This is a genomic window from Paenibacillus sp. FSL R7-0302 (assembly GCF_038006885.1).
Taxonomy (GTDB): domain Bacteria; phylum Bacillota; class Bacilli; order Paenibacillales; family Paenibacillaceae; genus Paenibacillus_AQ.
Genome location: NZ_JBBOWB010000001.1, coordinates 1,210,338 through 1,325,680, shown reverse-complemented (window position 1 = coordinate 1,325,680; position 115,343 = coordinate 1,210,338). Strand labels below are relative to the sequence as shown.

Below are 115,343 nucleotides of genomic sequence, written 5' to 3'. Positions count from 1 at the left end.
CCTCCTGGCGGTATCCGATATGAATCCGCTGGGTCAGCTCCGCAGGTACGGTAATTACATCCTGGATCGGATAGGGCCATTTGAAATGAAGTCCGGCTGAGCTCTCATTCGTATACTTGCCGAAGGTCAGAATTGCTGCACGTTCCTGCTCCTGCACGGTATAGAACGAAGTCGCGCCGATATACAGCAATACAGCCGCTGCGGCTACCCCCACTCCTATCCTCTTGTACATGCCCGGCTTCAACTTCGGCAGCTTAAACCCTGGGATATTATCGCCATTCTGGTTCATGAAATTCAAGATGCATCGCTCCTTTTGGCGTATTTTAGTCGTATTAAAGGTTTATATACGTGAATAAATCAAAAAAGTCGCAACTATTTCAGCTTTGTTCAAGCTTTCTGCATTTTGCTGCGATTCTCGCAGGTTTGACTGGTTATTTTACAGTACATTTGAAATGCAACATATTCGACCGTTACAATTTATTTATAGAGAGGAGGGCAAGATGTCAAAATTAATACTCGCATCTTTAGAAGCTTTGAAAAAGGCAATTTACAATAACAAAAATTTTAAAATTCAAAGAAATTTAGGATTTCAACTTACGTGTACATTCTCATTTTCTAAACCTGCCTTATTAAATAATATCGAAGAATTTGAGGCTGAGACGGATTTAAAGTTGCCAGATGATTATAAGTTCTTTTTGTCTTTGCACAATGGGATGGAACTATATAAGGATATTGAAGAATCAGCACCTCATTGGCATATTTTTGGTGTAGATGAAATTCAAGATGCACTGGATAAGTTCCCAACTCCTGATCATCTCTACGTTATTGCAAAATTCAGTGAGACTTTAATATGTGTAAATAGCGATTATGTAAAACAAGGAAGAAAGGATTATCTGTTTGAGCAATCAATCTATACCTCTGCTCGTGATCATGGTGAGCCGCTGAATCTGAGCTTTGAACTATGGCTTGATCGTTTACTTGTATCGCAGGGGGACCAGTTCTGGTTATGGAATGGGATCGCGCCAGATAATCTTAACAAGTACTTTTCATAAAATAACCATCTCAAGAAGGCTACTATATGGGAGTATACGATCCCTATTGACGAACAAATTCACCCTAACGAGTGAACCATGCTGGTAATCCTTGATGCGGCACCTGGGAAATCGGATTGTGATCGGTTTTTCGACTATAATGGGCCTGTCAGCCTTCGCACCGCTAAATGTGATCGGTTTTTCGACTATAATGGGCCTGTCAGCCTTCGCCTCGTCTAATGTGGTCGGTTTTTCGACTATAATGGGCCCGTCAGTCATCGCCTCGTCTAATGTGGTCGGTTTTTCGATTTTATCCCGCCTGTAAGCCTCTCAGTTTCATGCTGGAGTTATGCCTTGAAAGACATGTTTTTTTGCATACGTTTGACCCGTTGCACACCAAAAACCCCCGGAAAAGCGCAAACCTGCGTCTTCTCCGGGGGTTTTTCTGTAATGCTTTTAATTACCCGATTTGTTACGGAAATAATTCTGCAGGAATTCCTTGGCCCGCTCGGACTTCGGATGATTGAACACCTCGTCCGGCGTTCCCTCCTCGACGATTTTCCCTTTGTCCAGGAAAAGCACCTTATTGGCCACTTCATAGACGAAGCTCATCTCATGGGAGACCAGGATCATCGTCTGACCGGTAGCGGCGGTCTTCTTGATCGTCTGCAGCACCTCGCCCACCAACTCAGGGTCCAGCGCTGAGGTAGGCTCGTCCAGGAGCAGCAGCTTCGGATTCATTGCCAGGGCGCGGGCAATGCCTACCCGCTGCTGCTGGCCGCCGGATAGATGCTTCGGATAATAATGCGCCCGGTCCGCAAGACCTACTTGCTCCAGCTGCTCCTGTGCAATCTGTGCGGCCTCGCGGTCGTTCATCCGCTTCACGATCTTCAGGCCTTCCTTGACATTATCCAGCGCGGTCCGGTGCTGGAATAGATTAAATTGCTGGAAGACCATCGCCGTCTGCTTCCGCAGCTCCAGCCGCTGCTTGTTCGTGATCGTGCTGAAATCGACCTTGAAGCCTTCGAGATCAAGCACGCCCTGATCCGCCTGCTCCAGACAGTTGAGCGAACGCAGGAAGGTGGACTTGCCCGCACCGGACGAACCGATGATGGCCACAACATCTCCCTTGTTAATCTCGACAGAGAGATCGTCCAGAATCAGATTGCCGTGAAAAGACTTGGATAAATGGCTTACCTTAATCATCAGATCTCTCTCCTTCCCCAAGAGAACCAGCCGCGGTTCATAGCCCCGGCAGCGGAGTCCGGAATGGAGAACCGCTTCTCCAGGAATCGGAGAAGCTGCTCAATCAGAATCGTCATCACCCAGTAGATGATCGCCAGGGCGAGATACACCTCGAAGAAGCGGAAGTTGCTGCCGGAGATAATTTTCCCCTTAGCCGTCATTTCGATTACACCCGCAACGAAGGCCAGTGAGGTCCCCTTCAGCAGTCCGATCAGTGCGTTGCCCAGCGGCGGAATCGCCACCACCAGCGCCTGTGGAACGATGACTCTTCTCAGCACCTGAAGATAGGTCATCCCCAGAGATTCAGCGGCCTCGATCTGGCCCTTGTTCACCGATTGCAGCGCAGCGCGGATCGTCTCCGAGTTGTACGCCGCTTCATTGAACGCGAAGGTGACCAGCACGAAGATCATCGCCGGAATGGCATTGATATTATAGTCCGTCCCGTACTGCTGATTAATGAATTTGAGTAACAACGGAATTCCGTTATAAGTCAGATACAACTGCACAATGATCGGCGTTCCACGAATGAACGAGATGAAGACTGTGACTAACTGGCTTAACACGGGAATCCGGCGCATACGGATAATGGCGAACAACAGAGCAAACACAAGGCCGACGATCATCGAGATGACCGTAATCTGCAGACTCACAGGAAGGACCTCTAACAGACGAGGTATCGCTGTGAACACCGCGTTAATATCAAAAATCTCTCCCATGCCGTCTTACTTCCTTCCACGTTCAATTTACAGGGCGACGCTCTAACACGGTCTGACCGTCAACCGTCTGCCCTCATAGATAATTTCAGTATGATACCGTTCGTTGCTTACCTTATTAAGCCGCTCCACCAGGGAAGCCGCCGCTTCGTCCGAAGCCAGTACCGGAAGCCCGCGCTTCGTCACTGTATCATGGGTAAGTCTAAGATCAATCGGAATCAGCTCATAGCTGAACCGCTTGTCCTCCACACTCAGATCGAACATGACCAGGAAGTTCTCCGAGAACTTGCGGTCGCTGTAGAAGCCCTGCCAATTCCCTTCGCTGTCCTTGGTCCGGTTCTTGTGCAGGGTGGATGGAGCTTCATTCTCGGCATACCCGTAGGCGGTGAACATCTCCGGAGATACAATCGACTCTCCCGCTTCGAACTCCATGAACAGACTGCCTATGTTATAAAAAATAGGCTGGCCCTTGTACAGCTCCACCCCTCTGGTGAAATGGGCACCATGTCCGAAGACACAGCTCGCCCCGGCATCCACCGCACCCCGCGCGAAGGTCTCAATAAACTCTGCCGGATAATCGGAGTACCAGTTCTCATTCTCCCCTTCATGCGTATGCAGGCTGACAAAAACATAATCACTGCGCTCCGCCGCATCCTGAATGCTGCGGTAGATTTCCTGCTGATCCTGCTCATGCGCTGCCGTCTTGACGCGGGACTGTTCACCCTTCTCGAAGGTTAAATAGCCTTCAAAAAACGAGCCGAATTCATAGTAATTCTCCGATCTGCTCTTAAAGGTCTCAATCCGCTTGCCTTCCTCCATGCTGGAGGCGATGCCGATGCGCTCACTGATCTCCTTCAATGTGCTGAAGTCCTGATCGTTCACGACGTACGTACGCGACCAGCGGAGCGGGTTGACCCCCGGACGGGCCGGAACGCCGTTCCCCGGATTCGAGGCAGCGAACACTTCGCTTCTCGTTACATCTATGGTGATGATCGCAATCCGCCCGTCTGGCGTATCCACAAACACCGGCTTACGCGCTTCATGCAGGCTCATGCCCACTCCAAGCGGAGTGAGACCACGGGCTTCCGCTTCTTCGATCGTATCCACAAGACCCTGGGTCCCGTAATCCCCCGTATGATTATTCGCAAAGCTCACATAACGGATATTGAGCTTTCCGAACTCGTCCAGCGCCTTGGGGCGCACACTGGTCTGGTAGCCGCGGCCTGCCGCCGGAGCGGTATTCAGGCGCGGAGTCACGAACTCTGCATTGGTAAAAGCTTCATCGGCCCCTTGCAAGAGAGCCAATAGCTCCGGGTCCATCGTCTTATCTAAATTGCTGCTGGAGAATAATGCATCTCCCGAGACTAGAAATTTCATGTGCTCACCTTCCTCCGGTTACTCCATCAGCTCTTTTTTAGGCAAATAGTCGCCGCCAAGCTGCTCTTGGCTAATCTTCAGCAGGGTGCCGTCTGCATACATTTCCTTGATTCTCTTGTTGACGGTATCCAGCAGGGTGCTGTCCGCAGACTTGGAGAGCAGGATATAAGATCCTGGATCACTATTCTCTGTAGAGAACGCAACCACCTTCAGGTTGGTGAAACCATGCTCCTTGATGGCCTTCTCGGCAGAGACACGGGAAATGATGCGCACATCGTACTTGCCGGCTTCAATACCTTCGAACTGCTTTACGAAATTCTCGTCGGTGTAGATAATCTCTGCTTTGGCATCCGGGTTCGCTTCATTATAATTCTCCAGCAAAGTGGCACCGGAGTTGCCTACTTCTGTTACGGCCTTATAGCCTTTCAGATCTTCTACCGCCTTAAGGGTATTGTCGTCCTTGCGGACTACGAATACATTCGCATTCTCAATAATCGGGAGTGAGAAATTGTATTTGCCGCGTCTCTCCGGGTTGGAGCTGAAATTGTTCGCCCCCAGCTGGAAACGTCCATTATCCAGGCCGGTCAGAATCCCTTCGAATTCAATCGCCTGCACCTCTAGCTTATATTCCGGAAGGTCCTTGAAGATCGCCTTCATTACTTCCACATCGTAACCTGTCAACTGCCCGTCCTTCTCGTAGCTGAAAGGGTTACTTACCCCGCTCGTTGCAGCAATGATGGTCTTCGTACCGGTCCCCTCGCCGTTTGTCTCAGCGGAGCCTGCGTTATTCTTACTTCCATTACCGCAGCCTGCAATGACCAACCCGAGCAACAGAATCAGAATGCCTGGCACAAATTTCTTCTTCATTATAACTTCCCCCTCGTCTAGTAAAAGCTCTCTCTTGTTGTGCTATGATGTCCAACTTATCATAGTCATTTAGTCTGGAATTATTATGTCACGGGGTATACACGGTGTCAAGGTGAACGGGTAAAGGAATTGACGAATGCTGGCGAACGAAGTCGATTGAGGGCTGGGGCGTGCTTTAATCTAATTCATTAAAAGTCGCAGTCTTCCGGCTAACTCCTCTGCCTCTGCCTCCGTACACGAGTTCTGCTGCGCAATCAGTGCAACCCCTTTGGCGCTGTGGCTCAATCGCGGAATGAAATGGGCATGGAAATGGGGAACCCCATCGACCATGATTACGGAATAGACCCGTTCCGCCCCGGTTGACTGCTTAAGCGCCGAACTTAATTTTTTCACCAGAATTCCGTAAGAGCCTGCTTCTTCCTCAGTCATCTCAGAGAAATCGAGCAGATGCCGCTTCGATTCCAGCACCAGTTGCCCCGGAACGGATTGCTCCGCAGGAAAGTGACACACCTTCCAATGTTCATCCTCATATATGTATCCCCCCGGCGGCTGTTGAGTATTCCCCAAATGCTTCTCACAAATGAAACAAGTCGTCATGCGGATCGCCTCCTTCTGTTAGGATAGTCAACCGTGTGACTGTGACTGCTACGAAGACCGTACCACTCTCTTCCGGCGCGCCGGAACCTTGACGCCCTCCTTCTGTAGCTTACTCCAGTTGCCGGGATTGGTCAGGTCCGGGATGCGCTGCTCCAGAATGTCCTGATATTGAAGGGCCTTCTCTTCCAGATGGGCAACGCGCTGCTTGGCCTCCTCCAGCTGAAGAAGCGCCGCTTCCCTGTATTCCATCATCATGGCAAAGCGCTGCGCAACGGTCGAATCGCCTTCCAGGCAGAGGTCGACATAGGTTTTGATGCTTTCTATCGGCAATCCTGTCTGCTTGAGACATTTGATCCCGTACAGCCAGTTCATCGATTCATCGTCGAACAGCCGGATGTTGTTTTTGTTGCGCTGAATAGTTGGCACCAGACCTTTATCCGTATAGAAGCGTATAGCATGTTCAGTAAGTCCAGTTATAGCGGCAGCCTCTTTGACAGTATACATGATATTCCTCCTCGAAATGATTAGCCTTCCAGAATATCCAGAATGTCCAGCAAATCTGGTATTTTTCAATACACTCATCATACTGTAGGCATCATTCCCATATGAATAAAAAGAAAGGTCTGGCGTTTGGAAAGGGAATCTGAATCTGCAGGAGGAATATCATATGCATGACCAAGATGCATCTCAGGAAAATAATCAGCTAGATACACAAGAACCTAAACAGTCAAATGATTATCTAAATGTATTGAATCAAGCCAACTTATTAATTAACCAAAGGAATCTTGAGCAGGCCGCTGTGCTTTATGAGGAACTCCTTTTAGAAACAAAGATGACGAGAGAAGAAACATATGAGGTATACGCAAAACTTTCGGATTGCTACTTATCCTCTGGCGATGTAAATAAAGCTTTGTTATCATCGTTCCAATCCTTTACTTATGGAATTCCCCACCCTGTAATATGTTACAAAATCGGAGTTTCATTCATGGAGAACAACCAAGTAAATTTGGCAATTTTCTGGTTTGATATGGCTACAAAAGAAACAATAGCACGTGAGCATGTAAACTATGACGCCGCCTTTTCAAATTGGCTTCCCCATCTACAGTTAAGTGTATGTTATTACAAACTAGGTAAGCAAGAGAATGCTTTTCATCATCATAAACTAGCAAGAAACTTTAATCCCAATCACCCAAGCATATTATCCAACGAAAACTATTTTAATTCTATATTCCAACAAAAAGGAAGTGACTCCTTAGTGGAATCGAAAAAAAACGACTCTGGACCAATGGATGGCGATTGGAGAGTATTGGATATTAACCAAAATGATGTTCATTTCACCGGAGAGCGGATTTTAATTAATGATTTTGTTAAATTAAATTACGGAGTTGCGCTTGAAGAACATTTGTGCAGATACAGATTTTCCCAAAAGTTCGTCAAGAATAAGCGAGTGTTAGATGCCGCCTGTGGGGCGGGGTTTGGGAGTAAAATGCTGCAGGCTGCCGGAGCGAGTCATGTACTTGGCATAGATATTGATGAAGCCTGCTTGGAAAATGCGCGAAAGACTTATGGCCATGATCAGATTTCTTATACCTACGGCAATGTTAACAAGCTTGAACTTGAAGATAAGAGCTTTGATATCATTGTTTCCTTTGAGACCATTGAGCATATCGATGACGGCAGTGTATGGATCAAAGAATCCGCCAGGCTTCTCAAGGATGACGGATTCTTCATTGTCTCCACGCCTAACCGCAACCTATCGAATGCTGGTGCCTATTTTGTGGAGAAGCCATTAAATCATTATCACAAATATGAGTATACGATTGTCGAGTTTGTGGGGGAACTGCTGAAAGAATATGATATCTTGGAGCTATACGGGCAGACATTCATTCCAGATTATACTTTCCCCCAATTCCAGCTTCTCAGAAATGCGGCAAATATGAGCCCTGTAACCACACCCTATGATAATCCTGTAATTAGCGGACATGAGTTAGTAGCCCTCGGAGATGTAAAAGATCTTAATGCTGCATATGTTGTAGCTGTGTGCTCAAAAAAGCGTGCCCTCTTCATAGACAAATAAAAACGGCAATGAGACAGGACCGGCCATTGGGCCGGTCCTGTCTTTGTTTGATGATGTCATTATCTCTTGAAAAAAAATAATAATCTCTACTTGACTTCGTGTAACACGAAGGCGTTAGGCTCATAATACACTATATCATCCATAGGAGGACAAGATCATGCAGACTGTAACCTTGAACAATGGAGTGACCATGCCGATTCTCGGCTTCGGGGTTTACCAGATTTCGGATAGCGAGGAATGCGAGAACGCGGTGTATGAAGCAATTACAGCCGGTTACCGCTTAATTGATACCGCTGCCGGTTACCTGAATGAAGAGGCAGTGGGCCGCGCAATCAAACGCAGCGGCGTCCCGCGCGAAGAGCTGTTCATCACGACCAAGCTGTGGATTCAGGATGCCGGGTACGAGAGTGCCAAGCTGGCTTTTGCCAAATCGTTGAAGAAGCTGCAGCTAGATTACCTTGATCTATACTTGATTCACCAGCCGTTCGGTGATTATTACGGAGCATGGCGTGCGATGGAAGAGTTATACCGCGAAGGCTCAATCAGAGCCATCGGCGTCAGCAACTTCATGCCCGACCGTCTCATGGACTTGATCGTCCACAATAAGGTCGTGCCCGCCGTCAATCAGGTGGAGACGCATCCATTCCACCAGCAGTTCGACAACGCTGCTTTTATGAAGGAACAGGGTGTGCAGATTCAGTCATGGGGACCGTTCGCTGAAGGACGCAACAACCTGTTCAGCAATGAGGTGCTGTCCGCAATTGCCGGCAAGCATAACAAATCGGTCGCCCAGGTTGTGCTACGCTGGCTTGTTAAGCGTGATATTGTTGTGATTCCGAAGTCCGTGCGCAAAGAGCGGATCGTGGAGAACTTCGATATTTTTGATTTTGCGCTGAGTGCAGAAGATATGGCTCAGATTGCTACGCTCGACACGGGCGAGAGCCTGTTCTTCTCCCACCAGGACCCGGAAATCGCCAAACGTCTGGGCAACTGGAAGGTTGATCTGTAGGTTCGATAGCAAAGGCCCATGCACTGGCTGCATGGGCCTTTTACAATTTCATACAGACAGGTCAGCACATACGGCTCTTTACCCTTTCCTAAGCCGGAACACGGACAGCCTCCCTTATTTTACGGATTCCGCACAAATCTGACAGCATCGGCGGCTACATACCCGCTGGTTCCGTTGTTACGGATGGTCACGCTGCCCGAGGTACCGGCTGTAAAGGTATAGGTGCCGATGAAATTCCATACCCCGCCGTTTGCGGTCTGGTCTATACTCTGCGTAGCCGTCCCCCCGGCATGAACGATGTCTAAGGGAATCGCAGTGGCGCGGTTGATATGCTGCGGCCACATCATATAGACGCTATAGGTAGCTGTGACGGGTAAGTCTGGGGTGAAGGTCACACTTTTGCTGCCTTTGCCGCTGTTGTCATCATGCAGATAGTTGACGCCGTACCGGTCAGTCTGCACCGCAGCGGTCTTCCAGCTTCCGCTCTTCAGCACTCCGGTGGTGTCATTATTGTCCACAATCACCTCTTCACCAGGCAGGGTCGGCGGCGTGCCGCTGCCCAGGTCAAAGGATGCTTTGAACGTCTTGCCCTTGGCCGCGCTGACATTCACCGTTAATTGGATGGTCGGGCTGAGCTGTGTCACCGTTATCCCGGCATCCGCCGTATATCCGCTTGCCGAACGGTCCAGTTCCACCTCAATTACGCCGGTGCCCGCTTGGGTCGGATCGCTGACAGACAGCTCCAATGTATCCCCGGCTTCCCGGGTCATCACTGCCGCTTTCTTGTTAACAGCGATCAGATCGGCGGAGCTTAGCCCATCCTCCCAGAAATTCGCTCCGATGATGCCGAGTTTCGTTTCTTTTACCGCCTGAACACTGGATGAATTCGCCAGCACTTCAATATCTGGAGCAGCAGCATAAGCGCCCACTTGAGCAGCGGACTTGCCCGGAAGCAGCACATATTCATATTCGCCGTTACTCGGATTGACACCATGATCCAGCCATAAGGTCATATAATTGCGGGTGACCGGCGTGGAAGGTGTGACCGGACGGGGGTTGATCTGCTTCCAGTTGCCTGTTCTGGCCTCTCTCTTAGCGGCAAGCGATACCTTCTGCGGAAAATAATACCCCGTATCCGCACCGGCGGTGCTTCCCGACAAATGAGCCCACTCCACCTGATCCATGGTATCTGACCATGCCAGCGTGGATGGCTTCACTTCACCATTTACAGTAAGCGTATTGCTGCCCGCCGTGTTCAGCTTCCGGTTCTCAAACGTAGTCTCCACAGCAATATTATCCGTGCTGCTAATGCCCGCGCCGAGCGCAACCACTTCGTCATCGAACATAAACCAGGATTTCTTGGCTTCAAGCGTATGACCCGCATACTGCAAATCCATACCCGAGCTTCCATATAGATTCTGGATATCGGTGCCGCCGGTCCACGGCTTGGTGCTGGTGTGGCTGCTTGAAGAGGTCTGGGACAGCACCGTTGTTCCCGGCAGGCGGTAACTATCAACAGTTGGCCAGTAATCATCACTGTATTGTCCAAGATCACTGTTATATAAGCTGGTCATACCGGCCGAGGTATACCAGGCTTTGGCGTTCTCGCTGTTAATCGCTTCATAACTGCTGATCCGGCTGGAATACATCGCAAGCCCGAAGCTATAGCCCGGCCGGTGCTGAACAGCCCGGTCCATCGCCGAGAACTGCTTATAACCAATAAGTTCTGCCGCCGGTTCAATCAACGGGTCCCCGGTTATAGTCTTGGCCTGAGCGATAGCGGGCACGGGGGCATCTGCATAGAAGGACTTGAACGTATCCGCTAGAATCCAGCCCTTAAGCATCCTTTTAACATCGGCTGATGGAGCAGGCGGCGCGATTGCGGACAGCAGCAGAATCCCTTGCATCACCCGGTGTCCCGCTTCATGGTCCTGACTGTAATGTCTGGAGATTTCCCGGCCCCGGACCATGTCCATTATCGCACCCTTGTACATCACCGGCTGATAAGAGTTATACACCCAATCCCACACATTGGACTGCTTTGGATCAGCGACCTGCCAGGAAGAGCCGTGAAGCATCACCATCAGATCACTGACCGCCAGCAGCAGATCAATTCCATAACCTCCGGTGTAGGGGATATTGTTATGCTGAATGAATGAACCATCCCGGTAGAAGCCGTCTCCGCTAAGCGTATAACTGAAAATAGAGGACAGGCCATCACGGGCAGCGGCGATCTTGGCTCCGTCTTTGACGAGGATTCCCCGCTCGCCTACAACTATCGCTTTCCAGGCACGGTTAGCTCCTGTCAAGGTAACTGCGGGCGAGAAGCGTTCCACCGCTGTCATATAATTAGCAATTTGAGCCGGGCTTAAGATGTCATACATCAGCACCGCCGTATCGTTAAGCTGCATGGGAATGCCAATTTGCCAATCCCACCAGTTGCTCGTTCCGCTGGCAGTCGGCGTTACCGCCTCGTGATATCGGGTAGTGTACATATAGTCGAGTGCAGCCACGATATCGCTTCCGAGCTGACTATTCTCATGCAGCGCCGTACCGGCAGTAGCATACGCGAGCGACATCGTCTTCAGCCGTTCATAGGTTACCCGGATATGAATCGAATTCCCGATGCCCGGGTTATCGCTCCACAGATAAGTACGGCTCGGCGAGGTATTCATCGTCTGCCAGTAACCGTCCGCTTCGTTCGCCAGCCTGGTCAGAGCTGCGGCAACATCAGCATCCGTCGTATTCAGGGTGGCCCCTCCTGTAAGCATCACCTTCCGATTCTCCCGCATCCCGTCGAATTCATCCGCAGCACGGGCGCGTTCTGCTACTCCTCCCAAGCCGCTGACCAGCAGCAGTAGCACTAACGCCACCAAGCCGCTTTTCATGAGTAACCTTCTCGTTAACGTTCCTCTCATTAGCAACCTTCTCATCCATAATCCCCCTTTGCATCATATTCAACATGTTCACGAAACAGATAGTCTGGCTTTCTGGCATAGACAAGCTTGCTGTTCCTGCGCTCATGTTGCGGCTTTCCTTCATACGTTAGCTTGCTTTTCCTGCACCAATGTTCCAGCATTCCATATCACGCAAACTTGCTGTTTATGCGCTCATAGTTCAGCTTTCTTTCACACACAAACTTGCTTTGCCTACTCATAGTTCAGATTTCCCACACATAACCTCGCTTTGCCTGCTCATAGTTCAGCTTTCCCACATACGAACTAGCTTGTTGTAAAGCGCTTTCATTTAATAGTATAGATAGAGTCCGGTAGTGAAAGAAACTACGTGCATTCGAGAAAAGGTATGATATTTCGAGCGTTCCGGCAAAGATGCCCCTCATTCCCGCCTGCTGCCCACCTTTGACGGATTGAGGTGCACTTGTGCCCCTCATTCACGCCTACCGCACACTTTCGGTCTACTCAAAGGGATTTATACACCTCATTTCCTCATTTAGCTAACTTTCGGCTCAACCAAAGGGATTTATACCCTTATTTTCATCATTAATCCAACTTTCAGCTAATTCAGAGGGATTTATCCCTCTGAATCTCCCAAAAAAGCCGCAAAACCTTGCGGCTTGCGGCGTGCAGCTTGCGGCATGCGGCCAGCAGCTTGCGGTTACGGGTTAAATTTTGGTTTACGGTTTACGGTTTACGGTTTACGGTTTACGGGTTGGTTTACGGGTTGGTTTACTATTTACGGCCTACTGTTTGCGCTTTGCAGCCCGCGGTTTACGGCCCGCGACTTACCACCCACAGCTTAATAACTTAGTACATTTCATAACTAAGCTTAGAGTCCAGCTCACCCTCACGGTCAAATGCTGCATATATACAGAGCTGACCAGCCGGGGTATCCCCGGCATCGTAGCCGATACGGAAGGAGTGGTCTTCGGCGAACGTCAAGTCGGCCAGCACCAGCTCATTCACATCTTCATCAGGATGAGCGTCCGCAATTAGCTGCAATACCTGGTTAAGCAGCTCCTCCAGCTCTCCCCATACCTTTTGAATCCGGAGAGTCAAGCCGCTCATTGCGGCCTTAGTGTGAACTTCCGCTGTAACGGTAAGCTCATTCCCCCTGATTTGAAGCTGCGCCGTATAACAGGTAAAGGTAGTGTCATATTGAAAAATCCCTACTCCCTCCACACTATGCTCCGGCTGCGTAATGAGGTTATTGGCAAAATCCAGTTGTACAAGCTGCGAATGGAGACTCGTATCCAGTACCGTAAGTTTGTTCTCAGAACAATAGAGTTCGGTCAACTGCGTATTGTGGCTGAGGTCCAGACTCGTAATATGATTATTGAAGCATCGCAGACTCGTAAGAGACGGATTGCCACTGGTGTCCAGACCCGTTAAGTGATTATGATTGCAGCGGATTTCCGTCAGCTCTGTACAGCTTGTCATATCCAGCTCAATGATATAGTTGCTGCTGCAATCGACCCGCTCCAGCGCCGTATTGTCACTAAGCTTCAATTGATGCAGCGAGTTATAACTGCAATTCAGTACCTTGAGCCGGGGATTGCTGCTTAACTCCAAGTTGGACAATATATTCTCATGACACTCCAGCGTCTCCAGCGCAGGATTCTGGCTAAGGTTCAGCGTACGGATATGATTCCTGCTACAGTCCAGTTCCTTCAACAGCCGATTAGGCTGAGTATTCAGTTCAATCAGCCGGTTGCTCCGGCAGTTCACAGTCATCAGTTCCGCATTCCGGCTAAGCTCAAGCACAGTTAACTCGTTATACGAACAATCCAGCTCCTGAAGCGCCGTAAAGTGTCCGATCCCCTGTAGACTTGAGAATTTGCAGCCCTCAAGCTTCAGTATGGTCACGCTGTCAAGATCACTCTTGAAGATTGAATCACGGCCACCGCAGAAATTGTCCCTTACGAACTGCCTGAATCGTTCATCTGCGAAATCTTCGGTTATTGAAATCTGCATGGTACTCCCCCTCTAAAATCATTGGGATTATTCTACCATACTCCGCAGTGTCATTCACTTGAAGCTCACATTCATAGATTCGCCAAGTCCCAAGCTCAAACAAGCTCCACATGGAACGAGGCGCCCCCGGCACCGTCAGGGTCGAACAGCAGCCTCACCTTTCCGGGGTCACCAAGGTCAACCATGATCCGGTCTGACTTGTGGATCACAGCCGTAACAGGCCGATCGACTTCAAGCTCCACTTCGATTGGACGGCGCTGCAGTTGTGTCGGATCGGCTATAGCCAGACTCCAGCCTGCCGGATTCTTGTGCAGAACAATAGAGGCTGGACTGCTGCAAGCAATCCCACCGCAGCTATACCAACAGGGCTGCCAGAAATGCACGGCAAATAGCCCCAATCCGGTATCTTCCACCGCGTGCACCTGGTCATTCAATTCCACAATCCGTAAGCTTGAATCCCCGGCGAAATCAGCCGTTTCTTCTTCACTCCAGCCAGGCAACAGCACATAGGCATAAGTATCCCCCTCCGGCGCTGTTCCATGATCGAACCAGAGCGTCTGATAGAATCTCTCGATTACCGCAGAGGAACCGGCGTCATTGATAGCCTTCCAGCTTCCTTGCCGGGCCTCGCATAAGGTATGGACACGGCAGCTTGCCGGAAAAATAATCCCCACATCCGCTTCCCTATCACCGCCAGCCATATGAATCCACTTGGGGTCAAGGAGTTCGGTCTCCGCATACCCCGGAGTCCGGCAAATCTCTGTTCCGTCTGCTGTAATCCTATTGTCGCCTGCCGGGTTCAATTTCCGGTTTTCTATAATCGTTTCCACTCTGGCGGAATTCCGGCTTTGAATACCCGAACCTAAGGCAACGATGCGGTTACCGAACAAAAACCAGCTTTTGAGCGCAGTCAGTCCACCAGCTTCATTAACAACATCCTGAAGCTCCATCGCAATGGCGCCGTATTGGTTATGCAGCACAGCCCCGCCAACGTAAGCTCTATGGCTTAAGCGGCCTTGCCCAGATCCATCCTCCTGCAGTGTCTTCGTTACCGTAGTTCCAGGCAAGCGGTAGGAATCAACCGTCGGCCAGTAGTCATCCGCATATTGCCCCAGGTCGCTATTGTACAGAAGACCCATGCCGTAAGAAGTATACCAGCCCTTCAGATTCTCTCTGTTGATAGATTCATAGCTATAGATCCGGCTGGAGAACATACTAATAGAGTAGGCAAAACCAGGACCCCGCAGCACCGCCCGGTCCATCTGGGCAAACAGCTTGCAGAAGGTCTCTTCCGGGGCAGGGGGCATAAGTCCATCGTCCAGCAACGTCCTCGCCTGGGCTGCGGTATCCGGCGGCGCTTCGGAGATATACGGTTTATAGCTGTCGGCAACCATCCACCCTTTCACCCTGGAGAGCAGCCGTTCCTGATCCGCCTCACCCAGTATGCGCGAGAAGCGTAAGCAGGAGGTAATCACGGCATGTCCGCTCTCATGATTCTGCGAATCCTCACGCGAAACTTCCCGGCCGCTCACCATATCCAGCATAGAACCCCTGAACATAAGCGGTATGAAGGAACGCTCTATCCACTGGGCTGTCAGATCCCGGGCCTCACCCGGCAATGCCCAGGGGGTACCGTGTAACCACACCATCAGGCGGACCACATCATGCAGCAGTGAAACCCCATATCCCCCGGTGTAGGCATACTTGTCATGCTGAATAAAGGAGCCGTCTTCATAGAAGCCATCCCCTTCACTGGCATTCCTGAACAGCGGAAGCAGCGCATTCCGGGCGGCGGACAGCTTCTGCCCGTCGCCCTGAATCACAGCAGTAAGGGCAGAAGCCGTAGATTTCCAGACCAGATTCGCTCCGGTACACGGCAGGGCCTCAGCCGCGAACCACCGCGCATGAAACGCCGGATCGCCCACATATTTGTCTACGGGGAGGAGCAGGTGCTCTAGGAACTCCTTATCCAGCAGCTCCTCCATGAGCAGCAGGGTCTCCAGCAGCGCGATCGGCACCCCAATCTCCCAATACCACCAGTTGCCATAGGGCTGACAGGTTTCGTTGTATTTATGCTCAGACAGCCATTCTAATCCATAAATGATCTTTAGCCTTAATGAATAGTCCATATCATAGGGACACTCGGGAGACTTCAGCGCGATGGCCATCTCCTTCAAACGGAGGATGATCTGAAATACATCCGCAGCATTCTCCTGAACCGGAATATCTGCCCACAGAAGTTCCTGTTGAATGAGCATCGTGTCCAGATCATTGCTGACCCGCTTCAGCGATTCAGGGCGAAGCTTATCTCCAGAGATGTATTGCAGCCATTTGTTTTTTAAGCTCTGCATGGATATTCTCTCCTTGAGCCGACTGCCCTACCTTGACGGTTGTTTATCTGGCTCCCGCTCCGCGAGCGGAGAAGGTGGAATTAGGCTTCCCCACTCCCCGGGTTCAGCACCCAGCTCCAGGAGAAGCGTGCCTCCTCCGGCGATTTCTTCATGGCGGACCCAGGCCCGGTTCAATGCCTGACCGTTAAGCGAAGCAGACCGAATATACCTTTTACCGGACCCGCTGCCTTCTCCTTGCGTATCAATCGTCAGAGGAACCAGATTCGCCTGTGCGCCCAGCATCAGCGTCACCTTATTGAATACCGGGGGAACGAGGAAATAGAGGTCTTGACCCATCAGGGGGTACAAACCCATAGCAGAACAAATGAAGAAGGCACTCTGGCAGCCCATATCCTCGTTATCCCCTAGTCCGTCACGTTCAGCCTTGAAGTAGGTCTCCAGACATTCCCGGACCCGGTCCGCCGCCTTATCCGGTCTTCCTGCATAAATATAGAGATAAGGAATATGCAGCATGGTTTCTTTGGAGTTATAGAATCCCCCGTCAAAAAAATAATCCAAATGCCGGATGAATGCCTCCTTCCCCCCATGCCGTTCAACCAGTCCATGAAAATCATGATGGGTGCTGAACGACCATTGCAGGCTGGTGCCCTCATAGAAATACGGATCATTCCATGAATCCGGCAGGCAGGATTCTGGGTCAAAAGACCGTGCCCATTCCCCTCCGGGCAGCCGTGGCGCAAAACATTTCAGATCCTCCCGCCACAGATTCCACAGCTTCTTCGAGCTGTCGTAGTACTCTGCTGCCGTCTCCGCCTGCCCAAGCTCCTCGGCTAGACGGCCGATACACCAGTCCTGATAGCCATATTCCATATGACGGGACACACAGTTCTTCTTCACATCCGTGGACAGATACCCCAGAGTATGGTAATCCTTCAGATGACGGCCATAGAGCCAGGTATCCGGCGAGGGAACCTCATTATTCTTGCGCATCTGCTTCAGGGCCTTCGCATAGTCGATGCCCTCCAGCTTCTTCAGCGCCGCTTCACAGAACAGAATATCTGCGGAGCTTCCCCCTTGGATCATGGCGCTATGCCCCAAGATCCAGGCGTCCGGCAGCCAGCCGGTATGATTCGCGATATCCAGCAGACAATTCAGGATATCCGCTTCAAGCTGCGGATCGAGCAGTGTAATCAACGAATTCGCGTTCCGCACACTATCCCAGAGCGCGTACAGGTCGGTATAATGCCGGACCCCTGATTTCCAGGCAAAGTTCTCATCGTCAACTCCGAGGTCACTCGGCATACAGAACAGACGGGTCATCAGGGTATAGAACAGCCGGGTATGCTCTCCGCTCCCCCCTTCCACGGTGGCCCTGCTGAGTTTATCCTCCCAGATGCCACTAGCCGCCTGGCGGATGTCATCGAATCCGGCGGACGCTTCCCGGTCCACACTGGCTCTGGCCTTGCCGGTACTTACATAAGAAATGCCAGTCTTCGCCACCAGGACTCCGCAGTTGCCGAAGCTAAGGGAGGCCTTGCAATTCGGGCCATCCACAGACGCCCCTTGGCGTACTCCGCCCGCATCCATCAGCATATGGCTCTGTATCGGCTGGTCGAAGCGGATATAGAAATAGACGGAATAAGGGAATTCATGCCCCCAGCCCCCGCGCAGGTCGCTGCGGCCTGCCAGCTCATATTCGGATAGAACTTCAATATATCCCCCGGTCGAAACTCCGGTGGTCTTCCCCGGCTCATCCCCGCCAACCTGAATGACTGCCCCTCCGTCAATCAGCAGGCCCGCCGATTCATCCGCCGGATAGCTGTAACGGTGGACTCCGGTCCGCATCGTGCTGGTCAGTTCAGCCTGGATAGCGGCAGGCAGCAGCTTCACGCTGTAATACCCTGCTTCGGCATGTTCATCCCCCTTCTCATAGGGGTCTAACTGAAACCGCGGCATTCCGGTATAGGGGGTGAATCCGACATTGCCATAACGCCCGCCGCCACCGGTTCCGCTGACATGGGTATGGCTGAACCGGATAATCGGCCGCGAGCTGTCGTACCCGTGGGATAGGTGCGGCGGCAGGGTATCCGGTCCAAGCCTTACAATGCTGTTCGGCAGATAAGGCCCGCACAGGCAGTTATTCTCCCCGTCCACGCCGATGAACGGATCGACATGGTCCACTCTTCTTTTACTCAAATCAGGTCCTCCTTCCTTGCCATGAATCTATTCCCTCTACCAAAAGATTTCATGCTCTCCCTTGAGCTTCAGCAAGGCTTCCAGGAAGAAATAGTCGCCGTAAATGATCGGCACCTCGACTTCCGCACCAGCCGGGAAGCTGCCGGTCCCCTTGGTAATGAGCGCTTCTTCCGCCGGGTCCTCCGGCGCGTAATGGCGGAACAGCGATTCCGTGATGGCACTGCCGAGCTTCCGGTACCGGTCGGCTTCTTCACCCTCCAGCAGATAAGCCATCTCCAGCATTCCGCTGGCCGCGCAGGCAGCAGCCGTGGAATCTTTGGCCCATAGCTGATCGGCAGGCGCGCGGAAATCCCAGGGCGGCACCAGATCCTCCGGCAGCGCAGCAGCGAAGAAATCCGCTGCCGCCTTGGCAGCATTCATGAACCGGATGTCACCCGTATACCGGTATCCGATCGCGAATCCGTAGATCGCCCAGGCCGATCCGCGCGACCAGGCGGAATCCGGACTATACCCTTGTCCGCCCAGCGCTTCGATCCGCTCTCCTGTCTCAGGATCGAAGCGGACAATATGATGCACCGAGCCGTCCTCCCGGATGAATTCCCGCAGCGCCATTTCCGAATGGGCGACGGCGATGTGACGGTACCGGGGGTCCTGCAGTTCCCCGCTGGCCCAGTACAGCAGTCCAAGATTCATCATGCAGTCGATGATTGCCAGACCTTCACTGCCTTCATGCAGCCAGGCACGGATGAAGTTCCCCTTGAGATTGAACCGGCTGGCTAAATGGCTGGCAGCGATCAGCCCTCTTCTCCTGGACAGCCGGTTACCGGTGAGCTTGTAATCGGCAACCGCCGACAGACTCCAGAGGAATCCGTTATCATGATGGAGCTGTTCATATTCCTGAAGAGGCGCGTCTAATTGCTCCTCGCAGCTCTCGGCAATGCGCCGGTATTCCTCATCGCCCGTGGTCCGGTAAGCCAGCCACAGAATGCCCGGCCAGAATCCGTTGGTCCAGCAATCCGGGTCACGCGCATCATATTGTCCGCCGTAGGTGGCATTGGGGAAGGTGGCGCCGATCCGGCTCCGTGTGCGGCTTAATTTGTGCTGGGCATAGTCCCAGGCTTCGTTGATCCAAGTCTCCATAGTCTCTAGGTCTTCCTTTCTCGTCTACAAATTAGAGGGCAGGAAGTCCGGAAACACGGACCTCCTGCCATCCTTTCCACTGTCTGTTATTGCGCTGCTTTCCAGGCATCAATCTGGGTCTGCAGTTCGGTCTTGACCTTCTCAATGCCGGCTTTCTTCAATTTCTCATTGCGTTCCGTAAGCATCTTGGCAGGGTCAGGAATCGCCCCTGTGCTGGCAGCCCGGTATTCACCAATGACCGAGGTTAGCTGGGTAATCTCGTTCTTCACCGGCGATTCATCGAAGACGAAGCCCAGCAGCGGCGAACGTTTGGCCTCATCATTGAATTGCTTCCAGCTTGTATACAGATCATCCGGCTGGCCCGGCTTCAGATAATTGATCAGCTGATTGCCGACCACCCAGAACAGGGCAGAAGTGCCATACCCGGAATCGGCAATCGGCTCGATCCGGTTCTCGCTGATCTTCTTGTAATGGGTGCCTTCGATCCCGTTAACGAACAGGTTCACGGCATACGGATCGGTATGCAGCGCATTCAAGACCATCATCGCCCGCTCCGGGTCTTTGGAGGTCCGGGAGATGGAGAACATCGATCCGGCTGCCAGATCCGTGGTCACGATAGGCTCTTCAATTACCTTGGACACGAAATCATATTTATTGTCCGAGGCGATTTTCAGCTCAATATCCGCGCCCGGCTTCCAGACCGCCTGCTGCATCCAGATCTTGCCCTGCTTGCGTAAATCCCCGATCTCTGTCGTTGTAGTCGCAGCATCGCTGTTGATATAGCCCTTCTCGTAATAGCTGCGGTTCAACTCATACTCCGCTTTGGCAATCGCGGAAATCTCGGGATCGACCACCGACTTAATCTGGATGTTATCCGTATTTGTATAGTCGTATAAGAATAACGGAATCTTGTTCGGCGTCGGTCCGATGGCGCGGAAGTTCGAGCGGGTCTCATACATCATGCCTTCGCCCGACTCCTTGATGAAGTCCAGAATCAGCTCCGGCTCCTTCTCCTTCAGCAGCTTGAACCAGGGTTCAAAGTCCGACATCGTCTTAATGTCGTCAATCGGAATATTGTACTTGTCGATGATATCCTTGCGGTACGTGTAGGCCTTGCCTTGGGTAATCTCTTTGTTGGTCGGAATGCCGTATAATTTGCCTTTGTAGCGCGGAGCCTCCAGATAGATCGGATTCAGGTTCTCCGTAATGCCCTGCCCGTATTTGGCCAGCAGGTCATCGAGATCGAGGAACGCGCCCTTGGCCACATTGCCGAAGAAATTAAGCCATGAGGCGGTAAATACCAGATCCATCGGCTCACCGGCATTCAGCATCAGCTCGGTCTTCTGCTTGTATTCGCTGGAGGCAATCGGCTGAAGATCCACGGTGGCATTGAATTTCTCTTTGAAATATTCACTGAGCTTCGCTTCCACCAGCGCATCATCCCGCTGCGGCGCCCCGAAGTAGATAATCGAGACCTCGTAAGGCTTCAGTGCTTCCGCGCCACCGGCAGGCTCTGCGCTGCTTGTGCTGTTCGTGGCAGCCGCGCCGCTGGAAGCTGCAGGTTCGGCAGAACCCCCGTTATTACCGCCTGAGCACGCTTGCAAGGATAACGCCAGAATTAGAGCCATCGCCGTGAATAGCGTTCTGCGCCCTTTTAACTTTGTCATATGAACCCTCCTGTATGATCATGCTTTTATATAGAACGGCAGGCAGCCTGTGCTGATGCCGGTTCCACCATGCTTTAACCTTTCACTGCCCCTACCGTCAGCCCTTTGACAAAATACTTCTGAAAGAACGGATACGCAATCAGAATCGGTCCCATCCCGATCACCGCCATAGCCATCTGCAGGGATTCGTTCGGAAGATTCTTCATCATATTGGGATTCTGGGCAGCCAGCTCCACATTATTGCGCAGATACTGCACATCGTTGAGGACACGCATCATCAAATACTGCAGCGGATATTTGTCCTCGCTGGTGATATACAGCAGCGCATTGAACCAGTCGTTCCAATAGCCGATCGTACTGAACAGGGCCATGGTCGCCAGGACCGGCAATGAGAGCGGCAGAACGATCCGCAGGAAGATTCTCAGCTCCCCCGCACCGTCAATTCTGGCCGATTCGATCACCGCCGGATGAATGGTCGTCTGGAAGAAGGTCCGCATAATAATAACGTTGAACGGCACAATCAGCATGGGCAGAATCAGCGCCATATACGAATCCTTGATATGCAGCGCCTGCGTATAGATCAGATATCTGCTGACCATCCCGCCATTGAACAACATCGTGAAGAACAAGAAGAAGGTAAACACATTACGGAACGGATAATCCGCACGCGAGATGGGATAAGCATACATTGCCATGAGCAGCACGCTAAGCGCTGTACCTGCAATAGTGATGGTGAAACTCACGCGATATCCCGACACAATCGTCATCCAGTCCTTGAAGATCGACTCATAGGCAATGAAGGACCACTTATTCGGAATGAAGCTGTACCCCTGAGTCAGAATGGACTGCCCGTCTGTGAAGGAGACAATGATCACAAGCAGAACAGGCAAAAAGCAAAGGAGTGAGAGGATCACAAAGGCCAGATTTAAAAGTACATTTGATAATGCGGAGTTTCCGCCGATCGAGCTGCTGGTGTCATTCGCCATGATGATTCTCCTTTGATTAGAATAATGCCTGTTCCCGGTCAATCCGTCTGACCATACTGTTGGTGGCAATGACCATAATGAAGCCCACCACCGATTGGACCAGCGCCGTCGCCGAGGACATCCCGATATCATTGAGCTGCATCAGGGCGCGGTAGACATACGTATCAACGGTATCTGTTACCGGATACAGCGCTCCTGAATTCATTGGCACCTGGAAGAACAGACCGAAGTCGGAGCTGAAGATGCTGCCCATGGACAGAATCGTCATAATAATGATGACCGGCCGTATAAAAGGGAGCGTGATATGCGTAATCTGCTTCCACTTGGAAGCTCCGTCAATCAGCGCCGCCTCGTAATATTCCGGATCAATTCCGGCAATCGCCGCGATATAGATCACTGCGCCGAAGCCCGCATGCTTCCAGGCGTTGACAAACACCAGGATGTAAGGCCAATATTCCTTCTCCGAGTACCAGAAGACCGGATCTTGCCCGAAGGCCTTAAGCACTGTTGCATTAATGAAGCCGTGATCCGGCTGCAGGAAAGCGTATACGAGATAACTCACCACTACCATGGACAGGAAGTGCGGCAGGATGATGAAGCTCTGGTACACCTTCGCCAGCAGCCGCCGCCGGATCTCATTGATGGCTACCGCAATCGATACCGACAGCACCAGGTTCATAATCATAAAGGTCAAGCTGTACAGTAGCGTGTTTCTTACAATTCTCCACATATCCCCCGAGGAGAACAGGAACTGGAAATTATCGAACCCTACCCAGGGACTGCCCCAAATCCCGTCCAGATAATTCACATTCTTGAAGGCAATAAAGATGCCGAACATCGGCAGATAGCTGTGCGCCAGCAGGACAAGCACTGCAGGCAGCAGCATCAGTGTCAGCGCCTTGTACTTCCACATGGCATGGATAAATCTTGAGAATCCGGTGGTTCTACTCATGTCCATTACTCCTTTCATGGACTAATTATAGAACCATCCCGCCACAGCTTCGATGATGGATTCCCGTAAAAATGTGATCTTTTATCACTCAGTTGCCGCCAGGCTCGGTCTTCGTCCGGCGCAGCGGCAAGGTAATGATCGCCCGTGTCCATCCCTCCCCGCTTCGCTCATAGGTTAACCCGTAGGCCTCCCCGTAATGAAGCTGGATACGCTGGTGTACATTGCGGATGCCGTAGCCTCTTGCACTATGCTCTTCCCGCAGAATGGCGGCAAGCTCCTCCAGATCTACCGGCAGATGCCCGTTATCCTCTACGATGAAGCGGAGCGTTCCTTCCGCTTGAACAGCCGAGACCCGGATCTCTCCTTCTCCGTCCATCCCGCGTACGCCGTGAAGAATAGCATTCTCGATCAGCGGCTGGATAATGACCTTGGGCGTCTCATAGTCCCTCAAGGTATCCTCAATCTGCCAACAGACCTCAAAGGTACCCGGATAACGTTTGGTTTGCAGCCGGGTATACGCCTGGGCATGCTCCAGTTCTTCCCCGGCCGTAATCATGGTCCGGCCCCGGCTAAGTCCGATGCGCAGCAGCATGGACAAGTCCCTGACCATCTCTCCTACCTCGACATTTCCGCTATCCAGCGCATACCAGTAGATCGAGTCCAGGGTATTGTACAGATAATGGGGGGTAATCTGGGATTGGAGCATCAGCAGCTCATATTCCTTCTGCTTCAGCTTCATCCCGTAGTTTTCTTCAATCGAATGGTCCAGCCTGCGGGTCATTTTCACAAATGATCCCTGCAAAATGCCGAATTCATCATGCCGGAGCGGCTCCTCGGACAACGGCAGCTTAATGCCGGGCTCATAAATTTTCATCACAGAGACGAGCTTCACGACCGGCTTGACGACAAGTCTTACCAGATAGAGAACAAACATCAGGACAAAAGCCAGAAAAACAAAGGAGATGAGCACCAGCAGCTTTTGAAACCAGACTTGCTTGCCGGTTATGGATGCCAGCGGGATTTTGTACAATAACCGGGTGTGGAATCTGGAGCTGTCCGAATACGCATAGAGCCACTCCTCCCCGCCTTCTTGTGCGAAGGTATAGCCGTAAGCGGCGTCCGGTTCTACGTTCTTGTCAATTTCGGCCGCAGAAATGCTGCCTGACCCGGTGGACATCAGCAGCTCCCCGTTATCATTGAATAAGAAAGCTCCGGCCGCAGCAGGCAGCTCCACCGAGACCATATCCCGGGTCAGCATCACCTCAACCTTATGGACGACCAGCAGCCCGATCGCTTCGTTATAATTCCGGGGATTCAGAATACTGCGCATGAAGGAGACCGTTCGCTCGCCCGTAGCTGAAGGCATGACGCGCAGCGCCCCTGCCCCGCTGACATCCATCTGCTTGACCATCACATCCGGCAATCCGCTGTTCACCTGATCCAGATATTTGAACCCTTTGGTCTTATGGGACAGATCGAACGGCGTATCTCTGCGCTCAATGTTCTTCATATATATCGCATATTCCGTACCGCCGGTAGACCAGCTCTCCAGAATGTTGTCGGCCTGCTGGATTTCATTCAGGGTATCAATTCCCGTCCAGAAGCTGTACCCCGCCGGATTACTGAAAAAATGATTATCCAGCAGCGTGATCGTCCGGTCATTGATCGCCGATATCGTTTTGTCCAGGGTCACATGATTCTGCTTCACCAGCTGCAGGGTGGTACTGCCGACCTCTTCCTTGATGGTGTGAAGCGCCACATAAGCTGAAATCCAGCCCACCACGATAAAAGGGAGAACGATGCAGAGCAGGAAGGCGAGGATGACTTTATGTTTGAGCTTGAGTTTGAGTTTAGGTTTCAGCTTCAGCCCGGTCCCCTCCTCTGGCCTTTTTGCGGAATTCTGCCGGAGTGAGGCCCAGCACCCGCTTGAACATCCGGCTGAAGTGCTCCGGCGATTCATACCCTACCGCATAGGCAACCTCATACCGCTTCTTGTCGGTAGCAATCATAAGGCGCTTGGCCTCTTCCATCCGCAGTGCGGTCACATAGTCCCAGAGGTTGGTTTTCATATCGCGTTTGAAAATATAACCCAGATGGGCCGCGCTGAAATGGACCTCCTCGGAGATATCCTGAATCTTCAGCGCCGGATTCCGGTAATGGTTCTGGATGTAGCTAGTAATCCGTGAGATGACACTCGGGTCTGCGGCCGGGTCCTGCGGCTGTTGCTGCGCCGAATCCGTCTGCTGCTGCTCTCTGTTAAGATGCTCCTGCATGACGATGTCGCCATAATAGAACACCTTTTGCCCGGGATGAACACTGCTCCGCCCGGCAGCCGCATCCGCTTCCTCCAGCAGTCCGGGAAGCGTGGAGATCCCCCCGCCAAGTGTGCTGAGTCCGATAATCGCCTCCGCATTCAAATGCTGCTTCAGGTTCATGGCGATCATCTGCCCGATCATCTGGATCTGGGAGTGCACTCTAACCTGGGGGTCCCCCATATCTTCAGCGGATAACTGGATGATGCTGATGATCGAATGGCCGAAGCCGTTAAAGGTTAGGCCGTCCCATTCGGACAACGTTTCGTTCATAATATTGAGGGCTGCATATTTCAGCAGCTTGCGGTCATGCAGCGTAATCTGCTGGCGGCTGAATCCGGCCTGGCTGTAATCTATACGGATGGTGATCACTCCGAAATAGGGTCCTTGCAGCAGGCCGCCCAATTCGCCGGTGATCTCTTCAATATCCTGCTGCGTCAGATTCCGCTCGGTAACCAGCTCCATCAGCCACTCCTCGCGTCGGGAATGCTCCCGGATGTGCTTATGCTCCGCCTGCGTGCTTTTCTCCGGAAGCTCCTTCTGGGTTAATGCTTTGCGGACTACCCGCAGCAGTTCCGTCCGCTCCACCGGCTTCACCAGATAGTCCTTGGCTCCCAGCCGGAGCGATTTTTTGGCGAAATCAAACTTCTCATGAGCCGAAATGACAATCACCGGAACATTCCACTGCTCCATATAGATATTCTCCATTAATTCAATTCCACTCATCCGGCCCATCTGGATATCGGTAAGCACCAGATCATAATGGTCCATCCGTAAGTAGTCAATCGCTTCAAAGCCATTGATGGCCGTCTCTACCTCCGTGATGTTCAACTCCGAAGTGAGCAGGAAATTCCGGATCCCCGCACTCACTCTCGGCTCATCATCCACAACGAGAATTTTATACATGATGTCCCCCTCTTTCGATTGCCAATTCATCGCCAGGCAGCTTCAGGTTCTTCTGTGTACCACAGTACACTTGCAATAAATAAGCGTAGATGATCTATTTCCGCTTTTCTGTGATCTATTTCCGCATGTTGTGCCGCCATCTTCTATTCGTCCCCCGTTTCATAGGTATAGCCCCTTTACACCCCTAGTATAGATCACATATTTCCTGTAATTCATCATGGATTAGTGATAGTAACTCTTTTATGCTACTTTTGCAAGCGTTTTCATATAAAAGAAAGGAGAGCCGGGTTAACGATATTCCATTATGAGGAGGTTCTACGATGTTCATCCGAAGTCCATTCCCCCAGAGATTTCACAAGTTCGTATCTGTAAGCCTCAGTCTGTTGTTAATTCTATGCAGTGTTGCTCTGTCCCCCCGGCCTGCCGCCGCTGCTGTCGCTCCCTTGCCGGGTCCCGCTCACCCTCTCTTATATGATAATTTCGCCGGCGGAGGAGTGTTCAAGCAGAACTGGACCAACTGGTTCAATCAGAGCGGCGGGAGCGGAACCTTCACCAAGACCACACAAGGCACCCGCACCATAGGAAAATTCACGCAAACCCCAAGCTCCTCTTCCTCCTGGGCCAAGTTTCAGCCGATGAACGAGACCTTCGACCTCTCAGGCTACCGTTATATGAATCTGTCGCTGAATAATGCAGGGTATGCCCAGTCCCTTATTCGTGTCGTCATCAGCGACGGGATTACCAATTACAATCTGACCGGAGGCTATGTTCCCGCCACGGCTGCCTGGACCGATCTGCAGTTCGATCTTGATGCCTTGTCGCCCAAGCTTCAGAAGAAGAAGGTGAAGCTGGAAATCTGGCTGCGGCAAGGCGGCGGGACTTACGGGGAGATGCTGGTCGATGATATTGTGTTCACTACAGCATCCAGCGGGGCCGCTCCCCAGCTAAGTCCGGCAGGAATGACAGCCAATACGGACGGCAGCTACAACCAGAACACCAATTTCAGCTTTGAAGCCACGTATACCGACCCGGATAATGAGGCTCCTTTTGCCGTCCAGGTCATCATTGATGATACCGCCTATGCCATGCGCGAGACGGACCCCGCCGATCAGACTTACACCGACGGCAAAAGCTACAGGTACATGACGAAGCTTCCGGCCGGGTCCCATACCTACTATTTCCGTACTACCGATACGACCTCGGATGAAGTCGCTACCAGTGTCCAGACGCTGAGTGTTGTCCAGGCCTCCTCCGTAATTGATATTGCCGTGAGTCAGGCCGGATATAGCGCAGGTGATCTCAAGAATGCCAAGCTCATCTCAGACACCACCGTTACAGACGCCACTTATGAAATACTGGACGGGACTAATGTGGTCTATTCAGGCACCATGACCTATGAGGGTCTGCATTGGAACAAGCATGTCTACTCCATCGGTTTCACACCTGTCACTGACTCAGGAAACCAGTATCGAGTGCGGAGTAATCAGGTGTATTCCTACTCTTTTGAGATCGCTCCGAACCTGTGGGACCAATATAAGGATGAAATGACGGCCTTCTACCGGCTTCAACGGGCCTCCGTAGCGACCAGTGACGCTTATCCGGCAGGCTACAGCAGCGTCGCTCCTTCGGCCAAGCTCTACCATGACGCAGGTCATCTGGATGATGCCCAGTCAGCAGACGGCCTCACCCACTATGATCTGACGGGAAGCTGGTATGATGCCGGGGATTACGGCAAATATGGCGGCAACCAATGGGTCGGCGCAGAGATTGCTTTGGCTTATACACGGTATGCTGACCAAGACAGCGTGAAGTACGATAACGACAGCAACGGTATCCCGGACCTGGTCGATGAAGCGGTCTTCGGCAGTGAATACCTCATTAAGTTCGCAGATCAGCTCGGCGGGGAGATGTATAATCTGCGGAATAATGCTTCTTTCGTTCATCCCGAGAAATCCACCGACAATGTCTCCGGCACCGCCGATGACCGGAAGCTGACGGACCTGAGTGTCGGCGGCTCCGCTAAGTCCGCAGGCACGCTTGCCGCCACAGCGAGGGCCATCCGTACTGCGATTAGCGAAGGTGATATCGCGGCATCCCAAATTGCGGAGCTGACGGATTTCGCCAATCAATGCGAGAACGCGGCGGTCACCTTTTATGAATATGTGGTTGCCAACCCTGACGGTCCCATCGGATCTTACTCCACCAGAGGAGGCATCCCTAATTCCAAGCTGCTGGCAGATGTGGAGCTGTACCTGCTGACCGGCGAAGCCAAGTACAAGAATGCTGCTACAGCTACCATCAACGCGCTGACTCTGGGCGACATCTCCTCGACTAACTATTGGGATATGAGTCCAATGTCCATGGCTGAATTCTATCCGGTTGCCGATGCGGCCACGCAATCCCATATTCACAGTCTGCTGAAGGGGCAGGCGGATTACTTCCTCTCCATGTCCGATGATACCCCGTATGGAGTCCTGAACCAGTTCAAGAACTTCGGGGTGAACGAGCCTCATGCTTCTTATCTGGGGGACCTGCTGCGGTATTACGAATTATTCGGTGACCCGGCAGCACTTCAGGCAGTGGTGAAAGGAATGTACTGGGTGTTCGGAGAGAATCCATGGAATATCAGCTGGGTATCGGGCATTGGCACCCATCATGTGATGTTCCCGCATACCCGCTACAATGAGGAATCCAATACGCCCGGAGATACCGGGATTATTCTTCCGGGGGCGATGGTCAGCGGACCTAATATGAAGGACCCTAAGAATAAAAGCAGTGTAAGCCCGTGGTATGAGGACCGTTCCCTCTATCTGGATGATACGAACCAGTGGCGGTACAACGAATTCAGTATTAGCATCCAAGCCGGACTGCTCTATACAGTCATGGGATTAAGCGCTACGCCGGGGACAGGTGCAGATTATGCAGAGGTTCCGCCTGCCTTGCCGGTCCTCTCTCCGGTGATTGGGGAATGGGTACGGGGAGAGGTGACTGTTTTTGCCCAGGCGGGGGAAGGGCTGAGCGATGTGGAATATGCGGCAACCGGATTGCCCTATCAGCCGATGACTGTCTCCGGGAATGTGTATTCCTCGGTAAGCGGCGCTGTCTACGCTGCGGTCATTGATGAGAGCCAATCCTTGCCTTATACGAACCGGAGAGTCGATGTCCGCGCCAAAGACCCTTCCGGCGGCTACACCTACAGCTCCACACATTACACCGTGGCACCGGCTCTGCCGGACCCTTCCACTCCGCTGTTATATGATGATTTCGGAGGCGGCGGGTTCTGGGGCGGTTCAGCGGCCAACACCACCTGGGTCAACTGGTATAACCAGAACGGCGGCACAGGGACGTTCACCAAGGTAACCGCAGACGGTCGTACCGCCGGACAGTTCAGCCAGACCCCGGCAAGTGTGAACTCAGCGGCCAAATTCCAGCCGTGGAACGATGTGGTCGATTTGAGCGGCTATCAATATCTGAATGTTACGCTGAAGAATCCTGCCTCCCCTGATCTCAGGACCCGGATTGAGCTCAGTGACGGCAAACGAACCTATAATCTGACCGGCGGATGGATCGAGGTACCCTCCGACTGGAGCGACCTGCAATTCAATCTGAACGCCCTAACCCCGGCCATTGATAAAAAAGCCCTGAAGATGTCCATCTGGCTGAAGCAAAATTCAGTCACTCCGGGACAAATGCTGGTTGACGAGATCAAAGCGACCAATAAAGTCAGCGGAAGCGTGCCCACGCTGACCGCAGGAGAGGTAAATCACACTACCGGCACTACGCAAACAGAGTATACCTTCACTGTCACCTATACGGATGCCGATAATCAGGCTCCGTTCGCCATGGAGCTGATTCTGGACGGCGTAGTCCGTACCATGCAGCCTGCCAATCCAAGTGACAATAATTATGCAGACGGCCGAATCTATCAATACAAGACCAAGCTGCCCCCGGGCCAGCATTCCTATTACTTCCACACCACAGACACCTTCACGGATGCGGTAAGCACCGGGGTGCAGAGTGGGCCGGAGGTTAGTGAAGGGCTATAAGATAAGTGAGGGACAAAAAGAATAGTGGAGGACAATAAGAAGAGCCATAAGAGTAGTGTAGAGGTACAAGATTAGTGTAGAGCCACACGGTTAGTGAGGAGCTATGCGATTAGTGTAGAGCCATACGGTTAGTGAGGAGCTATGCGATTAGTGTAGAGCCATGCGGTTAGTGAGGAGCCATACGATTAGTGTAGAGCCATGCGGTTAGTGTAGACCCACACGGTTAGTGAGGAGCCATACGATTAGTGTAGAGCCACACGGTTAGTGAAGAGCTATGCGATTAATGTAGAGCCATAAGGTTAGTGTAGAGCAATGCATGTTCCGCGCTTCCAAGGAAGGGAAGCTGCGAGTTTGAAGGCGAAATTTAGAAAGGGTATACTATTGTCATGTACAGCGGTGCAGTCTGACAGCACAGTTACCAGGGTGCATCGCTGTAACATCACGGCTGTCACAGCTACAAGCCGCAGACTTTTTGACAGGATGTGGAGGACTGGAGTGATAGCGAATGAACGGAGGGGTTCTACGATGAGTGATGAAGATATCATGTGGCTGACTGTTGACAATCCGCTGGCGAAGTCTGTGGTACAGGCGATTCGTAACGGCGATGTGCCGGGATTGACACAATTGCTGGCTAGTAACCCGGGGCTCGCTACAGCCCGGATTGTTGGGACTGAAGCGGGGCGTGCAAGTAATGAAGGCAGCGGGGAGACTGGCGATGCTGAAACTAGCAGCGCGGGCTCTGGCAATGCTGAGACTAGTCATGAAGTCACTGCTAACTCTGAGACTGGCGGCAGGGACATTAGCAACACTGGGGCTAGCAGCGAAGACCCTGGCAAAGCTGATAGTGGCGAGGCTGGGACTAATAATACTAGCGGAGGCACTAATCGCGGGATGTCGCGCACGCTGCTGCATTTTGCCACCGATTGGCCGGGGCATTATCCCAATAATGCAGCGGTTGTCACTGTGCTCATTGAGGCAGGCGCAGAGGTAAATGCGCAGTTCAGCGGGCCGCACAGCGAGACGCCGCTGCATTGGGCAGCAAGCTGTGACGATGTCGAGGTGCTGGACCTGCTGCTCGATGCTGGTGCCGACATCGAGGCACCCGGCGCAGTCATCGCCGGCGGAACCCCGCTGGACGATGCTGTGGCGTTCGCGCAGTGGCGGGCGGCGCAGCGGCTGGTGGAGCGCGGCGCGCAGCCTGCACTCTGGCACGCGGCGGCACTCGGTCTGCTAGATGCGATGGAGGCACACTACGCCGGACATCCGCTTCCGCGCCGCTACCCGTGGGGTGCAAGCTCCGCTTCAGCAGCACCGGACGAGATAAACGTAGCGTTCTGGTGTGCCTGCCACGGCGGACAACGCGCCGCCGCCGAATATCTGCTCGCTCGGGGAGCCGAGCTGAACTGGCCCTCCCCATGGGACGGCCTCACTCCGTTGGACGCCGCCAACCGAAGCCATGCCACTGAACTGGCATCATGGCTTGAGAGCCTGGGTGCCCAGTCCGCACATCTGTAAGTTGCGCTGGGCGCAATCAGGTGCACTAGTGCTCTTCATTTCAGCATATCGCCCGCTTTCGGCGCAATCAGGTGCACTAGTGCTCTTCATTTCAGCATATCGCCCGCTTTCGGCGCAATCAGGTGCACTAATGCTCCTCATTTCAGCATATCGCCCGCTTTCAGCGCAATCAGGTGCACTAGTGCTCTTCATTTCAGCATATCGCCCGCTTTCGGCGCAATCAGGTGCACTAGTGCTATTCATTTCAGCATATCGCCCGCTTTCAGCGCAATCAGGTGCACTAGTGCTCTTCATTTCAGCATATCGCCCGCTTTCGGCGCAATCAGGTGCACTAGTGCTCTTCATTTCCTCATTCTGCCCATCTCCACTCTCACCAATGGGATTTATCCCTCTCATTTCCTCATTCTGCCCATCTCCACTCTCACCAATGGGATTTATCCCTCTCATTTCCTCATTCTGCCCACTTTCACCCTCACCAAAGGGATTTATCCCTCTCATTTCCTCATACCGCCCACTTTCACTCTCACCAATGGGATTTATCCCTCTCATTTCCTCATTTCCTCATTTCCTCATCTACTCATCTACTCATCTACTCATCTAGCCCCATGCCCGCCGTTATACGGAATGGTAGCCCACAACGAAACAGGACCAGCTCAAGGCTGGTCCTGTGTTCATTGTCGCCGGAAGCTCCGGCACACTATTCATACCTGCTGTAAGCACAGGTTCTTACTTCCCTCCGCCCCCAGCCTGCTGCGACAGCTTGGCGACGATCTGATCGATCGGGTTCGTGAACAACGCATACAAGATGGCGGCGTTCTCCTTCTTGCTCAGCGCGGCTCTGGACTTGTAGTCCACAGCGCCCTTGGCATCCGGCTTGAAGTCCGGTCCGTACAGACCCAGGGCGACGGCCATTTTCACCGCCGGAACGGCCCACTTGTCCGTAGTGCCGGACAGCTTCACCTTCTCGAACAGCTTATCCGGGTACTGCACACTGTACAGTCTCCAGATCATGACTGCCGCCTCCTGGCGGGAGATCACCCGGTCCGGCTGAAATTCTCCGCTAGCCGTTCCTTCAATCATTCCCAGCTCAACCGCCTGCTGGATGTAAGCGGCATCGGGATGACCCTTCACATCCGGGAAGGCCAGCTTCTCAGTAGTGCTTCCTTTGAGCCCGCTGCTCTCCAGCATCAGCCGCACATACTGGGCGCGCGTAACGCCCGAGTCGGGCTGGAAGCTCACCGTGGCATCATTCGTCAGATACCCCAGCGACTGGAGCATCCGCACCGGAGTGGCATAAGCATGGCTGGCAGGAACGTCGGCATAACCAACGCCGTCCGGCCCCTTCTGGGCATAGCTGAACGGATTGAGGTAAGGCTCCTTCATATACGCGCTTTGTCCGCCATCCTTCATGGCGAAGCCCGTTAATTTGCCGGTCAGCTCATCCTTGAACAGATTATCATCTATCTGGATCAGCTTGCGGGAACCCAGCAAAGCATCATTAATGGTTAGCGCACCATTCTGCACAGACACTGTAGATACCAGACTCTTGATCCGGAGATCCGCATAGTAGCCGGTGAATGCCTTCAGTGCATCAGCACTCATCGGCTTGTAAGCATCCAGCTTCACCGGTGCGGCATATTGCGGGAAGAACGTCTGGATAAAGGCCGGGTAGAACAGCTCACGCAGTGCACTTTGCTGATTATAGCCAATGAACACCCCGGTATTCTGCTCGGGAATAAGGAACATATAAGAGCTGAAGCCAATCAAATCACCGGCCTTGGTGATAATCTTCGGGCTGCTGCCAGCGCCGGGAAGCTGGAAAGCCGATTCAAAGCCGTAAGTGGTATTCGGCAGCATCGGGTGAATGGAAGAACGGTATTCCTCCATCGATTGTACGGTATCTGCCTTAAGGATGCGGTTCGTACCCGCTGCTCCCCCGTTCAGAAAAGCTGTCATGAACCTCCCGACATCATCGCCGGTGGACAACATGCCGCCATGCGGCATCACGGTTGGCGTCACGTTGTAGAGATCAACCTTTTTGCCTGTGGCGTCATAGGCTGTAGCAAGATTGTCCTTCAGCTTGCCTTCCAGCAGGAAGCCGCTTGAATCCATCTTCAGCGGGGCGAAGACATGCTGCTGCATATAATCCTCATAAGGCATACCGCTGGCCTTCTCCACCACCAGACCGAGCAGCAGCGAAGCGAAGTTGTCATACATGTAGGAAGTGCCCGGCTCACGAACCACCGGCGGCATATGCTTCACCACATAATCCTCAATGGACACCTTGGTGGTGAAATCCTCATTGATGTCTTCCGGCAGCGGGTCTTGAATGCGGAAGCCGGTGGTGTGGGTCAGCAGATCCCCCACAGTTACCGGAACCCCGAAGGGGTTATCGAAGGCCATCGGACCGGTATAGACTTGAAAATCCGCTTTCAAATCTAGCTTGCCTTGCTCAACGAGCTGCATGGCGGCAGTCGCAGTGAAGGTTTTGGATACCGAGGCCAGACGGAAGACTGTTTTGTCAGGGTCTACCTTACTTTTGGCATCCTTATCCGCGAATCCGAAGCCTTCTTCGATAACCGTCTTGCCATCCTTCACCACCACAACAACCGCACCGGATAGCTGCGCTTTCACCGCATCCGAACTGAAGAATTGCTTGAGGAAGGCCGCAGCATTCTCTGTTGTCAACGGCTTGGCCGCTGCAGTGGCAGCTGCCGGAGGGGCCGAAGCAGGGGGAACGGCGGCGGCCTGAACAGCCGGAGCCGTAAGTGTCAGAACCAGTGCAGCCGATAGCACGGTCCTCGTCCAAAAGGCAGAGCGGCGGCGCAACAATGATAGTTTCATTCAATTCACTCCATTTCCATAGAATAACACGCATAGTGATAATACGTCTTATCCTGGAAATAGGTTCATTTAAATCTCAGCACCTCTTCCATCTTCTTCAGCTTTCTGTAGATTACCGACCGGTCAACGTTCAGGCGCTTGGCTGCCTCCGTGCCGTTCCCGTTACAATCCTGCAGTACTTTTTGGATATAATGTCCCTCCGCCACGGCAGTGAAATCCTTCAGACTTGCGAGCTGATGCTTATTCTTCTCAATGAAGTGGTCGAGGGAGAACCAGTCGCCAATCTGCTCCTCTTCCTGTACGCTCTGGCCCACATGCTCGGTCACCACCAGCCGCTCGATGTAATTCCTTAATTCTCTAACATTCCCATGCCAGGGCTGGTTCAGCATCTTATCGAATTCTTCGGCACTCAGCACATATTTCTTGCCGTACATCTCATTGAAGCTGGTGATGAAGCTGGAGATTAACCCTACCAGGTCCAGCTTCCGGTTGCGCAGCGGCGGAATATGAATCGGAATCACATTAATCCGGTAATACAGATCTTCGCGGAACAGCCCCTTTTTGACCAGACTCCACAGATCCCGGTTGGTAGCTGCAATCACGCGGCAATGGACCGGAATATTGGTAATGCCGCCCACGCGTCTCACTTCATTATTTTCAAGCACCCGCAATAATTTGGCCTGCATCTCCATCGGCAGATCTGCAATCTCATCCAGGAACAGCACTCCGCCGCTCGCAATTTCGATCATACCCGCCTTGACCTCGGTCTGACCTTCAAGGACGCCCTTCTCGTACCCGAACAATTCGTATTCGAATAGAGCCGGAGCAATCGCAGCGCAGTTAATCGGAATGAACGGCCCCTTCCACTTCTCGCTCTTCAGATGGATATACTTGGCGATCACCTCTTTGCCCGTCCCGGATTCGCCGTAGATCAGCACCTTGCTGTCGTAAGAAGCAATCTGGTTGCACACCTTGATAATCTGCTTCATCGCTAGACTCTCGGCCACAATTCCCTTCTTCTTCTCTGCGGCAGCACCGCCTAACTGCTTATGGATCTGCTGGGCCACTGGCACATTCGCTTCATAATAGTTATGCTCCTGGCTGAATTCATTGGAGGTGGTAACTACCAGCTGTACCTCCCCGTCCTTATCCAGAATGGGAATCGCCGACGAGAACACATGGAAGCCTCTGGAGGTATTGACGGTATTGGTTACCTTTTGCTTCGTCGCAATAGCCTCCATCGTGATGGAATGACTGTAATAGCCCGCCTTCACCAGATCCTGGACGTTCGCCTTGAGCAGCTCCTCCAGATGGATGCCGATGGTTAGAGCGGTGAATTCATTGGAAATCAGGATATTCCCGTTCTGATCGGTAACAAATAACGTTGACGGATATTCTTCCACGAATTCGTCGAGCGCGGGTTTCCCTGTATTTTTGTTTTTTTTGGTCACATTCATCAGTCCTATACCATAATATGAACGCTTACATTCCGGCTAGACAAAAAGCCAAACAGCATCATTATTTAAATGATACCACTTGGCTAATGCAGATCAAACTTTAATTAAGCATGAACTACGGATTCAAAGGTTACTTTCCCCATCTTCTCCATGACTTCCTGCGCCTCAGCGAACATGGTGGTAATCATCTCTTCCACGGTGGTAATCTTGTTGACCATGCCGCAAATTTGTCCTGCCATGACGGAGCCGGTATCGGTATCTCCTTCAAATACGGCTCTGCGCAGGGAACCCAGGCTTAAGCTCTCCAGCTCTTCGCGCGAAGCCTTCTCATTCTCCATTCTGAGGAACTCGGCAATCATGCTGTTCTTGATGCTTCTTACCGGACCGCCAAGGCTGCGGCCAGTTACGGTTGTGCTGGTATCATCTGCGTTGATAACCGCCAGCTTGAAATTCTCGTGTGTCGGGCATTCCACGGTCGCGAGGAACCGGGTTCCAACCTGAACCCCTTGCGCTCCGAGTGCAAAAGCAGCGGCAATCCCGCGTCCATCGGCAATCCCGCCGGCGCCAATTACCGGAATGGATACCGCACTGGCGACTTGTGGAAGCAGAGCCATGGTTGTAGTCTCACCCACATGTCCGCCCGCTTCGGTTCCCTCGGCTACAATCGCATCCACACCGAGCGCTTCCATTTTCTTGGCGATTTTGACGGAAGGGACTACCGGAATCACGATAATGCCATGTTCCTTCAGAATGGGCATATATGGAGCCGGTGTACCTGCGCCTGTAGTTACAATCTTCACGCCTTCTTCAATAATAACCTGGATCAGCTCAGGGATATTGTTCATCATCAGCATCAGGTTGACGGCAAAAGGCTTGTCAGTGCTTGCTTTGGCCTTGCGGATCTCGTCACGGAGCCGGTCGGCGGTGAATCCGCCTGAGCCGATAATACCCAGCCCGCCCGCATTGGACACAGCGCCTACCAGCGGAGACACAGCAATCTGAGCCATACCGCCCTGGAAAATCGGATATTTAATTCCTAACAGTTGTGTAATCGACATTATAATTACCTCCATATATTAATTAATGTTGTTTATTTGAACTTCCGGCCTTTCCTTAAGCCGCCTTAGCCACTTCCGGCTCGGGCTTCTGCTTCTCCATCGCTTTGTAGACGAAGGTTAGGGCGAAGCCAACCAGGGAGATGACCAGCGCGATGTAAAAGGCATTCGTGAAGTTGCCGTCATTGGCTGCCGCTACACTGCCGGCAATTCTCGGGCCGAAGAACGCGGCTCCCGAGTAGCCGATGAAGGTGACCCCGTAGTTCACGCCGTAATATTTCATGCCGAACTTCTCACCGACAATGGACGGGAAGATGCCCATTGTTCCGCCGAAGCACAGGCCGATTCCGGCAATGGCGACAGCAAATCCGGCTACAGAAGAGGATAGAGCAATCGTAAGCATCATCGCCGCAATGACGAGATAAATCATGAGCAGGCATTTCACGCGGCCGATTCTATCGGACACTGCGCCCCAGAATACACGGCCCAGGCAGTTGCTCAGCGAGTACAAGCTTACGTAGAGTGCTGCGGCGGCTGCGGTTAAACCGAACATTTTTTGACCGATTACCGATGCATTCGCGGTTACCATCATACCAGACAGGGCACCGATCAGGAACAGGCAGGCAATCACATAGAATAACGGCTTCTTGATCATTTCATGCCATGGTACATTCACTCCGGCCTTGGCTGCTCCGGTTACCGGAGGGGTCCAGCCTTCAGGAGCATAACCGGCCGGGGCGGGTTTGACGAGCAGGCCAAGTCCCAGAATAATCACCAGAAAAGCAACACCGAGCGTAATTAGAGCAGATTGTACACCATTGCTGGTGATTAAGGCATTAGCGATAGGAGCAATAGCGATGGTGCCGCCGCCATATCCGGCTGTAACAATCCCTGCTGCCAGACCTCTTTTATCCGGAAAGAGCTTCACGCTGTTGCCAATGGTCGAGGAATATACGATTCCCTGGCCAATCCCGGTAATGACACCATAGGTGATATACAGCATCCAAGGTGCAGTAGCCAGGCCGGAGAGAATGAAACCAATCCCGAACATCGCTCCGCCGATGAAGACCGCCTTCCTCGCTCCCCCTTTATCCACCAGCTTACCGCCCAGGATCATCGGAATCGGGGAAATTGCTGCATTAATGGTAAAAGCAATCATAATATCCGGCATGCTCACGCTGAAGACCTTCGTTAATGGCAGTGCGAAAATACTGAAAGCATAAATGGCGCCTACACAGATATTAATGATCGTTGATGCAATCAAGATCCTCCAGCGGTTCAACTGTACGTTCATGGTATCATCCCTTTTTTAGTTAGTTGTATAAGTTCAGCTTGCGGTGCTTACATTGACTACACTTCCTGCAGCACCCGGTTCTTGTCCGCGATCATCGACTTCAGCTTACCCCAGTTCTCCTGGAACATGGCCGCGTCCATCTCCTTCAGGTCCGGTGAAATGACCGGCTTGAAGTCCATCTGATCCAGAATCTCTGTCTGCAGGTCGATGCCTGGCGCGATTTCGGTTAAGGTCATTTTACCGTTCAGCAGTTCAAAGACGGCGCGTTCCGTAACATACACAACCGGCTGCTGTACCTTGGCGGCATAGGATCCGCTGAAGGTGATCTGCTGTACCTTTTTGATGAATTTCTTGGCTTTGCCCTCTTGAACGATGTGCAGCTTGCCGTTCTCTACCTTAATCTGCAGCCCGCCCGCTGTAAAAGTACCCGCGAACACCAGCTTCTTCGCCGCCTGAGAGATATTGATGAATCCGCCGCAGCCCGCTACCCGTGTGCCGAATTTGCTGACATTGACGTTCCCCGACTCATCCGTCTGGGCCAGGCCAAGGACGGACAGGTCAATGCCGCCGCCGTCATAGAAATCGAACTGGGCATCATGATCTACAATCGCCTCGGAGTTGTACGCATGGCCGAAGTCCTTCAGCCCTGCGGGAACCCCGCCGATCGAGCCTGCCTCTGTCGTCAGAATGAGCTGGTCGTCTACGCCCTCTTCAGCCGCAATGTTCGCTACATTCACCGGGATGCCGACTCCGAGATTCAGAATGGTATTCGGCTGAAGCTCTACGGCTGTGCGGCGGGAGATGATTTTGCGCTCATCCAGCGGCAGGATTTCAATCGAATCCACCGGCACTTTGACATGACCGGAGAAGGCCGGATTGTACTGTGTATTCTCGGTCTGGTAATGATTCTCCGGGGTGGACACGACGAGGTAATCTACCAGAATGCCCGGAACCTTCACATCCTTCGGATGGAGCGTGCCGTTCTTGGCTACGGTCTCTACCTGGGCGATCACGATGCCTCCGGAGTTGCGGACCGCTTGGGCGATCGGCAGAACCTCCATGTGCAGGCCTTCTTTTTCCAAGGTGAGATTGCCGTTCTCGTCCGCTACGGTTCCACGGATCAGGGCGATCTGAATCGGGAAGGCCTTGTAGAACAGCCACTCTTCACCTTCAAGTTCAATCACCTTCACAATGTCCTCCTTGGTGGACGGGGACATCTTGCCGCCCTCAACGCGGGGATCAACGAAGGTCTCCATACCCACCTTGGTAATCACACCCGGGCGCTTGGCGGCAATCTCCCGGTAGAGCTGGGTAATCACACCCTGAGGCAGGTTGTAGGCTTCGCATTTATCCTCTTCAATCAGCTTAGCTAGCCCGGGGGAAGCGATGGCGATACCGCCAATCCAGCGTTTGATGAGGCCTTCATGTCCCAGGTGGCTCATGCCCTTATCGCGGCGGTTGCCGACTGCGCTGGCATGCATTACGGTCAGATTCTTCGGTTCGCCGGTCTTCACGAAGCGCTCTTCAATGGCGATCCCCATCTCTTCTGCCCAGCAGGATAATCCGAATCCGCTTGCTGCTACGGTATCCCCGTCCTTGATAAGTTCCGCTGCTTTGGCTGCTGAAATTACTTTTGTCATTTCATCTGCTCCTCTTTATGTGAATTATTTCACTACAGTTGTTAAAAAAATAATGGCCCTTCTGTGTGTCTCCTAATTGCTGCTCTGTGTGTCTCAATTTCCTTGTGAAAGTTTTCTCAAGGTCATCGTAATACAGAAAAAAAGACCGGTCAATAGCTCCAAAATGCCTTGAATTCAAGGTATTTTTCTGTTGTTTTTTTGCGACTGGCTTGTTTGAACTCAAAGCTTGGTCGTCGCTGCGGTGAACATTTGGACTTCCGGCCGCTGCCCGCCACCAGATTTCTTGATTTTTACCGCTAATAGCGGTTGAAATCCGGTAACAGCTGATGCTTCCGATGCTAGCTTTCCTATGGAAAGCTTTCAGGCGGACGCTACCGCTCCTCCAGTTCCAAATTTCCCCTCCGCTTCTTTTTGCTTTTCGTTAATTTCTTTAGTGCTTCATCTGTATTCCCGCGGGGTCTGTGAGTCGCAAAAAAACCACACTTTTTTTCTCCATCCGGGTTGGCTGGGTATGAAATCAAGCGTTCCATGACATATCCTGCCCGGCGGATCAGACAAAGTGTTGGAGATGAGACTTCAAGACATTTTAGCGCGGCCAAAAAAAATAAAATATTTTTCTTGCGGAGGGCTAATTGCAGATTTGCAACAGCGGATCAGGGAATTAACGGTTCAAAAAGGACCAACAGGGTTGTACAATTTCCTTCGCATATGTTATATTCTGGACAATTTTAACTGGAGAGGGGAAGCGCTATTGTGGGGTATTCAGTTAAACAAGCGATTGTCCGGGGAGAAACGTCGCTTGGGATGGAGTTCGGGTCTACGCGAATCAAGGCTGTGCTGATGGATCACCACTTTGCACCGATTGCATCCGGTACGTATGAATGGGAGAATCGATTCCTCGGGGGGTACTGGACTTATGATCTCAGTGAAGTGATTCATGGGCTGCAAGCCGCCTATCAGCAATTACAGCAAGCGGTTCAGCAGACTTATGGCGTCACTCTGCAAACCGTCGGCTCTATAGGCTGCTCGGCCATGATGCAGGGATATATTGCGCTGGACCAGGCGGGAGAGCTGCTGGTTCCCTTCCGTACCTGGCGCAATGCTACTACTGGCGCAGCCGCAGCGGAGCTAAGCAGGTCATTCCAGTTCAAAATCCCCGAGCGCTGGAGTATCTCCCACTTGTATCAAGCTATTTTGAACGGTGAAGAGCATGTTGCCCGGATAGATTATCTTACGACTCTGTCGGGTTACATTCACTTACTGCTGACGGGCCGCAGGGCTCTCGGGATCGGGGATGCCTCCGGGATGTTCCCCATCGATGAAGCAACGAAGCAATACAATGAAGCTATGGTGCAGCAGTTCACCAGTCTAATTGCCGGCAGGGGCTACCCATGGAAGCTGCAAGATATCCTGCCTACCGTGTATACGGCCGGTAAGAATGCAGGAAATCTCAGTGAAGCAGGCGCCAGGCTGATCGACCCGTCAGGCCATTTGCAGGCCGGTATTCCGCTATGCCCTCCGGAGGGCGATGCCGGAACAGGTATGGTTGCTACGAATAGTGTGAGGAAACGTACCGGCAATATTTCCGTGGGGACATCGGTCTTTGCCATGTTTGTACTGGAGAAGAATCTAAGTGCGGTCCACCCTGAGATTGATATTGTGAATACACCGGAAGGCAGCCCGGTTGCTATGGTTCTTGCCAATAACTGCTCCAGCGATCTGAATGCCTGGGTCGGCTTGTTCCGTGAATTCCATGAGGCTATGGGGAGAACGCCCGACATGGATCAGTTATTCAGCGTTCTGCTGAATCAGGCACTGGAAGCGGATGCGGATGGCGGCGGCTTGCTGAGCTACGGCTACTATTCAGGCGAGAATATCACCGGACTTGCTGAGGGGCGTCCGCTATTCGTCCGTTCGCCGAAGAGCCGCTTCACGCTGGCTAACTTCATGAGGGTGCATCTGTATAGCGCCTTCGCTGCGTTAAGACTCGGAATGGAGATTCTGACCGGGCAGGAACGGGTAACGATTGACCGTATTTCAGCGCACGGCGGATTGTTCCGCACCCCGCAGGTCGGACAGCGGATCTGTGCCGCTGCGCTGAACGTTCCCGTATCGGTCATGTCTACGGCCAGTGAGGGTGGCGCATGGGGAATAGCAATTCTAGCCTCTTATATGATGCATAAGGAGCCGGATGAGAGCCTGGCGGATTACTTGGCCTCTAAGGTGTTCTGTCATGTGGAAGGACAGGAGGTATCGCCTGACCCTGCAGATGTGGACGGCTTTGCCCTCTATATGGAGCGTTACACCAAGGGGCTGCCCATCGAGCAGGCGGCGGTAGATCATTTACTGGAGAACCGGAAGAGAGGAGATTTCGTATGAAAATAATAAAGTACAGAGCTACGGGCAATTACGTCTTGCAGTAGTATAAAAGGCAGCCATACTCCCGTAGCGGGGGATGGCTGCCTTTGATTTATGCCACGCTTGCGGCATAACTGGCCTGGGCCAGGCCCAGCATCATTTGCATTTGACTCTGCGTGATCTGCCCGGCGGACTGAGAGGCGCTTATTCCGCGCAAAAGCCGCTTTTCACGCAAGTAACGGACTCCAGGGCTCTTATTGGTGGTAATTCCACCGATTGAAATCAATCAATGGATGAATAAGAGCATCTCAGTCCGATAGGCGGTGTAAAGTAGGCTTTTCCTCAAAATAAGGGCTCTCCAGTCCGTCCACCCAGGTGCAGACCCCAGAGGATGGAATGATGGAGGAATGTTGGCGGAACAGCGACAGGAGCAGTGAAACAGTGGCGGAACAACGGCGAAACAGCGGAACGCTCGTTGAACAATGCCCCGTTCACTCAGCATCCGCCCAATGTCTCACAAATACACAAACGGCTCCTTTGCATCCACGAAGGTAACCGGAACCCCGTCCACCAGCGGCGCCAGCCACTGCGCCATATACTTCATGCCCCATTCCTCGGAGCGTTCGTGACCGATCACGATCATCGCCTTGTTCATGCCCAGCATGGCGGCATCGTTCACATAAGCACATAAGGTCCACTCGGTAATGTCGCCGCAGACCATCACATCCAGACCCTTCTCCTGCATCAGCTCCATCGGCATCTGTTCCCGGCCCAAGCCCAGACTTCCGCCGCCGACAAGTATGCCGATACGGGAGCAGGGCGCTTCCGGGTTGCCGACGATCTGAATCACCTTCATCCCCAGCCGCTGCTTCAGGAACCCGGCCAACTCGCCCACGGTAGTCTCTTCGATCAGATACCCCCAGGCGTCCTTGTCATCCAGCTTTTTATCCGCCCAATCCAGCTCCTTCAGCAGTCCGTCATAGATCCGGTCCGTATCCGCCAGATGCATATGGTCATGGAAGCGCCAGATCGTAATGCCGTGCTCCTCAATCAGCTTTTTCTTCGCCAGATATACCGGGTCCTGCTGAAGCCAGTCCAGCGTATCCTTGCCAGTGAAGTAGGTTGGCTCATGGGTGATAATCAGGTTGGCTCCAATCGCAATGGCTTCCTTGATGACATCTACGGTAGCCATGAACGTAGTGACAATCCCCGTAACTTCCATCTCTTCCCTGCCGCTCGCCAGCACATCACAGGTCTGCTCCAGCCTCCGTCCCCCGCAGCAATCGAGCAGAATCCGGTCAATGACCTCTTGCACGTTCATACGCTCATTCTCCTCTTCATCTATTTATTGTCAGCCTGTCAGCCTTTGACCGCACCAATAATCACGCCGCGGGTCAGGTACTTCTGCATGAACGGCAGGACGAACAGCACCGGCACAATGCCCAGCACCGCCATCGCCATCCGCACCGCTGTACTTGGCAGCGATACCGTGTCAGCTCCAAGTACATTCCCGGCCTGGCCGGAATTGAGGAACTGGATGTTGCTCATCAGCTGCATCAGCAGATTCTGAATCCCGTACAATTGCGGCTTAGATACAAAATATAACGCATTAATCCAGTCATTCCAATAAGCCAGGCCCATGAACATCCCGACGGTTGCCATGACCGGCATGGACAGCGGAAGCATGATGCGGAAGAAGGTCCGCAGCTCCGAGGCACCGTCGATCTGGGCGGCTTCGATAATCTCCAGCGGCACATTATTCTTGAAGTAGTTACGGACCAGCAGGACGTTGAACCCGTTCGCCAGCAGATTGGGCAGGATCAGCGCCCACAGCGTGTTTTTGATATGGAAATACTGGGTCCACATGATGTACGAAGGCACAATCCCCCCGCTGAACAGCATGGTGAAAAATACAACAAAGGCCAGCGTATTATGATATTTGAAATCAGAACGCGACATTGGATAAGCCAGCATGCTTGTTATCAGCAGTCCTATCGCGGTTCCGAGGATCGTCACCAGAAAGGAAACCCCGTAGGCTCTGATGAAAATATACGCCGAGGACTTAATGTACCGGTACGCATCTAGACTTAGCTGCTCCGGGAAAAAGCTGTACCCGTTGCGGATCAGGGTCGTCTCATTGGTGAACGAAGCGATCACAATCAGCAGAAAGGGTAAAAAAGCAAAAACCGTCAGCAGGATCATCACGACCGCAGAAAACACCGTAAACGTTCGTTCTCCTCTTGTTTGGATCATCCGAATTTCCTCCTAGAACAATGCGTTTTCTGGATTGACCTTCTTGACGATGGCATTGACCGTAAGCACAAGCGCAAAGCCGACCAGCGACTGATACAGACCGGCGGCGGCCGACATTCCTATATCATTGAGCTGCATCAAAGCGCGGTAGACATACGTATCAATCGTCTGGGTAGTGCTGTACAGCGCACCGGAGTTCATGGGCACCTGATAGAACAAGCCGAAGTCGGAGTTGAAAATCCGGCCCATCGACATCAGCACCAGCACAATAATGGTCGGCTTCAGCAGCGGCAGGGTAATCATGCGGATCTGCTTGAGCTTCCCGGCACCGTCGATTTTGGCCGACTCATAGATGCTCTTGTCAATACCGGCAATCGAGGCAAAATAAACAATCGATCCGTAGCCTGCCGTCTTCCATATCTGAATGAGGACCAGCAGGTACGGCCAGTACTTCGCCTCCGAATACCAGTTGATCTCCGGTATACCCAGCGGCCGCAGAATCGAATGGTTCACGAACCCGCTGTCAGCATTCAGAAACGCGAAGACGAGCAGCGAAAGCACGATCATCGAGATCAGGTTCGGCAGAATCAGCCCGGTCATGAACAGCTTCGAGTACAGCTTATTCAGCAGCTCCGACATCAGAATGGCAATGATGATTGAGACTACCGTTCCCAGCGCGATGAACGCCAGGTTGTACAGCAGCGTGTTGCGGGTCATAATCCAGGCGTCACTGGTCTGGAAGAGAAAGGTGAAGTTCTTGAAGCCGATCCAGTCACTGCCGAAGATGCCTTTGGCATAATTGACATCCTTGAAGGCGATGAACACCCCGAACATGGGGAAATAGCTGTTAATGAGAAAATACAGCAGGCCTGGGCCCGCCAGTATGAGGAGCGGCAATGTTTTTTTGAGCGGCTTGGATGGGGACTTGCGTCTGGCAGTCATGCCGGTTCACCTCCATGGCCGGGGGCAGAGCCTCTGTTACCGCTCCGCCCTCAGCACATTCATATAATAGTTATTGCTGTTGTGCGGCAAGCCACGCATCCAGTTGCTGCTGCTTGCTGTCAATAATAGCCTCTGCACCCGCATCCTTCAGCGCACTGATGAATTTCGGAATGATGGTCTCCGGGTCCACCGATCCGCTGACCAGCGCCGGCAGGAACTGGCTGACCACGTTATTCACAGCACTTATCTGCGTCTTCACTTGACCCTGGTCGAAGATGAAGCCGAAATACGGCGATCTTGCGGTATCCTTATTCTCCTTCAGCTTCAGCTCCACATCCGACCAATTGATTCCCTCCAGCTGATACTGAAGCGATTCGGAGCCTACGATCCCTGAGCTAAGCATGGCTGTATAAGGTACCGTATTGGCATCCATGCCTTCCGGGAATTTCACATGATGCTCATCTACCTTGATGTAATCCTCCCCTTCGATTCCGAAGAGAATAGTGTTAATCAGCTCTTTGTCGGTGTAGAGCAGGTTCAGGAACTTCACAGCGGCCTCCGTCTCCTTCGAGGTGCTGGAGACCATCCAGGTTACGGAATTCACCGCACTGGTATCGAAATAGAACGGAGCGATGCGCTTGGTCTCAATGTTTTTGCCGACCTGCGCACTCAGCTGCTTGCCAACCTCCATGCCGCTGTAGCCGCCCAGGAAAGAGAACCCGCGTCCGGAGGATACCATCTCCATCGCTGTAATCGTCGTAGTTGCGGTATCCTTCTGCAGATATCCGGCCTCGAACCAGTCTCTCATCATCTGAATCCCGTTCTTGAAGACATCCGATTCGTAGAAGTTCACGACCTTCCCGTTGTCACCGATCACAACACCTACTCCGGTGGTATCAGTCAAGTAATCCACCTTGCTGGCACCTTTCATCCAGTTCACAAGTCCCGTATCCGTCGGATTCACGTTGATCGGGCCGAACGGAACCACATCCGGCAGCTTCTGCTTCACGGCGCCGAACACAGCAGGCAGATCCTCTACCGATTGGATGGAGTCTGCTGCTACGCCCGCCTCTGCCAGCATATCCGCGTTGTAGATGATATTGGTCGGCAGCGCCATCCCTTTATTCACAGGAATGCCGTAGATATGTCCGTCCATCGTGGTGGTTTTGAGAATATCCGGCCCGAAGTCCTTGTCCAGAATGGCTGTCAGCTCTTTGCCGTGTTCAGTAAGCAGCTCTTCAAGCGGAGCCACCTGGCTCTTGGATACATAGTTGGAGAATTGTCCGAGCGTGGTGAAGACATCCATCTTCTCCCCGCTCTGGAGCGCAAGATTGACCTTCTGGGCGTAATCGGCCGGGCCGAAGAGACGGAAGTCCACCTTCACCCCGATCTTCTCCGTTGTGATGGCGTTGATCGCATCCGTTACCTTACTGAGATCGTCGGGAATCCGGTTGAAGGAGGGCAGTGCGAATACAATCTCAGCCACCTTGGCCTTAGCTTCCGTATCCCCGGAATTCTTGGACGATGTATTGGAATTGCCGCCGCAGGCGGAGAGCAGCGAACCGCAGATTACCATGGACAGCAGCAGTGAACCTAACCCCTTTTTCTTCATTGTCATCATGCCTCCTGTTCTATATTTACATTCTCATTGTACTTGCCCTGGAGGGGGCGGGCTTTCAATAATACGGGCTGTTTTTATAAAAAACCGCACTGGGCGGGTGACGGGACGTGCGGCTCTGCATAGCTAAGTTACACCCTAGGAATGATTCCTGCCAACGAAGCAAGAAGCTCCGCCTCCGGTAGGAGAAGCGGAGCTTCCTAATGGTCATCCTTGTCATGACTATAAGGCGGATTTGTGCTTGGAACGGTAGGCCGCCGGGGTTTCGCCTGTCCATTTTTTGAACACAGTGGAGAAATAGGAAAGGGTATCGAAGCCGGTATCCATGGCAATCTCCCCGATGCTTGCCGTGCTCTCCACCAGCCTCTGCTTCGCTGCTCTGATCCGGCAGTCGTTCAGGTACTCCTTTACGGTCTGGCCGGTCCCGTTCTTGAACACCTTGGCCAAATAATCCGCGGTCAGATAAACGCTGGCTGCAACATCCTCCCGGCTCAGATCCTGGGTATAGTGCTCTTGAATGAAGCGTTTGGCCCGCTCGACTACCCCTTCGGACTGCAGCACCTCCTTAATGGAATCGAGCGTCTTGTCCGTCAGCGCCTGCGCCCATTTCATGAAGTCGAACACGCTGCTCTCGGCATCCTGGGCCAACTGCTGGCTGAGCTCACCTTCGAAGAGCCGGTGGGCTTGAATGTGGTGGCGCGCGAGCAGCGAATAGACCACCTGAAGCAGGTCCTCGCGGATCGAATGGAGCGTAGCCGCATCCAGCTTGTTCAGACTCGTCAGCAGCTCCAGTTCTTTCTTGAGCCGGTTCACAATCTGAGCCTTCTCCTTCTGGACGAACAGCAGGGTGAACAGCTCCGTATCCAGGGTGAAGCGCTCGGTCAGATCCACTTGGAAGGGCTTATTCGGCAAATGCAGCTTCCCCCGGAAAATAATGTTCGACTCGTCCGCCTGCTCCAGCTCCGTCTTAAGCTGCGCCAGGCGGGAGATCGCCGCAGGCTCACTGAAGTAACAGGTAGCCGTACATTTCAGATACTGCCTGGACAGCCGGATGATCTCTCCGGCGCTCGCCTCCAGCTCCTTCATATCCGCCGGATTCTCGGCAATGATCGCATTGTAGAATACCTTATCCATCTGATAGGCAATCATCCGGCCGCTGCCCACCAGGCTGCTGAGTATTTCAGAGACCAGGTTCGAGAGGGCGTAGTGGAAGATGCTCTCGTCCCATTCCCGTTCAATCTGGGAGCGGGGAACGCTTACCAGCAGCAGCCTGTATTCTGCCTGCACCGGGACGGACAGCTCCCGCTTCTGCACCTCACTCTGGATCAGCTCACGCCGGGGAGAGATTGTCGCCGTCAGCACATCGCTCCAGAAGCTGCGTTCTATCAGATCCTGGTTCTTCAGCCACGCATGACCCAGCTTGCTGTATTCGCCTAACATGATTTTGTTCTTCAGCGTATCCATCGACTTGCGCAGCGCCGCTTCCAGCTCCTGCTTGTCCAGCGGCTTGACCAGATACGAGTCGGCGTCATACGAGATCGCCTTGGAGGCGAAGGTGAAGCTCTCATGACAGGTCAGGAAGATGAATCCGCCTTCATATTGACGCTCTCTGACCCACTTGATCAACTCTATGCCTGACCCGCGCGGCATTTCAATATCACAAATCATCAGATCCGGCTCGTCGTTCTCGAAGAGTTGCTTCGCATCCTGTATATTATGAGCGGTGAGCACTTCCGTAATTCCGAATTCCTCCCAGTTCACAATACCGCGCAACGCTTCAATTGTAGGAATATCATCGTCAATCAGCATACAACGCATATTATCCTCCCTCTAAGCCAGGCTGGCTCCATTCGAGTGGCTTCACAGGAATCCACAGCTCAACCCTCGCACCTGTAGTCTCGATATTCGACAGCTTAAGCAGATCTTCCCGTTTGTATAGCAGTCTGAGGGTCTTGCGGATATTGGCAATGCCCACTCTGCCTCCGTCCTCCCCTGCCTCTTCGCGCTCCGGCTGATCCAGCCATTCAGAAGCGAAGCCTGCCCCGTTATCTTCAATGACAATGCTGACAAATGGACTATCGTCCCGCAGCTCCATCCGCACCCTGATGAAAATAGACAGCAGCTCCTGAACGAACATAGCATGCTTGAACGTATTCTCCACAAAGGTCTGGATCATGAATTGGGGAACCGGCACCTGCCGCGCTTCCTCCTGCATCTCGATCATAAAAAAAATCTGCTCCGGATAACGGATCTCCTGCATCCGGATATAATTCTCAGTATGCCGGATCTCCTCCTCCATCGTCACTTCCATCAGCCCCCCTCTGAACATATACCGGAGATGCTCGGAGAGGCGGTGGATCAGGCGGCGGATCTCCTCATTTTTATTCTGATAGGTTAGGCTCGTAATTGTTGAGATCGCATTCAGGAAAAAATGGGGCCGGATCTGCATCTGCAGATACTTGATCTCGGCGCGGCTGATTTCGATCTGTTCTTCATAGGACTGAATCTTAAGATCCTTGATCTCACTGACCATGGACTCCAGCGCATGGAACAGCTTCAGGAATTCCAGGGAGTACGGGGTATTCTGCGGAATCTGGTATTCCAGCTGCCCCTGCTCGACCGCCTTCGCCGCCTTCACCAGCTCCAGAATCGGCCTCAGCACATCCCTCGTCAGGAATCTCAGCACCAGCGGCACCACGATGACCGAGAGCACCGCCAGCAGGGCGATCCCCCACTGAATCAGCTTCAGGCCCGAGAACAGACTGCCCTTGGCAACCATTTGAGTCATCTGCCCGAACTCGCCGATCGGTTCAGATACAATCAGATAATCCCGCTGATACTGCCTGCTTAAGCTCTCAAGCGTCGTATCCCCCTCATTAAGAGGGATATTATTCGCTGCCAGGATCATTCCCTCCGAGTCACTCAGCACATACCGGTTCTGATCATTGCCTCCCCTGTCGACCATGGCCAGCAGCGTGTCCGCTTTCACCAGCGTTCCGAAGCTGACCCCTGAATACGAAATATATTTGAACAAGTAGGACTCGCCGCGGATCTGGAAGACCGTCCATTCCCCGCTTGGTGCTGCCGGAGCCGTACTGAATTTATGCATATTGATAAAATCCACCAGAGCCAGCTTATCCTCCGATTGAATCCGGCGGTTGAACTGCTCCAGCACCAGCTCCTCCGAGAGCCTGATGAACATGCCGTCGCTCGAATTATCACCCACTATTTTTGCCTGCAGGCTATTCTTGAGCTGCTGGACCTTGAAATACCGGCTGTTCTCATCCATCCCCGCCGAATTCACCGCAGTATCCACGTTATGGTCGAACACCTCTATGAGGTCCTTGGAGAAGTTGTTGAAGTTATTATGAATATTGGCCTGATAGAGGGCCAGTGTATTGCGCGAGCTGGTCAGTGCATTGCTCCGCACCACCTCCAGGGAGTAGATGTTACTCAGAACAAGGATGGACAGCAGGATCGCAAGAATCACTGTCATCTGCAATGCAAATTTGAACACGATACTGTTGGTACGGATCATCCCCGCCTCTTCCTTTCCCCGGAATTCAGCACGCCCCTGAGCCGATACCTTCTTAGGCCAGACCCAGGGGCGTGTAAGTATGCAATTTGCGATTGAGTACGTGAAAATTATTAGTATTGGGATAGCCGTGACTCCAGAGAAGTTTTGGACTTCCGGCCGCTGTTGTGTTTGAATTTCCTGAATTAAACCGCACTATGCGGTAGAAATTCAAACACAAAGGCGGACGCTACCGCTCCTACAGTTCCAAAATTCCCTTCCGCCACTTTTCCCAATTATTAATCAGCTCACAGGAGCAGCCGCCCAATCCAGCGCAGCTTCAATATGCTTATCCCAGTAGGCCCAGTTATGGTCGCCAGGGCCCTCTTCATAGTAATGGGCGGCCTGCTCGCCTTCCAGGAACTGATGGAACCGGCGGTTCACATCCAGCAGCATATCCTCGGTTCCGCATGCCATATATAGCTCCGGCAGGGCAAGTCCCTGCGCCTTCACGTCACGCACCAGCTGCTCAGGGTCCTTGTCGCTGCCGAGCAGCCGGCTCAGATCGCCGAAGACGCTGGCATAGTAGGAATAACTGGCAATTCCGTCTTTATAGTCTGGGGCAATATTGGCAACTCTATACGGAATTAAGGCCGAGGATAAGGCGATGATCCGGCCGAAGCGCTCCGCATATTTCAGGCCGTTGCGGATCGCCCCGTAGCCGCCCATCGATAAGCCGCCGATCCAGGTATCCTCTCTGGCTGCTGATAGCGGGAACAGCTTGCGGGTGAAGTCTACCAGCTCCCTGCCGATATACTCACCGTAGTATTCTTCTCTTAGCTCATCATTTACATAGAAGCGGTTCTCCCCGGCCGGCATGAATACTGCGACTTGATGCCTGTCTGCCAGCTCCCTGATCCTGGAGAAGTTCAGCCAGTCGTTCTGGCTGCCGGAGAAGCCATGCAGCAGATAGAGCGATCTCAAGGGCTGGCCCGACCAGGCCGGAAGTCCCCAGCCCTCCGGCAGATCCACCGGCAATATGGCCTGAATCGTGACCTCCCGCTTCAGACTTGCTGAGAACAGGCTGATTTGCATTGTAGCCATCATCATTCCCCCTTAACGAATTAGAATCAGACCCAGTATACCGCTTCTTGTCCCTGCTGATCTATATATTCGATAACAGTCTTATAGTTCTGCAGGTTAATATGCAGCCGGCAATAGGCTGCTCCCTGCTCCCACATCAGCCTGATTTCATCCGCCTCTGCCTCAAGCACCCGGAAGGTTCCCTGGAAGGCGCTATACTCATTGCGGAAACGGATCAGCTTCATCAGCCGCTGCACGACCTCCCGCTCACTCTCCGCTGCAATCTCCTCCAGCGTATAGTTATGGCGGTTAATCTCCCGACCTTCCCCCGTCAGGGCGACCTGCTCCAGATCATTGCGGCCGGCCAGCAAGCCTACATAATAGACCTGCGGAATACCCGGTGCGAAGAATTGAATCGCCCTGGCTGCCAGGTACGCATCGTCATCCTCATTCAGCGCACTGTAATACGTGCAGCGGATCTGATGGACATCGAAGCCGTCCGGCGCTTTATGCTCCTCGGACAGAATCAGGCTCAGGTTCGCTCCGCGCTCCACGCAGAGATCCACCAGCTCCCGGGCTTCCTTGGTATCGATCAGATCATCCAGGTCGGGCTTCACCGGAACACCGTCATGGCAGTCCAGCATCGTGAACTGCTTATGCGGGCGGGTCCGCAGATAGTCGTACAGCGCCGTATTGGATTTGCCGGTAAGCGCCTCAAGCACGCGGTAAGGCAGAATGAAATCATAGATCCAGCAGCCGTATTCCGATAGCTTAGTCTGGATACTGTGATGCGCGTGCACCTCCGGCAGCAGCTCGATATCCAGCGAATCGGCCATCTCTTTGATCCAGTCCAGGAATTCATAGATCTCCGGCTCCACATAGAAACAACTAGTGCCCAGCTTCTTGATCACGTACCCGACGGCATCCAGCCTGACAATCTTGACATTCTGCGCTTTGAAGTTCAGGAAGAACTGCCGCAGCAGGTCGCGGGTGAGCGGAGCATGGATATCCAGATCAATCTGCTCGGAAGGATCGGTTTTGCCAAAAGTGGTCCACACCTTCTCTTCCTCCCCTCCGGAGGTAGTGAAGGCAGAATACGGCAGCGGCCGCCGCAGGAACATCTTCTCGATATCCGCACGCACAGGCTCGCCATTCTCCCAGATCTTGTCCAGAGTGATGAACAGATCCGCATATTCCGAAGCCCGGCCATGCTCCAGGAAGTCCTGGAAATACGGCGATTGCCTGGAGATATGATTGACCATCAGATCCACCAGCACATCGAATTCTGCCCCGATGCTGCGGATGTCCTCCCAGCTGCCGAATTCCGGCTCGATCTCCAGATAAGTCAACGGCGCAAAGCCGCGGTCCCCCGAAGAAGGAAAGGGCGGAAGGATGTGAATCCCCCCGGCAAACAGCCCGGCGAAGGGACCTTGCAGCACCTGATGGAGCTGCTTCAGGTCTCCGCCCAGCGAATCGGGATAGGTAATTAACTGTACTTGATTCTTCAGTGTCATCTTAAGAAGCCTCCTACAGGTTGAATTGTTGCTTAATGACCGCAAGCGCAGGCAGATCGACTACCGCACCGGTGAATTTCAGTTTGTACGCGCTGACAGCAAATCCAAGCTCCAGCGCCTCTGTGAGCGTATACCCTTTGATAATAGCTGTATAGAATCCGGACCAGAAGGCATCTCCTGCTCCCGTCGTATCTTCAATCTGCGTCGCCTTGGTCGCAAACGACATCGTTTCGCTTCCGGTGGAGACGAGTGCCCCGTCCTTGCCCAGCGTCAGAATGACCAGCTTCGCGCCAAGCGCAAGGAATCTGGCGATCTGCTCCTCCGGCGTGCCGGGTCCGAACAGACGCTCAGCGTCATCCCCGGAAGGCTTGATGATATCCACCTTCGGAATGATGCTTTTGACATAGGCTACCCCGTCCTCCCCCTTCTGCCAGATCGAAGGATGATAGTTGGGATCGAAGCCGATCAGCACCTTATGCTTCCTTGCCGTCTTGATCACCCGCTCTACTGTCTCACGGGACGGATTCCTTGAAATCGGCCAGCAGGAGAAGTGGACAATTCTGGAATGAATCAAGGCTTGCTCCAGCGCTTCATTGTACTCCAGCCGGTAATCCGCCGCACGGTAAAAGATCGGAACCGGCGTAGCCTGACTCTTGTTAATCACCACCATACTGGTAGAATCATCGACCTGCTGGATGCCGCTTGTCGCCATTCCGGCGCTCTGCAGCCGGTTCATCAAATAGTTGCCCAGGCTATCCCTGCCCACCGCCGAAGCCACATGCGACCGGATGCCCAGCTTCCCCGCATTGATGGCAATATTCGAAGGCGATCCGCCAAAATACCGTGTATATCCATCACCTACCGTGTCCTCGCCGTACTCATTGGAGATCATATCCACGAGCAGCTCGCCTACTGTTAACACATCGTTCGCCTGATCTTCAAATTGTATTGTCTCTCCGAGTTTAAACACCCGCACTCCCCCTTGGTACTCCAGTATCCTTGTGTCCTATCCATTCTATGGTCTCTGTGTACACAATACTTTCAAAAACCCGTCCTCTTTTTACAATTTAAGAGTTCAAGGCTCTTGCCAGGGCATGGATGTATCCCTCTCTGGCTCTGCGGCTGACTTCGGCTGCAGGGACAACATGCTCGAAGCCATGATAGCCCCCCGGGTAGAGATGAAATTCCACTTCTACACCCGCCTGTGCCAGCCGGGCCACATAGTCTATCGTCTCATCACGGAACGGGTCGAGCTGTCCGACGCAGATATAGGCGGGCGGAAGTCCCGCCAGTTGATCCGCACGGCCGGGTGCCGCATAAGGGGAGGTGTCTGCACCTCCGGCAGGGCCGCCCAAGTACATCTCCCAAGCAACCAGGTTGTTCGCCCGGTTCCACACCGCCGGGTGCGTGACCTCATAACTCGAAGGTGTAATGTTGCGGTCATCCAGCATTGGATACAGCGGAAGCTGGAAGCAGAGGGCCGGACCGCCCTTATCTCTAGCCATCAGGGCCAGGGCAGCCGCCAGACCGCCGCCCGCACTCGCGCCGCCTACGGCAATCCGGGCCCCGTCAATCTGGAGATCATTCCCCGGATCTGCAAGCCACACCAATGCCGCGAAGCTGTCTTCCACCGCTGCCGGGTACGGATGCTCCGGGGCAAGGCGGTAATCGGGCGACACGACCACACAGTTGGCCGCGAGGACGAAGCTCTCGCATAACGCATCGTCACCGCTCGGCTGGCCCAGAATATAGCCGCCCCCATGAGTCCAGAGCAGGGCAGGCAGCTTATGCTTACTCCGCTTCGCCGGTTCATAGATTCTGATCCGTACCGGCCCGGAACCGGCAATCAGGACCCGCTCCGTAATGCGGACACGGTCCGAAGGTTCTGTAGGCAACGGAATCATATTCCGGGCTGCGGCCAGATCCTCCGGCAAATGCAGCGGCGGCAATCCGGCCATCCCCTCTCTTAATTCCAGGGCCACGCGGTGAATGAAATTCATCTATATTCCCTCCATATCGCTTCTATGTGAATGAATCCTGCGTGCTTCAAGTGGTCCCCTTCTCCGATAACCGGACAGGAAGAATCGTCTCCAGCGGGACCGGCTCGCCGGCAATCTGCTGAAGCAGATATTGAACGGCCAGCTCGCCCATCTTCTTGATCGGCTGGACGATAGTAGTCAGATCCTCCGCATCCAGGGCAGCAATTCCGTCATAGCCGATGACTTTGACTTGACCGGGCACGGCTCTGCCCAGCCTTCTGCACTGCTTCAGCACCTGCAATGCCAGCATATCGCTGCTCGCGAATACGCCGTCCAGCTCAGGGCGTTCCTCAAAAAGACTGCTGACCAGCTTTTCGTAATCCTTATACTTGAAGCCGTTCAGATCGGTTTGCCGGACAGTGTACTCCACATCCTGCCCTCTGATCTGCTCCAGGAAGCCGTCATGCCTTTGCTTGGCCAGCAGATTCAGGCGCAGATTCCCGCTGAGATAGGCGATGCTCCGGCATTTTTTGCTTAGCAGCAGCCGGGTGGCCAGCACTCCCCCCTGATAGTTATCCGAGGCAATGAACGGAATCGACTTAGAGATCTGGCGGTCCAGCGACACCAGCGGCAGGTTGATCGACTTGTAATCGTTCACGCTCATCGTATGGCTGCCCATGATGATGCCGTCAACCCGGCTGGCCCGCAGCAGATCGATGTACTCTTTCTCTTTTTTCTTGTGATGCAGGGAATTGCACAGCATAAGCTTATAGCCTTGTTCATAGGCATAGGCCTCAATATGCTTGGTTACCTCTCCGAAGAACGGATGGGAGATATCCGGCAGAATCAGGCCGATTATATTGGACTTCTTGCGCAGCAAGGAGCGTGCCACCTCACTCGGATGGTAATTCAGCTCCTCCATGGCATCGTTTACCTTTTGCTTCAGACTCTCACTGAGGTATCCCCGGTTATTCAGCACACGGGAGACGGTAGTGACGGAGACGCCGACCTTCTCGGCAACATCTTTGATGGTTACAGCCATCCGTACCTCCTGACCCGGGTTAGCCTTCTTCCTCTGTTCAGCGGAACAGAGCATGGCTCTGTGTTAACCGGTTAATATAATAGGGCTGCATCAGCTTTAAAACGATAATGAACATCGAGGGTTTTAAAGTCTGAGCAAGAACATTGGGCTAATATTAAGCTGATATCACCCTGTTTCCTACTCCTACTCCTACTCCTAAATTCAAGTAGGTGATTGTATTTCCTGCAATAGAAAACGCATAGCTGACTGTAAAATGAGATTCTATTGTATTTCATACATTGGAATATCGTGTTTCAGGAGAAAATTGGCCTTTTTCCAACATTCAATTGTACGGAGTACAATAGATTCTATTTTAAAGCCTTTTTTGCAGCATTCTAATGTACAAAATGCAGTTGCTATCGTTCCAGCTACCTGCAGCATCCAAAGACTGCTGCGGGAATATTCACAAATATTAAACCTGCTACTCTTCTAGAGCAGATCCTGGCAGGGAAGCTGCCCTTCCTGGGTATCAGGTCGTGCCGCGCTCCACAGCCGTTACCGGGAACGTATTCACCATCGCCACCGCCTGACCCTCGATCTGCTGGACCGCCAGCTCCATAATGGCTTCGCTCATCTCCTGAATCGGCTGCCGGACAGTGCTTAGACGCGGGGAGATCATGGAGGCGAGCTGTACATCATCATAGCCTACAATGCGCATCGCTGAAGGAATCTCCTTGCCGAGCAAGTTGCAGGCATGAATGACCTCGGCGGCAATCACATCACTGCTGGCAAATACGCCGTCGATCTCAGGATGCTCCTGGAGGTAGGCGGCAATGGCGGTGTCCCCTCCGGTATAGCTCCCCTCATTGACCTCCAGCTGCAAGTACAGCGGCGCAAGCCCGGCGCGCTTCAGCTCTTCTTCGTACCCCTGCTTTCTCAGGCCGGCCAGCATGAAGTGATGCTGGGGACCGTCGATCCCCCGCTGGATATAGACCGTGTGCCGGCAGCCCTGGCCGGTTAATAACCGGGCAGCCAGCCGCCCGCCCTCCAGATTATCCGAGGTGACCACGGGAATATCCTCCGAGATGACACGGTCGAAGGAGACGATCGGCAGGTCCAGGTGAAGATAATGCTGCACATCCAGCACGGCACTGCCCATGATGATGGCGTCAACCTGGTTTTTTTTGAGCATCTCGATATAATCCACTTCCTTGGAGACGTTACGGTTGGAATTGCAGAGCAGCAGCTTGTAGCCCTTAAGGTCTGCATAATATTCGAGATAGGCGGTCAGCTCGGCAAAAAAAGGATGGGAAATCGCCGGGATGATCAGCCCGATCATATTGGATTTTTTGCGGAACAGGGCCCGGGCCATTTCATTCGGCTGATAGTTCATTTCCTTCATCACCCGGTAGACCTTCTCCTTCGTCTTGTCACTGATATACCCTCTATTGTTAAGGACTCTGGACACTGTATTCACAGAAAGTCCTGCCTGCTTCGCAACATCCTTCAGATTCGCCATAGAAACCACCTTGCTTTTTAGTTCCAATTATAGATGAATTTCGCATGGATTTCAGCTATTGAAGCGTAATCGTCACTGCGGTGAACATTTGGACTTCCTCCCCTCCCCTTATTTCAGCGCTCCTTCTGTGATCCCCTTGATGATCTGCTTTTGCAGGAACAGGTAGATGATCAGCACGGGAATGATCGTCATAATCAGCCCGGCCATCAGCGGCGCATAGTCCACAGAATAGGAGGAGAAGAAGGTATACGTGGAGAGCGGCAGTGTCTTCTGATCCGGCGACAGCAGCACCAGGCTGGGCAGGAGATAGTCATTCCAGATCCAGAGCACATCGAGCACCAGCAGGGTGACGAATACCGGCTTCAGCAAGGGCAGCACAATACTGAAAAACGTCCGCAGCGTGGTGCTCCCTTCGATAAATGCCGATTCTTCCAGCTCATAAGGAATCCCCTTGATGAAACCGTGGAACGTGAAGACGCCAAACGGCACCCCGAAGCCGAGATACATGAACAGCAGCGTCAGCTTGGTATTCAGCAGCCCCATATTCCCGTACAGCATGACCATTGGAATCATCAGCACCTGGAAGGGCAGAGCCATGGAGGCCAGCATGAGGAAGAAGAGGATGGAATTCACCTTCCATTTGTAGCGTACGAACAAGTACCCGGTCATCGCCGAGAAAATAATAATGATCGTGACGGAAATCCCCGTAATGATCAGCGAGTTCATGAACCCCTGCATAAAGTCCATATTGTCGAAGGCGCTGGCATAGTTCTTGAAATTAATCGTTGTCGGCAGCGACAGAGGACTCTCGAAGAATTGCTGGGTGGTCTTGAAGGAGTTCATAATAATCAGCAGGAACGGTGTTAAAAAGGCCAACAGCAGCAGGTATAAGAATCCTGTCCGCAGGCCCGGGAGGATGCGCCGGTTAGCATTCATTAAGATTCCACCTCCAGCTTCTTCAGCAGATAGGATTGCGTCAAGGCGATAATTGCTACGACAGCGAACAGAACGACTGCCTCTGCCTGGCCGACACCGTATTGATTGGACAGGAAGGCTTTTTGCACGATATGGTAGGTAGCCAGCTCCGTTGAATTGAACGGTCCGCCCTTGGTTAACGCCAGGTTGATGTCATACGTTAAGAAGGACCGGGACAGGGAGATGAAAATACAGATGACGATCGCAGGAACCGTCAGCGGCAGGATAATTCTGCGGATCACTGAAGTCCGCCCCGCTCCGTCGATGCTCGCCGCCTCCAGCACATCATTCGGTACGCCAGTGAAGCCTGCGATATAAATGATCATCAGATACCCGATCAGCTGCCAGGCGGTCGCAATGATCAGCGCCCAGAATGCCGTCCCCGTATTCGTCAGCCAGGAGGTCTGAAACAGCTCCCAGCCGTATTTATTCCCAAGGTAAGGCAGCACCTGTGAGAAAAGCGTCTGCCACAGGTATCCCAGTACGATCCCTCCGACCAGATTGGGTGTGAAGAACCCGGTACGCAGCCATTGCTCCCCTCTCCCGCCTCTCGTCAGGGCAAGTGCGATGAAGAAAGCGAACACATTGGCAATCACCACGGTGAAGAAGACATACTTCAGGGTGAACCACAACTGCTGAAGGAACACCTTATCCCTGAATACTTCGAGATAATTCGAGAAGCCGATCAGGCTGCTGTCGCCTGTCCGCACATCCCAGTTCGTAAAGGTCAAATATAAGCCGACGATGAACGGTATAATCACAACGGCGGCAAAAGCGAAGATAGAGGGACCTCCGAAGACCAGAAACGTCCCCGCATTCTTCAGTGATAGCTTTTTGTTCATAGTGCTGCCCCCTTTCCACTTAACAGGCTGAACTGGAGAATGTTCCGGTTCAGCCTGTTCATATATAGATAGAACTTGAAGCAATACTGAAAGGGAAAAGTGACGGAGGAGAATTTTGGAACTGTAGGAGCGATAGCGTCCGCCTTTGTCACCGGATTTCTACCGCTAGCAGCGGTAAAAATCAAGAAATCTGGGGACAACAGCGGCCGGGGGGCCAAACATTCTCTGGAGTCACGGCAATCCCAATCAGAAAAATACAAGTTCAATGTATATAGCACAAACGAAGAAATTCTCTATTTCCCTGCATACGATTTCCAGTAATCCTGAACCTCCTGCGCCAGACCCTGGCGGTCGATATTGCCTACCAGATACTTCTGCATCGCGGCTCCGGTCTTGGCCCAGTAATCCTGCGGCAGGTAATTAATGACACCGATGTTGATGATGTTCCCTTGCTTCACGTATTCGCTGACAGCATTGGACATGATGTTCGTGCTCTGTGCCTTGAGATCCTTATACGGCATGGACAGCCCCATATCGCTAATAATAGCCTTCTGGCCGTCCTCGCTGCTGACCATCCATTCAATGAACGCTTTGGCGGCTTCCTGCTGCTCCGGCGTAGACTTCGAATCATCGATGGCGAACAGCTTAGGCTCGCTGTAAGCGACTTGCGTGTTGCCGAAATCCTCCGGGTTATTGCTAACCGGCAGCGGCAGGATACCGAAGTCAGTATCGCGGCCTTCCAGCGTTCCAATGACCGCCCAGCTCCAGTCCCCCATGAAGTAGAAGGCGGCAGCTCCCTTGGCGAAATCAGCGCTATCACGGTTATAATCGGCAACGAGCGGGTCACTCTTACGTGCGTTGTACTTCTTCAGCAGATCGAACGTATCCATCAGTCCGGTGAACTGCGGATTCTCCGTCAGCTTCACCTGCCCGTTCTTCAGCTCCTCCACGAACTTCCGGTTGTCCTCGACCTTCTGCGACTGCAGGGAATAGGTCAACCCCAGATAGTGGGCGCCGAGCGACCAGTCTGCTCCGTGAAGCATGACCGGTGCTTTGCCGGAGGCTTCAATTTTCTTGAAAATTGCTTCAAGGTCATCACGGGTCTTGACCGATGCAGGATCAAAGGCACCGCCGATCCCCTCTTCTACCGCACGCTTGTTGTACAGCAGACCGTAGCCTTGGGCAGTCCAGGGAATACCCAGGAATTGTCCGTCCAGCAATGCGCCATCGATGGCTCCCGGATTGGTCAGCGCTTCATATTTAGCCTTCTCCGGCTCTAAATCCAGAAAATCATCCTTATATTGAAGTATGGTGCCTGCATCCAGATTCACGATTGTCGCCGGATTGCCGGAGGCCAGCAGGGATTGGAACTTCTCAAGCTGCGCGCCGCCGATCGGCGTAGGAATCAGTTCAATTGTTACCTGCGGATTCTGCTCATGATACTTCTTGAACAGCTCCTCGAATACGGTATTGACTTCTGCGGAGGTATTGAAGAAGGTGAGCTTAACATCCTTGGAGGCTTGCCCTGTTTGTGTTCCCTCATTCCCCTTGTCTTCCTTGACAGCATTGGTTGCTGAATTCCCTTTAGAGCAGCCTGCGAGTAATCCGGTGACCACCGTCAGAGCGATAGCGAAGCTTGCAGCTTTTCTCAATTTCAAATGAATTCCCCCCGTACTTTTGATTGTTGTGAATGCGCATACATTTCTGAATGCAACTTTATGATAACCGGTTAACATATTTATGTCAATCGGTTATCATATTTAAATTTTAGCTAATGTAGAGGAGTGAATATGACTCTTGCAGCGGGGAAAAACGAATCCGGCCCATAGCCCTCCCGGCGCTGCTGATTGTATTCGGTTTTTCGCATACATCCGGCCCCTCAGCCCCCGCAGCCGCCGATTGTATTCGGTCTTTGGTATACATCCGGCCCGCTCACCGCTTCCGGTCCAATTGTAATCGGTTTTTCGACCACATTCCGCCCACGCGCCTCCGCCGCGCCCAATGTAATCGGTTTTTCGACCACATTCCGCCCACGCACCTCTCCCGCTCCAATTGTAATCGGTTTTTCGATTACATTTGCCCCCCCAGCCCTCCCCCGCTCCAATTGTAATCGGTTTTTCGATTACATTTCGCCCACGCACCTCTTCCAGTCCAATTGTAATCGGTTTTTCGATTACATTTGCCCCCCAGCCCTCGCAGCCGCACATTGTAATCGGTTTTTCGATTACATTCCGCCCCCCGGCGCTCGCCGCTGCCTATTGTGTTTGGTTCTAACAGGCCAGCAGCAAAAAAGGCTTCAGCCCAAATGAGCCGAAGCCTTTCCTCTACAACTTCCCCCGGTAATCCTGCGGCGTCATGCCGAACTGCTCCTTGAACACTTTGATAAAATACTGGCTGTTGGCATAGCCGAGCTGCTCCGAGATTTCATAGATTTTCAGCTCTGAATTGCGCAGACTCGCCACCGCCTGCTCCATCTTCATGTTCAGGATATACTCGCTGATGCTGATTCCGCTGACCTGCTTGAACAGTCTGGACACATATGCCGGATGAAGCGAGACCGCGTCCGCAACGAATTGCTGGCTGGCCTCCGCCAGATTAGCCGCGATACAGCTCTGCATCTCCTTGACGATGCCCATCCGGTTATTCTGTGTATCCCGTTCGAGCTTGCCCTGCAGGGTATCCACCAGCGCTTCCCCCCAGCTGACCAGTTGGGACACGGAACGGAAGAGCGTCTTATCCAGCAGCTCCCGCCCGACCAGATCGGACAGCAGGCTATGATTCTTATGGGCAATATAGTGAAAGGAGCCAAGAATCATGGTGCGGATCTCCTCAATATATTCTTCGTTATACGCCGGCAGATTGTTGCTGAATTCCTTCATCTGCTGCAGCCGTTCCTTGTACCCCTGCCACTGGCCGGTCTCCAGCAGATGCATCAGTGTCGGGGAAGCATATAAGTCCTTGAGCGGCTGGACCGGCGAGCTCTTCTGCTTGTCCGTCAAGGAGATGAAATAGCCCTGGTCATTGCCCACTTGCTGTCTTAACGCCGACTGGGAATCCTCATACATGGCGCGGAGATCCAGCGGGAATTCCCCCGGGTAGGACAGAATCACCGAGATCCCGCCATTCAGATATTCATTGACACTGCTGTGCAGCTGATGGGTATTATGGGTTAGCTGCTTCAGAATCTTGCCTGGGTCAACCGCCCCTGCTTCATTGCTCTTCACAATAAACACCAGGTTCTCGTAAGCATCCCGGCCATGCCACAGCTCGAAGCCCGGGCCCAGCAGCTCGCAGGCGATGTTCGTCACCGCGTATTCAAAGAGCAGCTGGCTATCCAGCCCGAAGTTCGTGAAATGCTCCTCCAGACGGATCAGAATCAGGAAGACCCGGTCGTTCACCTGAAAATCGATCTGATATCCGCTCAGCTTCTCCTTCAACCGTTCCTGCGGATAAGATTTGCCCTGAATCAGCTCGGCCAGCAGCTTGTCCTTCAGCGCCGGAAGATGCTCCCGGAAGGCCAGCATCGCCTGCTCATAGGAGGCCGTCCGGTCGAGCTCCTTCTTAATGGTCTTAATCGTACCCTCCAGAGCAGCTCGCAGCTTCTGATGATCCAGCGGCTTAACCAGATATTCCACTACCCCATACTGGAGGGCTTCCCGGGCATATTCGAACTCGGCATAGCCGGTTAGCAGAATACATTTGATTCTCCGGTGGGTCCGCTGTACCTGCTTCACCAGCTCCAGCCCGCTCATCCCGGGCATAGCGATGTCCGTAATGACTATATCGACCGGGTATTGCCCGATGATCTGCAACGCCTGAGCGCCTGAATAGGCTTTATATACTTTTTCAATCCCGAAGTCCTGCCATGGAAAAGCAAGCTCCAGATCATCTACGACATATTGTTCATCATCTACCAGCAGAATTTGCAGAATGAGCTTCTCCCTCCTTTTCAATACGAATCCGGTAACAGGTGCCTTCGGACAGCACGGAGTCTACGGATAACCCGGAGTCCTTGCCAAAGTACAGGCGCAGCCGCTGATTCACATTCCTTAGCCCGGTTCCGAGCTGTTCATTGCTGATGATATTGTCCTCGATATGACGGCGGACCGCGCCGAGCCGTTCCTCCGTCATGCCGATTCCGTTATCCTTCACGGTAATCAGAAGATACGAAGCCTCTTCTTCAGCGGCAACCGAGATGATGCCGGGCCTCAGGCCCGGTTCAATGCCATGCTTAATGCAGTTCTCCACGAGCGGCTGCAGAATCATCCTTGGCAGCCGGTATCTGCGCGCCTCTGCCGTGACACCGAACTCGAAGGTGATTTCTTTTTTGCGCAAATGGACCATATGCAGATAATGCTCGACGAAATCCAGTTCATCCTGAAGCGTCGAATCGAGCTGTTCAATCTTATGAATGTACCGGCAGTAGGAGGCCAGATGCAGCGTCATCGCGGTGACCGCATGATAATCCTCGATGCTTGCTTTGCTCTGAATGAAATTCAGGCAGTTATAGAGAAAATGCGGATTAATCTGCGCCTGATACTGCTTCAGCTTCGCTTCCTTCACTTCAATCTCACCCAGCAGAACCTGCTCTATCAGTGTCTGGGTATTCTCCGCCATCCGGTTAAAGGAATTGCCGAGCACCTTAAACTCATTGACCTGCAGATCGACGGCACGGCTGGAAAAGTCGCCCCGGTCGAACCGGTCGATCGCCTTGCGCAGCATAATCACGGGCTTCTGCACCTGACGGCGAAGCAGCAGCGTGTAGAACATAATACCCACCAGCACCACCAGTACCGCGTAGAGGAACAGCCGGTTATTGCGGTTAATCGGTTCGATATATTGGCGTTTGGGGTAGGCGTCTATGAAATACAAATCCAGCATGTCCGACTTCATATAGTTAATCAGATACTCTGTACGGTTCTCTGTAGCGGAGAGGGTGCCCCGGTTCCCGCTGATCCCAGGGCTGATCGACTGCAACAGCTCCTGCGGAAATGCCGCCCCTGGCTGGATAAAGGCCTGCTCGGAGGCATCGTATAACAGCGGCATACCGGAGACATACTGCTCCATCATTTTCACCAGATTATCCAGTGAAATCCTGACTTCAATTAACAGCGAGCTGATATGACTGCGCATGATGTTGGAGTAATATCCCTTGCCTTCCTTATCCATGTGCAGCACCCAGCGGTTCCGCGCCTGCTCCGGGGGGCTGAAGGTGCTGAAGGAGAAGGAGGAATCCGAGGATACCGTCTCTTTCTCATCCTCATAGTACAGAATCACTGTATTCTTCCAGGAGGTGGAGGCTGTGTTCAGGGCCAGCTTATCGATGATAGTCAGCTTCATCTCATATTTGGAATATTGATCCCCGAACTTCAGAATATAAGGATATCCACGCACAGACTGGTCCTGTGACAAAGTAATGGTATTTGTCAGCACCTGTTCAAATTGCGTGGATAGCTGGGAGGTCATGAATTCAACCTCGTACATTTTATTTTTTCTCAGCTCATTCTGAATGTCCTTCACGTTCAGCCGGTAGATAAGCCAGAACGCACCTACGATGATCAGCAGCATCAGCATCAGGACAAACGACAGCCACTGAAAGATAGACAGACGATATTTCACATGGTCTCCTCCGAATGAAAGGACGGCCTGGGGGCCGCCCTTATTCTTTATCTCTTTATTTCTGCAGGGATTGATACCATTCATTGACCTCTGAGGTCACTTTGTCGCCGCCTGTAGTTTTCCATTTCTCTACAAAGGTATCGAATTCGTCTACCGGCGCTTTGTCATAAATAATTTTGTTCAGAATTTCCTTCTCCAGCTTCTCCAGCATATCTCCACGGGCGAGCTGAGTTTCAGTAGGCGTACCTGTGAACATCTCAGGCATTACACTGTCCTTCTGGTCGACGATGATCTTAGCTGCCAGGATCTGCTCAGGAATACGCTCGGACAGATTCTTCTCATACTGGTTAGCAGGCTCAGCGCCGCCGGCCAGCTTGGCCAGTGTATTCATCATCAGGTTAGGAATAATGGCTCCATCGTAAGTCAGGGTATAACGGATCGCATCCACCCAGCCGCCAGGAATCTTATCCGTATCCTGCTCTTTCAGGACGGTTCCGTCTTCAGCGATATCATAATCGTAGCCTTTGGCGAAGCCGTTCACGAACGTTGTGCTGTCCGGGTTGGCCCAGTTATCAAACAGATAGTTCTGGTAGACGAAGAATGCGTCTTTATGCTCCATATCCTTGTTGATCAATACAGCACCGGAGGCGATCTTCGTGCCGTGTCTGCCTACCTTGCCATCCGGGCCTGCCGGAAGCGGATAAGCCTTATGCACTGCACCTGGAACGTTCTTCTGCAAGTCCGGCAGCGGCCAGCCTGTCATCCAGTAAGGGCCGACAATGATACCGGATTTGCCTGCTGTAAAAGCTTCTGTCGCTTTGTTCTCATCATACAGACCGGATTCGGAGGAGATATATCCTTCCTTCATCCATTTCTGCATCGTTGCCAGACCCTGCTTCATCTCAGGCTGAACAGAACCGTAAGCGAGCTGGTTGTCCGCTGTCTTGTTCCACTGGTTAGGCATGGCGCCGAACATCCCGAAGACCCATCCGGCTTCCGACATCCATGTGTTCAGATTATTTTTGAAGCCTACAGCCAGTCCCGTTGTATCCTTCTTGCCGTTGCCGTCAGGGTCCTGGTTCGTGAACGCATCGAGCACGGTTTCCAGCTCAGCCAGATTCGTCGGAGCCTTAAGGTTCAGCTTCTTCAGCCAATCCTCACGGATATACATGACCGGATCATTATTATAAGCGTTTTCCAGAATCGGAATACCCATACGCTTGCCGTCTCGCATGTAGGGATTCCATACGGTTGGCTCTTCGGCCATCGCTTTTTTGTAGATATCGGAAGCATATTTGTCGAACAATTCGCCCGCATCGGTGAACTGGCCGCTGTCAATCAGATCGGAGATCAGTGACGGGCTGCCGCGGAAGGAGATGATGTCCGGCATTTTCTCACCTGAGGTCAGCATCAGGCGCAGCTTGGTTTCATAGGCGTTATTCTGGTCACTTACGGTCCAGAGATACTTGATGTCAATACCCAGCGTATCCTTGGCCCATTTGGTGTGCACGTTGTTCTCGATGTTCTCGCCGTTCTTGAATTTCAGACTGCTTGCGATGGGAAATACCGTTGAAATAGTTACCGGCTCTGTATATTTACCATTCTCAAAGGGTGCCGAATACATAGCGTCTTCGCTTGCCGCCGGCTTGTTGTCCCCTTCTGCCTTCTTGTTGTCAGCATTGCCGCCGCAGCCGGCCAGCAAGCTGCCCAGCATGACTGTGGATAACACGGCCGCCGCAGAGAATTTCATTTTCTTTATCATTTAATCTTGCACCCCTTTAATTAAAATTTAATCATATTAAGTATATGAGTCAATCTTTTTCAGCTTCCAGCGCGTGCATCACCCCCTTTAATAGGAAGGACGGCTATTCCTTAACCGCCCCGAGGACAATTCCCTTCACGAAGAAACGCTGCAGGAATGGATACACGATGAGGATCGGCGCCATTCCGATGAAGATCTGCGCGGCTTTGACCGTTCTTTGCGAGATATTCTCCAGATCCTCCGGCCGTACGGTCACCTTACTGAAGTCCTGCTGGACAATGACCGACTGCAGGAAGGTCGCCAGCGGATAGTTGCGGTGATCCGTCATATACAGCAGGCCGTCGAACCAGGAGTTCCAATGCCCGACGATCGTGAACAGCGATAGTGTGGCAATGGCCGGCATGGATACCGGGAGATACACGCTGAACAGTGTTCTGAAATGACCTGCTCCGTCGATGAAGGCGGCTTCTTCCATTTCTTTGGGCACAGCCCGGAAGAAGTTAAGCAACAGAATGATGTTCCATACCGAGACGGCACCCGGCAGAATCAGTACCCATAAGGAGTTCATCAGGTGCAGCTTCTGAATCAGAATGTACATTGGCACCAGACCGCCGCTGAACAGCATGGTGAAGACCAGCAGCCAGATATACATGTTCCGGCGTCTGAACCGGGCGTTCTCTTTGGACAGCGCGTAGGCAGCCAGAATGACTACCCCCATGCTGAACAGCGTTCCCAGCACCGTGCGCTGCAGCGTCACCCAGATGGACCTGGTGAAATTCTCATTGGCTACGGTCTTGGTGTAGGCATCCACTGTGAAATCTACCGGCCACAGACCCACCAGATTGGCATTGGCTGCCGATTTCCCGCTGAACGATACAGCAAGGACGTGAATCAGCGGGACAACACACATGATTGAAACTGCGATCATCAGGATATAGTTGAACACCGTGAAGATGCGGTAAGGTTTTGTTTTATGATACATGCCAGATTGGCCTCCATTCTAGAAAATACGGTAGTTAGCAAATTTATACGAAAGGCGGTAAGCTGTTACGATCAAGACAAAGCTGACAACGGATTTGAACAATCCGACCGCTGTGGAGAAGCTGAACTTACCGTCAACAATTCCTAGTCTGTAGACAAATGTATCGATGATGTCCCCTTTATCGAAGACAAGCGCGTTATACAGGTTGAAGATCTGGTCAAAGCCGCCGTTAAGCACGTTACCAAGCGCCAGTGTTCCAACAACGATGGTAATCGGCAGCATGGCCGGCATCGTAATAGACCATGTCTGCTGCCAGCGCCCTGCTCCGTCTACCTCAGCAGCTTCATAGAGTGCCGGGTTAATTCCCGCCAGGGAGGCCAGGAAGACGATGGTGTTGAAGCCGAACTCTTTCCAGACATCACTCACTACAACGACAAACCGGAACCAGTTCCCGTCACCCAGGAAGAAGATCGGCTGGATGCCGAATACGCTGACCAGCACCTGGTTGATCAGGCCTCCGTCTCTGGCCAGCAGGTCGGAGAGGATACCGCCCAGGATCACCCATGAGAGGAAGTGGGGCATATAGACAATGGTTTGTACCATTTTTTTGAATGCCATCTTGCGGATCTCATTCAGCAGCAGTGCGAATAAGAAGGGAACGATCAGGTTGGCGATCATTTTCAGACCGGCAATAATCAGTGTGTTCCAGATGATCTGAACGTTCTCGGGAATACTGAACAGATATTCAAAATGCTCCAGCCCCACCCACTTGGAGGCGCTAAAGCCTAAGCCCGGCTTGTAATTCTTGAAAGCAATCGCAAGTCCTGTCATTGGAATATAGGCGAAGATCACGGTTAGGATCAAAGCCGGCAGAACCATCAGATCGAGGCTAAGGTTCTTGGTCCATTTCGATTTTTTCCGGGGCCTCCCCGCATTGACATCCAGTTTCTCGCCTTTTACGCTGGCTGGCGTAACCATGTTTTTCATGCTTCTGCTCCCCTTTGCTGGTCAACGTGTATCCGTTTACTTTGTTTATAAATTAATAATACCTAGCCGGACATGACAGATACATGATAAATACAAAGCATCGATAACAATTTGATAACCACAATAGTTTTGGGCATAGCATTACGTTGGCGCTTGGATGGACGCTCCGCGAACGAAACGTTGTTACAATCGCTGTTGTCCCCAGATTTTTATTTATTCTCCTTAGCGGTGAAAATCCGGGGACAAAGGCGACCGCTGCCGCTTCTCCACAATCGTTCCGTTCTCTCCGCTGTTTGAGCGGGAGGCAAGGTTACACCTAAAAGACAAACCATTACGATTAGTTGGAAAAACGTATCTTAATTTAGCCGGTTTGGAGCTTTTGAGGAAATTAGGTGGATTAATGCTATTTATTTTTGCGGAATTCGTTTATTTGTCCTGATCCCGGCCTAACAAGTGCCTTTTTTCCAACTGTTGTCCCACCAGCTCTATTCCGTGCGTGAACAAGTGCCCAAAATCCAACTATTTCCTGACGTAGAAGCCGGACTTCGTGGGCAATGCAGACAAAACAGTTGTCCAACCTGGGCATCGCAGACAAAACAGTCCCCTAAAGCAGACATCGCAAAAAGCAGCGCCCTCCCTTATCGGGAGAACAGCTGCTCAAATCAATGCTATAGACTCGCGGATACTACTCTACTGATTGAGACTGATTATCCGGTACACTACCACGGCAGCCTGCTCCTTGGTCATCTGAGCCTTGGGCAAGAAGTTGCCGTTCTGCGCGCCTAGGATGACTCCTGCAGCCCGCAGCTTCTCGATAGCGCCCGAAGCTTCCGCGCTCAGCTGGTTCAGATCCTTGAAGCTGTGAATAACAGCGGAATCGCCCTTCAGCTTGATCTGCTCCAGCTGGACGAGCCGGTTCAGCATGACCGCCATTTCCTGACGGCTGAGTGCATCGCTCGGACTGTAGAGCCCGTCTGCTCTACCTTTTACAATGCCTAAGACTCCAGCAATGTGGATAGCCACGGCATATGGGGATTCCATGCTGACATCCTTGAAGACAGGTGCGGTTGTAGCAGCCTGAAGGTCAAACGCATCGACCAGCAGCTGGGCAAATTCCGCCCGGTTCATCAATACCCCCGACTCATAGGAAGCCTCTGCTCCCAGAGGAAGGATTCCCCTTGCAGCCAGAGCTTCAACACTCTCGGCAGCCCATTTGCTGCCCTTGTGATCCGTTAGCTTCACCGTGGCAATCCCATATTGTCCAAGCTCCTTGGTCTTGAAGGAGACATAGCCTGTAGCCGGATCATATTGACGATGCTTCACAACTGCAAGCTTACCATTCTCCAGCACCTGATAGACCGCAAGCTGGTGTGCCCGCTCGCCTGACTTAAGTTCATAAGGCAGCAGCAGGGTAAGCGCGGCAGCGTCAACCGCTGTATTCTTGGCTCCATGGATAGCAAGCGAGAAGTCCAGTACAGCCGCTCCGTCCAAGCGGGTCTTCACCGCTGCCGGCCATCCGTCCTGGGCCACACGCTTTACTTGAAGCTGTAGAACATCCCCGGCCTGTGTATCCTGTAATTTCAGCAACTGGGTGTTCAGGCTCAGAACCGCCCCGAAGCCGCTCTCCATTCGAATCTCCTTAATCTTAGGCTGCTCGGCCAGACTCTGAAGCGGAAGCCCCAGCCGCAGCGCTTCGGCTCCAGAGGCAGGCTTGACGGCAATCTTCAGAATGCCGCTGTCCAGTGACTGAAGCACGGCCTGGCGGACGGCCTCCAGTGAGAGATCCACATTCAGGATGCCGGCCTGATCCGGGGAAGCTTGAACGGTAAGTTTGCCATCCGTGAAGTTCACTGCTGCCGGAGCAGATGCCTTCACGGGTGGTAACGAGCCGGACGATGGATACGAAGAAGTCCCATCTGTAGGGGTTGGCGGTGCTGCCTCAGGTGCCACAAAGGTCAAAATCCCGAAATTGGAGGTATCCCGCCACGTATCCTCTCCCCTGTCATTCCATTTACTTGTACTGCGGGTGCCGTCGCCCCGGTCATCATTGATCTGGAGGTCAAGCCCGATGGAGCTTCCCTCCGCCCCCTTGATCGTGCCGAAATTAATTTTGGCTTCCACACGATACCCAGTGTCCGTATGGACCACCGCGCTGGTCAATCTGCTGTCCGAGGCTCCTCCGCCAAAGGACGCCACATTATTAATGTTAATCCGGTATTGTCCGTCATCCCCCTCATAGTACGGGGTTCTGCTGAAATTCTCATCGATGAAGATTTCCACGGAGTCCTGATCCCATGGATTCGCGGCATCCGCCTTGAGCACGGCATCCTTCACATCAACGATCAGGTAGAGGCTGTCCTCCGTCCACATCGTTCTGGCTTCTGCGGTGGTGCTGTAAGGAGCGGCAGTCATTGTCACCTCAAAAGGCTTCGCCTTCTCCCACTGCGCATCCATCTGTCCGTCGATCTTCACCTGACCCTTCGGCGCTTCCGCCGAATTAGGCATTGCAGAGAGCCGGAGAACCCCATAATGGCTGGTATCCGTATCCTGGGAGCTGCTTCTGTCATTCCAGTAGGCAGGAACAGAACCCGGAGCACCGGCATCGCTGACACGGACATCGAGACCCAGTTCCACGCCTGCGGCACCCTTGACCGTTACGAGCGGAATTCTCGCTTCAATGATATAACCGCCCTCACGTTCTGTGCTGGTGAAGCTGCTCCCTGCTGTCCCGGAGCCCGAACGCAACAAGCTGATCTTGCGGTCATCCGGCTGATATGCCGTAGTCTTGCCATTGTTCTCATCCAGGAAAAGCTCAACCTTGTCTTCCCCGTTCACACTTGCATCGGTAACGTCTGCCTTCACATACAGGTTATCTGTATCCCAGAGCGTATGAACCTTGGCAGTTACGGTGCTGGCCTGTTCCAGCGGAATCCCTGCTGTTTTGCTCCACAGGGCTTTCCCGGCTGCGCCTGCCTGAGGCGTACCCTCAAGCGCAACAGCTACATTGTGAATGGCCGGCAGCTTGGAAGGGTCCGCCGCCCCCCAGAAAGCAGGCTTCGCCTTCAGCTGCTCATCGAACAACATGGCGTGGTTGTTGTAGCTTTTCTCATCCTGCATGCCCCAGATAGAGACCGAGGAGATCGTGTCCTTGTACTTCTTGTAGAGCTCGAACAGATCATTATAGCGTTTGCCCTGCCGCGCAGCGATATCTGCAGGCAGCGGAGCAGAAGGGCTAATGCCCGAATCAACATCCAGCTCGGTGATCTGAATGTCCAGCCCAAGCTGGGAGAACTGCTGGATCGTCTTTTCAATCTCCGGTATGGATGGGGAGAACAGCCCGTGATGAGACTGGAGGCCCACGCCGTCAATCAGATTCTTCGCCTTGAGCGTCTTCAGCAGCTTATAGATATGCTCACGCTTTTCCGGTACCTCGGTGTAATAATCATTGTAATAGAGCTTCGCTTCCGGGTCCGCCGCACGGGCGAATTCAAATGCCTTCTCGATATAGTCCGGACCAATCAGGTTATACCAGGGGGACAGTCTCATCCCGTCCGGGCCGCCGCCATTGTCAGCAATCGCTTCGTTCACTACATCCCAGGCGTAGATTTTGCCCTTATAACGGTTCATAACCGTCTCGATATAGCTCTGTAGGCGCGAAAGCAGCAGCTCTCTGCTGGCCGGCTGGCTGTCAGGACCCGTGAACATCCATTCGGCAGCATCCACATGCCACAGCAGCGCGTGTCCGCGAAGTCCCATACCGTTCGCCTGGGCAAAATCCACATATTTATCCGCCCCGTCGAACACATAAGTGCCCTCGGAAGGAGCAAGGAATTTGGGCTTCATTTCATAGGTAGCAGTGATGCTGTTGAAATGCTTCTTCAGCAGCTCCCCATAGACCCCTTCCATTTGCCAAGAGTACGCAGCAGCACCAATGGCGAAATCGTTCGCATAGATGTCTTTTAGCGCAGGGATATCCTGTTCAATGCTCATCTCAGGTGCAGGTTCAATCACCACATCATCTACATAAAAAGATAACGTATCCACAGTCTCCTCTGTAATATAAGGAGTCTCCACGAACAGGCTCACCTCAGACGGCTGGTCGCTGTACTGGAAATTCCCCTTCAGCAGATGCCATTGATCCCACTGATCGGCCTTAATGTTAACCTTATCAATCGCATTCCAGCTCTCGGAGCCGGCCTTCTTATACACCGTCATTTGCAGGCTTTTGTCGGCCTCCGGCTTCTCCTTCAGGCGGACATACAGCGAGAACTGGTAGCTCTTGCCCGGCCGCAGATGCTCCTTCACACTCAGGCTTGGCCCATGGAAGCTGCGCTCTCTTCCTTCGACCAGCATACTGTTAGTTCCGGTATTGGCAGTATCCTGGCTCACGGACAGTGACTCCGGTCCAATCCGGTTCCTCCAGCCCTGAAGCGTTCCGTCTTCAAAATCCGTACGCAGCCCTTCCTCTCCCTCCGGGACTTCAACCGCTGCGGCGGTAATCTTGATATCATCCACGTAGAATGCGGTTCCTGCTGCGGCTTCTGCATAAATCTCCGTGAAGCCTACCTTATCGCCTGTAATAAAAGTACCTTCCAGATACGTCCAGTCCCCGGACCCCTTCGCTCCGCTAAGTTCCGCTACAAGCGTCCAGTCCTCTTTTTCGCCGATTTTGGTATGTACCGTGAATTTGACCGGCGCCGGAGATTTCACCCACGCTCCCAACGTGTAGGCTGTGTTCGGAGTCATGTGGTCCGTCAGGACCTGATTGGGCCCTTCCCAATCCTTGGTTCGCCCATCCACGTACAGACTGTAGGAGCCTCCATGATAGACTTCCTTCGTTACCGTAAGCTGTTCGTCGCCTTTCTTGGTCCAGCCCTGTGCAGTGCCGTCCTCAAAGTCCGAAGCAAGAACAACTGCCGTGCCTCCCTCAGCCGCAGCATAGACCGGTGTCCGCATAGGCAGCACCGAAGCTGCCAGGACGACCAGCGCCAGCGTGAGGCTCATCATTCGTTTACGCTTGAGCATCTGTACCCTCCTAAGAATCATCATTATAAAGCGCTTACAGAATGAATTATAGCCGATTGGAAATCGTTTACAAATAACAATTTGATAGGATTGATAACAAAATGATAAGCGGAGCGGGAAAAATTAGGTGCTACACCCGGCTCCCGCCCCCTTGCGCAGCAGATGTTGCGCTGTAATCGGTTTTTCGATTACATTTGGACCGGACACCTACACCCGACGCAATGTATTCGGTTTTTCGATTACCTTTGGACCGGACACCACCTTCCGGCGCAATGTGATCGGTTTTTCGATTACATTTGGACCGGACACCACCTTCCGGCGCAATGTAATCGGTTTTTCGATTACATTTGGACCGCGCAGCACCATCCGGCGCAATGTGATCGGTTTTTCGATTACATTTGGACCGCGCATCACCATCCGGCGCAATGTAATCGGTTTTTCGATTACCTTTGGACCGGACACCAACTTCCGGCGCAATGTAATCGGTTTTTCGATTACATTTGGACCGCGCAGCACCATCCGCGATGTAATCGGTTTTTCGATTACCTTTGGACCGGACACCACCTTCCGGCGGAATGTGATCGGTTTTTCGATTACAATTGGACCGGACACCACCTTCCGGCGGAATGTGATCGGTTTTTCGATTACAATTGGACCGGACACCACCTTCCGGCGCAATGTAATCGGTTTTTCGATTACATTCGGCCCGCGCACCTACCCAAACAACGCAAAAACAGCACACTCCACAATCTGAAGCGTGCTGCAATTTGCATAACTATTATTCACTCCCGCCTTATCTGCTAAGCATACCGTACACTAACGCGTTCCCCCGACTGCATCTCAATACTCACCAGACCGTCCGAATCCGGCTCTACCCGTTGCCGTTCTTCTCCGCGCGTAATCTCCAGAGGGCGTTCTGCCAGCATCGAACAGATTCCCCCAAGATGAGCGGTCACCTCCGCTTGCCCGAGAACGCCAGCGCTCCAGGTCAGGTTCACTTCATAGCCGCCGCGTGCCCGCAGCCCCTTCACTCTTCCTTCGCTCCAGCTTGAAGGCAGGGCGGGCAGAAGCTCCAGATACCCCTGATGGGATTGCAGCAGCATCTCGGCAATTCCGGCCGTAGCCGCGAAGTTCCCGTCAATCTGGAACGGCGGATGGGCGTCGAACAGGTTCGGGTAGACACCGCCGCGTTCATTGTTGACAGCCTCCGGCTGAACCAGCGTCAGCAGGTTGGAGATTAGCTGCTTGGCGCGGTCACCCTGTCTGAATCTGGCCCATAGTCCGATTTTCCAGCCCAGGCTCCAGCCGGTTCCGCCATCCCCGCGAATCTCAAGCGAGGTTCTGGCGGCTTCATACAGCTCGGGGACCAGCTTCTCCGTTACCGATCTGCCGGGGTAGACCCCGACCAGATGGGAGACATGGCGGTGATGCACATCCTCATCCTCCATATCCGCCGACCACTCCTGAAGCCGCCCTCCGGCACCAATCTGCAGCGGCAGCAGCCGCGCGCGGGCGGCCTCCAGCTCAGCCGCAAATTCGCCGTCCAGCTCAAGCAATCCGGCAGCAAGGCTGCAGTTCGTGAACAGCTCCGCGATCAGCGACAGATCCATGGTTGCCGCTTCGCTGACGGCATACTTCTTGCCGCCGTCTACGATTTTGTGCTCAGGAGAAGTGGATGGCGAGGTAATCAGGTACCCGTCCGGGTTCTCGATCAGCCAATCCAGGCAGAACAAGGCCGCTTCCTTCATTACCGGATACGCAGTCTCCCGCAGATAGGACAGATCGCCGCTGTACGCATAATGCTCCCACAGATGCTGGGTGAGCCATACCCCGCCCATCGCCCAGGATGCCCAGACCGGATCTCCGTCACCGTAGCCGCCAACGGGAGCCGACTGCGCCCAGAGATCGGCGTTATGATGGGCTACCCAGCCGCGTGCGCCATAGTTAATCCGGGCCGTCTCACTGCCGTTGACCGCCAGCCTCCGGGTATAGTCAATCAGCGGCTGGTGCAGCTCGGACAGATTGCAGACCTCTGCCGGCCAATAATTCATCTCCGCATTGATATTCAGCGTGTAATTGCTGCTCCATGGCGCCCGGGTATCCTGATTCCAGATGCCCTGGAGGTTCGCCGGCTGTGTGCCGGGACGGGAGCTGGCAATTAGCAGATAACGGCCGTAATGGAACAGAAGCTCCACCAGACCAGGATCGTTACTGCCGTAGGCGGCAATTCTCTGATCCGTCGGCATGCCCTCAGGAGCCAGGCTCTCTCCCAGATGCAGCTCTACCCGGTCAAACAGCTCCCGGTGATCGGCAACATGACGTTCCCGCAGCCCGCCATAAGGCTCACCGATAATGCGCTGTACCGCTTCTGCAGTCTGCTGCCGCACATCATAATCCGCCTTCACTGTGCCCGATTCCGCATCGAACGAGGTTGCCGCACTGAAGTATAGAACCGCTTCCGTTGCGCCGGTAACTTGGATACCGTCAGCAGTAGCTTCCAGACGGCCTCCAGTCTGGACCGCAGCCAGACGGCCGTGGAACTCCAGACTCCGGGGGGACTCTCCACCGTAACGGACCGGCTGATCGACTTCATAATAATTCGGTGCCACATATTCAGGAGCATGTCCGGTAATCGTGTAGTGCTCCCCGTCTGCTTCCGAACGGTGGCGGAGCGGACTGTCCAGCTTCGCCCGGAAGCTGAGCCGGTTCTCCTCGCTGGCCGTTAAGCGGACAATGATCGCCTGGTCCGGGTGAGAGGCGAAGACCTCCCGGGTATACCGGACACCGCCGATCACATAGGAGACGGTACCAACACCCGTGGACAAGTCCAGCTTCCGGCTATACTCCCCGTCTATGGTCTGCCCGTGCTCCATCGTAAGCAGCAGATCCCCCAGCGGCAGGTAGGACTGGGCGTAGGGGCCCATCATTTTTTTGCAGAGCTCATCTGCTTCTTCATTCCTGCCTTCCGCAATCAGCGCCCTTACCTCAGGGAGAACCTTGCGGGCCTCCGGATTATTCCAGTCTGTCTTGTACCCGGACCACAGCGTGTCCTCATTCAGCGCCAGACGCTCCTTCTCAATGCCGCCAAAAATCATAGCCCCCAGCCGTCCGTTCCCGACTGGAAGCGCCTCCACCCAAAAAGTGGCAGGGGTATTAAATGAAATATTCATTGCGCAGCTTACCTCCATACACCGTAATTTCTAATCTGGCTGAACCCTTAATTCCTGATAAATCCTGATAACCCTTTCATTATATAGGCATCTGTCAGGAAAGACGAATCCGCAGGCTATATTCCAGAGGAGTGATGAGTGTTACGATGACTTTCTGGCAGCCTTCGGGATAGCTCATCCCCCGGATATCGGCCAGGTGATGCTCATTACAGCCCTGCTCAAGCTCCATCCAGTCCTCCCCTGTGCTATAGCGGAGTGTCCCGGCGGTCCAGAAGGAAGCCTCGCTCATCCCCGGCACCGGTGTCAGCGCGGAGCCTTCAAGTCTGCCCTCGCTGCCGAAGAGCAGGACGATCTGGGTCAGCACATCTGCCGGAGACGCCGCTGAGAAATGCAAATCCCAGCCTGCTTCCCACTCGCTTACCTTCACGTAGACACTGCTCGTCTGGTTATGGGTAAGCGGCCGCTCACCATGAGGCAGCAGATACCACGGGCTGGTAGGCAGGCCGGTCCGGGATGGCAGCTTGTCCGCAGGAATCGTGCCGTAATACCCCTTTCCGGCTACAGACTCCAGAAGATAGCCGTCTGAAATCTCCGTCAGTGTATCCATCGTAATCAGTCCCGGCTCGAAGCTAGAAGCCAGCTGAACTCCCAGCAGCCTTGCCCGCCCATGCCGCAGCGAGAACAGCGAGGAAGCCTCGGTCATCACGCTTACACTGGTATTCCCGCTGCGCACCCGGGCTACCGGAGCGCCGAATTCCGTATGCTGCTTGCTGTGGCGGACAGGCCCGCCGTAGCCGCCCTGCCCGATCAGGCCGATCAGCTCCTGACGACTCCACGTGCCATTGATTACCTTACGGTAGCTGTCCGGCAGTTCTCCCGGCGTGACTGAACCCGCATGCATCTGCGGATAGAGCAGGAATCCCAGCATAATCTGATTAGGCAGCGAACCCGGATGCATAACCGAGCGGCCTGCCAGCTCCGCGAGAGCCGCGAATTCCGGGTCGCGGTCATGCTCTGCCATCAGCTGATAGCACAGATAATAGTCAGCCAGCGAATAGACGCTGCCGAAATCCTGCCGCCCCGAATAATCAGTGACCACCTCACCGTCCGGGTGAACCAGATATTTCATCATCCGCAGATTCTGGCGGACCGGCTCCAGCAGCTCAGGACGGTTCAGATCCCGCGCGGCGTAATAGAGCATAATGTCACTGACCGTATTATAGATTCCGTTACTCCGCTCCGTCCATTCGCCGTCCGGCGTAATGTCCATCCCCTCCTGAAGCCATTCTCCGGCTCTTGCCTGCAGCTCCTCCAGGGCAAAGATCCGGTATAAAGACCCCAGCGCGGCAGTCAGCACCCAGCGGTGATTGGGGGTATGCACACCCCCGGTCAGCATTGCCGGAATCGTACGCTCCAGGAAGACTCTAATCTGATCCGTCACCGACTTCAGCGGCGGCCAGCTCTGCCGCTCCAGCAGCGTGAGGATATTGGCTAATCCGACCACCACGAACGCCGTATCCGGCGGTGAATGATAATTCGTCCAGCCCGGCGAGATCGTGCCGTCCTCATGCTGGAAGCGCAGCATGAATGCCATCCCCTCATGCAGCTGCTCCAGCAGCTCCAGATCCCGATAATACCGGGACTGCAGATTCACCAGGGCTGCCGCCCATGCCGCCAGATACTGGGCCGTGCCGGTATGATTCGGCCAGGCTACACCGCTCAGCGGATCACGCACGCCCCCGAAGTACCGGCTCTCCCGCTCAGTTATTTGCTGCTCCATGGATTCCTCTGTCCATTTGTCATTAATGTCCGTAATCTTCTTGAACATCTGTCTGCTCACCCCTTCACCGCCCCGGTCATTACCCCCGAGACGAAGTATCTTTGCAGCCATGGATAGACGAGCAGAATAGGCACTGTGGCGAACATTACAGTAGCCGCCTTCAGACTCTCCGGCACAACCGTGCTGACCGCGTTCCCCTCCATTCTCATCAGATCGGATACCTGACTGTTCTGGATCATATGATAGAGCTTAAGCTGGAGCGGATACAGCTCCGGCTTCGTGATATACATCAGCGTGTCCTGGAATCCGTTCCATCTGCCGACGGCATAGAACAGGCTTAAGGTAGCAAGCACGGGCGTGGATAACGGCAGAATGATACGGATCAGCGTCCCGAATTGGCTGCTGCCGTCGATCTCAGCGGATTCCTTGAGCGCATCAGGAATACCAGCCAGAAAAGAAATCAGGATAATCATATAGAAGGGGCTGATCAGCCCGGGCAGCACCAGCGCCCAGATCGTATTCAGCAAATGCAGCTCCCGTGTCAGAATATATTCTGGAATAATACCGCCGCTGAAGAACATGGTGACGACAATGAGGAACATGAAGATTTTACGGCCTTTCAGATCCTTCTTCGACAGGGCATAGCCCGCTGCAACCGTCATCATCATGCACAGCGCTGTGAACAGCACCGTCAGGAATATGGTGAAGACCAGTGAGCGGATCATAGCGGCATCACTGAACACTTTTTTATACGCCTCAATATTGAAATCCATAGGGAACAGAGTGACTCTGCCCGAAGCGATCGGGACCGTTCCGCTGAAGGATACCGCGAGGATATGCACGAATGGAATCAGACATGCCAGCACCGATAAGGTTAAGCAGATCACAATCCATGTATCAAACGCCTTGTTAGCTGCTCTTTCATTCATAATGTACACTCCCGATCCAAAGGTTGATTATAGGATGCTCTCGTCTGTAAGCTTCTTGGAGATATAGTTCGCCGCCAGCAGGAACAGAAGTCCGACCACCGCCTGGAACAATCCAACCACCGTAGCCAGCGTATACTGCCCCGATTCCAGACCGATCCGGTAGACAAAGGTACTCAGCACATCCGAGTATTCCATAACCGCAAGGTTACCGATCACAAACGGCCGCTCGAAGCCAATCGAGATCATGTTGCCCAGATTAATGATCAGCAGCGTAACAATCGTCGGCTTGATCCCCGGAATCGTAATATGCAGAATGCGCTTGATTCTTCCGGCCCCATCGACCTCCGCCGCTTCGAACAGCTCTTTATTGATGCCCGCGAGTGCCGCCAGATAGAGAATCGTCCCCCAGCCAGCGCTCTGCCAGACACCGGTCAGCAGGTACGTGATCAGCCAATAATTTTTGTCCGAGAGAAAAGGAATGGCATCCAGTCCCAGGCTCGTTAACAGGTTGTTAATCATCCCCGACTGCTGGCCGAAGAGCTGGTACACAATCCCGCCGATGATTACCCAGGAAATAAAATGCGGAATATACAGAATCGTCTGCGACAGCTTCTTGAACCAGACCACCTTCAGCTCAAATAGCATAATGGCAATAATCAAGGGGGCGGGAAAAGAAACGATCAGATCAAGAAAGTTCAGCATCAACGTGTTGCGTAAGGTTATATAAAAGTCCTGATTCGCAAATACCTCGCGGAATCCGTCAAGACCAATCCATTCACTGCCACCAATGCCTTTGAAGAAGTTGAAGTCCTTGAACGCAATCTGCACACCATACATTGGACCGTATTTGAAAATAATAAAGAACAGCATGGGTAAGACCAGCAATGCGTACATCTGCCAATTTCTGCGGAAATAACGGGTGTATCCCACAACGATTCCTCCTCCACTGTGCCCCTAAGGCTGTAAGGGGAAGCAGCCAAGACCGGCAGCCCTGCCGCTCCCCCTCCCTCACGGACCTCGAATTCAATTATTTCTGCTCGCTGTAGGCAGCCTTGCGTTCATCCAGAATGGCCTGTCCGCCGCTCGACATGTAGTCCTTCAGCATACTCTCATAGGTAACTTCAAATTCGCTAGGGGAGACCATTGTAGATTTCACCATCAGCTGCTTGATTTTATCGCTAAGTGTCGTGCCGTATTTGCTTTCTGCCTCAATCGGACGGCTGGTGAACACCGGCTCAATCGGGTTAGTGGTGGAAATATTCAGTGATTTCGCAATGATATCCTGATACTGGGTGCGGAAGCTCTTCACGAAGGCTTCATTATTCTTCTCCTGGCTCTCAAAAATCCGTCCGTTCGCAATAATCCCGATATCCCCGCCGCCAGACAGCTTGTTCGAGGATTCGACAGACAGATCCGGAATGGAGACCGGCACGCCGTCTTCCAGCTTATAATGCTCGCCTTCAATCCCGTTCTGGATATATTGCAGATGACCATCTGCAGACATCCAGTCCAGATACTTCATAGCTTCCACCGCATGCTTGCTGGACTTCGGAATCATGATATACATCCCGTTCGGAGCAGATACCGGCTTGGCCGTCTTCCCCTCGCTGTTCGTGAACGGATCAATGGCGCTCAGCACAGCCTTCGGGTTATTCTTCGTTAGAACGTCATAAGTACCGTCAGGGTAGAAGATCGCATCGTTATCATCGCTGAATGCGCCCACAAGCCCGTTCCCGATATTCTGTGTAAGGGTCTCTTTATTCTCATCCAGGGCAAAATCCTTGCTGATCAGCCCTTCGTTATACAGCTTGTTCATATATTGAATGGCATCCTTGAATCCGGGCAGCAGAATCGGGTAGTCCCGGGAGCTCAGGTTCTGTGTAAGCTCGAAGCGCTCCTGCTCGCTGACCGGCTTAATGAAGGACCAGACCAGCGAATCATACTGCGCCGCAGCAATCGTCATGCCCAGCGGAATCACCTTGCCGCCGGTTTCACCCGGATCTTTGGTTTTGAACGCGGTCAGTGTATTATATAGCTCCTCTGAGGTAGCCGGAACGGGAAGCCCCAGCTTATCCAGCCAATCCTGACGGATGAAGGAAGCATATTTACCTATCGTAGAGCGTTTGGCGGGAATGCTATACTGGACGCCATCGTATTGACCGTAGCGTAGAGTATCCTCGCCAAGGAACTTGGTCAGGTTCTGTCCGTGTTCTTGCAGCAGCGGAGTCAGATCCGTCAGCCCGCCCTGCTCGGCATATTTGTTGAAGGTCCCGGAATCATAGGTGAAGACGATATCAGGAACATCGGTTCCGCTGGCCATCAGGACATTAAGCTTGGTCACTTCTTCCGAGCGGGGGATAGGCACGAATTCCACATTAATATTGTTAGCCTTGCCGAAATTCTCTTTCACATAATTGGTGAGGAAATTATCGGATGCCGTAACACCGGCTGGCGCATTGCCACGGTCAAAAATTTCGATCTTCAAGCTGCCGGCTGGTGCTGCACCGTTGCCGCTTGCTCCACTGGAATCTTTAGACGAGCATGCAGACAATACTATGGATGACATAAGAACCGCTGAGAGACCGAGAGCCAACTTTCTTTTACCGTTATCATTTGTCATATTTCCTGTCACCTATCCCTTTCGATTTCTGATTTCAATCAGCCTGTTGTCTCTGTATAATGCTTACGGCCTGACCATGTGATGAATTATTACATCGTTTGCGGAATTCGACAATATACATGTTTCCTATTGAATTTTCATGAAAAAACCAATGAAATTGCAGCTTTTTTCATTCTGGATATACAATTATCGCAGGAATGCTTCACGAAAATTGTATCCATAAACCTAAACACCTAACTCATATATAACTAATTATGTTATGTATTTACTCCCCATTGCACCAAACCTCCCACAATAATCAAAAAAAGCGCAAACCCGGAATCAGCTGAAGCCGGATTTACGCAGTGCTTATTCATCTTTATGGAGCTTCAATTTGCGGTAATCCCCCGGGGTCATGCCCGTAATACGCTTGAAGACCCGTCCGAAGGTAATGGAATTAGCATATCCAATCTGCAGGGCAATATCCTGTATGCTCTCTGAAGTCGTCTCCAGCAGTTCCTTGGCCTTCATCAGCCGCAGCTCCGCGAGAAAGTCCACGAACTTCATATTGAATTCTTCCTTGAACAGGTAGCTGGCGTATTTCGCAGAGATCTGGAACCGTTCGCTCAGATGATTCAAGGACAGATCAGGATTAGCATAATGCTCTTCTATATAATGCTTAACCTCGGTAATCATCACCCGGTGGCTCTTCAGCTCATTGACAGACACATAGACATGGTAGGTTTCATTCAGCCAGCCGGTCAGCAGCTCCCGGATCTCTTCAAGATCGGTGCTGCCCCGGATGCGTTCCCGCAGACCGCCGCTCCATGCTGCCGCGAGCTGACGGTCCAGCGTCTCCGCTATGCCCTTAAGCTCCTGCTCCAGCGCCTGGAGCAGCACTTCCAGCAGCATATAGATCTCTTCGTCCTTCAGGCGGTCCTTGCGGAAGGAATCGAAGATTTCGTCCAGCCGGATTCGCCAGTTCTCGCCCGACAGGCGGAATTCACGGACAAGCTGGGTGAAGCTACCGAAGTATTTATAGCTCTGTAGCCCGGAATCGACCGGCTGATCCATTTGAACTGCCGCAATATCTGTTCCCAGGGCCAGCCTGTGACTGAGCACCTCAGCTGCTGCCGCGTAAGAATCCCGGATCTCCCGCCAGTCCCGGACGACCGTGCCCACTCCGAAGGTCAGGGATACCCGCAGATTATCCATAATCCAGCGGTGGCAGTCTCTTGCCAGCTCCAGCATCGTATCGCTGTCATCCTTCACCGGCCGGAACCGGAGGCCAATGATCATCCCTAGCCGCTCCCCGCTGATCCACTCGGCCCAGGCCTGAAGCTGCTTATCTGCCATCAGGTCCCCCAGCACATTGGTTAAGGCGAATTTCAGCAGATTCTGATCCTGAGCAGGCAGCGCATGCCAGTCCTTCTCCCGGTTCAGCCCGGCTGCGAATACAACGAACGCTTCGAACTCCCTGGTGCCCTCGAAGGGGTCCAGCGTCTCCAGCCGCTCTGCCGCATCCTCCAGCCTTTGCCCGCTGAGGAAATCCAGGAATAGCTCCCGGCGCTGAATAACTAGATTCTCATAACGTTCCCGCTCATAGTCAGTAGTGATCTGCACCAGCCGGTCCAGCGCGTTATGCATAAGAGCCAGCTCATCGGAAGCTACGGCAAGCGCGGCATTCTGGGCCGCAGGCTGGAGTCCTTGAATCCGCACCATCAGTTGATGGATGGGCCGGTAATTCCGCCTGGTGATGTAGATGATGTACACTACGCCCAGCGCAATCGTCAGCAGCCCGAGAATGAACCAGACGTAGGAAATCACCGAGATCCAGTCGAATAAGCGCCCGGCCCGGAGTCCGCTCTCGAAGGTCCAGCCCAGATTCTTCGCCTCGACCTTCGAGAGCGTTCTATTCTTCCCGCCGTCTGCGGCAGGAGCGGAATCATAGATCGCCGTCCCTGAGACATCCTTGATCCGCAGGAAGGACAGTTCTCCACTAGTCAAGCTGTCCACCAAACGTTCTATGCGGTACACACTCACATTAATAACAATATAGCCATCGGAGCCCCAAGGAATCGGCAGCCTGCTGGCCAGGCTGATCACCGGCCGTAAATCCTGAGAGTTCCTGGGTTGAACCATCCGTACAGCGCTCCACCCCTGCTGCTGCTTATTCGCGGAGAGCTGCTGCAAATATTCCGCCTCCAGCCCCTGGCCCTGTCCCGGATTCACGTATCCGCTCTGGCCCAGCATCAGCTTGTCCTTGTTACGGTAGACATAGATCGAATCAATCAGGCTGAAGCGTTCAGATAGCCGGTTCATGCTCTGCACAATTTCATACGAGCTGCCAGCCGGTGAGTCTGTGCCGGAGGGCGCATCCAGGAAGTCATTATAAGAATAGTTATTTCCGATCTCCTGCAGCACCCCCAGCTCTATATCATTCAAGGTCCGCTCCACCGTATCCGCCACATAGCTGGTAGATATGTAGTTGGCCTTCTCCGTCTCGCTGCGGGACAGCTCCGTAATGACCATGAAGGCCAGGAAGATTAGAACAGTGACTACAAGCAGGAAGACAGGGAAGTATGAGAATAGCATCCGACTATACCAACTGCGCTTCATAGAGCTTCCCCCTTCTTCTTATTCAGACTGCTGCTTTTTATGTGAAATGGACTTGACTCTGTACAGCAGCAATGCGCCGAGCGCGGCGCTGACCGTACAGGAGAAATACATCAGTCCCGGGCCTCCGCTATCCAGCAGATACCCGTTCAGCAGATTCCCGGCAATGCCTCCAAGACCCACAAACACCATATTGAACAGGCTTTGTCCTGTGGCTTGCAGCTCTTTGCCCGTAATGGAGGCCACATATTCCACAGCCGCAATGTAAAAGAAACCAAAAGACATGCCGTGCAGCGTCTGGACACCTATCATAACACCGGGAACAGGAATGAGCCATTGGATCGCCCAGCGGAGCATGTAGACGATGGAGGCCAGCATGAGTGTTTTCTCATAGCCGTACTTCTTCAGAACGCTTGCGGCCACGAGCATTGCCGGAACACTGGTAATTGAAGCAATCATCAGGGCGATGCCTGACCACGCGAAGCTCCCGCCCGCCATCTGGAAGGTCAGGACAAAGAAAGAGTTGAAGGCCGTAAGCGTCTGGTTCACCAGAAAACAACCGGCGAGAAACAACAGAAAGACCCGGTTACCCAGCAGCTGCCTGATTCCGCTGGTGAAGGTTACATGCTGCGTCCGCCGCTCCACATTCACCGGGATGGTCATCACGAGCATAAGAGCAAGCAGGTTGAAGAGCAGGAAGGGAATCCACAGCTCGGTGACCCCCAGCCAGTTCAGATACAATCCGCCGAAGTACCCTCCCAGCGCCGTGCCGATACTGCCGAACAGCCGGATGGTCCCGAACGAGGTGCCTGCGGCTGAAGCTGCATTCACTGCATAAGCGTCGGCAACCGGCGTCTGGGTACTCTGAAAAATCGTATACAAGCTGTATACCAGCACAATGACGACAAGCCATTTTACATTGTAGAGATAGACTATGGTGCCGGGAACAATCAGGGTAAGCATCAGTACCAGTCTTGTTCGTTGATAGCGGTCCACCAGAATTCCCCATAACGGCTGAAACAGAATCGCCAGCAAGGTGCCGAAGGCCATCATCACTCCAATCCTCTGGCTCGTCATGCCCTGATGAACCAGAAGGGAGGTGACATACGGGTTGAAGCTGCCCCCGGCCAGACCTGTGAACAGATACAGCCCGCGCATCTTCAGCAGGACCTCACTCTCTTTGCTGCCTACAGAGAATCTCATTATACTTGTTCCGCGTCTCATATTCATACCCTCAGTTCTGCCCGGTTCCTGCGTTCAGCCTGCTTCGGGCCGCCGCCGCAGCACCTATCGCTCCCGCCTGATTGCCAAGCACCGCCTGCCGGATCAATAAAGATTGCTCAGGAGTATACCGGCTGACCCGCGCTGCAACCTCCTGCACATAGCCCGGGTTCTTCTCCACAACGCCGCCGCCCAGAATGACCAGCTCCAGATCCAGCGTAATCGCAATATTCTTGACCGCCGCCGCCATCTGTTCATACGCATGATCCAGCAGCGCAAGTGCTGTCTCATCCTGCCGCTGCGCCGCTGCAAATACATGCTCCGCCCGGACCGCATCGCCCTGCGCCAGCTCCCGGATCAATGAACTGCTGTTATTCCCGTGCAGCCTGGCCGCCGCCTTCGCCCCGATTCCCGTGCCGGATACCTCCATCTCAAACGGGCCGAACTCACTGTACTCCGGATCGGCAGCAGCATGAACCGCTCCCGGCTCAACGATGAGATAGCCGATCTCACCCGCAGCGAAGCTGGCACCCCGGTAGAGCTGGCCGTTCAGGAACAAGGCGCTGCCCACCCCAGTCCCGACCGTGATCATAATGAAATGCTCAGACCCCGCAGCAGAGCCCGCTGCATACTCGCCCATAGCCGCCATATTCACATCGTTATCCAGCACCACCAGTCCGGGATAATAAGCCGCAATGACCGGACGGATATCCATAGTTGCAGGCCAATTGAGCGCCGGTGCGCTGGTCAGGGTGCCGGTGCGCTCATTCATGACTCCCGGGAACCCGATGCCCACTCCCTGCAAGGAGGAGAGCGCAGTGCCGTTACGCTTGCAGAGCTGCTCCAGTTCAGCGAATAACCAGCGGAAGAATACCTCCGGCTCCCGGCTCAGCTGCGTCTCCACCTTGTACTGTTCAAGCACCGTTCCTTCTTCATCTGTGAGGCATAGCAGTGTCTTGGTGCCGCCCACATCAATTCCGGCAGTTAACATATTCATCTAGGATTCCCCCGTCATTCTATAAAATATATGCTTACGCTCCTATGCCCGCATCTCACGAAAAGCCAATTGGACTGCGGTCTGGACCGCTCCAAGCACCACATCCTTGTCCCCGTGGCTGGAGGCAGCCAGCCGGGGCTTCCGGTGCAGCCCGCCCAGCCTGGCTTCCAGCCTTTCCAGCAGGATCTCTCCATGACTGCCCAGTTCGCCTCCAAGCACCACAGTCGCTGGAGCCATCACTGTACAAATGCTGCCCACCGCCTCTGCGAGCAGATTGCAGTAGGCCTCGACTATAGTCAGTGCAAGGGGCTCGCCTCTGCGCACTGCATCCCATATCTGCGCTGCCGTTCCTCCAGGTGTGGACAGCAAATGCGCTGTATCAGCTGTGCCTGTGTATTCTTTTGCCATCCGATGGGCCAGTTGCCTTAATCCGTCTGTAGACAGTACGTCCTCCAGCCTGCCTGCGCTCAGCATCAGATTGGCTAGTTCGCCCGCCCCGCCGCCAAGCCCCCGGTAGATCTCCCCGTGGATAATGAGGCCGCCCCCGGTTCCTGCACCGATGGAGAAGTATAGGAGAGAGCCGCTTGCCTCCATCCCCAAAGAGGTATACTCCGCCAGAGATGCGAGGTTGACATCATTCTCTGTCACAATGGGCACGGGGAACAGCCGGGCCAGATTAGCCCTTGCTAGCACCCCTTCACACCCGCGCAGCGGGGCAACCAGGTCAGACACGCTGCCATCTGCCGGGTCCACCACGCCTGGAATCCCGAAGGCCGCGGCCCGCAGCTTCTCCCGGGAGATCCCGGAATCCGCAAGCAGTCCCTCTATGCTCTGAACCAGGAAGTCTTGACACACCGCCTCTGTCAGCCCGCCCTCCGGCATAGACAGCTGCTTGTAATAGCAGATCTCTCCGCCCATATCCGCAAGTGCTATCCGCAGACTGCTTCCCCCGACCTCGGCCCCTAGGGTATAGAAGCATTTCGGGTTGAATTCCACTAGTGTTGCCTTGCGGCCCTGGGTGTTCTCCGCTCTGCCGGTCTCTCTGACCAGTCCGCGTTCTATAAGATGAGCAATGGCCGAGGATACCGTAGGCTTGCTTAAGCCGGTATACCGGCTAAGATCCGCTCTGGATTGGGGCCCGCCGCCAATAATCCGGTCCAGAATCAGAAATTCATTCAGATTGCGCATGACCTTGGGGGTCCCGGCCGTTTGAATTCTCACGATTCATACTCCGTTCTATATATAGTTAATTAAGTTTACTAACTTAATGTATAGTCTAATATACAGTCTTTCGGGCGATTTATCCAGCCCCTAATAAAACAGTAGTCCACAGATCAGCTCTGCGGATTCTTGGAATATTCGATTTTGCGACGAGCTTGGGGGAACTGATGTGTACGAGCCTGATGGCACGGACTTAGAATCCGCTATTTTGCCGAAATTGTTACTTATTCGCTTGTTCGCGGACAGAGATTCCGCTATCCGCCCTAGAAGTCACCCAAACAGCCTGTTTGAGCAGCAATAGCGGATTGTCAGTCCGCCAAAAGTCACTATGGCGCTGTAAATCCACAATAGCGGAATCTCAGTCCGCAGCCACTTTGAAAACTTGGCCATAGCAGTTTAGCCGATGCCCTTGACCACACACTTTCTATTACCTATGCACACTTGACCATCCGCAGCATTCGCTCGGCCCTTTTCCCGGTCAGGTCAGGTCCGCCCCTCCCTCCCCAGCAGCAAGAACCCACAGATCAGCTCTGCGGATTCTTGGAATATTCGATTTTGCGACGAGCTTGGGGGAACTGATGTGTACGAGCCTGATGGCACGGACTTAGAATCCGCTATTTTGCCGAAATTGTTACTTATTCGCTTGTTCGCGGACAGAGATTCCGCTATCCGCCCTAGAAGTCACCCAAACAGCCTGTTTGAGCAGCAATAGCGGATTGTCAGTCCGCCAAAAGTCACTATGGCGCTGTAAATCCACAATAGCGGAATCTCAGTCCGCCCCCCACCACTAACCGCAAAAGTCCGCAGATCCTCCTGCGGACCGGGAATGCGTGCCAGGCTAATTCAGCATTTTCTCCATATGCAGCACTTTGTGGAAGCCGGCCTGCGAGGAGAACAAGCGGGTATTCTGCACCTTGAAGGTCCGGAAGCCCACCCGCTCATACAGCTTCTTCGCCAGCGGGTTGGTATCGACAACCTCCAGCAGCACCTTACTGCGGTCCGCCTCCCGGGACCACGCGAAGACGGCCTCCAGCAGCCGGGTTCCGATGCCAAGTCCTCTCGCTTCCGCAGACACTACAAGCGGATCGATATGCACTGCATTTGTGGGGGTATTACCATGGAGCAGGCGGAAGATGCCATAGGCTGCATAACGCCAAGCGCCGCCGAGCAGCCCGAAGGTCTGTCTGAGCGAACGGTAACTCAGCGTCATGAAGAAGCCATCTCCTGTCTCCAGACCGGCAAAGCCTACGACCCTTCCCTCATACACCGCGTACAGGGCCTTGTCATAACGCAGACAGCGGCTCAGGACCTCCACAATATTCTGCTCTTTACGGGAGAAGATCCATATTCCACTGAATTTCAAGGTAAAAGCCTGATAGAATAGCCTGGCGACCTCAAGTTTCTGTTCTTCATCCAAGTGATCTGCGATCTCTACTTGTAGTATAGACATACAGGTTCCTCCTTATTGTTCCACTCCAGATTCTATCTGCCTTGGTGAACGAGTGCTCTTCACGGTTACCTGCCGTTCCCTTGCCCTGTTCTGCCGAAGCCTTGGAGGACTGTATGAACCAGCAGCTGCGGAGCGTCATTCTTCGCCAGATTCCCCTTCTGGATCTCCTGCCAGGCAACGAACAACAGATTATACATGACCGTGATGATCCAGTGGGCGGGCATTCCGGTATTCAGCAGACCGCGCGCCTGCCAGCCCTCCACCGCTTCCCGCAGCGGCTGCTTAATCCGTGCTTCCTCAGCTACAATATGCGGGTTCTCGTCCACTGAGGCTGCAGAGCTGAGAAAAGACACCTTGCCGCCCAAAGGAATCAGCACCTCGAACACTTCCGTCAGGAATGAGAGCATATCGTGCTCCTCTGCGGTAACGCCCCCAAGCGCTTCTTCCACCAGCCCGATCGCATTCAGCGCCAGCGCATCCAGCAGCAGCTCCCGGGTAGAGAAATAACGGTGCAGCGTCGCAATGCCGATCCCTGCGTGATTCGCGATCTCCTGCAGCGTAGCCGTCGGCTTCATCGCCAGCAGCTCCGTGGCTGCATCTAGGATAGCCTTACGTTTGTTATCTTTGACACTGGTTTTCATAAATATAGGCCTGCCTCTGCTGTAGGGTGAGTGATATTTCAGTTAACATAATGATACTTTAATTATTATAATGATATGTTTATATATCATTTAAGTTTATTTTATACCGGCAGGTGGGTGGTGTCAAATTGTTTAAGGAACATCAAAAAACCCCCTCAAGAAAGCTGAACGCTTCTGTAAGGGGGTTGCTTTTTCCTCCACGGGGGAGGTTTGTTATCTATGGATTATCTTCTTTCATTCACACCGAGCTGTTCCTTCAATGCATCCTGCAGAATCCGTGAGTAATTCACATTATTTTTCGCGGCGAGGTCATCCAGCCATTTGGGAATAGTTAGTGTTTTTTTCACGGAACGCTCTGATATGGAACTTCGGTAGGGTGGCATGAACACTTCGATTAGAGCAGCAATTTTCCCTGTTCCTGCTGTGAGTGTATTGAGTACATCAATACCAGAGGGAGCAGGAATCAAGTCTCCGTCTTCCTCCATCCCAAATAGGTGCAGCGCGAGACAATCTTTGGCCATATAGAACGCTTCGTCTATATTCTGACCGCAGGTAATTGCACCAGGAAGATCAGGGAATTCTACAGTAATTCCATCTTCGTCTTGTTCAAAGGTCGCAAAATAGCGGTAAAATTTCAATTTATCCTTCATTTGTATAGTCTCCTTTCGATGGAACTATTGAAGTCCTGCCTGCTTGAGGATACTTATGATGGTTTTCTTCGGCAGATCTTTGTTGGGATGAGGCTAGGACAATACGTATTACAGCACGTGTCAATGGATGAGTATAACCCTTAATCATACTTAAAAAACCCCTTAAAAAGCTCTATTAAGCTTCTTAAGAGGTTGGATTGTCATCACTCAGATTATCTTACCCCGCACTCCATCCGCAGCACATGGAACGACTTCGGCTCCAGTGTATAGACCATCCGGCTTGCGGTCTCAATCGGCACACGCTTAGGCGCGATATTGCACGGTGCCTCAATCGAGTTCACTTCCGCCTCCTGTCCCTGCATGACATACGCCTCCCCGCGTCCGGTCAAGCTCAGCGCAGTCTCCAGCTCCACCTGAACCTTGCGGTCTAGCGTGTTCACCAGCTTCACGTAAAGGACTTGCTGCTCCTCATCATAAGAGACAGTGTAAGGAATCTCCTCCTGATCATGTACGGTCTGCTGCACCTTCGTTCCCATCAGCGTGCTGTACATTTGCTGCACATAATAGCTTGGTGTACCGTAGCTGCTCTCCCCGTCGAACCAGATCATATCCGGCGACCACTGGGCATAACCGAGTCTGGCGAACAATGGAGCATAGGAGGCCAGCACGACGATGTCGGCATTGCGCTCAAGCCCCGTCAGGAATGCAGCCTCTGCCAGTGCAGCGCCCCAGCTGTTGAAGTGCGGCATATTCATCCCGTTGCCATAATGGCCTGCGTACTCCCCGGCGAATACCTTGATATCCCGTGGATACTCATCATAGAAATGCGCGTTCTCGCACAGCCATTCCGGCTTCACATAATAATGCTCATCGACTGCATAGACGAAATTCGGGTTACCCGCAGCCCGCTTACGGTAATATGCCCACGCCCGGGTGTAGTTGTCTGAGCTTATATCCGGCCCCGCAGAGCCAATTAGCTGCACAGAAGGATACTTGGCATGAATTGCCTCCTCGAACAGGTCGTATCTGGTGAAAAAGTCCGCGTGCTCCGTCTCCCACTGCTCATTGCCAATCCCGATCATTTCCAGACCAAATGGTTCCGGGTGACCCATCTCACTCCGCAGGCGGCCCCACGGTGAATCCACCGGTCCGTTGGCGAATTCCAGCAGGTCCAGCGCATCCTGAATATACTCCTGGAAATCTTCATCGTGTACACCCACATGCTCAGTAGACTGGAACTGGCAGGCCAGCCCCACATTCAGCACCGGAATCGGCCGCGCCCCCAGGTATTCACACAGCAGAAAATACTCATAGAACCCAATCCCCAGGCTCTGATTATAGTGGCTGTACTCACTCGTGTACTGATTCTCTTCATTATTCCCGTGCAGCGCCCAGCGGCTGCTGTTATTCTTGCGCTGCTCGGCGGCACCCACACTCCGCTTCCATTGGTAGCGGTTCTCCAGGTTATAGCCCTCAACAATGCATCCTCCCGGGAACCGCAAGAAGCCTGGCTTCATTTCCTCCAGAAGTTCAACCAGATCCCGGCGGAACAGACCCAGCACGGCATCGGAGGGAATCATGGAGATGAAGTCGAAGCAGACCGTGCCCGGCGCATCCAGCCGGATGACGAAATCTCCATACGACACAGTTTCATTACTGCTAAGCTGCGCTGTATAGCGTGTCCACTCTTTCCCTACTGCTGCCGCGATGACAGCCTGCGCTATAACCGCGCTATTTTTCTCAACGCAAACCTCAATTCCCCCTGCATACCCCTCCGCTCTGGCATAGAAGGATACCTCATACGTAAGCCCCGGCTTCAGGGACACACCATCATAGGCCTTATTGGTAAAAGCGTTCTGCGTCTCCCCGGCGGTAAACGCCAGGTAATGGGGATTGACCTCATTCTGCGGATGCTCCGTCTGAATCTGAAGCTTAGCCCCGCTGGCCTCAGCCGGATATGCTGTCCAGCCATAGAGCCCGTCGTAGCTCTCGCTGTAGCTCCCCCTGTCGCCCTGCGCCTTAACGAACTCGAAGGAACGGTTCTCAATCATCTCGGCATGAAGTCCGCCGTCCAGACCATAGTTGATATCCTCGAAGAACAGCCCGATCATCCCTTTTGAGATCGATACTCCGGGTTTATCTGTAATTTTTATTTTCATTTATTTCCCCTCCGCCACTTTTCCTTGTCTGTATATTTTCCAGTTCTCTATTTACCAGCTCATAAATAAGTAATTATCTCAGACGTAATGCTGCTGTCGTAGCGGTCAGAGATGCCGAAGTCCATCTTTTTATACGTCCAGGCGGCCCGGCCAATCTTGTATTGTTCGAACACGCCATGCACATCCTTGTACCAGTTCACCACGCTCTGCGATGGGGCTTGCTCAATGACTCCATATTCGCCGCAGTACAGATATACGTTTCGCTCTGCTGCAACATCGATGGCATTCTGGATCAGTCTGGTCATGTATGCCGGACCCATCTCGCTGATACCTTCTGCATGAAGCCCGGAGCCGAAAGCGCCAATAGCCGCCGAAGTGCTGCGGTAGTTCTCCAGGTCACCCGGATAGTCCATGTCGCTCTTAGGCATCTGCTCCACCCAAGCCGCACGCTGGTGTGTGAACAGGAACGGCTCATAGAAGTGGAAGGTATACACGATATTCTCATCATACGGATGATCCAGCAGCCTGAGGGTATGCACGCTGTTCCACTGGATGCCGCCGATAGCGATTTTGGTCTCCGGGGCGTGCTTGCGGATCTCGGCAATCGTCCGGTGAGCCAGTGCATTCCAGCGGCTGCTGTCCTGCTCCACAATCTCATTCAATAATTCAAAAGCCACAGTATCCTTATAGCCGGCATACCGGCTGGCAATCGCCTTCCACAGATTCAGGAACCGCTCCTGGAGCGCCGCATCATCGAACAGGGAATTCTCGGCCACGCTGTTGAAGGAGAACCCGGGCGTTTTATGCAGATCAATAATGAGATTCAGCCTATGGGCAGCACACCAGCGGATACAGTTGTCGATATGCTTGAACCCGGCGTAAGTCTCAGCATTCCCCGAATCCTCTATCACTTCATAATCCACCGGCAGCCGGACATGGTCCAGGCCCCACGAAGCAATCGTCTCGATATCCTTCTCCGTAATGAAGCTATCATAATGGGCATGCTGATAAGGACACTGGGACAGCCAGCCTCCTAGATTCACACCTCTGGTATAACCCGTCCATTCTTTCATCACGATCATCCTCTCCGGCCTCAGCCTTCATTGTAAGCTCTTACTTCTACCTGTCTTAAGCATAGATAAACCCTGGCCGCAGAACAATTACACATCGTGCGTAAGTACTAACTTATTGTGCAATCCTCATTTACAAAAGGCACCCTTAGCTTCTACAATAGACCTATCTGCTGCGCAGGAGGTTCATATGAACATACACAATATCGGATACAATCACAGTCATGACGCGGACTTCATCATCAACAGGCCCCAAGGGTCGGGAGACTATATGCTGCTGCTGCTGAAGACGCCGGCCATCTTCACTTTGAAGGGAGAGAGCCGGGTGACGGGGCCGGACTCCTTCATCCTGTACAGTGAGCATACGCCCCAGTTCTACCGGGCTTACGGGTCACAATTCACCAATGACTGGTTCCATTTCCGGCTGGACAACCTGGGGGATGAAGCGCTGCTGGACCGGCTGGCGATCCCCAGGGATGAAGTGATCCCGATTGGCGATCTGAACGAGCTGTCGATCATCATTAACCATTTGTGCTATGAGGTGTATTCCGAGAACCCGCATAAGGACGAGACGATTGAATTATATCTGCGGCTATTCTTCATTAAGCTCAGCAACCGGATTCATTCGTCCCAGAAGGAAGTCGGCAACACGCACTACAACAAGATGTCCGTCATCCGCACCAAAATCTACAACCAGCCCTTCCTCAACTGGACGATAGATGGACTATCCCACGAGCTGACCATGAGCCGCTCCTGCTTCCAGCATCTGTATAAAGACTACTTCGGCGTAAGCCCAATGGCCGACGTCATCGCCAGCCGGATCGAACATGCCAAATACCTGCTCACCACCACAGACATCTCCGTCAAAAAGATCGCCGAGATGAGCGGCTACGCCAGCGAGATCCACTTCATGCGCCAGTTCAAGCAGCAGTTGGGCCAGACGCCCACCCAGTACAGGGAGCACAAAATAAAGCCAGACCGCTGATAAGCAGTCTGGCTTTATTTTTAGTGATATTCCAAGAACTCAAGACGATTAGCAGCTATAGTTTAAATCTTATACAAAGTAACTTCATAGTCTGCAAAAACCTTCCCGATCATCTGCTCCACCACACTCCACTCCCCGTTCGCCAGCCCGCAGCCCATGTTGTACGGAAGCGCCACAGACAGACCCTTGGCTTGCGTTTCTATCTTCAGAGTGGTTAACGCTTGCTCCAGCGCAGCATAATCGGTATACCGGATTTTGCTTCTTCCATAGTTAAGCTGGCCGAACAGATTCGCCGTGTACTTCTCTCCTGTCTGCACCAGCTGGCAGTGTCCAAGCAATCCGTCAGACGTGTGCTGGTCACAGTATTTTTTATACTCAGGATATAAGTTCGGATAACGGTCCCGCAGGATCTTGGCAATCCCCGACCCCATTACTCCCTGACAATTAACCTGATGTCCTAAAAAATCTTCCCTGGCTTCCATCATATCTCCATTCACTAACCGGATGCTCATAATTCTCTCCTTGTTGTTGCGACTTGGGTGTTTGGTTACCTTTTAGAATCCCATAATAACCCGGAGCTTCTCCGCTGTCTCTAGTACAAAGTTATCTACTTCCGCTTCCTTCATATAAACCGGTTCATATTCTATCGGCACTTCAGTGTTGCAATAAAAGTGAATGAAATTCTGTATTTGTTTAAAGGTCTGGCCTTCAGGAAAGAACGGAAAGTATTCAGGATATTGCTGAATATGCTGCACATCAGTCCAAAACACATGATTGCCATGCAGCTTCAAATATTTGAAGTCCAGCCAATACCAGTCCCGCTTTACCAGCTGATTGTAATTGGGAGTACCTTTTACAGCTTGATGTGTCTGCTCCTCCTTCTTGCTCTTAGTTAACTTGATCCATTCGACATCCGTTATAAGATGACAGTAATACCCCCAATAGTAGGAACCTGCGCCAGAAGTAAGCTCAACATCCTTCAATGCATACTGCTCCCGGAACAGCTCAGGCTGAATCCCCTGTCCATCCTTAAAGTGGGTAACACTCTTAGGTACATGCCGAAATGGAGCAAGACTCCCCTCCTCATCAACGATCCCACAATCCGGGCCAATATTTCCTACCAGAAAATCAACCTTGGATACCGGAACTCCCGCCTTCATTAAGGCTTCAGCTATTCTAAAATGAGTAACCCACGTAGCCATGTAACATTCCTCCTGAGACTAACTATACTCCTGTAGTACACACTTTACCTACACATACCACTTCCGTTGCGCCTCATACATCGTCCGGTACTCGCCCTCCGTGCTCATTAGCTCCTCATGCGTGCCATCCTGCACGATCCGTCCGTCCTTCATCAAGATAATTCGATCCGCGAGCTTCACTGAGCCTAATCTATGGGAGACGAGGATTGCGGTTTTATCCCGGCACAAGGCGGCGAAGTCGTTGTACAGACGGGTCTCCTCCAGCGGATCGATGGCCGCCGTGGGTTCATCCAAGATCATATAATCGCTGTCGCGGAACAATCCGCGCGCAATCGCCACACGCTGCCATTGACCGCCGGACAGATCGGTGCCGCCGAACTCCCGTCCCAGCATCGTATCTAGCCCTCTCTTAACCCCTTCACCGGATAAAAGCACCCCGGCCTCCTCGCACACGGATACTACTGCGGAATCATCTGCTGGTTTAGAATATTGGCTGATCCGCACATTCTCCCGTAAGGTCTCATTATACTTGCGATAGTGTTGAAAAACAGCCGACATTCGCTCATAGCTAGTCTGCGAAGCCTCCACGTTCCCGTACCACACTTCCCCCGCCGTAGGCGGGTATAAGCCCATAATGATGCGGCACAGTGTGGTCTTCCCGCTTCCATTCTCGCCTACAATCGCCAGCGTCTGCTTGTCCGGGATGATCAGGTCGATCTCCTCCACCGCATTTCGGGTTGCCAGCGGATAGCGGAACCGGACACCTAGTAGCTCAATATCACTATCTGCCGGCCTTGGCATGTTATTAGTCGCACGAACAGGTTCGTCGATGAAATCCAGAAAATTCTCAGTAGACCCGATATTCTCCGTAGCCCAGGCGATTCTCTCGGTGATCAGTTTGTTCATGAACCGGTACAGACTGCCAATCGAAGCCAGCACCGCCGCAAAAGCTCCAATCGAAATCTCCTGCCTCATCACAGACACGAACAGCATATACACGATCAGGCCGTAGCCTATAACCGTCACTATATTCAGAATGAGCTGAACGAGCTGCTTGCGCACCTGCGTCCGAAGTACAATAGCATTCAACCGTTGCAAGGTAGAGGTATACAGATTCTCGAAAAATGTAGTAGCTCCCAGCAGCCGGGTCTCCGAGAGATACGCTTTGTCCGTCAAGCACCGTTCGTAGTAGTCACTTTCCCGCCGGATCGGGGCAGATGCCGCCTCCAGATTCTTGAACGCTGACATCAGCACCCCTTGGGAGAGCATCACCGGGACGAATACGACCACAATACTTAGCGCAAGCACCGGCTTGAGCGTGAACAGATACCAGCCGATGAACACGAAATAAGTCGTATAGTAGAACAGAATATCCAGTAAGGTAGTCCCGATCCAGATCAGCTTGCCGCTCCCGTTAACAGCCTTGTGGATATAATTCAGCCGCCCCGTGTCCTCAAATTCAGAGACCTGCAACATATCTACTCTTTTAAAAATCATCAGGTTCAGGTGCTTGCCCACGCTTAGTCCGTAAATCTCCTCATAACAGTTCCCGAGTCCGTCCATGACATGATAGAACAGATACATAAGCGCCAAGGCACCCAAGGAAAAGAGAATCGTCTTGAAGTCTATCCGGTCTGTTGCATAAGCAGCAGCCGCATCCAGAAACCTCTGCATAAATAATACCTGCAACACCCAGGAGACCGCCTGGAGTAAGGCAATACCGATGTACGTGTAAGACATCCCTGGATTCACCTGGAATAAAAGACGCAGGCATCTGGTCCCGTTCCTCAGGAATTCCTTCCCCTGTAGTCTATCCATGCTGCACCTTACTCTCTGCCTCATACCACGACTTCTGACTGGCGAACATCCTACCGTAAATCCCTTCCGGGATTGCCAGCAATTGCTCATGGGAGCCCTGCTCGGCAATCCGCCCGCTACGCACCACCAGGATCTCATCCGAGATTCTCGCAGCACCTAGCCTGTGGGTGATGTAGATAGTGAACCGGTCTGCGCGGATGCTGCTGAACATTTCATATAGCCGGCTCTCTTCGAGGGGGTCAAGGGCAGCCGTAGGCTCATCCATAATATGAATAGCTGAGCTGGAATACAACAGTCTGGCTATCGCCAGCCGTTGCCACTGTCCGCCGGAGAGGTCCAGGCTGTTCTCTTTGATTTTGCCGACGTAGGTATCGAGACCCGCTTCCAGCCCCTGGACCATTCCGTCCAGATTCATCTTGCTTATGCTGTGACGGATTCGCTCTTCATCTAGCCTAAGAATATTCCCCAGCCTTATATTATCCTGGATCGTCAGCGCGTACCTGGCGTAATTCTGGAAGACCACTGCGATGATGCTTTTCAGCTCCGCGTAGCTGTACTCCCGCAGATTCCTATTATTAATGAAGATTTCGCCCTCGTAGTTATCGTACATCCCGGTAAGCAGTTTGATCAGGGTAGACTTTCCGGCCCCGTTCTCACCGACAATGGCATAGCTCTTCCCGCTAACCATGGTGAACGAGCATTGATTCAATATGTATCTCTCCGTATCCGGGTAGCGGAAGCTCACCTGCCTGAATTCCAGCGATTGAAAGACGAAGCCGTCTATCTCCACAGGTAGTGCAGCAGCATCCATCTTCTCACTAAGTCCGGCAAAAGCTGAAAAATCCTTCAGATACGCCTTCATCCGCGCATGCTCCTGCATCGTCTCGGCTAACTGCCAGGACATCCTCTGCACAAGGCTGAAGATCGCGGTCACCAGCGAAATGTAGAGACCAATCGTTAGCTCGCCCAAGTGCAGCGCAGGCATCAGCAAGCCCACAATAATGATGCCGATCAGCAGGGCGATGATCGAGCCGCTTTTCAGATGAATGAAGCTGCGGATCTGTATCTTCTTCTCCACCAAGTATGTCTGATCATACAGCTTGTCGTACCGATCCCTGAGCGCCGGACTATACCCGAATAACGTGCGTTCCTCCGCATCCTCCCGGCTGGTCAGGATATGGGCCAGATCCGCACTCCTTCTACGTATCCGCTGCGCATCCATCCCCAGCACATAATTCGCCTTGCCCGTCTTCATGGCAATATAGAACAAAGGCACCGCAACCAGCACAATCACAATCCCCGTAATGAACGTGGACGACATCACAATCACTAGCAGCGAGACAGTACCAATCAGCAGATTCAATCCACTCATTATATTGTTGAACCCGCCCATGAAATGACCCACCGGATCTCCGCACACCCTATGGATTAACTCCGAGGTCTCCTTATTCTCAATATGCTGATACGCAAGCCGCGCCCGCTTGAGCACCATCTCCCGCTTCAGCCGCACATTCAACCGGTTGCACCCCGTCAGCTCAATCAGCTGCATCAGGCTGGGAAGCAGATGAGTGACGATCACATAACCCATAATCAGCGCAAGCGGCCTATAGATTAACGAATACTCCGCCCGGCCATTCACAATATGGGTCGCCGTATTAATGAAATAAGCCATCACCAGCGTCTGATACGCAGGCATCAGGGCATCCACCAGCATATACCCCACCGCCGCCGCCGTCTGCACCGGAATCACCCGAAGCGGAATCCTGATTAGATCGAATACTGTATATTTTCTTGAAGTAAGCATGTAGTCTCCTTGTTGGAATGAATTATGGTAGGGACGAATCACAATAGGAAAGACTCGCAAAGCGTGCCCTAATTCATAGTATCATTTCCATCCTGGAGGAATAACCTGTCAGATTATAGGGATAGCGTAGAATAATAGAGAAGATTAAGGCCGTTATACACGATATGCACCACAACTCCCGGCCAGATGGAGCCTGTCTTACGGAACAGGTACGCCACCAGAACGCCGACCATGAATGCGTCTAACAGGATCACGGTGAATCCATGAACCACGCCGAAGATGGCAGCACTGCCTACGATTCCGGCCCATGGGCCATAACGGTTCAGTGCATTGGCAATGACGCCGCGGAATACAAATTCCTCGCTGAGCGGCGTGAGGATGGCCCCGGTGATAAGCAGAATAAACATGGAGAACGGACCGCCCTGCGCTGCCGTCTGGAAGTCCGCCTGGGTGTTGATCTCAGTAATAAAGTGATAATAGATCCCTTCGATTACAAAACATCCCCCGAACGCGGCAATCCCGATGAAGACCGCCACCAGCAGCCATTTCCGCTCCGTCCTCCGAAACCCGAAAGCGCGTAAATTGCGAATCCGCAGAGCGTAAGCTGCAAACAAAGCCAGGAAGCCAATCAGACCATTGCCCGCACCTCCGATATTAATCCGCAAAATAGCTTGCTCATCAGGAATTTGAAGCATCCAGACCCCAAGGATAACAACGCCGATCATATAGAGGGACAGTGCAGTTAGGATCTCCGGCCAGCCGGGCCGGGTGTGAGGTTTTTCAGACAGAGATGGACTGCTCATTGCCATTCCCCCGATCGTGACCTTTTTTACTCATGCTATTATCCTCCTATTCTTCTCATCGAAGCTCGAATGTGTTGCTCAGACCTATCCTACCAACTCCGCTGGAACAGAACTTAAACGAACCACTGAATTTTTGCTTAATTTTGTCCCCGCTGTTTAGGTTCTGTTAAGATAACTATGCTATTTTGAACAAGGGTGACAAAATGCCAAATCTATCCGCGATTAAAATCGCTATCGTTGACGACGAACCTTCGATCATCACCATGCTGCAAATGGTGCTTCGCCGCGAAGGCTTTCAACAACTGTACGGGGCTTCCACTTGTACTGAAGCTATTAGCCTGGTACAACGCGTGGTTCCCGATATCGTCCTGCTTGACATTATGCTTCCCGACGGCAGCGGGCTGGAGCTCTGCTCCAAAATCCGCGAATACGGGAATCCTTATATCCTGTTCCTCACTGCCAAGGCGACTGATCTCGATATTCTAAAAGGCTTCGCCATGGGCGGGGATGATTATATCACCAAGCCCTTCAACCCCCTGGAGGTAGCCGCAAGAATCCAAGCACGCATACGCCGTTTGGAGCCGGAAGCTCTGGCAGCCAGTGCTGCGAAATCTCCGGATGCGGGAATTTACCGGTTCAGTCGCTTCACCCTAAACGAGGCGGAGGGCGAACTGACCGTTGAGGGACAGCCTGTTCCTTGCCCTGCACAGGTCTTCCAACTATTACTGCACTTCTGCCGGCATCCCGGAATCGTCTTCTCCAAAACCCAGCTCTACGACAAAGTCTGGGGCATCAACGGCCAGGGCGATGATTCGACCGTGATGGTGCATATCCGCCGCATTCGGGAGCGGATCGAACTCGATCCCGGCGACCCGAAGCTGCTGCTTACGGTACGCGGACTGGGCTACAAGCTGGTGAAGGAGCCGGAGGAACGATGAAAATCCAGCAACGCATGGCCTTCCACTTCACGTATCAGTTGATTTTCTATGCGCTGGCGATTGTGACCATTGCCTTGGCTGCCTGCATCATGTTCTTCCAGAACATGACCAGCAATGAGATCCGCCGGAACTTTCCGGTTGGCGTCCTGGAGCAGATCTCCCAAGAAGCCCAGTACAAAGACGGGAAGCTTCATATCTTTTCCCAGTGGAACAAGCTTATTCAGGAGAAGGGGATGTGGCTGCAGGTGGTTAGTGCGGAGGGAGACGTAGTCTACAGCATTAATACAACGCCCTACTCCGGACTGCCTGCCTCCTACTCCACCGCTCAATTGCTCGCTATCCAGGAGACACGGCGACTGGGGTCTTATGCTGTGCAGACGCAACTGAATTTCTCGTTCCAGGACCCGCTTCTATATGTGCTCGGCTATCCAACCCCTGACCTTGACCAGCTCACGACATGGTTCAACGCTTATGGACAACAGGGCATGGTAAGAAGAGAAGCCGTTCCCCGCTTGGAACTGCAGCTTCGGGAGACTGGCAGTTATCTGCAAGTGATTGATTCTGAGAGTAACACCGTACAAGGCATTGGCGATCAGACATATGTACCAAAAGCATATCGGCCCCTGGACATTCTGGCCATCCAGCAGTCTCCAGACAACTATGACGCGGGTATTTTGGCCCGCCGGGACGAGCCGAGCGGGATGACCTGGATCGTCTATACGCCCCACGCAGCGGGACTTCCTCTGAAGCATCCTGTATTGGAAAATGTAACACCAAGGCTGATCTGGATTGCCGTGCTGATCCTGATCCTCGCGCTGTCGGTCTCCATCTGGCATGGCTACCGCTTCGGGCGGCCCCTGATTCTGTTCGCAGGCTGGTTCGAACGGATGGGCCAAGGACAATACGACGAGGTACTGACGGCCAAGGACAAACGCAAGGTATTCCGCCGCAACGGCACCATGCGAACCCGCAACAGGCTCTATCAGGAAGTGATTCAAGCCTTCTATCAGATGACTCATCAATTGGCTCAAATCGAGAGGGACCGCAAGAGACTGGAGAAGGAGCAGTCGGAGTGGATGACGGGAATCTCCCATGATCTGCGCACACCGCTGGCCACGATTCAAGGCTACGGGTATATGCTGGAGAAGCTGCCTGAGCAATGGAGCCAAGAGGAAATGCGGGTCATGGGTGCGACCATCCGGGAAAAAGGGGATTATATGCTGGAGCTGATCTCCGACTTCTCCCTGATCCATCAGCTCAAGCAGAGCGACTCCATCATGGTCCGCCGGGAGACCGATCTGGCAGAATTGGTGCGCTGCGCCGTATTGAAGTACGTCAATGACGCCACCATGTCTGAGTATCTATTTCACTACACCGGGGAAGAGGATTCCCTGCTCATACAGGCAGATGTAACCTGGTTACAGCGGCTGATGGACAATTTGCTGTCTAATGCCGTCAAGCATAATCCGCCTGGAACCACCATTACTGTCACTCTTGCCCGAGTCCACGACAAAGCTTGCATACGGGTACTCGATAATGGCAAAGGAATGGACGAGGAAACACGGCATCATCTGTTCAACCGCTACTACCGCGGAACCAATACCGAAGAATCCACCGACGGCTCCGGGCTCGGCATGAGCATCGCCAAGACCATCGTCGAAGCACACGGTGGCACAATCCAGGTCCAATCGACAACCGGGCAAGGCACGGAATTTGAGATTGTTTTGCCGTGCTGAGTAAAAAAGGGTTCCAGTTCTGATGAGCTGGAGCCCTTGTTTCTGTTTAAGTATGAATACATACTCAAAGGCATCCATTGTCATCCCACATTAAATAGAATTTGTATTGCTATTCCGAAGGATTCATGTAATCTCCATCATTCTGTAGAGTAAACTACGTGGATTTAACAGTTTATATCTTTTACTGTTAAACACAAAGATGAAGGAGATGAGTAAGTGGAAAGTATCCTAGAAAGCCTGTATCATGGCAACTTGCATCCCGATGAAAACATTATACCCGATGACCTACAGTACTCTATTTTAAGAAAAAGAACATCTGACATCATAGAGGTTTGGAAGGAGCGGCTTTCAGCGGAGGAATTCGACGAATTAGAAGCACTGTTAGACTTGTATGGTCAAACTCATGGCATGGAGTTGGCAGCTAGTTTCAAGTATGGATTTCGCTTGGAGCGGGGATTATGGTAGAGGTTTTAAGCGGGGAGGATGTTGAGTAGCGTTGGTGCATCTATGGCAATTTTGCGTTATTTTATAGACTTTGTAGCCAAGCGAGAGTATGTTTATTATTTTCATCCGCAATTAGACTTTATGCAATGAAAAATCCGCCGAGAAATCAAGGCGGATTTTTCATTTGACTAATATTATTATTTCATCAGTAGCTAATCCTAGTTAGCTCTTTTTTCCAAAAAGTGCTATAGCAATTTTTATTAGTACATAGGAAATGAGAAAGCAAACTAGGCAAGCTCCAACTAATGAAATAATGTTTAGCTCATAACTCTCAGCCTGTGCAGATATACTAAAAATATCTTGATATCCAGAAGAAAAATCATCTAGTCTAAGGCTAAGAAATGGAAACAAGGCTCCAAACTTATATTCGTACGCTGTATTCGAGTATTCAATAGAGATAGGTTTCATTAACGAGAGTATCAGAATTATTAAAGTAGTGATCCAGTAGGTTTTTTTCTTCAACACAGTCATGAAACCACCTCAAATAATTAATAATTTTGGAAGCTATCAGTATAAAGGAAAGTTTGTTGAGTAGTGACTGATAACGGTGTATTCGGTATGCCATACGAATAAAAATAATGAATACTAAGATGATAAGTATCGATAACATGAACTTTACTTTTTTTGTCACTATACTCTCCTTTTATTCGTTGTCATATAACTATATATTAAAGTTTAATTAGTCCCATAGTAAATATTACCACGTTCTGCTAGAATGATTTTGGTTAATTACATATATTTAGGGGGATCTATGGAAAGTAAGAAATGGTTGGTACTACTTGTCGTGGTCTTATTAATTGGTGGCAGCATTGGCGGAAAAATTCTGTATGATGCGAAAAAGGAACGTGATCGTCAAGACCTGCTCCATATTGGAGATCGGTTAGAGAAGTCTTTGTCTGACTACGAAGATACTGTTAACCAAATAAACGAAGATAAGGAATTAGCAGAGGAATACACCAACCTAATGGAATCTATCATTGATGAGGATTTTGCAGCAAGCGAGTTAGACGAAATGGTAGCTAAGGCCTGCAAGATGGAGAGCGAATTAATGGATATCTACCCTACCGTCTATACAGAGCCTAGTTCTGTTTGTGATTGAAAGGAGTTTATGATGGCAGTGACACCAGAACTAAAGGATGTTCATGTTTTTGCTGAAGGAGATGTGACCGGAGATTTTTGCGTATCCTTAGTTTTAGATATTGGTCCTTCAGATTTAACTGGCTCTGATCAATTCTATGCTATAGTTGGAACTGCTCAAGGGATCGCGGATTTTCTTAGTACCAGACCATTTATAATTTGTCGAGGGTTTGTGGTATTTCCTGAATTCAACTTAGAAGCTATAAAGGAAGTTATTCAAGTTAGTATTTCAAAATGTGCTGAGGAAGACTGGGAACAAACTGCATTGTCGATTAACAGACTTTTTCCTTGGGAATATGATGAGATGAAGGATTACAAACTCTTTTCATAAAAGAAAAGTACCCGTGTGCACTTTGTATTTAGTGTTCATTGTAAAATACATAGTAACATCCCTATTATTCTGATAGACTATTTTTGCTAATTATTATCAGAATAAGGGGCTGTTCATAATGTTATTATTTATTTGGGGATATGATATTTAACTTTATAGATGCTCAAGGTGAGTTGTCAGCTGTAACTTTTCAAGACACTTTTGCATTTGGTATGAAGGATTTCTGCCAAGGCTTGAATCATTCTCTGCCGAACGACGAGGCCAGTGTCATAAGACTTTAACCAATAGCCCGCCGACCAGTTAAGGTTGACGGGCTTCTGCCTATGTTGTAAAAGCAAGGTTATTTGCGGGTTTATATGTTGTATTAAGCCACGCTCCAACCATTGACGAAGCAACTGCTTGCAACGGATCGGCGTAACGCCTCTCACGTTCAAGAAGCTTGCGTCGCATACAATCGTGCATAAATGCCGCCGCTATGCAGCAGTTCCTCATGCGTACCCATCTCGGCAATCTCTGTACCCTCCAGCACGACGATCTGGTCGGCATGACGGACGGTCGATAGCCGATGGGCAATCACCAGTGTTGTGCGATCCTTCGATATTTCGTCCAGCGCCTGCTGGATCTCTTGCTCGGTCTTAGTATCAAGCGCCGATGTGGCTTCATCCAGAATGAGGATTGGCGCATTACGCAGAATCGCCCGTGCGATCGAAATCCGCTGTTTCTGCCCTCCTGACAGCCGTACACCGCGTTCACCAATCACCGTATCGTAGCCTTGCTCCATCTGTGCTATGAAATCATGCGCTTTCGCCGCTTTCGCTGCGGCCATCACATCTTTCCCGGTCGCATCCGCCCATCCATAAGCGATATTGTCATACACGGAGCCGTCAAACAGGAAGGTGTCCTGCAGCACCATTGAGATATTGTCACGCAGGCTGGAGAGCGTCACATCCCGAATGTCGATGCCATCCACTTTAATCGAACCGGTCTGCGGGTCGTAGAACCGGTTAACGAGACTGGCCAATGTCGTCTTTCCTACACCGGTTGTACCTACAAGCGCGACCGTCTTTCCGGGATCAATAGTCAGGTTCAACCGTTCTAGTACAGGCGCACCCTCCGGATATACGAAGGTGACATCTTGAAAAGATATCTGTCCTTGTACACGCGGTAAGCTGACTGCATCTCGCTTCTCCTGTATATCCTCCTCTTCTTCCAGCACCTCGTATACCCGTTTAAGACCTGCGGCGGCTCGCCCGGTCATCTCCACCAGATTGGAGAAGGACTTTACCGGCTGATAGAACATACCCAGGTAGGCGATGAATCCGATGATATCAGCAATGCTGACCTCGCCTGTTGCCATTAATCTGCCGCCTAGAATCACGACAAACACAGTACCCAGCGCAGTGACAAAGGCTAACAACGGCACAGACGTTTCATAGAACAGACTGGCGCGCAAATAGGTCTTCGTATGTTTCATAGCCAGACGAGATACGTTGCCCTGCTCCTCCTCCTGCCGATTAAAAATTTGGATTTCCTTCATGCCCGCCAAGTTTTCCTGCACCTTGCCGGAGATTTCTCCCCGCGTTTTGGAATTCTCTCCCCACAGCGGCGACAAATGCTTGCTCTGCCATATCGTAATCGCAAGCAGCAACGGAATCGTGATCAGACTGATCAGTGCCAGCTTCACATTGATCGTCAAGAGAAGAATGCCTACTCCGATAAAGGTCAGTGCGTTGATGATAAAGTCAGGAATAGCATGGGCAATGAAAATTTCCGCCTCCATCGCATCATTCACAACGCGCCCGGTCAAGTCACCCGTCCGGCTTCGGTGGAAATAGCGCAGGCTCATTTGCTGATATTTGCTATACAATCTTGTTCTTAAATCTGCTACATAATGAAGTGCCGCATAATGGTTCATATAGCCGGCCAGTGATGTTCCGATGGCTTGCAGACAGGTGGCTCCAAGCAGCAACAGACCAATCTTCAGCGCTTCCGCGGCAAAGCGGCTGCTGCCTTCGGTCGCCAATTGTGTCAACGAGCGGAGCGCCCAGGGCAAATAAAACCCGGCAATCGTGGCCATCACGACACCGGCAAATCCAATGCCTAACTGCAGCCAGTATTTACGTGCGCCCATCAGGACACGCCATGCGGTTCTCATGTGGCAATCGCCTCCTTCTGTTCCTTAGCCTGTAGGAATCCTTGATCTACTTCTTGGTCCCTACGCTTATCACGCAATAGCTCGTACGTCACATAGACCGGCCGCCCTGTTCGTGGTTCCAGCATAATCTCGGCATCAATGGCAAACACCTCACGCAGCGTCTGTACCGTCATTACACGCTCTGGCGAGCCATGCTCCACCACCTGGCCCTCACGAATCGCTACCATATAGTCGGAGAAGCGTGCTGCCAGATTCAAGTCATGCAGCACCATCACAATCGTCACGTGCTGACTGCGATTCAGTTCATAGAGCAGTTCCAGTACTTCGAGCTGATGGGCCAGGTCCAGATAGGTGGTGGGTTCATCCAGCAGGATCAGATCGGTCTGCTGGGTGAGCGCCATCGCAATCCATACGCGCTGACGCTGACCGCCAGAGAGCGTATCCACCTCACGATGCTCGAACGCAGTAAGTTGGGTAACCGCTAAGGCCCAGGCTACTACTTGCTTATCCTCTTTGGAGAGCTTGCCGAAACCCCGTTGATGAGGAAAACGTCCATAGGCGACTAACTGACCGACCGTCAAACCGCTCGGTGCGGTTGGCGTCTGCGGCAGAATCGCCATCTGCTTGGCGACTTCCTTGGTGGACAGTGTGCGGATATCGGCACCATTCAGATAGACCGTACCATTATTCGTCTTGAGCAGCCGGCCGACTGCCTTGAGTACAGTTGACTTGCCGCATCCATTGGGACCAATAATCGAGGTGATCTGTCCACGCGGAATCTGCAAATCCAGTTCTTTGACGATAAGCGTGTCATTATAGGCAATATCAATTTGCTCTGCTGTAATACTTTCCATGACGTCCTCCTAATTGGCCTTCGCTAGTAAATAAAGAAAGTACGGAACACTGATGACCGTAATGACGATTCCCGTCGGCACATCTCCCCCCAGGTTAACCGTGCGCGTAATCGTGTCTGCCAGCACCACGACTAATCCGCCGGTCAGGCTTGCAGCCGGAATGAGCAATTTGTGATCGGGCCCGACCAGTTTTCTTGCCATATGCGGAGCGATCAAGCCAACGAAGAAGAAGCTTCCGCCAACAGCCACAGCGCCAGAGGATAAAGCAACAGCAGCGATCGACAACCCCACAAACTGCCGCTTCACAGAAAGACCCAGCCCTTCTGCCGTCTGATAGCCCAGATGGAGGGTGTTCAGCATCCGGGACTTGTAGAAAATATAGCCGATTAAAATCAAGACCCATGGTGCCAGTACGGAAATATAGCGCCAATCAGCGCCCCACAAGCTCCCCGCCAGCCAATTCAGCATGAAGTCCATCTGCGAATCATCCAGCTTGAGTGTCAGGAAGGTGGTCAGCGCCCCATACCCGCTTCCGAGCGCGACCCCGGTTAAGATCAGACCGATTGGCGAGAGGTTTCGCCCGCGGTGATAAGATAATAAGAAGATCAATCCCGCCGCCAGCAGGCCGCCAACAAAGGCCAGCAGCGGCAGGGCAATGAAGGAACTTTTTCCTGCTGATGCGATGAATACGACGAAAAACAGGACAAACAAACCCGATCCCGAACTGATCCCCAGTGTCCCCGGACTAGCCATGTCATTGCGCAGCAAACTCTGCATCACGACCCCAGCCGCTCCCATTCCCAGACCTACCAAGATCGACAGTACGATTCGTGGCATTCGAAAGTCGAACAGGATCAGATTGTGCTTGCCGGTACCGTTACCCAGGAGAACGTTCAGCACTTCCAGCGGTGAAAGATTCATCTTGCCGGAATTCATGCTAATGACAGCAAACATAAGGATGAGCAGCACAAGCACTACATTGATGAGGATACCCCGTTGCACCGTATAACGCTGCTTGATCATTCGAATTCCCTCCTTTGCCTGCGGGCGAGGAAGAGAAAGTACGGCACACCAATGATGGAAAAAATAATGCCAATCGGTGTTTCGAACGGCCTATTAATCAAACGGCCAGCCAGATCGGCCGATACGGTCAGCAACGCGCCATATAGCGCAGCCGCCGGAATAATGTACCGATAGTCGACACCGACCATATATCGCACAATATGCGGGGTAATCAGACCCACAAAACCGATTGGGCCAACCACGACAACAGCCAATCCAGTCAGCACGAGCACGATAATCGTCGATAGCCCCTTGACCAGTCCGCTACGGATACCGAGTCCACTTGCCACATCCTCTCCCAGACTGAGCAGTGTAACGGAAGGAGCCAGCGCCAGCGCCAGTAGTATACCACCAACAAATAAGGGGGAGATAATCAGTAGTTCCCCCCACTTGGCCCCCGCTGTACTGCCTGCCGTCCAGAATGCCAAGGCCCGGCCCAGGTTGTAATTGATCGCCAAATACTGACTGAGTGCGCCAAACAGCATGGAGATGGACAGCCCTGCCAGTACCAGCCGCTGAGGCGTCATTCCGCGCTTGCCCAGTGACGCAATGAAGTAAGTGATCCCGGTCGCGAGCGCTGCTCCCAGACATGCAAACAGCATCATTTGCCCATACGAATAACCCGGTAGAAACGCCAGGCATAGCGCAATCGCGAATGCTGCCCCGGAGCTGATCCCCATCAGCCCGGAGTCGGCCAGCGGATTGCGCGTTGTCCCCTGCATGATCGCACCACAAACCGCAAGGCTACATCCGACGATCAGATCGGCTACAGTACGCGGAAGACGTAGGGTTTGAATAATTTGATGTTCAGTGAGCGTTGGATCAAATCGGAAAATAGCCTCCCATGCAGTCGCTAACCTCATATCAGCGGCACCAAAGCTAATCGACGCCGCTGACATGAGAACCGTTAATCCAAGCCCTACCACCATGTAGATGGTGAAGTTCACCGCCCCACGGCGATTTTGTTCAGGCTTGTTTTTCATCGTATTTCCAGGTCCCCTTATTTAGCTAATGCCAGCAATTGATTGATAATATGATCAATCAATGCACTGGAAGTCATTATATCCGTGGACCAAGATAGCGATGAACCCACCGTTACGATCCGGTTATGTTGCACAGCGGGTAGTGATTTCCAAACGGCATGATCAGCAGGAACTTCCGTATCTCCTAAGGCGATCAAATAATCCCCCATGTAAGCGGGCAAGACCTCCATTGAGATCTGTCCCCAATATTTATCTGCGTCAATAATATCAGATTGAACCTTTGACGGTGCCTTCATTTGAAGTTGATTATACATAAGCTCGCCAACCGCATGCTTGGCTCCAGCGATGGAGTTCGTTTTATCACCGAATTCTCCCATCGTAATCGTCACGTCTGCAAGGCCGGCATTCTTAAGGGATAGCTTCGCTTCTTCGATTTTGTTAGCATAAGCACTCAAAACAGCCTCAGCCTCTTTCGGCTTATTCAGAACATCGCCAATGAAATGGATACGCTCCTCTGTGGTCATATCACCATAAGGGACATAAATGGTCGGGGCAATTTTGGATAAATCCTCATAATTCTCTTCGCCCCATGCTAATATGATCAGATCAGGCTCAAGCGTCATGACATCTTCCGGCTCCATTTTTATGTTAACTGAATCTTTAATCTCGTTAGAATAGACCGCCTCTGTCTCGCCCTTTGTCGCTCTCGCCACACCTAGAGGAGTTACACCCAAAGCTACCACATCACCAACCAGATAATCGACTACAACACGCTGAGGGTTGCCAGGCACCTCAACATCACCCTTTACTGTAGATATCTTTTTGGTCTGCGATACTGCTTCTGAAGCTTTCGTCTCCTGTACTTCCGGTTGTGTCGTCTGCCCGGTCTCCGCAGGCGGATTCACCGTTCCCCTATTATTCGCTGGCGTCCCCGACGTACATGCCGTCAGCAGCAGCATCAGGCTCATCGCCGCCACAAAGATCATTTCTTTACTTCGTACTTGTCCAAACATGCTTGATTCCCCATCTCTATAAGACTTGACTAGACTCGCCAGTTCCCTCTCATTGTATTGAAGATGAGAATCATTATCAATACCATCAACCTGCATAGGTAGTGCGTTTATTTTCCGGTAATCACTCGGCGTCATCTTGTAATACTTCTTAAACATCCGAAACAGGTTCTTCTCATCAGCAAATCCAGATCCTGTTGCTATCTCTTTAATGGTTGCCTCTGTATACTTCAAGTCATGACAGGCAGCTTCAATCCTTCTCTGAATGAGATACTCCTGTAAGCTCATCCCTTCCTTCTTTTTGAACAACCGCGTTAATTGCCCGCCACTGATCCCAAACATAGCGGCAATATCCTGGAACATAATCGGCTCCCTGTAATGCTTATCGAGATATACCTTCGCAGAACAGGCTGGATTGGGCTGGAGATAGCGAATCTCGCCACCCTCTAAATCTCTGAACACCCTATGAATCAATTGATATAGATAAGCTTTGGCCTGTAGCTGATCCATCGCCTTGCCGCGGTTCCAGTCATTCATCATCTGTTGAAACCAGTCGAGCAGCAAGATAGGATTACTTGGTGTATAACCAAACTGTTGAACAAATGGATTGACTTGCTCCAGTAGTTGCTGCAGGTACCTCCTGGAAAAGAGAGGGGATTCAGCTTTATACAACACCATGAAGGTCTTCACCTTCTCCCCTGTAGACGAAATACTGAGCAGGCTCCCCTTGCCGCCGTGAACCAAACCGAAGCGTTCCATCCCAAATGTGGTCTCATTCAGTTGAATTTGCGCTTCCCCTCCACATACATAGATAAGCATGCTGCTAGGCATTTTATATTGCTCCAATGGATATTGGGGCGCTACATGATGTAAGCGTACATCTATCAATGTAATGATTGAACGTGCCCAGATGCGGGCCATCATGTCGATCATCTCCGGTGTATAGGCATGGCTTGCTTCTGATTTCTCTTGCATCTATCCGCGCTCCCTCATCAATTGATATTGATTATCAATATCATATTTCATGAGGTAAGTATATCATCATTAAGTAAACTTGGGTTGTTTTGTAGGAAGGGTTAGGCTCGGTATCATCAAAATCGTAGAACCCTTAGTCCGCTATCCTCGATTTTCAAATATGGCTTCCGTCTAGGAGCAGGCATTAAGGTAGAGGTTTTAACAGGGGAAGAGGATCTTTCTAGTAGAGTGAGCAGTGTTACAACAGAAATGAAAAAATCATTATCGGAGCGCTTAACCGATCCCTTCGTATAACAACTTTCTGAATTTAAGTTCACCCTCAACCATTTCCTCCAATCATTCAGACCGTTAATATTCGTTTCCCCTATATCCATACTCATCGTTTATCCCTCGTTACAAAGGGCTTATTTCATTATGAATTTTGTGTGCTATGGGCATATGCCGTGTTGGATATGGGTTGTAGTCCATAGACTGTTGACGAGATAGTATTTGAGGAGGTTACCTATGGAAACGAGTTATCAACAAGTTGCCTGGAATTGTATGAATAAGTATGTCGGTATTACGACAACGGACGGTCAGTCTCACGACGGGTTTATTGCTCAAATCGATCAGAACAACGTTATACTTGCCATTCCCACAAATGAAATGATGGGCCAGATGAACGGAATGCCTGCTAACGCAACAGCCTACAGACAATTCGGATACTATCCGGGATTCTACCCGCGCCGCCGCTTTTATCCAAGACCGATCCCCTTTGGTGCCATTACAGCTTTGTACTTGCTTCCATTTTTCATTTAATAGTGATTAGGGAATTCGTTATTGTATGGGCATCCGCCCAGTTCTTTATGTGGGCATTAGCATAGGATGATGTATAACCAGGTAGTGCTCGAAACCACTCGCGGAGTGATTAGCGGCTGCTTAGTGGAAGTTAAGCCAGACCACGTTGTATTGGATACCAGGGGCCGGAAGTTTTTCGTACGAATCTGCGAGATTGTCTGGATCATGCCAGAATAGTTTTTGTGAGGGAGCTACGACAGTAGCTCTTTTTTTGATTTGCCAAAGAAATTCTATACAAGGTGCTGCACGGTGAACACGGTGACTCCTTACGACAAATTGTAACGGAGGGGAGTCCAAGCGTTCATATTAAAAACGCAATCGAGCACATTCTGAATCATTATCAGGATTCATTCCGCATTGAGGATTTGACACAACTTGCGAAGATGAGCGTTCCGTCGTTCCATAGGCCAGCGAAGAGAGTGTCGGCAGGGTGCTCAAGGATTACACTACACGGGAGAACGTCGTCATCGCCACCAAGCTGGGTGCTCCCATGCGTTCAGGACCTAATTCATTCGGGCTCTCCCGCAAGGCGATTATGACGGAAATTGACCACAGCTTGCGACGTCTTGGAACGGATTATATCGACCTGTACCAGATTCATCGGGCGGACCCTTTTACCCCATGGGAAGAGACGCTTGAAGCCCTCCATGATCTCGTGAAAATGGGAAAAGTACGCTATTTGGGCGCCTCCACCATGAGAACTTGGCAGTTCGCAAAGGCCCTACATCTCCAGAAAGAGCACGGTTGGGCCCGCTTCATCTCCATGCAACACAACTACAACCTGATCGCCCGCGAGGAAGAGAATGAAATGATTCCCCTCTGTGCCGACGAAGGGATTCAGACCATGGTCTTCAGTCCGCTGTCGCGGGGTGTCCTGGCTCGGCCTTGGGGTGCACAAACGGCCCGCTCCGCGACCGAAACCGGTGCTGCCCAATACTTCCAGGCAACTGCCACAGCCGACCAAAAAATAGTGGAAGCCATTGGCCAAGTGGCAGAGGAGCGCGGAGTCAGCCGTGCCGAAATCTCCCTCGCCTGGCTGTACCGCAACCCCGTCATTGCCGCCCCCATCGTGGGAGCGCTCAAAACCAGCCATATTGACGATGCGATCAAAGCCCTCTCGATCAAGCTATCTGACGAAGAAGCTGCAAGGCTGGAAGCTGCGTACACCCCTCGCATCGACGTAAATGTTAGAAATTCCGATCCGAAATCGATTGCCCGCATGGCGGCAACCGTTGGGCATGAGGTTGCTATTCCGGGTGGAGGGAAGTAAATTGAATAGAGTAATAGGCCCATGCAGGTTGCATGGGCCTATTGGACCAATGTAACAATTTCACTCTCTCAATATTTAGTGAACTATATAATTACATATCTAAAACCGCAATTCTTTTAAAACCAAAAGATTCAATTTAGGCTTGTTCTTCTGTTTTTAATTTTGGAACTGCCCAAACTAATGAATATTTAGCTCTTGTATTAGCAACGTAACCTATTCTTCCTGATTCCAGCTC

The 115,343-nt window shown here is 52.3% G+C and carries 85 protein-coding genes and 2 pseudogenes (2 of these 87 cut by a window edge); 15 read left to right on the top strand and 72 right to left on the bottom strand.

Annotated features, from left to right (window positions below; genetic code table 11):
• Positions 1 to 289, bottom strand: partial view of an FtsH protease activity modulator HflK gene (gene hflK / locus MKY96_RS05700; RefSeq protein ID WP_340944459.1) — the beginning only. Its footprint begins 755 nt before the window's first position; the window shows 289 of its 1,044 coding nt (coding positions 1-289); the start codon lies at positions 287 to 289; its stop codon lies beyond the left edge, outside the window.
• 211 nt (positions 290 to 500) lie between these two features.
• Between hflK and MKY96_RS05695 the strand changes: the two genes are divergently transcribed.
• Positions 501 to 1,052, top strand: coding sequence for an SMI1/KNR4 family protein (locus MKY96_RS05695; protein WP_340939083.1), 552 nt, complete (start codon positions 501 to 503; stop codon positions 1,050 to 1,052).
• Between the two features lie 435 nt (positions 1,053 to 1,487).
• Here the strand turns inward: MKY96_RS05695 and MKY96_RS05690 are convergent, their stop codons facing one another.
• The 6 genes from MKY96_RS05690 to MKY96_RS05665 all read right to left on the bottom strand — a co-directional run bounded on the left by MKY96_RS05690 (position 1,488) and on the right by MKY96_RS05665 (position 6,334).
• Positions 1,488 to 2,237, bottom strand: a complete 750-nt coding sequence (locus MKY96_RS05690; protein WP_340939081.1) for an amino acid ABC transporter ATP-binding protein — start codon at positions 2,235 to 2,237, stop codon at positions 1,488 to 1,490.
• Positions 2,237 to 2,992, bottom strand: a complete 756-nt coding sequence (locus MKY96_RS05685; protein ID WP_340939079.1) for an amino acid ABC transporter permease — start codon at positions 2,990 to 2,992, stop codon at positions 2,237 to 2,239. Before MKY96_RS05685 ends, MKY96_RS05690 begins: the two co-directional genes overlap by 1 nt.
• 42 nt (positions 2,993 to 3,034) lie before the next feature.
• On the bottom strand, positions 3,035 to 4,366 hold the full coding sequence (locus tag MKY96_RS05680; RefSeq protein WP_340939077.1) for a CapA family protein: 1,332 nt from the start codon (positions 4,364 to 4,366) through the stop codon (positions 3,035 to 3,037).
• An 18-nt stretch (positions 4,367 to 4,384) separates the two neighbouring features.
• A complete protein-coding gene (locus MKY96_RS05675) occupies positions 4,385 to 5,233 on the bottom strand; it encodes a transporter substrate-binding domain-containing protein (RefSeq protein ID WP_340939074.1) in 849 nt (282 codons plus the stop codon).
• Positions 5,234 to 5,413: 180 nt separating this feature from the next.
• The gene (locus MKY96_RS05670) at positions 5,414 to 5,830 is read right to left on the bottom strand and encodes an HIT family protein (RefSeq protein WP_340939073.1); all 417 of its coding nucleotides are present in this window, start codon (positions 5,828 to 5,830) and stop codon (positions 5,414 to 5,416) included.
• Positions 5,831 to 5,878: 48 nt separating this feature from the next.
• Complete coding sequence (locus tag MKY96_RS05665; protein WP_340939070.1) at positions 5,879 to 6,334, bottom strand: MerR family transcriptional regulator; 456 nt, start codon at positions 6,332 to 6,334, stop codon at positions 5,879 to 5,881.
• Positions 6,335 to 6,497: 163 nt separating this feature from the next.
• On the opposite strand from MKY96_RS05665, the gene MKY96_RS05660 reads away from it, so the two are divergent.
• On the top strand, positions 6,498 to 7,907 hold the full coding sequence (locus MKY96_RS05660; protein ID WP_340939069.1) for a class I SAM-dependent methyltransferase: 1,410 nt from the start codon (positions 6,498 to 6,500) through the stop codon (positions 7,905 to 7,907).
• 157 nt (positions 7,908 to 8,064) lie between these two features.
• Positions 8,065 to 8,916, top strand: a complete 852-nt coding sequence (locus MKY96_RS05655) for an aldo/keto reductase (protein ID WP_340939067.1) — start codon at positions 8,065 to 8,067, stop codon at positions 8,914 to 8,916.
• Between the two features lie 119 nt (positions 8,917 to 9,035).
• On the opposite strand, the gene MKY96_RS05650 is transcribed toward MKY96_RS05655, so the two are convergent.
• From MKY96_RS05650 to MKY96_RS05605, 10 genes are all read right to left on the bottom strand, one after another.
• Complete coding sequence (locus MKY96_RS05650; protein WP_340939065.1) at positions 9,036 to 11,804, bottom strand: polysaccharide lyase family 8 super-sandwich domain-containing protein; 2,769 nt, start codon at positions 11,802 to 11,804, stop codon at positions 9,036 to 9,038.
• Between the two features lie 876 nt (positions 11,805 to 12,680).
• A complete protein-coding gene (locus tag MKY96_RS05645) occupies positions 12,681 to 13,847 on the bottom strand; it encodes a leucine-rich repeat domain-containing protein (protein ID WP_340939064.1) in 1,167 nt (388 codons plus the stop codon).
• A 95-nt stretch (positions 13,848 to 13,942) separates the two neighbouring features.
• Entirely contained in the window at positions 13,943 to 16,198 is a 2,256-nt protein-coding gene (locus tag MKY96_RS05640; protein WP_340939063.1) for a polysaccharide lyase 8 family protein, read from the bottom strand.
• Between the two features lie 27 nt (positions 16,199 to 16,225).
• A complete protein-coding gene (locus MKY96_RS05635; protein ID WP_340939062.1) occupies positions 16,226 to 18,394 on the bottom strand; it encodes a GH92 family glycosyl hydrolase in 2,169 nt (722 codons plus the stop codon).
• A 36-nt stretch (positions 18,395 to 18,430) separates the two neighbouring features.
• Entirely contained in the window at positions 18,431 to 19,534 is a 1,104-nt protein-coding gene (locus MKY96_RS05630) for a glycoside hydrolase family 88 protein (protein ID WP_340939061.1), read from the bottom strand.
• Between the two features lie 86 nt (positions 19,535 to 19,620).
• A complete protein-coding gene (locus MKY96_RS05625; protein WP_340939060.1) occupies positions 19,621 to 21,201 on the bottom strand; it encodes an ABC transporter substrate-binding protein in 1,581 nt (526 codons plus the stop codon).
• Positions 21,202 to 21,275: 74 nt separating this feature from the next.
• On the bottom strand, positions 21,276 to 22,187 hold the full coding sequence (locus MKY96_RS05620) for a carbohydrate ABC transporter permease (RefSeq protein ID WP_340939057.1): 912 nt from the start codon (positions 22,185 to 22,187) through the stop codon (positions 21,276 to 21,278).
• A gap of 16 nt (positions 22,188 to 22,203) precedes the next feature.
• Positions 22,204 to 23,139, bottom strand: a complete 936-nt coding sequence (locus MKY96_RS05615; RefSeq protein ID WP_216857130.1) for an ABC transporter permease — start codon at positions 23,137 to 23,139, stop codon at positions 22,204 to 22,206.
• 88 nt (positions 23,140 to 23,227) lie between these two features.
• On the bottom strand, positions 23,228 to 24,898 hold the full coding sequence (locus MKY96_RS05610; protein ID WP_340939056.1) for a sensor histidine kinase: 1,671 nt from the start codon (positions 24,896 to 24,898) through the stop codon (positions 23,228 to 23,230).
• A gap of 91 nt (positions 24,899 to 24,989) precedes the next feature.
• On the bottom strand, positions 24,990 to 26,357 hold the full coding sequence (locus tag MKY96_RS05605; protein ID WP_340939055.1) for a response regulator transcription factor: 1,368 nt from the start codon (positions 26,355 to 26,357) through the stop codon (positions 24,990 to 24,992).
• A gap of 320 nt (positions 26,358 to 26,677) precedes the next feature.
• Here MKY96_RS05605 and MKY96_RS05600 point away from each other — a divergent pair, with 320 nt between their 5' ends.
• Together MKY96_RS05600 and MKY96_RS05595 are read left to right on the top strand one after the other, a co-directional pair.
• Positions 26,678 to 30,403, top strand: coding sequence for a glycoside hydrolase family 9 protein (locus MKY96_RS05600; RefSeq protein ID WP_340939054.1), 3,726 nt, complete (start codon positions 26,678 to 26,680; stop codon positions 30,401 to 30,403).
• A 525-nt stretch (positions 30,404 to 30,928) separates the two neighbouring features.
• Complete coding sequence (locus tag MKY96_RS05595) at positions 30,929 to 31,918, top strand: ankyrin repeat domain-containing protein (protein ID WP_340939053.1); 990 nt, start codon at positions 30,929 to 30,931, stop codon at positions 31,916 to 31,918.
• Positions 31,919 to 32,644: 726 nt separating this feature from the next.
• Here the strand turns inward: MKY96_RS05595 and MKY96_RS05590 are convergent.
• The 5 genes from MKY96_RS05590 to MKY96_RS05570 form a co-directional block, all read right to left on the bottom strand.
• Positions 32,645 to 34,762: a serine hydrolase gene (locus MKY96_RS05590; RefSeq protein ID WP_340939052.1), complete on the bottom strand. Its 2,118-nt coding sequence runs from the start codon at positions 34,760 to 34,762 to the stop codon at positions 32,645 to 32,647.
• 65 nt (positions 34,763 to 34,827) lie between these two features.
• A complete protein-coding gene (locus MKY96_RS05585; RefSeq protein WP_340939051.1) occupies positions 34,828 to 36,213 on the bottom strand; it encodes a sigma-54 interaction domain-containing protein in 1,386 nt (461 codons plus the stop codon).
• A gap of 110 nt (positions 36,214 to 36,323) precedes the next feature.
• Positions 36,324 to 37,277 carry a DUF561 domain-containing protein gene (locus MKY96_RS05580; RefSeq protein ID WP_209994621.1) on the bottom strand — a complete coding sequence of 318 codons (954 nt, stop codon included), beginning with the start codon at positions 37,275 to 37,277 and terminating at the stop codon, positions 36,324 to 36,326.
• A 55-nt stretch (positions 37,278 to 37,332) separates the two neighbouring features.
• Positions 37,333 to 38,568, bottom strand: a complete 1,236-nt coding sequence (locus tag MKY96_RS05575) for an L-lactate MFS transporter (RefSeq protein WP_340939050.1) — start codon at positions 38,566 to 38,568, stop codon at positions 37,333 to 37,335.
• Positions 38,569 to 38,624: 56 nt separating this feature from the next.
• Positions 38,625 to 40,208: an acyl CoA:acetate/3-ketoacid CoA transferase gene (locus tag MKY96_RS05570; protein WP_340939049.1), complete on the bottom strand. Its 1,584-nt coding sequence runs from the start codon at positions 40,206 to 40,208 to the stop codon at positions 38,625 to 38,627.
• Between the two features lie 804 nt (positions 40,209 to 41,012).
• On the opposite strand from MKY96_RS05570, the gene MKY96_RS05565 reads away from it, so the two are divergent.
• Positions 41,013 to 42,587, top strand: coding sequence for a xylulokinase (locus MKY96_RS05565; protein WP_445671470.1), 1,575 nt, complete (start codon positions 41,013 to 41,015; stop codon positions 42,585 to 42,587).
• Positions 42,588 to 42,678: 91 nt separating this feature from the next.
• Here the strand turns inward: MKY96_RS05565 and MKY96_RS05560 are convergent, their stop codons facing one another.
• The 39 genes and pseudogenes from MKY96_RS05560 to MKY96_RS05375 form a co-directional block, all read right to left on the bottom strand.
• The gene (locus MKY96_RS05560; protein WP_340939047.1) at positions 42,679 to 42,801 is read right to left on the bottom strand and encodes a hypothetical protein; all 123 of its coding nucleotides are present in this window, start codon (positions 42,799 to 42,801) and stop codon (positions 42,679 to 42,681) included.
• 279 nt (positions 42,802 to 43,080) lie between these two features.
• Entirely contained in the window at positions 43,081 to 43,887 is an 807-nt protein-coding gene (locus MKY96_RS05555; RefSeq protein ID WP_340939046.1) for a Nif3-like dinuclear metal center hexameric protein, read from the bottom strand.
• Positions 43,888 to 43,925: 38 nt separating this feature from the next.
• On the bottom strand, positions 43,926 to 44,819 hold the full coding sequence (locus tag MKY96_RS05550) for a carbohydrate ABC transporter permease (RefSeq protein WP_340939045.1): 894 nt from the start codon (positions 44,817 to 44,819) through the stop codon (positions 43,926 to 43,928).
• A 12-nt stretch (positions 44,820 to 44,831) separates the two neighbouring features.
• Positions 44,832 to 45,761, bottom strand: a complete 930-nt coding sequence (locus MKY96_RS05545; protein ID WP_340939043.1) for an ABC transporter permease — start codon at positions 45,759 to 45,761, stop codon at positions 44,832 to 44,834.
• 70 nt (positions 45,762 to 45,831) lie between these two features.
• The gene (locus MKY96_RS05540; protein WP_340939041.1) at positions 45,832 to 47,373 is read right to left on the bottom strand and encodes an ABC transporter substrate-binding protein; all 1,542 of its coding nucleotides are present in this window, start codon (positions 47,371 to 47,373) and stop codon (positions 45,832 to 45,834) included.
• Between the two features lie 228 nt (positions 47,374 to 47,601).
• Complete coding sequence (locus MKY96_RS05535) at positions 47,602 to 49,197, bottom strand: helix-turn-helix domain-containing protein (RefSeq protein ID WP_340939040.1); 1,596 nt, start codon at positions 49,195 to 49,197, stop codon at positions 47,602 to 47,604.
• Between the two features lies 1 nt (position 49,198).
• Positions 49,199 to 50,917 carry a sensor histidine kinase gene (locus tag MKY96_RS05530; protein ID WP_340939039.1) on the bottom strand — a complete coding sequence of 573 codons (1,719 nt, stop codon included), beginning with the start codon at positions 50,915 to 50,917 and terminating at the stop codon, positions 49,199 to 49,201.
• A gap of 279 nt (positions 50,918 to 51,196) precedes the next feature.
• The gene (locus MKY96_RS05525; RefSeq protein ID WP_340939037.1) at positions 51,197 to 51,997 is read right to left on the bottom strand and encodes an alpha/beta hydrolase; all 801 of its coding nucleotides are present in this window, start codon (positions 51,995 to 51,997) and stop codon (positions 51,197 to 51,199) included.
• Between the two features lie 26 nt (positions 51,998 to 52,023).
• Entirely contained in the window at positions 52,024 to 53,490 is a 1,467-nt protein-coding gene (gene gtfA, locus MKY96_RS05520) for a sucrose phosphorylase (protein ID WP_340939035.1), read from the bottom strand.
• Between the two features lie 13 nt (positions 53,491 to 53,503).
• Positions 53,504 to 54,460 (bottom strand): carbohydrate kinase family protein, encoded by a 957-nt coding sequence (locus tag MKY96_RS05515; RefSeq protein ID WP_340939034.1) that lies wholly within the window; start codon positions 54,458 to 54,460, stop codon positions 53,504 to 53,506.
• 97 nt (positions 54,461 to 54,557) lie between these two features.
• Entirely contained in the window at positions 54,558 to 55,490 is a 933-nt protein-coding gene (locus MKY96_RS05510) for an alpha/beta hydrolase (RefSeq protein WP_340939032.1), read from the bottom strand.
• 46 nt (positions 55,491 to 55,536) lie between these two features.
• Entirely contained in the window at positions 55,537 to 56,511 is a 975-nt protein-coding gene (locus MKY96_RS05505; protein ID WP_340939031.1) for a LacI family DNA-binding transcriptional regulator, read from the bottom strand.
• A gap of 508 nt (positions 56,512 to 57,019) precedes the next feature.
• The gene (locus MKY96_RS05500) at positions 57,020 to 58,009 is read right to left on the bottom strand and encodes a LacI family DNA-binding transcriptional regulator (protein WP_340939030.1); all 990 of its coding nucleotides are present in this window, start codon (positions 58,007 to 58,009) and stop codon (positions 57,020 to 57,022) included.
• 108 nt (positions 58,010 to 58,117) lie between these two features.
• On the bottom strand, positions 58,118 to 58,945 hold the full coding sequence (locus MKY96_RS05495) for a carbohydrate ABC transporter permease (protein ID WP_340939029.1): 828 nt from the start codon (positions 58,943 to 58,945) through the stop codon (positions 58,118 to 58,120).
• On the bottom strand, positions 58,945 to 59,826 hold the full coding sequence (locus MKY96_RS05490; protein WP_340939028.1) for a carbohydrate ABC transporter permease: 882 nt from the start codon (positions 59,824 to 59,826) through the stop codon (positions 58,945 to 58,947). Before MKY96_RS05490 ends, MKY96_RS05495 begins: the two co-directional genes overlap by 1 nt.
• Before the next feature lie 293 nt (positions 59,827 to 60,119).
• Positions 60,120 to 61,484 (bottom strand): ABC transporter substrate-binding protein, encoded by a 1,365-nt coding sequence (locus MKY96_RS05485; RefSeq protein ID WP_340939027.1) that lies wholly within the window; start codon positions 61,482 to 61,484, stop codon positions 60,120 to 60,122.
• A gap of 221 nt (positions 61,485 to 61,705) precedes the next feature.
• Positions 61,706 to 61,930, bottom strand: a complete 225-nt coding sequence (locus MKY96_RS05480) for a hypothetical protein (RefSeq protein WP_340939026.1) — start codon at positions 61,928 to 61,930, stop codon at positions 61,706 to 61,708.
• Positions 61,931 to 62,150: 220 nt separating this feature from the next.
• Complete coding sequence (locus tag MKY96_RS05475; protein ID WP_340939025.1) at positions 62,151 to 63,779, bottom strand: response regulator; 1,629 nt, start codon at positions 63,777 to 63,779, stop codon at positions 62,151 to 62,153.
• Positions 63,733 to 65,445 (bottom strand): sensor histidine kinase, encoded by a 1,713-nt coding sequence (locus tag MKY96_RS05470; protein ID WP_340939024.1) that lies wholly within the window; start codon positions 65,443 to 65,445, stop codon positions 63,733 to 63,735. The genes MKY96_RS05475 and MKY96_RS05470 overlap by 47 nt, the downstream gene beginning before the upstream one ends.
• Positions 65,446 to 65,500: 55 nt before the next feature.
• Positions 65,501 to 67,207: an extracellular solute-binding protein gene (locus MKY96_RS05465; RefSeq protein WP_340939023.1), complete on the bottom strand. Its 1,707-nt coding sequence runs from the start codon at positions 67,205 to 67,207 to the stop codon at positions 65,501 to 65,503.
• 103 nt (positions 67,208 to 67,310) lie between these two features.
• Positions 67,311 to 68,189 (bottom strand): carbohydrate ABC transporter permease, encoded by an 879-nt coding sequence (locus MKY96_RS05460; protein WP_036724075.1) that lies wholly within the window; start codon positions 68,187 to 68,189, stop codon positions 67,311 to 67,313.
• A gap of 18 nt (positions 68,190 to 68,207) precedes the next feature.
• Complete coding sequence (locus tag MKY96_RS05455; protein ID WP_076076378.1) at positions 68,208 to 69,167, bottom strand: ABC transporter permease; 960 nt, start codon at positions 69,165 to 69,167, stop codon at positions 68,208 to 68,210.
• Between the two features lie 699 nt (positions 69,168 to 69,866).
• Positions 69,867 to 74,201 carry an endo-1,4-beta-xylanase gene (locus tag MKY96_RS05450; protein WP_340939022.1) on the bottom strand — a complete coding sequence of 1,445 codons (4,335 nt, stop codon included), beginning with the start codon at positions 74,199 to 74,201 and terminating at the stop codon, positions 69,867 to 69,869.
• 207 nt (positions 74,202 to 74,408) lie between these two features.
• Positions 74,409 to 74,915: a hypothetical protein gene (locus MKY96_RS05445; RefSeq protein ID WP_340939021.1), complete on the bottom strand. Its 507-nt coding sequence runs from the start codon at positions 74,913 to 74,915 to the stop codon at positions 74,409 to 74,411.
• Between the two features lie 86 nt (positions 74,916 to 75,001).
• Entirely contained in the window at positions 75,002 to 77,371 is a 2,370-nt protein-coding gene (locus tag MKY96_RS05440) for a glycoside hydrolase family 95 protein (protein ID WP_340939020.1), read from the bottom strand.
• Between the two features lie 94 nt (positions 77,372 to 77,465).
• The gene (locus MKY96_RS05435; RefSeq protein ID WP_340939019.1) at positions 77,466 to 79,262 is read right to left on the bottom strand and encodes a hypothetical protein; all 1,797 of its coding nucleotides are present in this window, start codon (positions 79,260 to 79,262) and stop codon (positions 77,466 to 77,468) included.
• Positions 79,208 to 80,080 carry a carbohydrate ABC transporter permease gene (locus MKY96_RS05430; RefSeq protein ID WP_340939018.1) on the bottom strand — a complete coding sequence of 291 codons (873 nt, stop codon included), beginning with the start codon at positions 80,078 to 80,080 and terminating at the stop codon, positions 79,208 to 79,210. Before MKY96_RS05430 ends, MKY96_RS05435 begins: the two co-directional genes overlap by 55 nt.
• 27 nt (positions 80,081 to 80,107) lie before the next feature.
• A complete protein-coding gene (locus MKY96_RS05425) occupies positions 80,108 to 80,974 on the bottom strand; it encodes an ABC transporter permease (RefSeq protein WP_209877623.1) in 867 nt (288 codons plus the stop codon).
• A gap of 133 nt (positions 80,975 to 81,107) precedes the next feature.
• Complete coding sequence (locus tag MKY96_RS05420; RefSeq protein ID WP_340939016.1) at positions 81,108 to 82,646, bottom strand: extracellular solute-binding protein; 1,539 nt, start codon at positions 82,644 to 82,646, stop codon at positions 81,108 to 81,110.
• A gap of 402 nt (positions 82,647 to 83,048) precedes the next feature.
• Positions 83,049 to 85,298 (bottom strand): AraC family transcriptional regulator, encoded by a 2,250-nt coding sequence (locus tag MKY96_RS05415; RefSeq protein ID WP_340939015.1) that lies wholly within the window; start codon positions 85,296 to 85,298, stop codon positions 83,049 to 83,051.
• 18 nt (positions 85,299 to 85,316) lie between these two features.
• Entirely contained in the window at positions 85,317 to 86,525 is a 1,209-nt protein-coding gene (locus tag MKY96_RS05410; protein WP_340939014.1) for an MFS transporter, read from the bottom strand.
• A gap of 4 nt (positions 86,526 to 86,529) precedes the next feature.
• Positions 86,530 to 87,513 (bottom strand): ROK family protein, encoded by a 984-nt coding sequence (locus MKY96_RS05405; protein ID WP_340939013.1) that lies wholly within the window; start codon positions 87,511 to 87,513, stop codon positions 86,530 to 86,532.
• Positions 87,514 to 87,555: 42 nt separating this feature from the next.
• A complete protein-coding gene (locus MKY96_RS05400) occupies positions 87,556 to 88,734 on the bottom strand; it encodes an ROK family transcriptional regulator (RefSeq protein WP_340939012.1) in 1,179 nt (392 codons plus the stop codon).
• A gap of 838 nt (positions 88,735 to 89,572) precedes the next feature.
• Positions 89,573 to 90,184, bottom strand: a complete 612-nt coding sequence (locus tag MKY96_RS05395; protein WP_340939011.1) for a GNAT family N-acetyltransferase — start codon at positions 90,182 to 90,184, stop codon at positions 89,573 to 89,575.
• Between the two features lie 65 nt (positions 90,185 to 90,249).
• Positions 90,250 to 90,825, bottom strand: coding sequence for a TetR/AcrR family transcriptional regulator (locus MKY96_RS05390; protein ID WP_340939009.1), 576 nt, complete (start codon positions 90,823 to 90,825; stop codon positions 90,250 to 90,252).
• Between the two features lie 224 nt (positions 90,826 to 91,049).
• On the bottom strand, positions 91,050 to 91,475 hold the full coding sequence (locus MKY96_RS05385; protein WP_340939007.1) for a type II toxin-antitoxin system HicB family antitoxin: 426 nt from the start codon (positions 91,473 to 91,475) through the stop codon (positions 91,050 to 91,052).
• A 24-nt stretch (positions 91,476 to 91,499) separates the two neighbouring features.
• Positions 91,500 to 91,565: pseudogene (locus MKY96_RS33875) on the bottom strand (type II toxin-antitoxin system HicA family toxin); the annotation flags it as partial.
• A gap of 122 nt (positions 91,566 to 91,687) precedes the next feature.
• Positions 91,688 to 93,634 carry an alpha-L-arabinofuranosidase C-terminal domain-containing protein gene (locus MKY96_RS05380; RefSeq protein WP_340939006.1) on the bottom strand — a complete coding sequence of 649 codons (1,947 nt, stop codon included), beginning with the start codon at positions 93,632 to 93,634 and terminating at the stop codon, positions 91,688 to 91,690.
• 59 nt (positions 93,635 to 93,693) lie between these two features.
• Positions 93,694 to 94,707 carry a glycoside hydrolase family 5 protein gene (locus tag MKY96_RS05375; RefSeq protein ID WP_340944457.1) on the bottom strand — a complete coding sequence of 338 codons (1,014 nt, stop codon included), beginning with the start codon at positions 94,705 to 94,707 and terminating at the stop codon, positions 93,694 to 93,696.
• Positions 94,708 to 94,894: 187 nt separating this feature from the next.
• Here MKY96_RS05375 and MKY96_RS05370 point away from each other — a divergent pair, with 187 nt between their 5' ends.
• Positions 94,895 to 95,689, top strand: a complete 795-nt coding sequence (locus tag MKY96_RS05370) for an AraC family transcriptional regulator (protein ID WP_340939005.1) — start codon at positions 94,895 to 94,897, stop codon at positions 95,687 to 95,689.
• A 62-nt stretch (positions 95,690 to 95,751) separates the two neighbouring features.
• Here the strand turns inward: MKY96_RS05370 and MKY96_RS05365 are convergent, their stop codons facing one another.
• The 5 genes from MKY96_RS05365 to MKY96_RS05345 all read right to left on the bottom strand — a co-directional run bounded on the left by MKY96_RS05365 (position 95,752) and on the right by MKY96_RS05345 (position 101,316).
• The gene (locus tag MKY96_RS05365; protein ID WP_340939003.1) at positions 95,752 to 96,201 is read right to left on the bottom strand and encodes an Appr-1-p processing protein; all 450 of its coding nucleotides are present in this window, start codon (positions 96,199 to 96,201) and stop codon (positions 95,752 to 95,754) included.
• A gap of 42 nt (positions 96,202 to 96,243) precedes the next feature.
• Positions 96,244 to 96,891 (bottom strand): hypothetical protein, encoded by a 648-nt coding sequence (locus MKY96_RS05360; RefSeq protein WP_340939001.1) that lies wholly within the window; start codon positions 96,889 to 96,891, stop codon positions 96,244 to 96,246.
• A gap of 48 nt (positions 96,892 to 96,939) precedes the next feature.
• The gene (locus tag MKY96_RS05355; protein ID WP_340938999.1) at positions 96,940 to 98,631 is read right to left on the bottom strand and encodes an ABC transporter ATP-binding protein; all 1,692 of its coding nucleotides are present in this window, start codon (positions 98,629 to 98,631) and stop codon (positions 96,940 to 96,942) included.
• 70 nt (positions 98,632 to 98,701) lie between these two features.
• A complete protein-coding gene (locus tag MKY96_RS05350) occupies positions 98,702 to 100,513 on the bottom strand; it encodes an ABC transporter ATP-binding protein (protein ID WP_340938997.1) in 1,812 nt (603 codons plus the stop codon).
• Between the two features lie 113 nt (positions 100,514 to 100,626).
• Positions 100,627 to 101,316 carry a CPBP family intramembrane glutamic endopeptidase gene (locus MKY96_RS05345; RefSeq protein WP_340938995.1) on the bottom strand — a complete coding sequence of 230 codons (690 nt, stop codon included), beginning with the start codon at positions 101,314 to 101,316 and terminating at the stop codon, positions 100,627 to 100,629.
• 203 nt (positions 101,317 to 101,519) lie between these two features.
• Here MKY96_RS05345 and MKY96_RS05340 point away from each other — a divergent pair, with 203 nt between their 5' ends.
• The 5 genes from MKY96_RS05340 to MKY96_RS05320 all read left to right on the top strand — a co-directional run bounded on the left by MKY96_RS05340 (position 101,520) and on the right by MKY96_RS05320 (position 105,962).
• Positions 101,520 to 102,254 (top strand): response regulator transcription factor, encoded by a 735-nt coding sequence (locus MKY96_RS05340; protein WP_340938993.1) that lies wholly within the window; start codon positions 101,520 to 101,522, stop codon positions 102,252 to 102,254.
• The gene (locus tag MKY96_RS05335) at positions 102,251 to 103,990 is read left to right on the top strand and encodes a HAMP domain-containing sensor histidine kinase (RefSeq protein WP_340938991.1); all 1,740 of its coding nucleotides are present in this window, start codon (positions 102,251 to 102,253) and stop codon (positions 103,988 to 103,990) included. Before MKY96_RS05340 ends, MKY96_RS05335 begins: the two co-directional genes overlap by 4 nt.
• 216 nt (positions 103,991 to 104,206) lie before the next feature.
• Entirely contained in the window at positions 104,207 to 104,455 is a 249-nt protein-coding gene (locus tag MKY96_RS05330; protein WP_340938990.1) for a DUF6809 family protein, read from the top strand.
• A 790-nt stretch (positions 104,456 to 105,245) separates the two neighbouring features.
• A complete protein-coding gene (locus MKY96_RS05325; protein ID WP_340938989.1) occupies positions 105,246 to 105,593 on the top strand; it encodes a hypothetical protein in 348 nt (115 codons plus the stop codon).
• Between the two features lie 12 nt (positions 105,594 to 105,605).
• Positions 105,606 to 105,962, top strand: coding sequence for an Imm8 family immunity protein (locus tag MKY96_RS05320; protein ID WP_340938988.1), 357 nt, complete (start codon positions 105,606 to 105,608; stop codon positions 105,960 to 105,962).
• Positions 105,963 to 106,392: 430 nt separating this feature from the next.
• Here MKY96_RS05320 and MKY96_RS05315 read toward each other — a convergent pair whose 3' ends face one another.
• The 5 genes from MKY96_RS05315 to MKY96_RS05295 are packed head-to-tail and all read right to left on the bottom strand — an operon-like array spanning position 106,393 to position 113,001.
• A complete protein-coding gene (locus MKY96_RS05315) occupies positions 106,393 to 108,117 on the bottom strand; it encodes an ABC transporter ATP-binding protein (RefSeq protein ID WP_340938987.1) in 1,725 nt (574 codons plus the stop codon).
• Complete coding sequence (locus MKY96_RS05310) at positions 108,114 to 108,971, bottom strand: ABC transporter ATP-binding protein (protein WP_340938986.1); 858 nt, start codon at positions 108,969 to 108,971, stop codon at positions 108,114 to 108,116. Before MKY96_RS05310 ends, MKY96_RS05315 begins: the two co-directional genes overlap by 4 nt.
• Positions 108,972 to 108,980: 9 nt before the next feature.
• Positions 108,981 to 109,994, bottom strand: coding sequence for a FecCD family ABC transporter permease (locus MKY96_RS05305; protein WP_340938985.1), 1,014 nt, complete (start codon positions 109,992 to 109,994; stop codon positions 108,981 to 108,983).
• Positions 109,991 to 111,016 (bottom strand): FecCD family ABC transporter permease, encoded by a 1,026-nt coding sequence (locus tag MKY96_RS05300; RefSeq protein ID WP_340993895.1) that lies wholly within the window; start codon positions 111,014 to 111,016, stop codon positions 109,991 to 109,993. Before MKY96_RS05300 ends, MKY96_RS05305 begins: the two co-directional genes overlap by 4 nt.
• Positions 111,017 to 111,033: 17 nt before the next feature.
• On the bottom strand, positions 111,034 to 113,001 hold the full coding sequence (locus tag MKY96_RS05295; RefSeq protein WP_340938984.1) for an AraC family transcriptional regulator: 1,968 nt from the start codon (positions 112,999 to 113,001) through the stop codon (positions 111,034 to 111,036).
• Between the two features lie 504 nt (positions 113,002 to 113,505).
• Here MKY96_RS05295 and MKY96_RS05290 point away from each other — a divergent pair.
• From MKY96_RS05290 to MKY96_RS05280, 3 genes and pseudogenes are all read left to right on the top strand, one after another.
• On the top strand, positions 113,506 to 113,799 hold the full coding sequence (locus MKY96_RS05290; protein ID WP_340938983.1) for a phosphatidylinositol kinase: 294 nt from the start codon (positions 113,506 to 113,508) through the stop codon (positions 113,797 to 113,799).
• A gap of 66 nt (positions 113,800 to 113,865) precedes the next feature.
• On the top strand, positions 113,866 to 114,015 hold the full coding sequence (locus MKY96_RS05285; RefSeq protein WP_340938982.1) for a DUF2642 domain-containing protein: 150 nt from the start codon (positions 113,866 to 113,868) through the stop codon (positions 114,013 to 114,015).
• A gap of 244 nt (positions 114,016 to 114,259) precedes the next feature.
• Positions 114,260 to 115,108, top strand: a pseudogene (locus MKY96_RS05280) (aldo/keto reductase); the annotation flags it as partial.
• A 136-nt stretch (positions 115,109 to 115,244) separates the two neighbouring features.
• On the opposite strand, the gene MKY96_RS05275 reads toward MKY96_RS05280, so the two are convergent.
• Positions 115,245 to 115,343 carry the 3' portion of a hypothetical protein gene (locus MKY96_RS05275; RefSeq protein WP_340938981.1) on the bottom strand. Its footprint extends 63 nt past the window's final position, so the window shows 99 of its 162 coding nt (coding positions 64-162); the start codon falls outside the window, past its right edge — the gene reads right to left on this strand; the stop codon is at positions 115,245 to 115,247.

Coding starts and splice junctions, on each gene's coding strand:
- MKY96_RS05345 (WP_340938995.1), bottom strand. CDS start 101,316: ATGAGCAGTCCATCTCTGTCTGAAAAACCTCACACCCGGCCCGGCTGG.
- MKY96_RS05455 (WP_076076378.1), bottom strand. CDS start 69,167: ATGGTTACGCCAGCCAGCGTAAAAGGCGAGAAACTGGATGTCAATGCG.
- MKY96_RS05570 (WP_340939049.1), bottom strand. CDS start 40,208: ATGACAAAAGTAATTTCAGCAGCCAAAGCAGCGGAACTTATCAAGGAC.
- MKY96_RS05510 (WP_340939032.1), bottom strand. CDS start 55,490: ATGAATTTCATTCACCGCGTGGCCCTGGAATTAAGAGAGGGGATGGCC.
- MKY96_RS05385 (WP_340939007.1), bottom strand. CDS start 91,475: ATGAAGGATAAATTGAAATTTTACCGCTATTTTGCGACCTTTGAACAA.
- MKY96_RS05390 (WP_340939009.1), bottom strand. CDS start 90,825: ATGAAAACCAGTGTCAAAGATAACAAACGTAAGGCTATCCTAGATGCA.
- MKY96_RS05350 (WP_340938997.1), bottom strand. CDS start 100,513: ATGCTTACTTCAAGAAAATATACAGTATTCGATCTAATCAGGATTCCG.
- MKY96_RS05425 (WP_209877623.1), bottom strand. CDS start 80,974: ATGTACGCATTGCTGGTCTTACCCATGCTGTTCTTTATTATTTTCAAA.
- MKY96_RS05440 (WP_340939020.1), bottom strand. CDS start 77,371: ATGAATATTTCATTTAATACCCCTGCCACTTTTTGGGTGGAGGCGCTT.
- MKY96_RS05540 (WP_340939041.1), bottom strand. CDS start 47,373: ATGAAGAAAAAGGGGTTAGGTTCACTGCTGCTGTCCATGGTAATCTGC.
- MKY96_RS05630 (WP_340939061.1), bottom strand. CDS start 19,534: ATGGAGACTTGGATCAACGAAGCCTGGGACTATGCCCAGCACAAATTA.
- MKY96_RS05660 (WP_340939069.1), top strand. CDS start 6,498: ATGCATGACCAAGATGCATCTCAGGAAAATAATCAGCTAGATACACAA.
- MKY96_RS05415 (WP_340939015.1), bottom strand. CDS start 85,298: ATGAAGCGCAGTTGGTATAGTCGGATGCTATTCTCATACTTCCCTGTC.
- MKY96_RS05450 (WP_340939022.1), bottom strand. CDS start 74,201: ATGCTCAAGCGTAAACGAATGATGAGCCTCACGCTGGCGCTGGTCGTC.
- MKY96_RS05555 (WP_340939046.1), bottom strand. CDS start 43,887: ATGAACGTGCAAGAGGTCATTGACCGGATTCTGCTCGATTGCTGCGGG.
- MKY96_RS05605 (WP_340939055.1), bottom strand. CDS start 26,357: ATGTATAAAATTCTCGTTGTGGATGATGAGCCGAGAGTGAGTGCGGGG.
- MKY96_RS05355 (WP_340938999.1), bottom strand. CDS start 98,631: ATGTCTTACACGTACATCGGTATTGCCTTACTCCAGGCGGTCTCCTGG.
- MKY96_RS05430 (WP_340939018.1), bottom strand. CDS start 80,080: ATGAATGAAAGAGCAGCTAACAAGGCGTTTGATACATGGATTGTGATC.
- MKY96_RS05335 (WP_340938991.1), top strand. CDS start 102,251: ATGAAAATCCAGCAACGCATGGCCTTCCACTTCACGTATCAGTTGATT.
- MKY96_RS05490 (WP_340939028.1), bottom strand. CDS start 59,826: ATGAACAAAAAGCTATCACTGAAGAATGCGGGGACGTTTCTGGTCTTC.
- MKY96_RS05460 (WP_036724075.1), bottom strand. CDS start 68,189: ATGTATCATAAAACAAAACCTTACCGCATCTTCACGGTGTTCAACTAT.
- MKY96_RS05300 (WP_340993895.1), bottom strand. CDS start 111,016: ATGAAAAACAAGCCTGAACAAAATCGCCGTGGGGCGGTGAACTTCACC.
- MKY96_RS05340 (WP_340938993.1), top strand. CDS start 101,520: ATGCCAAATCTATCCGCGATTAAAATCGCTATCGTTGACGACGAACCT.
- MKY96_RS05675 (WP_340939074.1), bottom strand. CDS start 5,233: ATGAAGAAGAAATTTGTGCCAGGCATTCTGATTCTGTTGCTCGGGTTG.
- MKY96_RS05320 (WP_340938988.1), top strand. CDS start 105,606: ATGGCAGTGACACCAGAACTAAAGGATGTTCATGTTTTTGCTGAAGGA.
- MKY96_RS05665 (WP_340939070.1), bottom strand. CDS start 6,334: ATGTATACTGTCAAAGAGGCTGCCGCTATAACTGGACTTACTGAACAT.
- MKY96_RS05505 (WP_340939031.1), bottom strand. CDS start 56,511: ATGGCTGTAACCATCAAAGATGTTGCCGAGAAGGTCGGCGTCTCCGTC.
- MKY96_RS05375 (WP_340944457.1), bottom strand. CDS start 94,707: ATGAAAGAATGGACGGGTTATACCAGAGGTGTGAATCTAGGAGGCTGG.
- MKY96_RS05380 (WP_340939006.1), bottom strand. CDS start 93,634: ATGAAAATAAAAATTACAGATAAACCCGGAGTATCGATCTCAAAAGGG.
- MKY96_RS05640 (WP_340939063.1), bottom strand. CDS start 16,198: ATGCAGAGCTTAAAAAACAAATGGCTGCAATACATCTCTGGAGATAAG.
- MKY96_RS05405 (WP_340939013.1), bottom strand. CDS start 87,513: ATGAATATGTTAACTGCCGGAATTGATGTGGGCGGCACCAAGACACTG.
- MKY96_RS05550 (WP_340939045.1), bottom strand. CDS start 44,819: ATGATCCAAACAAGAGGAGAACGAACGTTTACGGTGTTTTCTGCGGTC.
- MKY96_RS05525 (WP_340939037.1), bottom strand. CDS start 51,997: ATGGCTACAATGCAAATCAGCCTGTTCTCAGCAAGTCTGAAGCGGGAG.
- MKY96_RS05655 (WP_340939067.1), top strand. CDS start 8,065: ATGCAGACTGTAACCTTGAACAATGGAGTGACCATGCCGATTCTCGGC.
- MKY96_RS05565 (WP_445671470.1), top strand. CDS start 41,013: ATGGAGTTCGGGTCTACGCGAATCAAGGCTGTGCTGATGGATCACCAC.
- MKY96_RS05500 (WP_340939030.1), bottom strand. CDS start 58,009: ATGGCGAATCTGAAGGATGTTGCGAAGCAGGCAGGACTTTCTGTGAAT.
- MKY96_RS05465 (WP_340939023.1), bottom strand. CDS start 67,207: ATGATAAAGAAAATGAAATTCTCTGCGGCGGCCGTGTTATCCACAGTC.
- MKY96_RS05645 (WP_340939064.1), bottom strand. CDS start 13,847: ATGCAGATTTCAATAACCGAAGATTTCGCAGATGAACGATTCAGGCAG.
- MKY96_RS05310 (WP_340938986.1), bottom strand. CDS start 108,971: ATGGAAAGTATTACAGCAGAGCAAATTGATATTGCCTATAATGACACG.
- MKY96_RS05545 (WP_340939043.1), bottom strand. CDS start 45,761: ATGACTGCCAGACGCAAGTCCCCATCCAAGCCGCTCAAAAAAACATTG.
- MKY96_RS05625 (WP_340939060.1), bottom strand. CDS start 21,201: ATGACAAAGTTAAAAGGGCGCAGAACGCTATTCACGGCGATGGCTCTA.
- MKY96_RS05535 (WP_340939040.1), bottom strand. CDS start 49,197: ATGCGTTGTATGCTGATTGACGATGATATTCCTACAATTGAAGCGTTG.
- MKY96_RS05595 (WP_340939053.1), top strand. CDS start 30,929: ATGAGTGATGAAGATATCATGTGGCTGACTGTTGACAATCCGCTGGCG.
- gtfA (WP_340939035.1), bottom strand. CDS start 53,490: ATGACACTGAAGAATCAAGTACAGTTAATTACCTATCCCGATTCGCTG.
- MKY96_RS05680 (WP_340939077.1), bottom strand. CDS start 4,366: ATGAAATTTCTAGTCTCGGGAGATGCATTATTCTCCAGCAGCAATTTA.
- MKY96_RS05435 (WP_340939019.1), bottom strand. CDS start 79,262: ATGGCTGCAAAGATACTTCGTCTCGGGGGTAATGACCGGGGCGGTGAA.
- MKY96_RS05575 (WP_340939050.1), bottom strand. CDS start 38,568: ATGAACGTACAGTTGAACCGCTGGAGGATCTTGATTGCATCAACGATC.
- MKY96_RS05620 (WP_340939057.1), bottom strand. CDS start 22,187: ATGGCGAATGACACCAGCAGCTCGATCGGCGGAAACTCCGCATTATCA.
- MKY96_RS05690 (WP_340939081.1), bottom strand. CDS start 2,237: ATGATTAAGGTAAGCCATTTATCCAAGTCTTTTCACGGCAATCTGATT.
- MKY96_RS05395 (WP_340939011.1), bottom strand. CDS start 90,184: ATGTCTATACTACAAGTAGAGATCGCAGATCACTTGGATGAAGAACAG.
- MKY96_RS05410 (WP_340939014.1), bottom strand. CDS start 86,525: ATGAATATGAGACGCGGAACAAGTATAATGAGATTCTCTGTAGGCAGC.
- MKY96_RS05670 (WP_340939073.1), bottom strand. CDS start 5,830: ATGACGACTTGTTTCATTTGTGAGAAGCATTTGGGGAATACTCAACAG.
- MKY96_RS05325 (WP_340938989.1), top strand. CDS start 105,246: ATGGAAAGTAAGAAATGGTTGGTACTACTTGTCGTGGTCTTATTAATT.
- MKY96_RS05695 (WP_340939083.1), top strand. CDS start 501: ATGTCAAAATTAATACTCGCATCTTTAGAAGCTTTGAAAAAGGCAATT.
- MKY96_RS05370 (WP_340939005.1), top strand. CDS start 94,895: ATGAACATACACAATATCGGATACAATCACAGTCATGACGCGGACTTC.
- MKY96_RS05360 (WP_340939001.1), bottom strand. CDS start 96,891: ATGGCTACGTGGGTTACTCATTTTAGAATAGCTGAAGCCTTAATGAAG.
- MKY96_RS05305 (WP_340938985.1), bottom strand. CDS start 109,994: ATGATCAAGCAGCGTTATACGGTGCAACGGGGTATCCTCATCAATGTA.
- MKY96_RS05285 (WP_340938982.1), top strand. CDS start 113,866: ATGATGTATAACCAGGTAGTGCTCGAAACCACTCGCGGAGTGATTAGC.
- MKY96_RS05650 (WP_340939065.1), bottom strand. CDS start 11,804: ATGAAAAGCGGCTTGGTGGCGTTAGTGCTACTGCTGCTGGTCAGCGGC.
- MKY96_RS05530 (WP_340939039.1), bottom strand. CDS start 50,917: ATGATCCGTACCAACAGTATCGTGTTCAAATTTGCATTGCAGATGACA.
- MKY96_RS05365 (WP_340939003.1), bottom strand. CDS start 96,201: ATGAGCATCCGGTTAGTGAATGGAGATATGATGGAAGCCAGGGAAGAT.
- MKY96_RS05315 (WP_340938987.1), bottom strand. CDS start 108,117: ATGAGAACCGCATGGCGTGTCCTGATGGGCGCACGTAAATACTGGCTG.
- MKY96_RS05685 (WP_340939079.1), bottom strand. CDS start 2,992: ATGGGAGAGATTTTTGATATTAACGCGGTGTTCACAGCGATACCTCGT.
- MKY96_RS05420 (WP_340939016.1), bottom strand. CDS start 82,646: ATGTCATCCATAGTATTGTCTGCATGCTCGTCTAAAGATTCCAGTGGA.
- MKY96_RS05615 (WP_216857130.1), bottom strand. CDS start 23,139: ATGAGTAGAACCACCGGATTCTCAAGATTTATCCATGCCATGTGGAAG.
- MKY96_RS05495 (WP_340939029.1), bottom strand. CDS start 58,945: ATGAATGCTAACCGGCGCATCCTCCCGGGCCTGCGGACAGGATTCTTA.
- MKY96_RS05600 (WP_340939054.1), top strand. CDS start 26,678: ATGTTCATCCGAAGTCCATTCCCCCAGAGATTTCACAAGTTCGTATCT.
- MKY96_RS05580 (WP_209994621.1), bottom strand. CDS start 37,277: ATGTCGATTACACAACTGTTAGGAATTAAATATCCGATTTTCCAGGGC.
- MKY96_RS05290 (WP_340938983.1), top strand. CDS start 113,506: ATGGAAACGAGTTATCAACAAGTTGCCTGGAATTGTATGAATAAGTAT.
- MKY96_RS05295 (WP_340938984.1), bottom strand. CDS start 113,001: ATGCAAGAGAAATCAGAAGCAAGCCATGCCTATACACCGGAGATGATC.
- MKY96_RS05590 (WP_340939052.1), bottom strand. CDS start 34,762: ATGAAACTATCATTGTTGCGCCGCCGCTCTGCCTTTTGGACGAGGACC.